Origin of the sequence: Saccharopolyspora mangrovi (genome assembly GCF_035320975.1) — a bacterium.
Taxonomy (GTDB): domain Bacteria; phylum Actinomycetota; class Actinomycetes; order Mycobacteriales; family Pseudonocardiaceae; genus Saccharopolyspora; species Saccharopolyspora mangrovi.
This window is the reverse complement of record NZ_JAWLNX010000008.1, coordinates 56,163-169,267: the sequence shown is the minus strand read 5'-3', so window position 1 is coordinate 169,267 and position 113,105 is coordinate 56,163. Positions and strand designations below refer to the sequence as shown.

Annotated in this window: 107 protein-coding genes and 2 pseudogenes (2 of these 109 cut by a window edge); 44 read left to right on the top strand and 65 right to left on the bottom strand. The window is 70.5% G+C overall.

Translation table 11 applies throughout. The annotated features are described in order from the left end of the window. From R4I43_RS14020 to R4I43_RS14005, 4 genes are all read right to left on the bottom strand, one after another. On the bottom strand, window positions 1–437 hold the 5' portion of the coding sequence (locus R4I43_RS14020) for a hypothetical protein (protein WP_324266047.1). It extends 694 nt beyond the left edge of the window; only the first 437 of its 1,131 coding nucleotides appear in the window; the start codon lies at window positions 435–437; its stop codon lies beyond the left edge, outside the window. After that, window positions 434–1,132, bottom strand: coding sequence for a hypothetical protein (locus tag R4I43_RS14015; protein ID WP_324266046.1), 699 nt, complete (start codon window positions 1,130–1,132; stop codon window positions 434–436). Before R4I43_RS14015 ends, R4I43_RS14020 begins: the two co-directional genes overlap by 4 nt. Before the next feature lie 270 nt (window positions 1,133–1,402). Then, window positions 1,403–2,641: a class I SAM-dependent RNA methyltransferase gene (locus tag R4I43_RS14010; protein ID WP_324266045.1), complete on the bottom strand. Its 1,239-nt coding sequence runs from the start codon at window positions 2,639–2,641 to the stop codon at window positions 1,403–1,405. After that, a complete protein-coding gene (locus tag R4I43_RS14005) occupies window positions 2,613–4,640 on the bottom strand; it encodes an APC family permease (RefSeq protein ID WP_324266044.1) in 2,028 nt (675 codons plus the stop codon). Before R4I43_RS14005 ends, R4I43_RS14010 begins: the two co-directional genes overlap by 29 nt. A gap of 234 nt (window positions 4,641–4,874) precedes the next feature. Here R4I43_RS14005 and R4I43_RS14000 point away from each other — a divergent pair, with 234 nt between their 5' ends. Next, on the top strand, window positions 4,875–5,540 hold the full coding sequence (locus R4I43_RS14000) for a potassium channel family protein (RefSeq protein ID WP_324266043.1): 666 nt from the start codon (window positions 4,875–4,877) through the stop codon (window positions 5,538–5,540). Then, window positions 5,540–6,205 carry a potassium channel family protein gene (locus R4I43_RS13995; protein WP_324266042.1) on the top strand — a complete coding sequence of 222 codons (666 nt, stop codon included), beginning with the start codon at window positions 5,540–5,542 and terminating at the stop codon, window positions 6,203–6,205. The genes R4I43_RS14000 and R4I43_RS13995 overlap by 1 nt, the downstream gene beginning before the upstream one ends. A 50-nt stretch (window positions 6,206–6,255) precedes the next feature. On the opposite strand, the gene R4I43_RS13990 is transcribed toward R4I43_RS13995, so the two are convergent. From R4I43_RS13990 to dut, 4 genes are all read right to left on the bottom strand, one after another. Then, entirely contained in the window at window positions 6,256–6,954 is a 699-nt protein-coding gene (locus R4I43_RS13990; protein ID WP_324266041.1) for a DUF3159 domain-containing protein, read from the bottom strand. After that, the gene (locus R4I43_RS13985; protein WP_324266040.1) at window positions 6,951–7,328 is read right to left on the bottom strand and encodes an OB-fold nucleic acid binding domain-containing protein; all 378 of its coding nucleotides are present in this window, start codon (window positions 7,326–7,328) and stop codon (window positions 6,951–6,953) included. The genes R4I43_RS13990 and R4I43_RS13985 overlap by 4 nt, the downstream gene beginning before the upstream one ends. Window positions 7,329–7,516: 188 nt before the next feature. Beyond that, window positions 7,517–8,149 (bottom strand): DUF3710 domain-containing protein, encoded by a 633-nt coding sequence (locus R4I43_RS13980; protein WP_324266039.1) that lies wholly within the window; start codon window positions 8,147–8,149, stop codon window positions 7,517–7,519. A 4-nt stretch (window positions 8,150–8,153) separates the two neighbouring features. Further along, the gene (gene dut / locus R4I43_RS13975; protein WP_324266038.1) at window positions 8,154–8,648 is read right to left on the bottom strand and encodes a dUTP diphosphatase; all 495 of its coding nucleotides are present in this window, start codon (window positions 8,646–8,648) and stop codon (window positions 8,154–8,156) included. A 24-nt stretch (window positions 8,649–8,672) separates the two neighbouring features. Between dut and R4I43_RS13970 the strand changes: the two genes are divergently transcribed. Further along, window positions 8,673–9,182 carry a DUF3093 domain-containing protein gene (locus R4I43_RS13970; RefSeq protein WP_324266037.1) on the top strand — a complete coding sequence of 170 codons (510 nt, stop codon included), beginning with the start codon at window positions 8,673–8,675 and terminating at the stop codon, window positions 9,180–9,182. Window positions 9,183–9,328: 146 nt separating this feature from the next. Here R4I43_RS13970 and R4I43_RS13965 read toward each other — a convergent pair whose 3' ends face one another. Beyond that, window positions 9,329–9,628, bottom strand: coding sequence for a DUF4193 domain-containing protein (locus R4I43_RS13965; RefSeq protein WP_093416518.1), 300 nt, complete (start codon window positions 9,626–9,628; stop codon window positions 9,329–9,331). A gap of 481 nt (window positions 9,629–10,109) precedes the next feature. Between R4I43_RS13965 and cei the strand changes: the two genes are divergently transcribed. Next, window positions 10,110–10,811, top strand: coding sequence for an envelope integrity protein Cei (gene cei / locus R4I43_RS13960; RefSeq protein ID WP_324266036.1), 702 nt, complete (start codon window positions 10,110–10,112; stop codon window positions 10,809–10,811). An 88-nt stretch (window positions 10,812–10,899) separates the two neighbouring features. Here the strand turns inward: cei and R4I43_RS13955 are convergent, their stop codons facing one another. Then, window positions 10,900–11,703: an inositol monophosphatase family protein gene (locus R4I43_RS13955; protein WP_324266035.1), complete on the bottom strand. Its 804-nt coding sequence runs from the start codon at window positions 11,701–11,703 to the stop codon at window positions 10,900–10,902. A gap of 87 nt (window positions 11,704–11,790) precedes the next feature. On the opposite strand from R4I43_RS13955, the gene ppgK reads away from it, so the two are divergent. From ppgK to R4I43_RS13940, 3 genes are all read left to right on the top strand, one after another. Continuing rightward, the gene (gene ppgK, locus R4I43_RS13950; RefSeq protein ID WP_324266034.1) at window positions 11,791–12,552 is read left to right on the top strand and encodes a polyphosphate--glucose phosphotransferase; all 762 of its coding nucleotides are present in this window, start codon (window positions 11,791–11,793) and stop codon (window positions 12,550–12,552) included. Between the two features lie 426 nt (window positions 12,553–12,978). Further along, window positions 12,979–14,361, top strand: coding sequence for an RNA polymerase sigma factor (locus R4I43_RS13945; RefSeq protein WP_407691245.1), 1,383 nt, complete (start codon window positions 12,979–12,981; stop codon window positions 14,359–14,361). 482 nt (window positions 14,362–14,843) lie between these two features. After that, on the top strand, window positions 14,844–15,029 hold the full coding sequence (locus R4I43_RS13940; RefSeq protein WP_093157581.1) for a DUF7455 domain-containing protein: 186 nt from the start codon (window positions 14,844–14,846) through the stop codon (window positions 15,027–15,029). 62 nt (window positions 15,030–15,091) lie between these two features. On the opposite strand, the gene R4I43_RS13935 is transcribed toward R4I43_RS13940, so the two are convergent. Continuing rightward, window positions 15,092–16,303 carry a cysteine desulfurase-like protein gene (locus R4I43_RS13935; protein WP_324266033.1) on the bottom strand — a complete coding sequence of 404 codons (1,212 nt, stop codon included), beginning with the start codon at window positions 16,301–16,303 and terminating at the stop codon, window positions 15,092–15,094. Between the two features lie 171 nt (window positions 16,304–16,474). Continuing rightward, on the bottom strand, window positions 16,475–18,244 hold the full coding sequence (locus R4I43_RS13930; RefSeq protein ID WP_324266032.1) for a DEAD/DEAH box helicase: 1,770 nt from the start codon (window positions 18,242–18,244) through the stop codon (window positions 16,475–16,477). A 322-nt stretch (window positions 18,245–18,566) separates the two neighbouring features. Between R4I43_RS13930 and R4I43_RS13925 the strand changes: the two genes are divergently transcribed. After that, complete coding sequence (locus R4I43_RS13925) at window positions 18,567–19,634, top strand: YihY/virulence factor BrkB family protein (protein WP_324266031.1); 1,068 nt, start codon at window positions 18,567–18,569, stop codon at window positions 19,632–19,634. Window positions 19,635–19,661: 27 nt separating this feature from the next. Here R4I43_RS13925 and R4I43_RS13920 read toward each other — a convergent pair whose 3' ends face one another. Next, complete coding sequence (locus R4I43_RS13920) at window positions 19,662–19,910, bottom strand: DUF3039 domain-containing protein (protein ID WP_324266030.1); 249 nt, start codon at window positions 19,908–19,910, stop codon at window positions 19,662–19,664. A gap of 81 nt (window positions 19,911–19,991) precedes the next feature. Further along, complete coding sequence (locus tag R4I43_RS13915) at window positions 19,992–20,318, bottom strand: DUF3099 domain-containing protein (RefSeq protein WP_324266029.1); 327 nt, start codon at window positions 20,316–20,318, stop codon at window positions 19,992–19,994. A gap of 162 nt (window positions 20,319–20,480) precedes the next feature. On the opposite strand from R4I43_RS13915, the gene R4I43_RS13910 reads away from it, so the two are divergent. After that, entirely contained in the window at window positions 20,481–21,155 is a 675-nt protein-coding gene (locus tag R4I43_RS13910) for a lysophospholipid acyltransferase family protein (protein WP_324266028.1), read from the top strand. A gap of 76 nt (window positions 21,156–21,231) precedes the next feature. Here the strand turns inward: R4I43_RS13910 and R4I43_RS13905 are convergent, their stop codons facing one another. Together R4I43_RS13905 and R4I43_RS13900 are read right to left on the bottom strand one after the other, a co-directional pair. After that, entirely contained in the window at window positions 21,232–21,882 is a 651-nt protein-coding gene (locus R4I43_RS13905; RefSeq protein WP_324266027.1) for a TetR/AcrR family transcriptional regulator, read from the bottom strand. 170 nt (window positions 21,883–22,052) lie between these two features. Further along, on the bottom strand, window positions 22,053–22,631 hold the full coding sequence (locus tag R4I43_RS13900) for an HhH-GPD-type base excision DNA repair protein (protein WP_324266026.1): 579 nt from the start codon (window positions 22,629–22,631) through the stop codon (window positions 22,053–22,055). Window positions 22,632–23,002: 371 nt separating this feature from the next. On the opposite strand from R4I43_RS13900, the gene R4I43_RS13895 reads away from it, so the two are divergent. Continuing rightward, window positions 23,003–23,548 (top strand): hypothetical protein, encoded by a 546-nt coding sequence (locus tag R4I43_RS13895; RefSeq protein ID WP_324266025.1) that lies wholly within the window; start codon window positions 23,003–23,005, stop codon window positions 23,546–23,548. A gap of 277 nt (window positions 23,549–23,825) precedes the next feature. After that, a pseudogene (locus R4I43_RS13890) lies at window positions 23,826–24,517 on the top strand (phosphotransferase). On the opposite strand, the gene R4I43_RS13885 reads toward R4I43_RS13890, so the two are convergent. Together R4I43_RS13885 and R4I43_RS13880 are read right to left on the bottom strand one after the other, a co-directional pair. Then, window positions 24,495–25,211: a class I SAM-dependent methyltransferase gene (locus R4I43_RS13885; RefSeq protein WP_324266024.1), complete on the bottom strand. Its 717-nt coding sequence runs from the start codon at window positions 25,209–25,211 to the stop codon at window positions 24,495–24,497. The pseudogene R4I43_RS13890 and the gene R4I43_RS13885 overlap by 23 nt on opposite strands. A 47-nt stretch (window positions 25,212–25,258) precedes the next feature. Then, a complete protein-coding gene (locus tag R4I43_RS13880) occupies window positions 25,259–25,816 on the bottom strand; it encodes a cysteine hydrolase family protein (RefSeq protein ID WP_324266023.1) in 558 nt (185 codons plus the stop codon). 112 nt (window positions 25,817–25,928) lie between these two features. Here R4I43_RS13880 and R4I43_RS13875 point away from each other — a divergent pair, with 112 nt between their 5' ends. The 3 genes from R4I43_RS13875 to R4I43_RS13865 all read left to right on the top strand — a co-directional run bounded on the left by R4I43_RS13875 (window position 25,929) and on the right by R4I43_RS13865 (window position 29,136). Further along, window positions 25,929–27,443, top strand: coding sequence for a class I SAM-dependent methyltransferase (locus R4I43_RS13875; protein ID WP_324266022.1), 1,515 nt, complete (start codon window positions 25,929–25,931; stop codon window positions 27,441–27,443). Beyond that, the gene (gene dtd / locus R4I43_RS13870; protein ID WP_324266021.1) at window positions 27,440–27,865 is read left to right on the top strand and encodes a D-aminoacyl-tRNA deacylase; all 426 of its coding nucleotides are present in this window, start codon (window positions 27,440–27,442) and stop codon (window positions 27,863–27,865) included. The genes R4I43_RS13875 and dtd overlap by 4 nt, the downstream gene beginning before the upstream one ends. Window positions 27,866–28,164: 299 nt before the next feature. Further along, complete coding sequence (locus R4I43_RS13865) at window positions 28,165–29,136, top strand: sigma-70 family RNA polymerase sigma factor (RefSeq protein ID WP_125091919.1); 972 nt, start codon at window positions 28,165–28,167, stop codon at window positions 29,134–29,136. A gap of 248 nt (window positions 29,137–29,384) precedes the next feature. On the opposite strand, the gene R4I43_RS13860 is transcribed toward R4I43_RS13865, so the two are convergent. Continuing rightward, complete coding sequence (locus R4I43_RS13860) at window positions 29,385–30,104, bottom strand: tyrosine-protein phosphatase (protein WP_324266020.1); 720 nt, start codon at window positions 30,102–30,104, stop codon at window positions 29,385–29,387. A 186-nt stretch (window positions 30,105–30,290) separates the two neighbouring features. Here R4I43_RS13860 and R4I43_RS13855 point away from each other — a divergent pair, with 186 nt between their 5' ends. After that, the gene (locus tag R4I43_RS13855; protein ID WP_324266019.1) at window positions 30,291–31,946 is read left to right on the top strand and encodes a fumarate hydratase; all 1,656 of its coding nucleotides are present in this window, start codon (window positions 30,291–30,293) and stop codon (window positions 31,944–31,946) included. A gap of 284 nt (window positions 31,947–32,230) precedes the next feature. On the opposite strand, the gene R4I43_RS13850 is transcribed toward R4I43_RS13855, so the two are convergent. From R4I43_RS13850 to R4I43_RS13830, 5 genes are all read right to left on the bottom strand, one after another. Beyond that, window positions 32,231–32,533 carry a hypothetical protein gene (locus tag R4I43_RS13850; RefSeq protein ID WP_324266018.1) on the bottom strand — a complete coding sequence of 101 codons (303 nt, stop codon included), beginning with the start codon at window positions 32,531–32,533 and terminating at the stop codon, window positions 32,231–32,233. Window positions 32,534–32,796: 263 nt separating this feature from the next. After that, window positions 32,797–33,678, bottom strand: a complete 882-nt coding sequence (locus R4I43_RS13845) for an alpha/beta hydrolase family protein (RefSeq protein ID WP_324266017.1) — start codon at window positions 33,676–33,678, stop codon at window positions 32,797–32,799. A 42-nt stretch (window positions 33,679–33,720) separates the two neighbouring features. Further along, window positions 33,721–36,300 (bottom strand): bifunctional acetate--CoA ligase family protein/GNAT family N-acetyltransferase, encoded by a 2,580-nt coding sequence (locus tag R4I43_RS13840; RefSeq protein ID WP_407691249.1) that lies wholly within the window; start codon window positions 36,298–36,300, stop codon window positions 33,721–33,723. Between the two features lie 108 nt (window positions 36,301–36,408). Continuing rightward, window positions 36,409–37,584, bottom strand: a complete 1,176-nt coding sequence (locus R4I43_RS13835) for an acetoin utilization protein AcuC (protein ID WP_324266015.1) — start codon at window positions 37,582–37,584, stop codon at window positions 36,409–36,411. An 83-nt stretch (window positions 37,585–37,667) separates the two neighbouring features. Continuing rightward, on the bottom strand, window positions 37,668–38,519 hold the full coding sequence (locus tag R4I43_RS13830; protein ID WP_324266014.1) for a sulfurtransferase: 852 nt from the start codon (window positions 38,517–38,519) through the stop codon (window positions 37,668–37,670). Between the two features lie 122 nt (window positions 38,520–38,641). On the opposite strand from R4I43_RS13830, the gene R4I43_RS13825 reads away from it, so the two are divergent. The 3 genes from R4I43_RS13825 (at window position 38,642) to galE (ending at window position 41,541) form a co-directional block, all read left to right on the top strand. Further along, a complete protein-coding gene (locus R4I43_RS13825) occupies window positions 38,642–39,337 on the top strand; it encodes a metal-dependent transcriptional regulator (protein WP_324266013.1) in 696 nt (231 codons plus the stop codon). Beyond that, entirely contained in the window at window positions 39,334–40,512 is a 1,179-nt protein-coding gene (gene galK, locus R4I43_RS13820) for a galactokinase (protein ID WP_324266012.1), read from the top strand. The genes R4I43_RS13825 and galK overlap by 4 nt, the downstream gene beginning before the upstream one ends. A 66-nt stretch (window positions 40,513–40,578) precedes the next feature. After that, window positions 40,579–41,541, top strand: coding sequence for a UDP-glucose 4-epimerase GalE (gene galE, locus R4I43_RS13815; RefSeq protein WP_324266011.1), 963 nt, complete (start codon window positions 40,579–40,581; stop codon window positions 41,539–41,541). A 26-nt stretch (window positions 41,542–41,567) separates the two neighbouring features. Here galE and R4I43_RS13810 read toward each other — a convergent pair whose 3' ends face one another. Together R4I43_RS13810 and R4I43_RS13805 are read right to left on the bottom strand one after the other, a co-directional pair. Beyond that, window positions 41,568–42,668 carry a DUF4192 domain-containing protein gene (locus R4I43_RS13810; protein WP_324266010.1) on the bottom strand — a complete coding sequence of 367 codons (1,101 nt, stop codon included), beginning with the start codon at window positions 42,666–42,668 and terminating at the stop codon, window positions 41,568–41,570. A 191-nt stretch (window positions 42,669–42,859) separates the two neighbouring features. Next, a complete protein-coding gene (locus R4I43_RS13805) occupies window positions 42,860–44,644 on the bottom strand; it encodes a Xaa-Pro dipeptidyl-peptidase (protein WP_324266009.1) in 1,785 nt (594 codons plus the stop codon). Window positions 44,645–44,794: 150 nt separating this feature from the next. Here R4I43_RS13805 and R4I43_RS13800 point away from each other — a divergent pair, with 150 nt between their 5' ends. Beyond that, window positions 44,795–45,088 (top strand): hypothetical protein, encoded by a 294-nt coding sequence (locus R4I43_RS13800; RefSeq protein WP_324266008.1) that lies wholly within the window; start codon window positions 44,795–44,797, stop codon window positions 45,086–45,088. Here the strand turns inward: R4I43_RS13800 and R4I43_RS13795 are convergent. Next, window positions 45,075–45,815, bottom strand: a complete 741-nt coding sequence (locus R4I43_RS13795; protein ID WP_324266007.1) for an SDR family oxidoreductase — start codon at window positions 45,813–45,815, stop codon at window positions 45,075–45,077. The two genes, R4I43_RS13800 and R4I43_RS13795, sit on opposite strands and share 14 nt — an antisense overlap. Before the next feature lie 202 nt (window positions 45,816–46,017). On the opposite strand from R4I43_RS13795, the gene R4I43_RS13790 reads away from it, so the two are divergent. Beyond that, window positions 46,018–47,295 carry an aminotransferase class I/II-fold pyridoxal phosphate-dependent enzyme gene (locus tag R4I43_RS13790; protein WP_324266006.1) on the top strand — a complete coding sequence of 426 codons (1,278 nt, stop codon included), beginning with the start codon at window positions 46,018–46,020 and terminating at the stop codon, window positions 47,293–47,295. A 68-nt stretch (window positions 47,296–47,363) separates the two neighbouring features. On the opposite strand, the gene R4I43_RS13785 is transcribed toward R4I43_RS13790, so the two are convergent. The 4 genes from R4I43_RS13785 to R4I43_RS13770 all read right to left on the bottom strand — a co-directional run bounded on the left by R4I43_RS13785 (window position 47,364) and on the right by R4I43_RS13770 (window position 52,232). Further along, a complete protein-coding gene (locus R4I43_RS13785; protein ID WP_324266005.1) occupies window positions 47,364–47,798 on the bottom strand; it encodes a hypothetical protein in 435 nt (144 codons plus the stop codon). A gap of 202 nt (window positions 47,799–48,000) precedes the next feature. Beyond that, on the bottom strand, window positions 48,001–50,826 hold the full coding sequence (locus tag R4I43_RS13780; protein WP_324266004.1) for a vitamin B12-dependent ribonucleotide reductase: 2,826 nt from the start codon (window positions 50,824–50,826) through the stop codon (window positions 48,001–48,003). Window positions 50,827–51,005: 179 nt separating this feature from the next. After that, on the bottom strand, window positions 51,006–51,497 hold the full coding sequence (nrdR, locus tag R4I43_RS13775; protein WP_324266003.1) for a transcriptional regulator NrdR: 492 nt from the start codon (window positions 51,495–51,497) through the stop codon (window positions 51,006–51,008). A gap of 261 nt (window positions 51,498–51,758) precedes the next feature. After that, a complete protein-coding gene (locus R4I43_RS13770; RefSeq protein WP_324266002.1) occupies window positions 51,759–52,232 on the bottom strand; it encodes a LysM peptidoglycan-binding domain-containing protein in 474 nt (157 codons plus the stop codon). A gap of 295 nt (window positions 52,233–52,527) precedes the next feature. Between R4I43_RS13770 and lexA the strand changes: the two genes are divergently transcribed. Beyond that, entirely contained in the window at window positions 52,528–53,193 is a 666-nt protein-coding gene (gene lexA, locus R4I43_RS13765) for a transcriptional repressor LexA (protein WP_324266160.1), read from the top strand. Window positions 53,194–53,202: 9 nt separating this feature from the next. Here the strand turns inward: lexA and R4I43_RS13760 are convergent, their stop codons facing one another. The 5 genes from R4I43_RS13760 to R4I43_RS13740 form a co-directional block, all read right to left on the bottom strand. Continuing rightward, window positions 53,203–54,228 carry an SdiA-regulated/phytase-like domain-containing protein gene (locus R4I43_RS13760; RefSeq protein WP_324266001.1) on the bottom strand — a complete coding sequence of 342 codons (1,026 nt, stop codon included), beginning with the start codon at window positions 54,226–54,228 and terminating at the stop codon, window positions 53,203–53,205. After that, a complete protein-coding gene (gene hflX / locus R4I43_RS13755) occupies window positions 54,218–55,651 on the bottom strand; it encodes a GTPase HflX (RefSeq protein WP_324266159.1) in 1,434 nt (477 codons plus the stop codon). The genes R4I43_RS13760 and hflX overlap by 11 nt, the downstream gene beginning before the upstream one ends. A 166-nt stretch (window positions 55,652–55,817) precedes the next feature. Then, complete coding sequence (gene dapF / locus R4I43_RS13750; RefSeq protein WP_324266000.1) at window positions 55,818–56,660, bottom strand: diaminopimelate epimerase; 843 nt, start codon at window positions 56,658–56,660, stop codon at window positions 55,818–55,820. 9 nt (window positions 56,661–56,669) lie between these two features. Further along, window positions 56,670–57,581, bottom strand: a complete 912-nt coding sequence (miaA, locus tag R4I43_RS13745; RefSeq protein ID WP_324265999.1) for a tRNA (adenosine(37)-N6)-dimethylallyltransferase MiaA — start codon at window positions 57,579–57,581, stop codon at window positions 56,670–56,672. 29 nt (window positions 57,582–57,610) lie between these two features. Then, the gene (locus R4I43_RS13740; protein WP_324265998.1) at window positions 57,611–58,306 is read right to left on the bottom strand and encodes a class III extradiol ring-cleavage dioxygenase family protein; all 696 of its coding nucleotides are present in this window, start codon (window positions 58,304–58,306) and stop codon (window positions 57,611–57,613) included. A gap of 332 nt (window positions 58,307–58,638) precedes the next feature. On the opposite strand from R4I43_RS13740, the gene R4I43_RS13735 reads away from it, so the two are divergent. Further along, window positions 58,639–59,964: a DUF349 domain-containing protein gene (locus R4I43_RS13735; RefSeq protein WP_324265997.1), complete on the top strand. Its 1,326-nt coding sequence runs from the start codon at window positions 58,639–58,641 to the stop codon at window positions 59,962–59,964. An 83-nt stretch (window positions 59,965–60,047) separates the two neighbouring features. Here the strand turns inward: R4I43_RS13735 and R4I43_RS13730 are convergent, their stop codons facing one another. Then, window positions 60,048–60,500: an Rv2732c family membrane protein gene (locus R4I43_RS13730; protein WP_407691244.1), complete on the bottom strand. Its 453-nt coding sequence runs from the start codon at window positions 60,498–60,500 to the stop codon at window positions 60,048–60,050. Continuing rightward, a complete protein-coding gene (gene miaB / locus R4I43_RS13725) occupies window positions 60,488–61,972 on the bottom strand; it encodes a tRNA (N6-isopentenyl adenosine(37)-C2)-methylthiotransferase MiaB (protein ID WP_324265995.1) in 1,485 nt (494 codons plus the stop codon). Before miaB ends, R4I43_RS13730 begins: the two co-directional genes overlap by 13 nt. Window positions 61,973–62,250: 278 nt before the next feature. Here miaB and R4I43_RS13720 point away from each other — a divergent pair, with 278 nt between their 5' ends. The 4 genes from R4I43_RS13720 to R4I43_RS13705 all read left to right on the top strand — a co-directional run bounded on the left by R4I43_RS13720 (window position 62,251) and on the right by R4I43_RS13705 (window position 65,502). Further along, window positions 62,251–62,979 (top strand): amino acid ABC transporter ATP-binding protein, encoded by a 729-nt coding sequence (locus R4I43_RS13720; RefSeq protein ID WP_324266158.1) that lies wholly within the window; start codon window positions 62,251–62,253, stop codon window positions 62,977–62,979. A gap of 65 nt (window positions 62,980–63,044) precedes the next feature. Then, window positions 63,045–63,917 (top strand): glutamate ABC transporter substrate-binding protein, encoded by an 873-nt coding sequence (locus R4I43_RS13715; RefSeq protein ID WP_324265994.1) that lies wholly within the window; start codon window positions 63,045–63,047, stop codon window positions 63,915–63,917. A 68-nt stretch (window positions 63,918–63,985) separates the two neighbouring features. Further along, window positions 63,986–64,636 (top strand): amino acid ABC transporter permease, encoded by a 651-nt coding sequence (locus R4I43_RS13710; RefSeq protein ID WP_324265993.1) that lies wholly within the window; start codon window positions 63,986–63,988, stop codon window positions 64,634–64,636. Further along, window positions 64,633–65,502: an amino acid ABC transporter permease gene (locus R4I43_RS13705; protein ID WP_324265992.1), complete on the top strand. Its 870-nt coding sequence runs from the start codon at window positions 64,633–64,635 to the stop codon at window positions 65,500–65,502. Before R4I43_RS13710 ends, R4I43_RS13705 begins: the two co-directional genes overlap by 4 nt. Window positions 65,503–65,551: 49 nt before the next feature. Here R4I43_RS13705 and R4I43_RS13700 read toward each other — a convergent pair whose 3' ends face one another. Then, a complete protein-coding gene (locus tag R4I43_RS13700; RefSeq protein ID WP_324265991.1) occupies window positions 65,552–66,142 on the bottom strand; it encodes a transporter substrate-binding domain-containing protein in 591 nt (196 codons plus the stop codon). Between the two features lie 178 nt (window positions 66,143–66,320). On the opposite strand from R4I43_RS13700, the gene edd reads away from it, so the two are divergent. Then, window positions 66,321–68,165, top strand: coding sequence for a phosphogluconate dehydratase (gene edd / locus R4I43_RS13695; protein WP_324265990.1), 1,845 nt, complete (start codon window positions 66,321–66,323; stop codon window positions 68,163–68,165). Window positions 68,166–68,206: 41 nt separating this feature from the next. Beyond that, a pseudogene (eda, locus tag R4I43_RS13690) lies at window positions 68,207–68,824 on the top strand (bifunctional 4-hydroxy-2-oxoglutarate aldolase/2-dehydro-3-deoxy-phosphogluconate aldolase); the annotation flags it as partial. Between the two features lie 47 nt (window positions 68,825–68,871). Here eda and R4I43_RS13685 read toward each other — a convergent pair. From R4I43_RS13685 to recA, 4 genes are all read right to left on the bottom strand, one after another. Continuing rightward, on the bottom strand, window positions 68,872–69,528 hold the full coding sequence (locus R4I43_RS13685; RefSeq protein WP_324265989.1) for an HAD family hydrolase: 657 nt from the start codon (window positions 69,526–69,528) through the stop codon (window positions 68,872–68,874). A gap of 51 nt (window positions 69,529–69,579) precedes the next feature. Next, window positions 69,580–70,308, bottom strand: coding sequence for a hypothetical protein (locus R4I43_RS13680; RefSeq protein WP_324265988.1), 729 nt, complete (start codon window positions 70,306–70,308; stop codon window positions 69,580–69,582). Between the two features lie 139 nt (window positions 70,309–70,447). Next, complete coding sequence (locus R4I43_RS13675) at window positions 70,448–71,044, bottom strand: regulatory protein RecX (RefSeq protein WP_324265987.1); 597 nt, start codon at window positions 71,042–71,044, stop codon at window positions 70,448–70,450. Window positions 71,045–71,061: 17 nt separating this feature from the next. Next, window positions 71,062–72,114, bottom strand: coding sequence for a recombinase RecA (gene recA, locus R4I43_RS13670; protein WP_324265986.1), 1,053 nt, complete (start codon window positions 72,112–72,114; stop codon window positions 71,062–71,064). Between the two features lie 283 nt (window positions 72,115–72,397). Here recA and R4I43_RS13665 point away from each other — a divergent pair, with 283 nt between their 5' ends. Continuing rightward, window positions 72,398–73,123: a DUF4383 domain-containing protein gene (locus R4I43_RS13665; RefSeq protein WP_324265985.1), complete on the top strand. Its 726-nt coding sequence runs from the start codon at window positions 72,398–72,400 to the stop codon at window positions 73,121–73,123. Here the strand turns inward: R4I43_RS13665 and R4I43_RS13660 are convergent. After that, complete coding sequence (locus R4I43_RS13660) at window positions 73,120–73,314, bottom strand: DUF3046 domain-containing protein (RefSeq protein WP_324265984.1); 195 nt, start codon at window positions 73,312–73,314, stop codon at window positions 73,120–73,122. The two genes, R4I43_RS13665 and R4I43_RS13660, sit on opposite strands and share 4 nt — an antisense overlap. A gap of 37 nt (window positions 73,315–73,351) precedes the next feature. On the opposite strand from R4I43_RS13660, the gene R4I43_RS13655 reads away from it, so the two are divergent. Together R4I43_RS13655 and R4I43_RS13650 are read left to right on the top strand one after the other, a co-directional pair. Continuing rightward, window positions 73,352–73,474, top strand: coding sequence for a hypothetical protein (locus R4I43_RS13655; protein WP_324265983.1), 123 nt, complete (start codon window positions 73,352–73,354; stop codon window positions 73,472–73,474). Between the two features lie 34 nt (window positions 73,475–73,508). Beyond that, window positions 73,509–78,074: an ATP-dependent helicase gene (locus R4I43_RS13650; RefSeq protein WP_324265982.1), complete on the top strand. Its 4,566-nt coding sequence runs from the start codon at window positions 73,509–73,511 to the stop codon at window positions 78,072–78,074. A gap of 8 nt (window positions 78,075–78,082) precedes the next feature. Here R4I43_RS13650 and R4I43_RS13645 read toward each other — a convergent pair whose 3' ends face one another. From R4I43_RS13645 to R4I43_RS13635, 3 genes are all read right to left on the bottom strand, one after another. Further along, a complete protein-coding gene (locus R4I43_RS13645) occupies window positions 78,083–78,601 on the bottom strand; it encodes a GNAT family N-acetyltransferase (RefSeq protein ID WP_324265981.1) in 519 nt (172 codons plus the stop codon). Window positions 78,602–78,666: 65 nt separating this feature from the next. Then, on the bottom strand, window positions 78,667–79,437 hold the full coding sequence (locus R4I43_RS13640) for a maleylpyruvate isomerase N-terminal domain-containing protein (RefSeq protein WP_324265980.1): 771 nt from the start codon (window positions 79,435–79,437) through the stop codon (window positions 78,667–78,669). Continuing rightward, window positions 79,424–79,879, bottom strand: coding sequence for an SAV_6107 family HEPN domain-containing protein (locus tag R4I43_RS13635; protein ID WP_324265979.1), 456 nt, complete (start codon window positions 79,877–79,879; stop codon window positions 79,424–79,426). Before R4I43_RS13635 ends, R4I43_RS13640 begins: the two co-directional genes overlap by 14 nt. 260 nt (window positions 79,880–80,139) lie before the next feature. Here R4I43_RS13635 and R4I43_RS13630 point away from each other — a divergent pair, with 260 nt between their 5' ends. After that, window positions 80,140–80,706: a GNAT family N-acetyltransferase gene (locus R4I43_RS13630; protein ID WP_324265978.1), complete on the top strand. Its 567-nt coding sequence runs from the start codon at window positions 80,140–80,142 to the stop codon at window positions 80,704–80,706. Window positions 80,707–80,768: 62 nt separating this feature from the next. Here the strand turns inward: R4I43_RS13630 and R4I43_RS13625 are convergent, their stop codons facing one another. After that, window positions 80,769–82,451, bottom strand: coding sequence for a DUF885 domain-containing protein (locus tag R4I43_RS13625; protein ID WP_324265977.1), 1,683 nt, complete (start codon window positions 82,449–82,451; stop codon window positions 80,769–80,771). A gap of 110 nt (window positions 82,452–82,561) precedes the next feature. Between R4I43_RS13625 and R4I43_RS13620 the strand changes: the two genes are divergently transcribed. The 4 genes from R4I43_RS13620 to R4I43_RS13605 all read left to right on the top strand — a co-directional run bounded on the left by R4I43_RS13620 (window position 82,562) and on the right by R4I43_RS13605 (window position 86,453). Beyond that, window positions 82,562–83,224, top strand: a complete 663-nt coding sequence (locus R4I43_RS13620) for a DUF3153 domain-containing protein (RefSeq protein ID WP_324265976.1) — start codon at window positions 82,562–82,564, stop codon at window positions 83,222–83,224. A gap of 108 nt (window positions 83,225–83,332) precedes the next feature. Further along, window positions 83,333–84,451 (top strand): polyprenyl synthetase family protein, encoded by a 1,119-nt coding sequence (locus tag R4I43_RS13615; RefSeq protein ID WP_324265975.1) that lies wholly within the window; start codon window positions 83,333–83,335, stop codon window positions 84,449–84,451. A gap of 3 nt (window positions 84,452–84,454) precedes the next feature. Next, window positions 84,455–85,921: a phytoene desaturase family protein gene (gene crtI, locus R4I43_RS13610; RefSeq protein ID WP_324265974.1), complete on the top strand. Its 1,467-nt coding sequence runs from the start codon at window positions 84,455–84,457 to the stop codon at window positions 85,919–85,921. Between the two features lie 109 nt (window positions 85,922–86,030). Next, window positions 86,031–86,453 (top strand): PPOX class F420-dependent oxidoreductase, encoded by a 423-nt coding sequence (locus R4I43_RS13605; RefSeq protein WP_324265973.1) that lies wholly within the window; start codon window positions 86,031–86,033, stop codon window positions 86,451–86,453. A gap of 51 nt (window positions 86,454–86,504) precedes the next feature. On the opposite strand, the gene R4I43_RS13600 is transcribed toward R4I43_RS13605, so the two are convergent. After that, entirely contained in the window at window positions 86,505–86,870 is a 366-nt protein-coding gene (locus tag R4I43_RS13600; RefSeq protein ID WP_324266157.1) for an Rv2175c family DNA-binding protein, read from the bottom strand. A 147-nt stretch (window positions 86,871–87,017) separates the two neighbouring features. Here R4I43_RS13600 and pknB point away from each other — a divergent pair, with 147 nt between their 5' ends. After that, window positions 87,018–89,009, top strand: a complete 1,992-nt coding sequence (gene pknB, locus R4I43_RS13595; protein WP_324265972.1) for a Stk1 family PASTA domain-containing Ser/Thr kinase — start codon at window positions 87,018–87,020, stop codon at window positions 89,007–89,009. Between the two features lie 216 nt (window positions 89,010–89,225). Beyond that, on the top strand, window positions 89,226–90,797 hold the full coding sequence (mptB, locus tag R4I43_RS13590) for a polyprenol phosphomannose-dependent alpha 1,6 mannosyltransferase MptB (RefSeq protein ID WP_324265971.1): 1,572 nt from the start codon (window positions 89,226–89,228) through the stop codon (window positions 90,795–90,797). A 49-nt stretch (window positions 90,798–90,846) separates the two neighbouring features. Here the strand turns inward: mptB and R4I43_RS13585 are convergent, their stop codons facing one another. Continuing rightward, the gene (locus tag R4I43_RS13585; RefSeq protein WP_324265970.1) at window positions 90,847–92,232 is read right to left on the bottom strand and encodes a class II 3-deoxy-7-phosphoheptulonate synthase; all 1,386 of its coding nucleotides are present in this window, start codon (window positions 92,230–92,232) and stop codon (window positions 90,847–90,849) included. A 105-nt stretch (window positions 92,233–92,337) separates the two neighbouring features. Next, complete coding sequence (locus tag R4I43_RS13580; protein WP_324265969.1) at window positions 92,338–93,516, bottom strand: helix-turn-helix domain-containing protein; 1,179 nt, start codon at window positions 93,514–93,516, stop codon at window positions 92,338–92,340. 99 nt (window positions 93,517–93,615) lie between these two features. On the opposite strand from R4I43_RS13580, the gene R4I43_RS13575 reads away from it, so the two are divergent. Continuing rightward, window positions 93,616–93,837, top strand: coding sequence for a hypothetical protein (locus R4I43_RS13575; protein ID WP_324265968.1), 222 nt, complete (start codon window positions 93,616–93,618; stop codon window positions 93,835–93,837). Between the two features lie 57 nt (window positions 93,838–93,894). Here R4I43_RS13575 and R4I43_RS13570 read toward each other — a convergent pair whose 3' ends face one another. Together R4I43_RS13570 and R4I43_RS13565 are read right to left on the bottom strand one after the other, a co-directional pair. Continuing rightward, window positions 93,895–94,368 carry a PPOX class F420-dependent oxidoreductase gene (locus tag R4I43_RS13570; RefSeq protein WP_324265967.1) on the bottom strand — a complete coding sequence of 158 codons (474 nt, stop codon included), beginning with the start codon at window positions 94,366–94,368 and terminating at the stop codon, window positions 93,895–93,897. Between the two features lie 133 nt (window positions 94,369–94,501). Further along, on the bottom strand, window positions 94,502–95,953 hold the full coding sequence (locus tag R4I43_RS13565) for an MFS transporter (protein WP_324265966.1): 1,452 nt from the start codon (window positions 95,951–95,953) through the stop codon (window positions 94,502–94,504). Window positions 95,954–96,237: 284 nt separating this feature from the next. Here R4I43_RS13565 and R4I43_RS13560 point away from each other — a divergent pair, with 284 nt between their 5' ends. Further along, window positions 96,238–96,375, top strand: coding sequence for a hypothetical protein (locus R4I43_RS13560; protein ID WP_324265965.1), 138 nt, complete (start codon window positions 96,238–96,240; stop codon window positions 96,373–96,375). 358 nt (window positions 96,376–96,733) lie between these two features. Here the strand turns inward: R4I43_RS13560 and R4I43_RS13550 are convergent, their stop codons facing one another. The 3 genes from R4I43_RS13550 to R4I43_RS13540 form a co-directional block, all read right to left on the bottom strand. Next, the gene (locus tag R4I43_RS13550; protein WP_324266156.1) at window positions 96,734–97,759 is read right to left on the bottom strand and encodes a 6-phosphofructokinase; all 1,026 of its coding nucleotides are present in this window, start codon (window positions 97,757–97,759) and stop codon (window positions 96,734–96,736) included. Window positions 97,760–97,895: 136 nt separating this feature from the next. Continuing rightward, window positions 97,896–98,396, bottom strand: a complete 501-nt coding sequence (locus R4I43_RS13545; RefSeq protein ID WP_324265964.1) for a polyadenylate-specific 3'-exoribonuclease AS — start codon at window positions 98,394–98,396, stop codon at window positions 97,896–97,898. Window positions 98,397–98,441: 45 nt separating this feature from the next. After that, window positions 98,442–99,188 (bottom strand): lysophospholipid acyltransferase family protein, encoded by a 747-nt coding sequence (locus tag R4I43_RS13540; protein ID WP_324265963.1) that lies wholly within the window; start codon window positions 99,186–99,188, stop codon window positions 98,442–98,444. 256 nt (window positions 99,189–99,444) lie between these two features. Here R4I43_RS13540 and R4I43_RS13535 point away from each other — a divergent pair, with 256 nt between their 5' ends. Together R4I43_RS13535 and R4I43_RS13530 are read left to right on the top strand one after the other, a co-directional pair. Continuing rightward, window positions 99,445–100,206 (top strand): alpha/beta hydrolase, encoded by a 762-nt coding sequence (locus R4I43_RS13535; protein WP_324265962.1) that lies wholly within the window; start codon window positions 99,445–99,447, stop codon window positions 100,204–100,206. After that, the gene (locus R4I43_RS13530) at window positions 100,203–100,685 is read left to right on the top strand and encodes a DUF308 domain-containing protein (RefSeq protein WP_324265961.1); all 483 of its coding nucleotides are present in this window, start codon (window positions 100,203–100,205) and stop codon (window positions 100,683–100,685) included. Before R4I43_RS13535 ends, R4I43_RS13530 begins: the two co-directional genes overlap by 4 nt. 49 nt (window positions 100,686–100,734) lie before the next feature. On the opposite strand, the gene R4I43_RS13525 is transcribed toward R4I43_RS13530, so the two are convergent. The 5 genes from R4I43_RS13525 to R4I43_RS13505 all read right to left on the bottom strand — a co-directional run bounded on the left by R4I43_RS13525 (window position 100,735) and on the right by R4I43_RS13505 (window position 104,544). Continuing rightward, on the bottom strand, window positions 100,735–101,652 hold the full coding sequence (locus tag R4I43_RS13525) for an ROK family protein (protein WP_324265960.1): 918 nt from the start codon (window positions 101,650–101,652) through the stop codon (window positions 100,735–100,737). Next, on the bottom strand, window positions 101,646–101,993 hold the full coding sequence (locus R4I43_RS13520; protein ID WP_324265959.1) for a hypothetical protein: 348 nt from the start codon (window positions 101,991–101,993) through the stop codon (window positions 101,646–101,648). Before R4I43_RS13520 ends, R4I43_RS13525 begins: the two co-directional genes overlap by 7 nt. A 6-nt stretch (window positions 101,994–101,999) precedes the next feature. Continuing rightward, window positions 102,000–103,217: an ArsA family ATPase gene (locus R4I43_RS13515; protein ID WP_324265958.1), complete on the bottom strand. Its 1,218-nt coding sequence runs from the start codon at window positions 103,215–103,217 to the stop codon at window positions 102,000–102,002. An 8-nt stretch (window positions 103,218–103,225) separates the two neighbouring features. Then, complete coding sequence (locus tag R4I43_RS13510) at window positions 103,226–103,666, bottom strand: SRPBCC family protein (protein ID WP_324265957.1); 441 nt, start codon at window positions 103,664–103,666, stop codon at window positions 103,226–103,228. A gap of 89 nt (window positions 103,667–103,755) precedes the next feature. Beyond that, window positions 103,756–104,544 carry a metallophosphoesterase family protein gene (locus R4I43_RS13505; RefSeq protein ID WP_324265956.1) on the bottom strand — a complete coding sequence of 263 codons (789 nt, stop codon included), beginning with the start codon at window positions 104,542–104,544 and terminating at the stop codon, window positions 103,756–103,758. A 249-nt stretch (window positions 104,545–104,793) separates the two neighbouring features. Here R4I43_RS13505 and R4I43_RS13500 point away from each other — a divergent pair, with 249 nt between their 5' ends. Continuing rightward, the gene (locus R4I43_RS13500; protein WP_324265955.1) at window positions 104,794–106,602 is read left to right on the top strand and encodes an AMP-dependent synthetase/ligase; all 1,809 of its coding nucleotides are present in this window, start codon (window positions 104,794–104,796) and stop codon (window positions 106,600–106,602) included. A gap of 166 nt (window positions 106,603–106,768) precedes the next feature. On the opposite strand, the gene R4I43_RS13495 is transcribed toward R4I43_RS13500, so the two are convergent. From R4I43_RS13495 to R4I43_RS13485, 3 genes are all read right to left on the bottom strand, one after another. Further along, window positions 106,769–108,076, bottom strand: coding sequence for a hypothetical protein (locus R4I43_RS13495; RefSeq protein WP_407691243.1), 1,308 nt, complete (start codon window positions 108,074–108,076; stop codon window positions 106,769–106,771). A gap of 97 nt (window positions 108,077–108,173) precedes the next feature. Further along, on the bottom strand, window positions 108,174–109,220 hold the full coding sequence (locus R4I43_RS13490; RefSeq protein WP_324265953.1) for a C40 family peptidase: 1,047 nt from the start codon (window positions 109,218–109,220) through the stop codon (window positions 108,174–108,176). A 383-nt stretch (window positions 109,221–109,603) separates the two neighbouring features. Continuing rightward, window positions 109,604–110,965 carry an NYN domain-containing protein gene (locus R4I43_RS13485; protein ID WP_407691242.1) on the bottom strand — a complete coding sequence of 454 codons (1,362 nt, stop codon included), beginning with the start codon at window positions 110,963–110,965 and terminating at the stop codon, window positions 109,604–109,606. Between the two features lie 76 nt (window positions 110,966–111,041). Between R4I43_RS13485 and R4I43_RS13480 the strand changes: the two genes are divergently transcribed. Further along, a complete protein-coding gene (locus tag R4I43_RS13480; RefSeq protein ID WP_324265951.1) occupies window positions 111,042–112,757 on the top strand; it encodes a DEDD exonuclease domain-containing protein in 1,716 nt (571 codons plus the stop codon). Between the two features lie 160 nt (window positions 112,758–112,917). Here the strand turns inward: R4I43_RS13480 and R4I43_RS13475 are convergent, their stop codons facing one another. Next, window positions 112,918–113,105 carry the final stretch of a PPOX class F420-dependent oxidoreductase gene (locus R4I43_RS13475; protein WP_324265950.1) on the bottom strand. Its footprint extends 238 nt past the window's final position, so 188 of the gene's 426 nt are visible here — the last part of the coding sequence; the start codon falls outside the window, past its right edge — the gene reads right to left on this strand; it ends in the stop codon at window positions 112,918–112,920.

Below are 113,105 nucleotides of genomic sequence, written 5' to 3'. Positions count from 1 at the left end.
CGCTCGGCCAGGTCGAAACCCGGTGCGGTGAACCGCTGGTGCGCCACCCGCGCCAGCAGCGGGCACACGACCACCGCGACGAGCGCGACCAGCCCGAGCGGCGCCAGCGCGAGGTTCACGTAGGCCGCCGACAGCGCGGCGAGCAGCGCCCAGCCACCCCAGCGCCGAGGCGTGCGCGCGTCGGCGAGCCAGGCGGCGGTCGCGACGGCGATGCCGACCACGCCCGCGATCGCGGTGCCGAGCTCCAGTCCGCGCACGCCCCAGAGCACGAAGCCGAGCGGGATCACCACGACCGCCAGGGCGCCGATGCCGAACGCCTGCACGTGGCGGCCCGGGACGGACTCCGGAGCCGTGCTCGGCCGCCCGGCGACCGGTGCGACCTCGGTTCCGGTCTCCGGAGGAGCCGGGAGGACTTCCGGGATGTGCTGCGCGGTCATGCCCAGTCCTCGATGCGTGCCGGTTCCGCGCCGTGCAGCGCGGCTCGGGCGCGGATGAGCTCGGCGAGTTCCGGGTCGGCGGGAAGCAGCTGGGTGTCGGTGCGCGTGCGGATCTCGACGACGTCGCCCGACGGCAAGGAGGCACCCCTGCCGTCGGCGAGCGGCGCCCAGGAACCGTCCTCGGGCCGGCTGGGCCGGACGCCGACCCCGGTGATGTCGCGGAGCTGGATGTCCTTCGTCGACGCGCGGTCAGCAGGCCGTCCAGCGGCCGTGCGCACCGAAAGCCGCAGCGAATCGCCGGTGATCTTGACGGAGTCCTCTCCCCCGCCCTGCGGCGACCGCAGCCCCTTCACCAGCACGAACTCGCTGCCCCCGAGCTCGCGGAGCGGCTCGGCCAGGATCGCCCGCCGAGCCGTGAACGTCGCCAGCGCCGGAACGGCGAACCCGATGATCAGACCACCGACCCGCACCCACCAGGGAACGTCGGTGGCCACGACCATCACCACCATCAGGGCAACGGCCTCGAGTACCCCTACGAAGATCCCGAGGAAGATCCAGAAGTCCGGCTTGAGCCTCCAGTCGATGCCGTCGGCACCCGACTTGAGCATCCGCTTCGCCAACACGAGGGGGACCACCGCGAGCACAACGACGATCCCGTGTGAGAAGAGCACGTCCGGTGTGTCTCGCGTGTTCATGGGCGCAACCCAAGGCAGGGCCGACCAGTTGGTGGCAGCGGAGACCGCGGCGGTCACCACACTCAACACGGCCACCGCGATGCACCAGAAAACAGCGAGCCGCAGCCACGACCGCGCCCGCGACCAGCGTCGTCCGACGGCCTCGGCCGCCCGCGGGTCGACCCGCCCAGGAACCTCACCAAACACCCGGCCACCTCCTCCAGCCGCGGCAACCCTAACCGCACCCGACCCCCGACCAGCCGAAACCCCGCGAACGCGCCGGGCGGACCCCTAGCCCTCCCGTTCCAGCAGGGCGATGCACTCGATGTGGTGGGTCATGGGGAAGGCGTCGTAGGCCTCCAGCTCGACCATGCGGTAGCCGTTCTCGGCGAACAGCGAGACGTCGCGGGCCAGGGCCGCCGGATCGCAGGCGACGTGGACGACCCGGGACGGCTCGCGGGCCGTGATCGCCCGCACCACCTCCCGGCCCGCGCCCTTGCGGGGCGGGTCGAGGACGACCACGTCCGGGGACGGCAGGTCCTCGTCGGCCAGGACGCGCTCCACCGTGCCGGCGCGGAAGTCGACCTGCGGCTGGTCGCGGAGGTTGGCCACCGCGTCCTCCACCGCGCGCCGGGACGACTCCACCAGCAGCACCGAGCCGGTCGGGCCGACCTGCTCGGCGAGGTCGGCCGCGAACAGGCCCACGCCGCCGTAGAGGTCCCACGCCACACCTCCGGGCGGAGTCGCCGCGAAGCGGGCCACGACCTCGGTGAACGTCTCCGGAGCGGCCTTGTGCACCTGCCAGAAGCCCTGCGCGGCCACCTCGAACCGGCGAGCGCCCACGGTCTCGTGCGCCACGCCGCTGCCCGCCACCTGACGTGCCACGGCCTGCTGGCGCCCGCGCCGCTGCGGCTTCCGGTCCAGGGCGGTGACGTGCAGTTCTCCGTCGCCGTCGGCGGCCACCGTCAGCTCTGCGCCCGGCCGCCAGCGGCGGTCGGCGAGCTCCTCGACGGCGCCTTCCACGGTGATCGGGCAGTCGGCCACCGGGATCACCCGGTGGCTGCGGCTCGGCCGGAAACCCGCGTGGCCCTTGCGGTCGACGGCCAGCCGCGCGCGGGTGCGCCAGCGCAGCAACCCGCCGGGCAGCTCGCGGACCCGAACCGGCCAGTCCAGGCCGGCGATGCGCTGCAGCTGCTCGGTGATCACCGCGGCCTTGAGCTCGCGCTGCGTCTCGCCGTCGGCGTGCTGGAAGTCGCAGCCGCCGCAGCGGTCGGAGCCCAGCGCGATGTCGGCCAGCGGGCACGGCGGGCTGACCCGCCCGGGAGCGGCCTGGTGCACCTCGACGGCATCAGCGCGGCAGAAGCCGCCGCCGTTGTCCTCGGTGACCTCGGCGATCACGGTCTCCCCGGGCAGCGCGTGGCGGACGAACACCACGCGGCCCTCGTAGCGGGCCACGCAGTGGCCGCCGTGGGCCACCGGGCCGACCTCGACCTCCAGGCGCCTACCGGTCCAGTCCGGTTTTTCGGTCACCGCTCACCTTTCCATTGCCCCCGAGGCCGCGGCGCGTCGCGCCGGGCATCGAGGTGATCTGCTGCGCTCGCACCTTCTCCGACGACGCCAGCTGCCACGGCACGCTGGTGACCATCACTCCCGGCTGGAACAGCAGCCTGCTCTTGAGCCGCAGCGCGCTCTGGTTGTGCAGCAGCTGCTCCCACCAGTGCCCCACGACGTATTCGGGGATGAACACCGTGACCACGTCGCGCGGGCTGTCCCGCCGGATCCGCTTGACGTACTCCAGCACCGGCCGGGTGATCTCCCGGTACGGCGACTCGAGGACCTTCAGCGGCAGCGGCAGGTTCTGCTGCTCCCACTCGGCGGTCAGCGTCCGGGTGTCCTCCTCGTCGACGTTGACGGTGACACCTTCGAGCTCGTCCGGCCGGGTCGCGCGGGCGTAGGCGATGGCGCGCATCGTCGGCAGGTGCAGCTTGGAGACCAGCACCAGCGCGTGGTTGCGGGACGGCAGGACGGTGTCGCTCTCGCTCTCCTCCAGCTCGTCGGCGACCCGGTCATAGTGCTTGCGGATCGCCGTCATCAGCACGTAGATGGCGGCCATCGCGGCGATCGCGATCCAGGCTCCGTGGGTGAACTTGGTGATCAGCACGATGACCAGCACGCTGGCGGTCATGAACAGGCCGAAGGCGTTGGTCGCCTGCGCCCGGCGCATCCTGCTGCGCGCCGCCGGGTCGGTCTCCGAGCGCAGCAGCCGGTTCCAGTGCCGGATCATGCCGCTCTGGCTGAGCACGAACGAGACGAACACGCCCACGATGTAGAGCTGGATCAGCCGGGTCACCTCGGCTTCGAAGGCGAACACCAGGATGATCGCGCTGAAGGCCAGGAAGAGGATGCCGTTGGAGAAGGCGAGCCGGTCGCCGCGGGTGTGCAGCTGGCGCGGCAGGAACCGGTCCTGCGCCAGGATCGAGCCCAGCACGGGGAAGCCGTTGAAAGCGGTGTTGGCGGCCAGCACCAGGATCAGACCGGTGAAGAACACCAGGTACCAGATCCCCGGTGGGAACCCGGCGAACACGGCCCCGGCCAGCTGCGCGATCAGCGTCTTCTGCTCGTAGCCCTCGGGCGCGCCGATGAGCTGGTGGGCCGGGTCCTCGGCGACGACGGCTCCGGTGACGCGGGCCAGCATGATCAGACCCAGGAACATCAGGATCGCCAGCCCGCCCATCAGCGCCAGCGTGGCCGCGGCGTTGCGGGACTTGGGCTTGCGGAACGCGGGCACGCCGTTGCTGATCGCCTCGACACCGGTCAACGCCGCGCTGCCGGAGGAGAACGCGCGCAGGATCAGGAACGCGAACGCCACACCCGCGTACTGGCTCTCCTCCTGCGCCAGGGAGAACCCGGCGCTCTCGGCGCGCATGTCCGAGCCCAGCACGAGGGTCTGGAAGAAGCCCCAGCAGATCATGCCCAGCACGCCGATCACGAACGCGTAGGTGGGGATCGCGAACAAGGTTCCGGACTCGCGGATGCCGCGCAGGTTCAACGCCGTCAGCAGCACGATCGCGCCGACGGCGAACAGCACCTTGTGCTCGGCGACGAACGGGATGACGGATCCGATGTTCGCCGCCGCCGAGGAGATCGACACCGCGACGGTGAGGATGTAGTCCACCAGCAGCGCGCTGGCCACCACCAGACCCCAGCGCGGGCCGTGGTTGACGGTCGCGACCTCGTAGTCGCCGCCACCGGAGGGGTAGGCGTGCACGTTCTGCCGGTAGGAGGCCACCACCGCGATCATCACCAGCGCGACCAGAACACCGATCCACGGGCTGATGGCGAACGCGGACACGCCCGCCACCGACAGCACCAGAAGGATCTCCTCCGGCGCGTAGGCGACGCTGGACATCGGGTCCGATGCGAACACCGGTAGCGCGATGCGCTTGGGCAGCAGCGTGTGCGAAAGGCGATCGCTGCGGAACGGCCGACCGACGATCAACCGTTTCGCCGCGGTTGCGAGCTTGGACACGGCACAGAGCGTAAGCGGTGGGGGCCGGGGACCGATGAATGCGGGCTTTCGAATTGCTCTCAGGTCACATCCGGGGTGGCGTGGTGCCGCTCAGCGGCGGTCACCCGGTACGGTGCACCAGCCCGTAGCCGGACGGTCTCAGCGGTCCCCTGATCGCACCCGTCCGGGTACGGTCAGCGGCGACCGGACGACGTCGCCCGGCAGAGCACAACCCCGCAGCGAGGAGACAAGGTCGTGCACGTGGTGATCATGGGCTGCGGCCGGGTCGGGGCCTCCCTGGCCGCCGCCCTGCAACGGCTCGATCACACCGTGGCCGTGGTGGACAAGGATCCGCAGGCGTTCCACCGCCTGGGCAGGGACTTCCGCGGTCAGCAGATCACAGGCAACGGCTTCGACCGGGACATCCTGGAAGAAGCGGGAATCGAACAGGCCAGCGCCTTCGCAGCGGTGTCCAATGGGGACAACTCCAACATCGTCTCGGCCAGGGTGGCGCGGGAGACCTTCGGCGTGGCGCACGTCGTGGCCCGCATCTACGACCCCAAGCGAGCCGAGGTCTACCAGCGGCTCGGCATCCCGACCGTGGCCACCGTGCCGTGGACGACCGACCGCTTCCTGCGGATGCTGCTGCCCGAGGGCGTGGCCACCGCGTGGCGGGAACCGTCCGGCACCGTCGCGGTCCTGCAACTTCCGCTGCACGAGAGCTGGATCGGCCGCAAGGTCACCGAAGTGGAGTCGGCGACCGGTGCGCGGGTGGCGTTCATCATGCGGTTCGGCAGCGGCGTGCTGCCCGACCGCAAGACCGTGATCCAGGCCGACGACACCGTCTACGTGGCGGCGCTGTCCGGCACCGTCACCGACGTCACCGCGGCGGCCCGCCGCACACCCGAGGAGAGCGAGTAATGCGAATCGCGATCGCGGGAGCCGGCGCGGTCGGCCAGTCCATCGCGCGGGAACTGCTCGAGGGCGAGCACGAGGTGCTGCTCATCGAGCGCAGCACCGCCAACTACCACCCGAGGCAGATCCCGAGCGCGGAGTGGATGCTCGCCGACGCGTGCGAGCTGGCGTCGCTGGAGGAAGCGGGACTGCAGTCCTGCGACGTGGTCATCGCCGCCACCGGCGACGACAAGGTCAACCTCGTCGTCTCGCTGCTGTCGAAGACCGAGTTCGCGGTGCGCCGCGTGGTCGCCCGGGTCAACGACCCGCGCAACGAGTGGCTGTTCACCGACGCCTGGGGCGTCGACGTGGCCGTCTCGACGCCGCGGATGCTGGCCGCGATGGTCGAGGAAGCCGTCAACGTCGGCGACCTGGTGCGGCTGATGACGCTGCGCCAGGGCCAGGCCAACCTCGTCGAGGTGACGCTGCCGGAGACCACCCCGCTGGCCGGCCGCCGGGTCCGCGACCTCAAGCTGCCCTCCGACGCGGCGCTGGTGAGCATCCTGCGCGGCGGCCGGGTCATCGTGCCGCAGGCCGACGACCCGCTGGAGGCCGGCGACGAGATGCTGTTCGTGGCCACCAGCAACGTCGAGAACGAGATCCGCGCGGTCATCCACGACCACGCGGGATGACGAGAGCGGGGCGGCTCCGAACGGAACCGCCCCGCACCACGTTCTGGGCGCTAAGCGCCTGCGACCGCCGCCGACTCCTCGGCGACCCTCTTGGCGCGGCGGATCGCCCACACCGTCACCACCAGCGCGATCCCGGTCAGCGGGTAGCCCATCGCGATCCGGGCGAAGGCCAGCCAGCCGGTCTGGTCGTTGTCGTAGAGCCACTGCTGCACCACGTACTTCGCGGCGAACACCGCGGTCCAGGACAGCGTGGCGATGTCGTAGGCGCGCATCGCGCGGCGCTGCTTGCGCCAGCCCATGCCGAGCCCGTTGAGCGCCGACCAGGCCACGCCCACCAGCGGCCAGCGGGCCGCCACCGACACCAGGAACACCCCGCCGTAGATCAGGCTGGTCCAGATCCCGAGCAGGAAGAAGCCCTTGGTCTCGCCGGAGCGGTAGGCGATGAACGAGCAGACCGCCACGCCCAGCACACCGGAGATCGCCGGTTGCAGCGGTTCCTTGCGCACCAAGCGGAAGATCGCGATGGCAACGGCGACCCCGATCGAGGCCCAGATCGCCGGCATCATCGAGGTGAACGAGCTGACCACCACGAACACGACGATCGGGACAGCGGAGTAGGCGAGCCCGCTGACACCGCCCATCTGCTCCAGCAGGGTCTGCTCGGAAACACCGGCCTTGCCCGCGGGCTGCCGGTCATCGTCGGCCTTCCGGGCGTTGAGCCCCGCTGCCGATGCGTCGTGTTCGCTCATGCGGTGTTCTGCAACTCGTAGTAGGGGTTGTACAGCACCTTGCGACCGTCCCGGACTGCGATCCGGCCACGGGCCTTGACGATACGGCCCGGCTCGATCCCCGCGATGCGCCTGCGGCCGAGCCACACCAGAGTCACCCCTTCGGTGCCGTCGTAGAGCTCGGCCTCCAGGGTGGGAGCGGAGGTCTTGGGGCAGAGCTCGACGCTGCGCACCCGGCCCAGCACCACGGCTTCCTGCCCGCACTGGCACTCGCTTGCCCGCTGCGCGCCACCCGCTTGCGACCGATCGGACAGGTCGTCGGCGTCCAGTTCGGCGACATCGCTGGTGAGGCTCCGCACGAGGCGTTTCCAGTAGCCGCCTTCGGTCTTGCTCATCTAGCGCTCCTGTGCGCTTCGGGGCTCGACTCCGCAGCCCGTGCACCTCCAAGCGTAACCGCCCAGGCAGGCGTAAACCCACGCCCGGCAGGATTAAGAAACCCACCCCACACCGTCTCGTCAACCTCACCCGTCCGGAGTAGGGGTGACAGTTTCAAATCGCACTCTCACCCCGTTCGGGGACGGCGTCAGACCTGGCCGTTGGGGGTTTCCTGCTGGGCCTGCTGGATGTGGCGCTGGATCGCCTCGGGCAGCTCGATGGGCAGCGGCGTGCGGACCGGCATCGGCTCGGATCCGCGCACCACGACGGTGTCGTCGAGGACGCCGTAGAGCAGCCGCGCGCACTCCTTGGCGGACTCGCCCGGTCCTGCGGCCACGCCGCGCAGCAGCCAGCGCGGGCCGTCGACGCCGACGAACCGCAGCGCGGCCTTCGGCGAGTCGGCCACCAGCTCCACGCCCCAGTCGCCCTGCTCGGCGTGCACCCGGGCGCCGTCCTTGCGCAGCTGTTCTGCCAGCTCGTTGCGGACCTCCTCCCACAGCCCGCCGCTGCGCGGCGCCGCGAAGGCGCTCACGGTCAGCCGGCCGACCGGGGTCACCAGGTGGACCGCGCGGACCGGCCCCGCCGGGTCGACCTCGACCTGCAGCTGGCCGCCCTCGGGCACCGGAACTCGCACCGAACCGAGGTCGAGCCGTTCCACACCGGAATCGGGCGCCTCGCTCTCGTCGTAGGGCCCCCGGGCGGGAGCCTGCGGCTCAGGCGCCTCCTGATCCTCGGTGACGGCCGCGTCGCGCTTGGACTTCCCCCGGCCCTTTCTGAACATCCCCTCAGACCTCCGTCCTGTGAGCGGCCTCGGTGGTTCCCGACGCCGTCAGCACCTCATGCCCACCGGTGGAGCCGTGGCCACCGACACCGCGCAACGACTCGGGCAGCTCGTCGACCTCGGCGAACACGGCGTGCTCGATTTTCTGCACGACGAGCTGGGCGATCCGGTCGCCCCGTCGCAGCGACACCGGCTGCACACGATCATGATTGATCAGGCAGACCTTGATCTCACCGCGGTACCCGGAATCGATCGTGCCGGGCGTGTTGACCACGCTGAGGCCGGTCTTGGCGGCCAGGCCGGAGCGGGGGTGGACGAAGCCCGCGTACCCCTCCGGCAACGCCACGGCGACTCCGGTGCCCACGAGGGCGCGTTCACCCGGTTCGAGAACCACATCACTGGTGGTTACCAGATCGGCGCCGGCATCCCCTGGTTTGGCGTATTCGGGAAGCGGTACGTCGGGGTCGACTCTGGTAAGCAGGACCTTCACGTTCGACACGGGCGGCGAGACTACCCTGAATGCGTGTCGGAAAGCGTAGAAGCAGCCAGCACGAGCGGGGACACCCCCGGTCAGGCGAATTCGAAGGGGCGGCCCGTGTTCCGCGAGCGGCTGTACGCGTCGTGGTGGACCTGGCCGTTGCCGCTGCTCGCGGCGGTACTGATGGCCGCGCAGGTGCACATGGGCTACCCGGGCGTGCGCGCCTGGCTGCCGTACGTCGTGCTGGTCCCGCTGGCGATCACCGTCCCGCTGTGGCTGGGCAGGCTCAAGGTCGAGGTCGTCGACGACGAGCTGTGGGTCGGTGACGCCCACCTGCCGCTGCGGTTCGTCGACGAGGTCGACATCGTCTCCCCCGCCGAGCAGCGCCGCGCCCTGGGCCCGGACCTGGACCCGGCGGCGTTCCTGGTGCACCGCTCCTGGGTCCGCACCTCGGTCCGCATCTGGCTCGACGACCCGGACGACCCCACTCCGTACTGGGTGGTCAGCACCCGCAAGCCCGAAGAGCTCAAAGCCGTCCTGCTGAAGAAGGCCTGACCACAAAGAGCTCGTCAGGCGAGCGGCGGAGCTACCCGCACCGGTGAGCAGGGTGATCACTCCACACCGTTCACCCGGGAAAAACACTGGGCACACGCCCCGCGTGTGCCCAGCTACTTCCCGCTTGTACGTCGTCGACGTGCGCCTCAGGCTGCGCAATCACGGCAGATGAACTGGCCGTTCTTGGTCTCGGCCAGCCGGCTGCGGTGATGAACGAGGAAGCAGCTCGAGCAGGTGAACTCGTCAGCCTGCTTCGGGAGCACCTTGACGGTCATCTCCTCACCGGACAGGTCCGCGCCCGGCAGTTCGAAGTTCTCCGCGATCGCCCCTTCGTCTTCGTCGACGACGCCGGATTGCGCATCGTTGCGTCGCGCCTTCAGCTCCTCCAACGAGTCCTCCGCCAAGTCCTCGGACTCGCGGCGAGGAGCGTCGTAGTCGGTCGCCATCGTGATTCACCCCTGCGTTAGTGGAGACTGCAATGGTGTGCCGCTGGTAAACGTTCCAGGACCCGAATTTGTGCCCGATGGGACAGTGATCGCGGTCTCGCCCTGCAACGCGTCTAGTTCCCCCGTAAAGAGCGACTCGCCTCAACTCGGCACTCCGTGAGGCGCCGAGAGGGTAGCTCATAACTTCTGCGAACACGCACCAGGTCACCCATAGGTGTGGCATTGCGCGCATTCGGCGGGCAACCTAGATCAAGATCCGACTGGTCGACCGGGCCCGCCGGCCGGCTCTTCCCGGTTGCCCGGACGATCGTCGCGTGATGCGATGCGCTCGCGGTTTCCCGGGCGGGATCGGCTTCGCGATGATCACGGGGAGATCAAGACACGGCAGCGGCGACCAACACCGCGCACCACCGGTTCAACCCCTAGGCTGATCCAGTGCGGACGGGAGCACGCGGATCCGAGGCATCCAGGGAGGGCGGACGTGGCAGCCGTAGGTGCAAGGTGGGGGCGGCGAGTCGGATATCGCCGACGCCGACCGCTGCCCGCGCTGGTCGTACTCGTGGCACTGGTGGTGCTGTCCGGATTGCTGTGGACTCGCGTCTTCGGCTCCGTGGAGGACATCGACGCGGCCACCACCTGCAACCCGCCCGGAGCACCGACCGCTCCGCCCGAGGTCAGCGGCCAGCCCGCGCAGGTGCCGCTGGGCACGATGCTGGAGCGCGACGCGCTGAACTCCACGACCCCGGTGCCGCCGCAGGACGTCCACGTGCGCGTGCTCAACGGCAACGGCGAGAGCAGGCAGGCGACGATGGTCGGCGACGAGCTGGCCAGCCTGGGCTTCAGCAAGGGCGGCGCGGACAACGACTCGGTCTACGTCAACTACGACCTGCAGTGCCACGGCCAGATCCGCTTCGGCGCGGCCGGGATGAGCGCGGCCCGCACGTTGAGCCTGATCGCGCCGTGCGCGCAGCTGGTGCGCGACGAGCGCGAGGACGCGGCTGTGGACTTCGCGCTGGGCGCGGACTTCGACGACATCAAGACCACGCAGGAGGCCAAGCAGGTCCTGCAGCAGCTGCAGAACTGGGTGCCGCAGCGCGACCACCAGGAGGGCGCGCAGCAAGAGGTGACGCCGCCGCAGATCAGCGAGGACCTGCTCACCAAGGCCCGCGACGTGCACTGCTGATAACGATTCACCACAGAGCCCGCAACGGCTCCCCATCGATGTCGTGGCGGAAACCCGGCCGGAATTGGCGGGTTCCCGCCACGTTGGTTCAGACCTCGCCCGCGCCGGCGGCGCGCAGCGCCCCGGTGAGCCCCTCGGCGACGCCCGGGGTGGCGCAGACCAGGATCTCGTCGCCGAGCCCGTCGTCGGCGCCCTTCTCCGGGAGTCGGAGCGTCGCACCGGCTTCCTCGGCGATCAGCGCGCCGGCCGCCCAGTCCCAGCGGTTGAGCCCGACCTCGTAGTAGGCGTCGAGCCAGCCCGCGGCGACCGCGCACAGGTCCAGCGAGGCGGCTCCGGCGCGCCGGATGTCGCGCGCCTGGCCGAGCAGCTCCCCCACCACCCGCGCCTGGGCGGTGCGCCGCCGCACGTCGTAGGCGAAACCGGTTCCCACCAGCGCCAGGGCGAGCCGGTCCGCACCGGAGACGCGCAGCGGTTGCCCGTCGAGGAACGCGCCGTGGCCGGCGGCGGCGCTCCACACCCGGCCGGAGACGGGTTCGACGACGGCTCCGGCCACCGAGCGCCCGTCGAGCTGCGCCGCCAGCGAGACGGCGTAGAACGGGAAGCCGTAGAGATAATTCACAGTGCCGTCGATCGGGTCGACGACCCAGCGCAGTCCGTCCAGCGCACCGTCGCCGCCTTCCTCCTCGCCCAGCACGGACTCGCCGGGGCGGAGTTCGGCGAGCCGCTCGCGCACCAAGCGCTCCACGGCTCGATCGCCGATGGTGACGACATCGGTCTCGGTGCTCTTCGTGTCGACACCGTCGGTCACCGCCTCGTCACGCACGGTTCGGGCGAGTTCGGCGGCTTCCCGCGCGATCCGCACCGCGACCTCGGACAAGGCGATTGCGTCCACTTCTTTTGCCAATCCCACGCAGACATCGCAACACAGTCCCGTTAAGGTCTGCACACCTTGGTCTGAATCGAATAGGAAGGATCAGCCATGGCGACAGCCCGCGGGTTCGGCGTGGATATCGGCGGATCCGGCATCAAGGGATCGCCGGTCGACATCGATGCCGGAGTGCTGGCCGAGGAGCGCATGCGCATCCCGACGCCGCAACCCTCGACCCCGGACGCGGTGGCCGATTCCGTGGCCGAGATCGTCGAGAAGTTCGCCTGGACCGGCCCGGTCGGCGTCACGCTGCCCTGCGTCATCAAGGAGGGCGTCGCGCTGACGGCGGCCAACATCGACAAGGGCTGGATCGGTACCGATGCCCAGGACTTGTTCGCCGAGCGGCTCGGGCGCGAACGGGACGAGATCGTCGTGCTCAACGACGCCGACGCGGCCGGTGTCGCGGAGATGAAGGTGGGCGCGGGTGTCGGGCACCAGGGCCAGGTCGTGGTGCTGACCTTCGGCACCGGGATCGGCAGCGCGATGTTCATCGACGGCAAGCTCGTCCCCAGCACCGAGTTCGGCCACATCGAGGTCGACGGCCACGACGCCGAGTCGCAGGCCGCCGCATCGGTCAAGGACGACCTGGAGCTCTCCTACGAGGAGTGGGCGCCGCGGGTCACCCGCTACATCCAGTCCTTGGAGAGGTTCATCTGGCCGGACCTGATCATCGCCGGAGGCGGTGTCAGCCGGAAGGGCCACAAGTGGATCCCGCTGCTGGAGACCCGCACTCCCGTGGTGGCCGCTGCGCTGCGCAACGACGCAGGCATCGTGGGCGCCGCGATGGCGGCCGCGAGCAGCGCGGACAGCTGATCTGACCGTTGCCGGGCACAGCTGCGACCGCGAGTTGGGCCCGGCTTCGACGGAGCGTCCCGGGGGACCCCCGTCGGAGTGTTCGGCACGGCCCGCAACAGGCCTGCGGAGCCGTGCCTAGCACACATCGGGACTCGCGGACTCCGCCTTGCAGCGGAACCGCACCCCCGCATCGCGGTTACAATGGAACGCGACCCACTTGGTTCGAAGTCCTTTTGGCTGGTGAACGCTGGTGAACCCGCCCGCTGGTGCAACACCTACACCGACGGCGGGAGCCGGTGCGGCGACAAGCCGATCACCCCGGCAGTTCACGGGTGATCATTCGCCAGCCAGGACGCCGAATCGGGTGGGCTGTTCCCCGACCTTTGGCGGCCGAGGTTTCGCGCCCTCCGGCCAGCCCTGATCGACCGTCGCGAAAGGGCGTACGTGGCAGCCGCAGAAACCGCAACCCGACGCTCCAGCACCGCCGCGAACACCGGCGGCGCCCAAGCCGAGTCGGGCCAGTCCCAGGCCACCCCAGCTTCGGAGGCGGCTGCTTCGTCTGACGTCGAGCAGACGAAGCCTGCCGCGCGCAAGAGCACCGCCAAGAGCTCCACGGGTGCGAAGTCGACGACCCGCAAGCCCGCGGCCAAGAAGGGCGCCGCCAAGACCCCGGCCAAGAAGACGACCAAGTCGACTTCCGCCAAGGGCAGTGGCGAGGGCATGGAGATCGATGAACCCATCGAGACCGACTTGACCTCCCCCGAGGTCGGCGACCTCGCCGACGTCGAGGTGGAGATCCCGGAGGAGCCGGTTCCGGACGAGGACTCCAAGGAGTCCGGCGACTTCGTCTGGGACGAGGAGGAGTCCGAGGCGCTCCGGCAGGCGCGCAAGGACGCCGAGCTGACCGCGTCCGCGGACTCGGTGCGCGCCTACCTCAAGCAGATCGGCAAGGTCGCGCTGCTCAACGCCGAAGAAGAGGTCGAGCTGGCCAAGCGCATCGAGGCCGGCCTCTACGGTGCCGAGCGGTTGCGCCAGATCGAGGAGTCCGGCGAGCAGCTGACCACGCAGATGCGGCGCGACCTGCGCTGGATCGTGCGTGACGGCGAGCGCGCCAAGAACCACCTGCTGGAGGCCAACCTCCGCCTGGTGGTCAGCCTCGCCAAGCGCTACACCGGCCGCGGCATGGCGTTCCTGGACCTGATCCAGGAGGGCAACCTCGGTCTGATCCGCGCGGTCGAGAAATTCGACTACACCAAGGGCTACAAGTTCTCCACGTACGCGACCTGGTGGATCCGTCAGGCCATCACGCGTGCGATGGCCGACCAGGCGCGCACCATCCGCATCCCGGTGCACATGGTCGAGGTCATCAACAAGCTCGGCCGCATCCAGCGCGAGCTGCTGCAGGACCTCGGTCGCGAGCCCACGCCGGAAGAGCTCGCCAAGGAAATGGACATCACCCCGGAGAAGGTGCTGGAGATCCAGCAGTACGCCCGGGAGCCCATTTCGCTCGACCAGACCATCGGCGACGAGGGCGACAGCCAGCTCGGTGACTTCATCGAGGACTCCGAGGCGGTCGTGGCGGTCGACGCCGTGTCGTTCACGCTGCTGCAGGACCAGCTGCAGTCGGTGCTGGCGACGCTGTCCGAGCGCGAGGCGGGCGTGGTCCGGCTGCGCTTCGGCCTCACCGACGGCCAGCCGCGCACGCTGGACGAGATCGGCCAGGTCTACGGGGTGACCCGGGAGCGGATCCGGCAGATCGAGTCCAAGACGATGTCGAAGCTGCGCCACCCGTCGCGGTCCCAGGTCCTCCGGGACTACCTGGACTGACCGGATTGTCCGAAAAAGGGCCGTCGATCCTCTCGGATCGGCGGCCCTTTTCGCGTGTCCACTTCGGCCTCGAAATGCCTTTCCGAGCGCCCGGGAGACCGGATTTCCGTCCGAGTGCTGAGATTTGCTGTTCGCTTCCAGAGGAACACGGGCGCTCACGGATCGTCATATTTGTGATCCAGCACACCGAAATAGTCCTTGACCCGCCCGGACATTTGCGCAGCTAGATTCGACGATTTTCACGTCATCCCTGGTCAGCGAGGTGCGGTCGCTGTTGATCACGCTCCGCGAGGAGCGCTGCTGCAACCGGGTACTTCATGGTGACGACCGTCGCTAGCCCGCGCGGGAACACTGACTCCGGCTAGAACGTCTGGAAGAGTAGGGCCAACGAGCACCGACCCTGCAGCCAGTAGGACACCGGTGGTCGTAGCAGGATCGAGGGCGTCGGGTGGAAACCGACGCCGGGACGGAGGGAGATATCGATGCCGGGAACGCTCACCCGCCCCGAGCTGACCGCCGCCGACCGCTGCGACCGCTGCGGGGCCGCTGCCAAGCTTCGCGCCGTACTGCCGTCCGGTGGCGAGCTTCTGTTCTGCGGGCACCACGCCCGCGCCTACGAGGCCGGACTGCGCGACGTGCAGGCCGACCTCCAGCAGGACGAGCAGTGACAACCTGATCAGCCAGGTCACCGGGCCCCCGCAGCCGCGAGCTGCGGGGGCCCGGTGCGTTCTCACCCGGTGATCTCGTCCAGGGCGGTCAGCAGGCGGTCGACCTCGTCGGCGGTCGAGTAGTGCGACAGGCTCGCGCGCACGCCGCCCTCAGGACCCACGCCGAGGGCGTGGACCAGCTCCCAGGCGTAGGAGTGGCCGGCGGAGACGCTGAGACCCCGCTCCGACAGCGCCGCCGAGACGTCCGCCGGGGCCTTGCCCGGGACCGTGAAGAACGCGGTGGGCGTGACCGAACCCCGCGGGGCGCCGTGGCGCCGCACGCCGCTCAGCGCGGCCAACCCCTCGAACAGCCGGTTCGCGAGCTGCTCCTCGTGGGCCACGACGGCCTTGCGCGACACCGCGAGCCGCTCGGCGCGGGTACCGGTCGCGTCGGTGTCCAGACCCGCCAGGTGCTCGACGGCGGCGACCGCACCGGCCATCGCCGCGAACGGGTTGGTGCCCAGCTCGAAGCGCTCCGGGGAGCTCTCCGGCGACGGCGCGAGCTTGTCCGGGTGCAGGTTCTGCAGCCCCCACGGGTCCGCGGCGACGACGGCGGCCAGGTGCGGCCCGGCCCACTTGTAGGCGCTGGTGGCGTAGAAGTCGGCGCCCAGGTCCTCGATCCGCACGTGCGCGTGCGGGCAGTGCTGCACGCCGTCGACGTAAGACAGCGCGCCGACCTCGCGGGCCCGATCGGTGATCGGCTTGAGGTCCGGCATGACGCCCAGCAGGTTGGAGGCCGCGGTGACGGCGACCAGCTTGGTGCGGTCACCGATCAGCCCGGCCACGTTCTCGACCGGCAGCTCACCGGTGGCCGGATCGATCTCGGCGGTGCGCACGGTCGCACCGGCGCGCTGCGCGAGCTGCACCCACGGTCGGACGTTGGCGTCGTGGTCGAGGTTGGTCACGACGATCTCGTCGCCGGGGTTCCAGCCCAGCGCGAGGACGCCGGCGAACCGGTAGGTCAGCGAGGTCATGCTGGGCCCGAACGCCACGCACGCCGGATCGGGCGCGCCCACCAGGTCGGCCACCGCCGAGCGGGCTTCCGCGACGATCCCGGACGACCGCCGGCTCGACTCGTACGGCCCGCCCACGTTCGACAGCCCCGCCCGGTAGGCGTCGCTGATCGCCTCGATCACCGGCTCCGGCACCTGCGTGCCCGCCGCCCCGTCCAACCACGCCCGGCCATCGGCCAGCGCCGGGTACTGCGCCCGCACCTTCTCAACGTCTAATCCCATGCCCGCGACCCTAGAAGACCGAACGCACCGCCAAGATCATCGCCCTCCGGGTGCGTGCGCGGTCCGGATCACCGCGCCACCGCGGTTCCAGTCGAAATCGACCGGACGAAGAGGACTTCGATCATGGGCGGTTCCGCAGCTGCCCGTGGCGCGCACCGCGGAACCGGGAACTCACCAGGAGCGCAAGGTCGCAATCCGCTCTTCGAGCTGTTCGACCGTGGCCATCGCCGTGGGCGGGCCGCCGCAGGCCTTCTGGAGTTCGTTGTAGATCTTGCCGTGCGGCTTGCGGGTGCGGTGGTGGTGCAGCGACACGAGCGTGTTGAGCTCCTTGCGCAGCTTCTGCAACCGCTCCTGGACGCTCTGCGGACGGGACTGCTGCTCGGCCTGCTCGGCGGCCTTGGCCGCCTTCGCCTCGGCCTCGCGCTTGCCGACGTCCTCCAGCTGCTGGGACTGGCGCTGCCGCAGCAGCGCCTTGACCTGGTCCGGTTCCAGCAGGCCCGGCAGACCGAGGTAGTCCTGCTCCTCCTCGGTGGTGCTGAACGCGGCCGTGCCGAACGACGAACCGTCGTAGATCACCTGGTCCAGCTCGGCCTCGGCGCCCAGCGAGGTGAACGCCTTCTCCTCCTCGCCCGGTTCGTCGCGCTGGGCGTTGGCGGCGGCGACGAGCTCGTCGTCCCAGCCGTCCTTCTCCCGGTGCGGCTTGCCCAGCACGTGGTCGCGCTGCGCCTCCAGCTGGCTGGCCAGCTCCAGCAGCACCGGAACGCTGGGCAGGAAGATGCTGGCCGTCTCCCCCGGTCGCCGCGACCGCACGAATCGGCCGATGGCCTGGGCGAAGAACAGCGGGGTGGACGCGCTGGTGGCGTAGACGCCGACGGCCAGGCGCGGCACGTCGACGCCCTCGGAGACCATCCTGACCGCGACCATCCACTTGTCCTCGGACTCGGCGAACTCGCCGATCCGCGACGACGCCTGCGGGTCGTCGGAGAGCACCACGACCGGCTCCGACCCGGTGATCTGGTGCAGCGCCTTGGCGTAGGCCTTGGCCGACGGGTGGTCGGAGGCGATCACCAGTCCGCCCGCGTCGGGGATGCCGCCCTGGCGCAGCTGCTCCAGCCGCGTGTCGGCGGCCTTGAGCACGGTGGGGATCCACTCGCCGGAGGGGTCCAGCGCGGTCCGCCACGCCCGAGCGGTCTGCTCGGCGGTCAGCGGCTCGCCGAGCCGCGCGCTGAACTCGTCACCGGCGTTGGTGCGCCAGCGCGCCTCGCCCGAGTAGGCCAGGAACAGCACCGGCCGGACGACGCCGTCGGCGAGCGCGTCGGAGTAGCCGTAGGAGTGGTCGGCACGGCTGCGCAGCGAGCCGTCGGCGTCGGGCTCGTAGCCGATGAACGGGATCGGGGAGTCGTCGCTGCGGAACGGCGTACCGGTCAGCGACAGCCGCCGCACGGCCGGGGTGAAGGCCTCCCGGATCGCGTCACCCCACGACTTCGCGTCACCGGCGTGGTGCACCTCGTCCAGGATCACCAGCGTCTTGCGCCGCTCGGTGCGCACCCGGTGCAGGTTGGGGTGGGCTGCGACCTGCGCGTAGGTGACGACCACGCCTCGGTAGTCGCTGGAGGTGATGCCGTCGGCGTTGCGGAAGTTCGAATCCAGTGGGATCCCGGCGCCACCCGCCGCCAGCGCCCACTGATGCTTGAGGTGCTCGGTGGGTGCGACCACGGTGACCTGCTCGACCGTGCGGTCGGCCAGCAGCTCGGCGGCCACCCGCAGACCGAAGGTCGTCTTGCCCGCGCCCGGCGTCGCGACCGCGAGGAAGTCCTGCGGCCGGTTGGCCAGGTACTTGGTGAGTGCTCGCCGCTGCCAGGCTCGCAGTGGCCGGGACGGTGCCTGCGAGGGGTCGCTCAGAACAGATCGGACGGAATAGTCGAGTTGCGCTTCGGACACGCCGGCTCGCCGCTCCCTTCCTCAGTCTCCCCAAACCGGATGGTGCGGGCACACCCGTTGAGCCCCGCTACCGCCACGCTCCCCGGAGCGACCGGGACTGGATCAACCAGCACCGATCAACTTGTGGCGGGCCGTCGTGCAGCTTACCTTCGCGCTCCGGCCGACACCGGTTCGGCCGATCGAGATGGTTCCGACACTCCGGTTTCAACACCTCGACGCCTGCGCGCCGGGCCTATGCCGCATCCTTATAGACGAGATGGGTTCGCCAGGTTCGCCAGACAGTCGGGGACGCAGCGCGACCGCAGCGCGGGACGAGGTCCCGGTGCGCCGCGGTCCCCTGCGCTTGGTCGCACGCACCCTGGACAAGGCGTGGTGGGACAACATCTTCTCGGAGTCGGCGGCCGCCGCGTTCTGGCAGACGATGTCGCTGCCACCGCTGCTGCTGGGTCTGCTGGGCAGTCTGGGCTACCTCGGCGACTGGTTCGGCCCGGAGATCGTCGACGCCGTGCACGACAAGATCCTGGCGTTCTGCCGGACGGTGTTCACCAGCGGCGTCGTGGACCAGATCATCGGGCCGACCGTCGGCGACATCCTGACCAAGGGGCGCAGCGAGATCGCCTCGATGGGTTTCCTGCTGTCGCTGTGGGCCGGTTCGTCGGCGCTGGCGTCCCTGGTGGACTCGATCACCCAGGCCTACGACCAGTACCTGGTGCGCAACAGCGTCTGGCAGCGGATCGTGGCGCTGCTGCTGTACCTGGTGGGCCTGCTGCTGGCGATCGTGGGACTGCCGGTGATCGCGCTGGGCCCGGAGTGGCTGCCGACGGTGTTCCCGCACGCGCTGCAGGACGACATCACCTGGCTGATCCGCGCCATCTACTACCCGGCCACGGCAGCGGGCCTGGCCATCGCGCTGGCGACGCTCTACAGCGTGGCGCTGCCGCGCAAGCTGCCCTGGCTCCGGGGCGTGCCGGGCGCGCTGCTGGCGATGGTGCTGTTCCTGGTGGCCAGCTACGGGCTGCGGGTCTACATCACCTGGATCACCAGCACCGGCTACACCTACGGCGCGCTGGCCACGCCGATCGCGTTCCTGCTGTTCGCGTTCTTCATCGGCTTCGCGATCATCATGGGCGCCGAGTTCAACAACGCGATCCAGGAGATGTGGCCGGCGAAGATGACCCGCCGGGAGCGCCGCCGCTGGCGCCGCCTGGAGATGCGGCGGCTGGCGCAGCGGATGCACACCGAGGACGGCTACCGGGCGTGGCGCGAGGACAACACTCCCCCGCCGGAGCACGAAACCGAGCCGCCGAAGTCCGATCCCGAGCCGCCGCACGCGAACGGCAAGCAGGTGTCCTTCAAGCGCGCAGGCCAGCCCGAACCGCACAGCGGCTGACCCGCGGCGGTTCGGGAGACGCCCGTACTACTGGTCGCCACCCGGGGGCAGGGACTCGAAGATCTCCTTGCAGTCCGGGCAGACCGGCGAACCCGGCTTGGCGGACTTGGTCACCGGGAAGACCTCGCCGCACAGCGCCACCACGAAGGTGCCCATGACCGCGCTCTCAGCGATCTTGTCCTTCTGCACGTAGTGGAATACCTCGGGACGATCATCGCTTTCCTGATCAGCGGTCTCGTTCCGGGTGTCGGTCTCCGGCAGCGTCATCGTGCTCATGCCCCAATGATGCCGCACGCCGCATGCGTCTGTCCGCAGCGGTTGGGCGCACTGCGCCGCCTGCCCTGCCGAAAGCGGAGGTCAGGCGCCTTCGATGACCTGGTGGCCTGCGGATTCGATGCTTCGGTGCGAGCGGCGGAACCGGTTGACGTGCTCGGACTTGCGCGCCGGCCGGTCGTTGGCGATCAGGACCGCCATCCACGGCAGCGGGATCGAGATCGCCAGGATGATCAGTGACAACCACCACAGCTGCCACACCTGGAACACGATCACCGCCCCGACCAGGCACGGGATCCGGCTGGCCATCATGATCGCGTACTTGCGGCGACGCATCGCCTGCTGATCGTCCATCGACGGCTCTGCCTCGGTGATCAGCACCGGGGTGTCGTCACGATGTGAAGTGTTCACGACGCTACCTCCGAGTCCATGCTCCCACCCGCACTTGCTCGCCGATACCCCCGGGCCGGGGCGATTGCCCCCACCGGTTGACCCGTGAGACGCACCCTCGAAACCTCAGCGGGTTAAATTCGAGGCGGGAGCGAAAACGTCGGCGCGGGAGAGGCAACAACGATGCTGTACGCGGTGAGCAAACGGATGGTCGGAGCGGTGGCTCGGTCCGTCTACCGGCCGAAGGTCATCGGCGCGGAGAAGGTGCCCACGACGGGACCGGTGATCCTCGCGCCGAACCACCTGGCCGTGCTGGACAGCTTCATCGTCCCGCTGGTGCTGCCGCGGCCCGTGGCGTTCCTGGCCAAGGCCGAGTACTTCCAGGGCAGCGGGCTCAAGGGCGGCCTGACCAAGTGGCTGTTCACCTCGCTGGGCGCGATCCCGGTCGAGCGGGGACGCGGCCGGGCCGCGATGGAGGCGATCGGCGCGGCCGAGCAGGTGCTGCGCGACGGCGGCGCGTTCGGCATCCACCCGGAGGGCACCCGTTCCCCCGACGGCCGCCTCTACCGGGGCCGCACCGGCGTCGCCCGACTCACCCTGAGCACCGGCGCCCCGGTCGTCCCGGTGGCGCTGACCGGCACCGACAAGCTCCAGCCGCGCGGCACCAAGATCCCCCGCCTCGCCCCGGTCACGGTCCGCTTCGGCGACCCGCTGGACTTCACCCGCTACGCGGGCATGGACGCGTCGCTTCCCGTCCTGCGCTCGATCACCGACGAGATCATGTACGCCATCGCCGAGCTCTCCGACCAGGAGTACGTCGACAAGTACCAGAAACCAGGCGCAGCAGCAGCCGCCTGACCTCCCCCTTCCCTCCCGCCAGGGACGACAACCGCAGTAGACCCGACGATTCCTGCGGTATTCGCCCCTGGCGGGGTCAGGGGTGGATGCGGCGGCGGAGGGCTTCGGCGGATTCGCGGATCTCGGGGAGACCCAGGTCGTCGACCCCCGCAGCGCGCAGGGCGGCGTCGGCGCCGGTGCGGGCGAAGTCGTCGGGGTCGAGGCGCAGGGTGTCGCGCCGGATGAGGATGACGCTCTCGACGACGCCGAAGACGAAGTCCGCGCGGGCCGTCTGCTCAGGACCGGCGAGGGTTTCGACGAGGATCCGGTAGGCGTCCTTGAGCTCGGCCCGCTGTCGGCGGAACTCCTCGAAGCGCGGCCCGGCGATCTCCGGCAGCAGGTAGAGCGCGCCGAGGTTGTGCTCGCCACCGGCCAGCAGCGCGATGTCGGTGCGGCACAGCGCCCACAGCCGCACCGCCGGGTCCTCGGTGCGCTGCAGCAGTGCGGCGGCGAACTCCGCCGACGGCCGCACGGTGCGTTCCAGCAGCGCAGCGAGAACGTCTTCCTTGGTCTCGAAGTAGTGGTAGAGCGCGGCCTGCCGGAGCCCGGCCCGCTCGGCCAGCGCGCGAGTGGTCGTGGCGGCGAACCCCCGTTCGGTGAACAAGGCCGAACCGGCCGAGAGCAGGTCCTCCCTCGAGTCGCCGGTTCCCGCCGATCCCGCCCTGGGCCGTCCCACCTTGGTTCGCACGCCCCCATCATCCCCGGTCGCGACGGCCCGCACGGTCGCGACGAGCGGGTTCGCCCGGCCGCGAAACGCGGTTCTCACACCGGCTAACCCGGACGTGATCTCGTCGGAACCGGCGGCCCTCCAGGGCACCGAGAGCCTCGCCCCGGGCCTGCTCGCGGCGAGGTGATCAGCTACTTCGCGGCCTTCGCGGCGGCCTTCTGGGCCTTCTTGAAGGAGCGGACCTCTTGGAGGGTGTGCTCGTCGACGACGTCGGCGATGGAGCGCCGGGAGCCCTCCTCACCGTAGGCACCGGCCGCTTCGCGCCACCCTGTCGGCTGCACGCCGCGCTGCTTGCCGAGCAGGGCGAGGAAGATGCGGGCCTTCTGCTCGCCGTAGCCGGGCAGGGCCTTGAGCCGCTTGAGGACTTCCTTGCCGTCCGGGTCGCCGTCGGTCCAGATCCGCTCGGTCCGGCCGTCGAAGTGCTCGACGACGTGCTGCGCGAGCGCCTGGACGCGCTTGGCCATCGAACCGCCGTAGCGGTGGATCGCCGGCTTCTGCACGCACAGCTCGACGAACTCCTCCGGATCGCACTCGGCGATCTTGACGACGTCGAACCCGCCCATCCGCTCGGCGATCTTCTTCGGACCGGCGAACGCGAGCTCCATCGCCACCTGCTGATCCAGCAACATCCCGGTGAGCAGGGCGAAGGGGTCGTCGGAGAGGAGCTTGTCGGCGTCCGCGTCGCCGGTGAGGTTGAGCTTGTTCGGCATAGCACCATCCTGACACGCAGCTGTCCCGGAAACCCGCCACCGCCGGAGCTTCCGGGGCCAGGAGCACGGGAGCGGGTTTGGCACGCTGTGCCGCATGCGTTCGTGGATGTCGAGGCTCGACCGGGCTACCCGGCTGTTCTGGCGGTTCAGCGGCCGTCCCGTCGACCTGGCCGGCGCGCAGCGGTGGCTGGACGCGCCGACGCACGACGAGGCGCTGGTCGGCTCGAACTGGTTGGCGACCGCCGAAAGCGGCGAGGCCGAGACGGGACTGCTCACGGACATGTCGCAGCTGGACGGACCGGGGTTCAGCGCGGCTGATCTGCGTCCGGAGATCCGGGACTTCTCCGAGCGCACCTCCATCCAGGTGGCGGATGGAGGTGTGGCCCCAGTGGAACCCGGTATTCCAGCCGGGTGGCGAATTCGTCTCCCGGTTGTTCGGTCGTCGCGTGCAACAGCTCGCGCTGCCCACGCGACCGCTCGACGTCGCCCGCGGCGTGGACAGCAGGGTCGTCCCGCTCACCGGATCTCAGCAGGCCACCGCGTGGATCCGGACGCTGCGGTCGACCGGCGAGCACGTCTACAGCGGTTGCTACACGACGCGGCTCCTGCCGGGTTCGCAGAACCCGAGCGTGCACGTGGCGTTCCCGCTCGAATCCGGCAACATCCAGGTGTTCCTGGAGCCCGTCGCGCTGCCTGACGGTGGTCTCCAGCTGCGATCCCCGGCGGGCGCGTTCGGCCAGAACGGCGCCTACGCCGTCGTCGAGGAGCACGGGCGGAACTTCGCCGCCCGCATCACGATCCACGAGTCCTTCCACCTGTTCGTCGACGACGAAGGCGCGGTGCGAACCGATCACGCCCTCGAACTGTGGTCCGCCCCGGTCGTCCGCCTGCACTACAAGCTCACCTTGACCGCCTAGCTCGCGGCGGATGCCCCGCCAGTGGCCGGCGAAAATCCTTTGCGGGCGAAGATCGTGGGGTGTGATTCTGCTGGCGTGGGCATGCATGCCGATCAGCTGACCGTGCCGTGGGAGACCGCGCGCGAACTGGTGGACGAGCAGTTCCCCGAGTGGCGGGACCTCCCCCTCCGCGAAGCTCCGTCCCTAGGCACGGTCAACGCCATCGTCCGCATCGGCGAGAGGTTCGCGGCTCGTTTCCCGCTGGGAACCCGGCGACGTCACGGCCCAGCGGCGGCAGCTGGAGACCGAGGCCGAAGCGGCCCGCGAGCTGCTCGGACGGCGGTTCCGCACGCCCGAGCCGATCGCGCTGGGCGAGCCCGGCGCCGGATACCCCATGCCGTGGTCGGTGCACACCTGGGTGCCCGGGGTCGTCGCCGCGGAACAAGATCCCGGCGACTCCGTCGGATTCGCTCGCGACCTCGCCGAGTTCGTCCGCGGCGTCCGCGCGATGGACACGCGGGGCCGGACGTTCCGCGGCTGCAGACCTGCTTCGACAACAGCGAACAGCTCCTCGACGTCGCGCGGCTCCGCCGGATCTGGGAGTCGATGCGCGAGCTGCCTCGTGCCTCGGCTGGTGACGTGATGACGCACGGCGATCTGATCCCCGGCAACCTGCTCGTGTCCGGCGGACGCCTGACCGGGGTCATCGACGTCGGCGGGCTGGGACCGGCCGACCCCGCCCTGGACCTGGTCGCTGCTTGGCACCTGCTCGAAGTGGAGCCGCGGAGCGCGTTCCGCGACGACCTCGGATGCGATTCGCCGGAGTGGGAGCGCGGCAAGGCCTGGGCGTTCGAACAGGCTATGGGACTCGTCTGGTACTACGTCGACAGCAACCCGGCCATGAGCCGGATGGGGCGGCGCACCTTGGCGCATCCTGGCCGACGCGCCGTCTGGTTGAGTCGGTTCCTCAATCCGCACGACGTGCGATGAAGACGTGCTCCTCGTCCGGCCGGTTCGGGGCTTCGCGAACCTCCCGGACCTCGAATCCCGCTTCGTCGAGGGTCGTCTCGATCTCCTCCCGGCTGCGGAAGCGCAGCGTCGAGTCCGAGACCAGCTCCTCGCCGCCGGCGAAGCGGTAGGTGCTGCGGAAGGAGATCAGAGGAGGGCTCACGTCGGTGAGCTCGTCGTGCCGTGCGACGCGCCCCACCCCCGGCAGCTCCACGCTCGCGGTGCCCGGCCAGCGCTCCCAGGCTCGGCGCTCGGGCTTGCGGGTCTCGAACACGACGTGCGTGCCGGGGCGCAGCGCGGCCCGGACGCTGAGCAGGACGCGCGTCCACTCCTCGTCGGTGGTGAAGACCTGCGCGACGTTGCCCGTCATCACCGCGAGATCGGCGGCCACGGTCGGCAGGATCGTGGCCTCGCAGCGCACCCAGACGATCCGGGCGGAGCTGTCCTTGGAGCGGGCGACCGCGAGCGACGCCTCCGCCGGGTCGGTCCCCACCACGGTCCGCCCGGTCTCCTCCAGCAGGATCGCCAGCGTTCCCGTGCCGCATCCGACGTCGAGGACGCGGGCCGCGCCCAGCTCGTCGGCGATGTCGACGTAGGCGGGCAGGTCACCGCGGTCCGCTTCGAACGCGTCGTAGAGCGGAGCGAGCCGGGGATGAGCGAACATCGCGTCAGGCACCGGCCGAATCTAGCTGCGCGGTGGGACGGTGACTACCGCCTTTTCGCTCAGGCGGAACCGAAGTCCACGTCCGCGGTGCTGACCGTGCCCGCCGTGCGCCCGGGCGCGGCCTGGTACTGCCAGTACAGGTTGGTGTGCGCGATGACCTCGTGCGGCGCTGGCGCGCCGTAGGCGGTGAGATCGCTGGTGGTGTGGGCGTCGCTGACCAGCGTCGCGTCGTAGCCGCGGGTGAAGGCTCCGTGCAGCGTGGAACGCACGCACTGGTCGGTGGCCGCCCCCGTGACGATCAGTCGCCCGATACCGCCGTTGGCCAGCACCTTCTCCAGCTCGGTGTGCTCGAAGGCGTCACCGTACGACTTGTGCACCACCGACTCGGCCTCGCGGCGGTCGAGCTCGGGCACCAGTTCCCACGCTTCGCTGTCGCGGACCAGCCCGTCGTCCGCGTGCTGGACCCACACGACATCGACTCGGGCCGCCCGCGCCCGCTCGACCAGGTCAGCGATGTTGGCGACGACCCGGTTCCGGTCGTGCGCGTCGGCGACCACCCCGTTCTGCACGTCGATGACCAGCAGCGCCGTGTTCGGTCTGTTCTCCAGCACGGTCATGGTGCCTCCCCCATCGATCGATGCCCCGATGCTAGGCGGCACCACCGACAGTGCCCGGCCTCGCGGCGAGTGAGGGGATGCGCCGGTCGGCTGGCGTGTGAGGATTCAGGACGTGATTCCAGATCTGTCCGCTGACCGCATCGACCGACTTCGCGACGCGTTCCGCGCCGCCTCCTACGACGCCGACGGCGTCCTCGACTTGCTCGGCCACTCCGCGCACGCCGCGCTCGGCCGCGGCGAACCGGTGCCGGCGCTGCGCGCCACCGAGGGCGCCGGGGAGCTGGGCACCCTGGTCCGGCTGTTCCTGCTGGGGCAGGCCGAGAAGCAGGCCGACGTGCAGGCCGCGCTGGGCTCGCTGAGCACCGACGACGCGCTCGCCGCCGGGATCCTTGCCGCCGACGGAGGGCTGCTGCGCGCCGGCCTGGACATCCGGCCCTACGGCGAGGGCGAGCACTCCTGGTGGGTCGTGTCGGACCTGGACTCCGACCTGCGCGGCGGCCGTCCCGTGGATCCCGACCACGTGCTGGGCGTCGGGCACGCCTCGCTGAGCCTGGTGCGCGCCACCACCCGGCGGCCGGTCGGCTCCGTGCTCGACCTGGGCACCGGGTGCGGCGTGCAGGCGCTGCACGCGAGCACGCACGCTGAGAGCATCACCGTCACCGACGTCTCCGAGCGGGCGCTGGCGCTGGCCGGGGCCACGTTCCGGCTCAACGACGTGGAGGCCGAGCTCGCCGCGGGCGAGTGGTTCGACCCGGTCCGGGGCCGCAAGTTCGACCTGGTGGTGTGCAACCCGCCGTTCGTGGTGGGGCCGCCGCGCACCGACTTCACCTACCGCGATTCCGGACTGGCCGGCGACGACGCGAGCGCGCTGGTGGTGCGCCAGCTGCCGTCGTTCCTCAACGAGGGCGGCACCGGGCAGCTGCTGGCCTCCTGGGTGCACCGCGAGGGCGAGGACTGGGAGGACCGGGTGGCCTCCTGGCTGCCGCCGGGCGCCGGGGTGGACGCGTGGTTCGTGCAGCGCGACGTCGCCGATCCCGACCTCTACGTGGGCACGTGGCTGCGCGACGCCGGCTACGACCTGCGTTCCGAGCAGGGCGTGCGCAAGGCCAACGAGTGGCTGGACTGGTTCGCCGACAACGACGTGATCGGCATCGGCTTCGGTTTCGTCACCCTCCGCCGCACCGACGGCCCGGGCGAGGTGGTCTGCGAGGACCTGCGGCACGCCTTCGACGACCCGCTGGGCCCGGAGTCCGACGCCTGGCTGCGTCGGGTCGACTGGCTGCGAGCCCACGACTCCGACGAGGATCTGCTGGCCGCCCGGCTGGTCACGGCCGGCATCACCGTCCTGGAGCAGGTCTCGCAGCCCGGCGACGAGGGCTGGGAACCGATCGTGCACCGCCTGCACCGCACCGACGGGCCGGGCTGGCAGCACGAGATCGACGAGCTCGGGGTCCGGTTGCTGGCGGGATTCCGCGGCGCACTGCCGCTGGAGGAACTGCTGGAGTTGCTGGCGATGGGTTACGGCGAAGATGTGGAGGAGTTGACCTCCGCTGCGATTCCGATGGTGCGCGAACTCGTCCGGCACGGAATGGTCGTTCCGGCCGAATGGCGGGGTGTTGATCAATGAGGGCAATCGTCACGCGGGTCACTCGCGCCTCGGTAACGGTCGACGGCGAAGTCGTCGGCAAGATCGAAGAACCCGGTCTGCTGGTCCTATTGGGTGTGACGCATTCCGACGGGCGTGAGGAAGTCGTAAAAATGGCCCGGAAACTTCACGAGATTCGTGCGCTCCGGGATGAGGAGTCCTGCGCCTCGGCGGGGGCTCCGCTGCTGGTGGTCAGCCAGTTCACGCTCTACGGGTCGACCAAGAAGGGGCGCCGCCCCTCGTGGACCGAGGCGGCTCGCCCGGAACAGGCCGAACCGCTGGTGGACGAGGTCGTGGCGGAGCTCCGGGAGCGGGGTGCTCGGGTGTCGACCGGGGTGTTCGGGGCGATGATGGCCGTCGAAAGCGTGAACGACGGACCATTCACACTTTTGGTTGAGGTCTAAATGTAACGAGAGCTCTCAGGAAATCCTCAGGCTGGGCGCGCAACGGATGTGACGGCCGCGACGTCTTCGATTCGAGAACATCGGGAACGAATTCGTCGCGCCCGTCGTTTTCCAGGTAACGAAGCTTCGACGGCCATGCCGACAGCGGTGACCGACCAGTCCGGCACCGACTCGACATCCGAAGAAGAACGTAGACGCGGAAGCCCCGGTTAATACCGAGCGTACGCGTCTTCCGCACCGCGCACCGATGCGTCGGTGTGAATTGCGCCCCGCCAGCCAGCCCGTCAGGGAGGGAGCTCATGACCGTCCCGCAGACCACCAAGCCAGACGTCGCCGTCGCCGAAGAACTGGACACCCAGGGACCATCGGCCGACCTGGTGCGCGTCTACCTCAACGGCATCGGGCGCACCGCGCTGCTCACCGCACAGGAAGAGGTCGACCTCGCCAAGCGGATCGAGGCCGGAGTTTTCGCCAAGCACTTGCTGGAGACCAGCAAGAACCTCTCCCCCGAGCGGCGTTCGGACCTCAATGCCGTGGTGCGGGATGGTCGGCGCGCGAAGAACCACCTGATGGAGGCCAACCTCCGCCTGGTCGTCAGCCTCGCCAAGCGCTACACCGGCCGCGGCATGCCCCTGCTGGACCTCATCCAGGAGGGCAACCTGGGCCTGATCCGCGCGGTGGAGAAGTTCGATTACACCAAGGGCTTCAAGTTCTCGACCTACGCGACCTGGTGGATCCGGCAGGCCATCACCCGAGGCATGGCCGACCAGAGCCGCACCATCCGGCTGCCCGTCCACCTCGTCGAGCAGGTCAACAAGCTGGCCCGCATCAAGCGCGACCTGCACCAGAAGCTGGGCCGCGAGGCCACCGACGAGGAGCTCTCGGAGGAGGCCGGCATCCCGGTCGAGAAGATCCTCGACCTGATGGACCACTCGCGTGACCCGGTGAGCCTGGACATGCCGGTGGGCGCCGAGGAGGACGCCCCGCTGGGCGACTTCATCGAGGACGCCGAGTCCGCCGACGCCGAGAACGCGGTGATCTCCGGCTTCCTGCAGGACGACCTGCGTCGGGTGCTGTCCACGCTGGAGGAGCGCGAGCAGGCGGTCATCCGGATGCGCTACGGCCTCGAGGACGGCCAGCCGCGCACCCTGGACCAGATCGGCAAGGCCTTCGGCCTGTCCCGCGAGCGGGTCCGCCAGATCGAGCGCGAGGTCATGTCCAAGCTGCGCCAGGGCGACCGGGCCGACCGGCTCCGCGCCTACGCCAGCTGAACCACCGGAGCGCCCCTCGCGACGAGGGGCGCTCCGCCCTCGACCGCGACCCGCCGGGCAGATTTGCCCGTTTCGACCCGGATCGGCTTCATCGTGCACCCGATCGGCCCGTTGACCTGAGCACGGTGCCAGGGTGAAGATCTCCTTCCGCCGACTTGAGCGGTGGGGTCCTCCACCGCTTGCTGGAGGAGGCCGGACTCGTCGAAAAGGCGGGTCCGACCTCCTCACCTACTCCCCCGCTACCTGACCTAGCTGTCCAGGAACTTCTCCTGCCAGCGGTTCAGTTCGTCGTCGGTGGCACCGTGGCTGCTCAGCCAGCCCGCTGCCGCGTCCGGGTGGCTTCCGAAGATCTCCAGCACGCGCTCGATCGCCTGCGTCGGGGTGGCCATGAGCTCGGCGACCATCTCCTCGTCCACGCCCGGCGGCAGCTCCGGCAGCTCGTTGAGCCGCTGCAGCACCCGGAGCATGTTCTTGTCGGTGCGCACGTAGTCGGCGACGATCGCGTCCTGGCGCACGCCCGCCGCGCTGAGCAGCATCGCCGAGACCACGCCGGTGCGGTCCTTGCCCGCCGCGCAGTGCACCAGCGCCGGGCCGTCGGCGGCCAGGACGAACCGGAACACCTCGACCAGCTTCTTCGGCGCGCCCTCCAGCATCCCCTTGTAGAGCGCGGTCAGCTCGTGCACGGTGCCGTCTTCGTTGTCCGGCTTGTCCAGCCCCTCCAGGAGCCGGACGCGGTGGACCTGCGCGACGGAGGCCAGCGGGTGCTCCGACCGGGTCTCGGCCGCCTCCCGGAGATCGATCACGACGCGCGGCGGCCACGCCGGGAGTCCCTCGGGATCGCGGTCGCCGGGGAACGGGGCATCACTGCGGTAGACCACGCCGGTCCTGGTCAGCACCCCGCTGCCGGTGGGTTGACGGCCGAGGTCGCGCAGGTTGACCAGTTCGCCGAGCGCATCCGACGTCTCCATGAAGCCTCCGATTCGATGAGTGCGGTCCGGCCCCGAGAATCTCAACCCGAGGACGTTTCGACCAGGTCTGGCAGCGCACGGGCGTCGGGTCTCCGTCACACATTGCCGACCCGTGTGGACGGCGTGATCCGCAGCGCGGTTACATGAGTGGACGCGTAACCCGAACGCGCGCAAAGGAGCCGCGACGTGACCACCACGAATTTCGATTTCACCGAGGTGCTCCCCCTCGGCCCCGACGACACCGAGTACCGCTTGGTGACCGACGAAGGCATCAAGGTCGTCGAAGCCGCAGGGCGCCGCTTCCTGGAAATCGAACCCGCCACGCTGACCTCGCTGGCCGCTGAGGCGATCAAGGACATCCAGCACCTGCTGCGACCGTCGCACCTCGCCCAGCTGAAGTCGATCGTGGAAGACCCCGAGGCCAGCGCGAACGACCGCTTCGTGGCCACGGACCTGCTGCGCAACGCCTGCGTGTCGGCCGGCGGGGTGCTGCCGATGTGCCAGGACACCGGCACGGCGATCGTCATCGGCAAGCGCACCGAAACGGTGCTCACCGGCGGTCAGGACGAGGAGTCGCTGGCTCGCGGCATCTTCAACGCCTACCAGGACCTCAACCTGCGCTACTCGCAGATGGCGCCGCTGAACTTCTGGGAGGAGCGCAACACCGGCAGCAACCTGCCCGCCCAGATCGAGCTGTACAACAAGCCGGGCACCGACCCGTTCTACGAGCTGCTGTTCATGGCCAAGGGCGGCGGCAGCGCCAACAAGACCTTCCTCTACCAGGAGACCAAGGCGCTGCTGAACCCAACGCGTCTGGGCCGGTTCCTGGAGGAGAAGCTGCGCTCGCTGGGCACCGCCGCGTGCCCGCCGTACCACCTGGCGATCGTCGTCGGCGGCATGTCCGCCGAGTACAACCTCAAGGTCGCCAAGCTGGCCTCCGCCCGCTACCTCGACGAGCTGCCGCGCGAGGGCTCGGCCTCCGGGCACGCGCTGCGCGACGTCGAGATGGAGCAGCAGGTGCTGGAGATGACCCGGCAGTTCGGCATCGGCGCGCAGTTCGGCGGCAAGTACTTCTGCCACGACGTGCGCGTCATCCGCCTGCCCCGGCACGGCGCCTCGCTACCGGTCGGCGTGGCGGTGTCCTGCTCGGCGGACCGGCAGGCCAAGGCCAAGATCACCCCGGAGGGCGTGTTCCTGGAGCAGCTGGAGCGCGACCCGGCCAAGTACCTGCCGGAGGTCTCCGACGAGCAGCTCTCCGACGAGGTCGTCAAGATCGACCTCAACCGGCCGATGACCGAGATCCGCGCCGAGCTGTCCAAGCTGCCGGTTAAGACCCGCGTCTCGCTGACCGGCCCGCTGGTCGTGGCGCGAGACATCGCGCACGCCAAGATCGCCGAGCGGCTCGACTCGGGCGAGCCGATGCCCGACTACATGCGCGACCACCCGGTCTACTACGCCGGTCCGGCCAAGACGCCCGACGGCTACGCCTCGGGCTCGTTCGGTCCGACCACCGCGGGCCGGATGGACTCCTACGTGGAGCAGTTCCAGGCCGCCGGTGGCTCGATGGTCATGCTGGCCAAGGGAAACCGGTCCAAGAAGGTCGCCGAGTCCTGCCAGAACCACGGCGGGTTCTACCTCGGTTCGATCGGTGGACCGGCCGCGCGGCTGGCGCAGGACTGCATCCGCAAGGTCGAGGTGCTGGAGTACCCCGAGCTGGGCATGGAGGCCGTCTGGCGCATCGAGGTCGAAGACTTCCCCGCCTTCATCGTCGTCGACGACAAGGGCAACGACTTCTTCGCGAACTCGACCCAGCCCACCCTGCAGATCTCGTTCGGCCGCTGAGCTCTTCGGGCGACCGGTCTTGGGGGGGGCCCCGCCGGGGGGGGGCGGGGGCGCAGCGGCCCCGGGGCGCCCCCCCGCGCCGGCCGCTGTGCTGTGCGGGCGACGGGTGTGGGGCCCCCCGGGGCTGTGCCCGGGGTGCGCCCACGCGGCCGCGGTCATCCCGCTGCGAAAGCCCGCGTCGAGAGTGGACTGCCGAACCCGGCGCACCGTGGAGCCCCACCTCCGGCGGCGAACCGAGTTCTGAGCGCGCGGCGGCGGCAGGTTTCCGCCGCACTGCAGCCGAATCAGCGCGGAACCTTCACGTCCTTCTGCTCCAGGACGACTTTCCGCCCTTCCAGCGGCGCGCTGAGGCTCACCGCCACCGGTGGGTAGCGCAGGTCCATCGTGCAGATGCCCGGTGGGTCCGGAGTCTCCTCCACCAGGACGATCTTGACGTGGTCAGCGGCCTGCTCCGCCAATTCGGCGCGCACCTTGCTGCAGCCGCCCTCCTGACCGGTGGCTACCACTGCGGTACCGTTGTCCTGAGTCCAGACCTTCTTCGGATATCCTTTCGGCAGTTGCGAAAGATCGATGGCCTCCGCGGCCACCGGTGTCCGTTCCGGTTCAGGTTTCGGCTGAACCGGTCCGGGTGGCACCGGCGGCTGACCACCGAACCCCACGTCGTTGGTCGGCTGTTGGGCGCAGGCTGCGAGTACCAGTAGCAGACTCCCCGCGCCCACTGCGGTTCGTAGGCGTCTCATGCCCTTAAGACGGACGTGCGGGAGTCGGCGGTTGCGTCCCGGCCGCAGCGGATCGGTCCACAGCTTTCACACAATTCGCCCGGCCGGGCCCCACCACGTCCGGTGCGCGATCAGCGCGCGAGGACGCCGTTCATCCAGTCCTGGATCCAGGCCGCCATCTCGGCGGAACTCCGCGTCCACTTGAAGTGGTCCACCGGCCCGCCCGCGTCGTCGGTGGTGTAGTGCCGCTCGGTGCGCTCGGCGCGGGTGGAGTGCTTGACCAGGTCGTTCATGGCCGAGGTCGGCGCCAGCTCGTCGTTGTCCACCGTGACCGTGAGCAGCGGGGTCGTCACGTCGGCCAGCGCCGCGTCGTAGTCGAGGTCGGAGCCGCTCAGCCGCCAGCGCCCGGTGCGGGCCTGGCGGGCCCAGTCGCGCATCAGCCCGGTCGCCTGCTTGCCGCCGAAGACGTAGCCGGGCCAGTAGCCCAGCAGCGTGGAGGCCAGCGCGATCGTCTGGGTGCCCAGCAGCGAGTAGTAGTACTTGGCCAGTCCGGGGTAGCCGCGGTACCAGACCGACCCGGTGGCGATCAGCGCCGCGCCCTGGATCCGGCCGGGGTTGGCCGCGGTGTGCAGCAGCGCGATCTGCCCGCCCAGGCTGTGCCCGAGGACGAACCGGGACGCCCGGGGCAGCACCGATTCGACCAGGTCGAGCACGGCGTCGAGGTCGTTGACGAAGTCCTGGTAACTGAAGTCGACGCCGCGCTGGGCACGGGGCTTGTTCTCGCCCTGGCCGCGCACGTCGAACGACACCACGGTCATGCCGAGCCGGTGCAGCTCGGCCACGAAGGGCCGGTAGTAGCCGGCGGGCACGCCCATCGCGGGCGCCAGCACGGCGACCGGCGCGCTCGGGTCGTCCTGCTGCACCGCGCGCACCTTGATCCGGTACTGGCCCGCGGGGACCACGCCGAGCACGGGGGCCGGTGCGTCGACTTTCCGGGTCGTGACCTCATCCACGCGCACAGATTAACGGAACCGACAAGTTCCGGTCTGTGTCCCCTATCGCAGTCTGCGCGGCCCGGTGTCCAGAACCGCCGGGGACTCCCCCAGCGACACCCGCGCCCCGGTGACCGCAGCACCCGTCGGCGAGGCCAGCACCGGCTGCAACGCCAGCTGCCGCACCTCGGGGAGGTCTTCGGCCAGCGTCGCCACCCGCAGCACCAGGTCCTCCAGCGCCGACAGGTCCGCCGGTTCCACGCCCCGGTACCCGACCAGCAGCGGCGCCGCCCGGGGCGCGCGCACCAGCGTGGCCACGTCCACGTCGGTCAGCGGGAGCGCGCGGTAGGCCTTGTCCCCCAGCAGCTCGCTGGCCACACCGGAGAGCCCGAAGGAGACCAGCGTGCCGAACGAGGGGTCGTCGAGCAGATCGATCACGCACGAGGTCCCGCGCCCGGCCATTCGCTGCACGTAGACGTCGTCCACCCCGGAAACCCGGCGCACATCGGCGTAGGCCGCGCGCACCGCCTCCGGGCTGCCCAGGTCCAGCCGGACGCCCACCAGATCGTTGCGGTGCCGCAGCTTGGCGCTGGTCGACTTCAGCGCCACCGGGTACCCCAGCTCCTCGGCCGCGGCGACCGCCGCGTCGACGTCGCCGACCTTGCGGAACGGCACCACGTCGATGCCGTAGCAGCCCAGCAGGCGCACGGTCCGCTCGTCACCGAGCTCCGCGACACCCTCGGCCAGCCACTGCTCGACCAGCGAACGCGCCTGCTCGGCGTCCACGTCCGGCCGCACGAAGTGCCCCTTCGGCGCCGCGCGCCACTTCGCGTAGCGCGTCACCCTGGCCAGCGCGAGCACCGAGCGCTCCGGGCTCGGGTACGACGGCACCGAGCCCTTGCCCGTCGTCCCGTCCGGGCCGGGCACCTTCAGCTCGTCCGGCACGCCCTCGGCAGCCAGGAACGTCGTCACCACCGGCTTCGAGCGGGTGGCGTCGGCTTCGTGCAGCGCCTCCCGCAGCGCACGCGCGTAGGCGGTGCCGGGCACCGCCACCGGTGGCGCGAACACGGTGACCAGGGCGTCGACGTCGCTGCGCAGCGCCGCGTCGCGCACCGCCGCCGCGAACTCGTCCGGTCCCGCCGCCGCCCCGACGTCGACCGGTTCGTGCGCCAGCTGCAGGCCCTGCGCCTGAGCGACGTCGGCGGCGATCATGCCCAGCGCCGAGGAGTTGCCCACGATCGAGACCCGGTCGCCCTGCGGCAACGGCTGGTGGGCGAGCAGCAGAGCGGTGTCGAACATCTGCGCGACCGACTCGACCCGGATCACGCCGGACTGCTCGAACAGCGCCTGCACGCTCGTCTCGTCGATCTCCACCGTGGTGGCCGCCAGGCCCGCGCGCACCGAGTTCCGACCCGACTTGACCACCACGACCGGCTTGCTGCGCGCCAGCCGCCTGGCCAGCCGGCCGAACTTGCGCGGGTTGCCGAACGACTCCAGGTACAGCAGTACCACGTCGGTGGCCGGATCGGTCTGCCAGTACTGCAGCAGGTCGTTGCCGGACAGGTCGGCGCGGTTGCCCGCCGAGACGAACGTCGACAGCCCGAGCCCGCGCTCGGTGGCGGTCTCCAGGATCGCCACGCCCAGCGCACCGGACTGGCAGAAGAAGCCGGTCCGCCCGCGCCCGGGCAGCTGCGGAGCGAGGCTGGCGTTGAGCCGGAACTCCGGGTCCGGGTTGACCACGCCGAGCGCGTTGGGGCCCACCACCCGCATGCCGTGCACCCGCGCGGCGCGCACCATCTCGCGCTCGACCTCACGTCCCTGCGGGCCGGTCTCGCTGAACCCGGACGAGACGATGACCAGCGTTTTCACGCCCTTGGCGAGGCAGTCGTCGAGGACCTCGTTGACGCTGGCGGCCGGAATCGCCACCACCGCGAGGTCGACCTCGTCGGGGATGTCGAGCACCGAGGCGTACGAGCGCACCCCGCGCACGGACCGGTGCTCGGGGTTGACCGGGTAGACCGGCCCGGTGAAGTCGGCGGTGAGCAGGTTGGTCAGCACCGCGTGGCCGATCTTGCGGTGATCCGTGGAGGCACCGATGACCGCCACCGAACGCGGGCGCAGCAGGTTGTGCACGCTGCGCGCCTCGGCGGCCTGCTCGCGGGCGCGGGCGACCGCCACGGACTCCTCGGTCGGGTCGATGTCGAACTCCAGGTGCACCACGCCCTCCTCCATCGCCCGGCTGACCTGGTAACCGGCGTCGCGGAAGACCCGCACCATCTTGGAGTTCTCGGCCAGCACCTCGGCGACGAAGCGCCGCAGACCGCGTTCCTGGGCGGCGGCGGCGAGGTGCTCCAGCAGGATCGAGCCGAGACCGCGAGCCTGGTGGGCGTCCTCGACCACGAACGCCACCTCGGCGGACTTCTGCTCGCCGAGCCGGTCGAAGCGGCCGACCGCGACGATGTCGTCGCCGAGCAGCGCCACCAGCGCGACCCTGTTGACGTAGTCGACCTGGGTGAACCGACGCACGTCGCGCTCGGGCATCCGCGGGTACGGACCGAAGTAGCGGTAGTACCTGGTTCGATCGCTGAGCCGCCCGTGGAAGGCGATCAGCTTGTCCTTGTCGGCCGGGACGATCGGCCGCATGTGCACGGTGCCGCCGTCGGAGAGAACCACGTCGGCTTCCCACTGCCGGGGGTACTCCTGCTGCGGCCCGGCCTCCTCTCCCAGCTCTTCGTCCACTCCGGACACTCCTCAGTCGCGACTGTCAGCCGGGTCCAGCCCGAGCAACGGGAAGACCGCATGCCGGGCGTCGCGGATCGCGGTGTCGACCGCCGAAGCGGTCACGCCGGTCCAGCGTTCGAACGACGGGTCCGCCCCGTCCGACATCGACGTCGGCATCGGCACGTTCTGCGCACGCCGGACGGCGTGCGCGATCCAATCCTCGGGGATGGTCGTCTCCGGCGCGATGTCCCGGTTCAGCAGAGTCGCCAGCAGGTGGGTCCAGGCCCTGGGCACCACGCGGAACAGCGAGTAGCCCCCGCCGCCCAGCGCCAGCCACTTGCCACCGGCGTGGTTCTCGGCCAGTTCCCGCAGGTTCTGGTAGGTGGCGCGCTGCCCGTCGACGCTCAGCGACAGGTCGGCCAATGGGTCGTCGCGGTGCGCGTCGGCGCCGCACTGGGTGACCAGCACCTGCGGCCGGAACTGCTCCAGCACCGAGGGCACCACGGCGTGGAAGGCGCGCCGCCAGTCCGCGTCACCGGTGCCCGGTGGCAGCGGGATGTTGACCGCCGTGCCGTCGGCGCTGCCCCGGCCTACCTCGGTGGCGAAGCCGGTGCCCGGCCACAGCGTCACCGGGTGCTGGTGCAGCGAGATCGTCATGACGCGCGGGTCGTCGTAGAAGGCGGCCTGCACGCCGTCACCGTGGTGCACGTCGATGTCGAGGTAGGCGATGCGCTCGACGCCCTGCTCCAGCATCCAGGCGATGGCCGCCGAGCAGTCGTTGTAGACGCAGAACCCCGCCGCGTGGTCGGCCATCGCGTGGTGCAGCCCGCCGGCGATGTTGACCGCCCGGTCGGCGCGGCCGGTCACGATCTGCTCGGCGGCCTTGATCGACGCACCGGCGATCAAGGCCGACGCCTCGTGCATCCGGTCGAAGATCGGGTTGTCGTCGGTGCCCAGTCCGTGACCGACTTCCCAGCCGCCCATCGGCGCCGAGCGGACGGCGGCCATGTACTCGGCCGTGTGCACCCGCAGCAGATCCTGCTCGGCGGCCGGCTCAGGCTTGATCGTCTCGACGCCGTCGAGCACGCCGAGCGAGTCGGCCAGCCGCATCGTCAGGTCCAGGCGGATCGGATGCAGCGGATGCTGCCCGCCCAGGTCGTACTCGAGGACCGACTCGTCCCAGACCACCGCCAACTGAGAACCCATGAGCGGGACGCTACCCGCCGGAAGCCCACCGCCACAGGGTCTCGGCCGTCCGACCCGCCGAACCGGATCGATCTCGCGAGGCCTCAGCCGGGCTCGGATCCGGTGGCCGCCGGCCGCGCCGGGTCGGCCGCCCAGTTCGACCACGAGCCCGCGTAGAGCGCTGCCGGGCGGCTCGCATCGGCGATGCCCGCGTGTTCCAGGGCCAGCAGCACCGAGCAGGCCGTGACCCCCGAACCGCAGTAGGCCCCGACGGCGTCGTCGCCGGTGACGCCCAGCGCGGCGAAGTGCTCGGCCAGCTCCGCGGGCGAACGCCACCGGCCCGTCTCACCGGTGTGCTCGCTGAACGGCGCGTTGCGCGCCCCGGGCACGTGACCGGCGCGCGGGTCCATCGGTTCCACCTCGCCCCGGTAGCGCTCGGGTGCCCGGGCGTCGAGCAGCACGCCCTCCCGGGCCAGCTCCGCGGCCTGGCCCGCGTCGATCACCGGCATCGCACCGGCCCGCACCCGGAAACCGCCGTCACCTGCTCCAGGGACCTCGGTGGTGGTCGGCTTGCCCTCGGCCGCCCACGCCGCATAACCACCGTCGAGGACGGCCACCGAGCGGTGACCCGCCCAGCGCAGCAGCCACCACGCGCGGGCCGCCGCCGAACCGTTGTCGGCGTCGTAGACGACCACCGTTCGGTCGGCGTCCACCCCGGCGCGGCGCAGCACCTCCTGCAGCACCGCCGGGTCGGGCAGCGGGTGCCGTCCGGACGGCCCCGGTTCGGCTGCCAGCTCGGTGTCCAGATCCACGAAAACCGCTCCGGGCAAATGCCCCTCGGCATAGGCCTCCCGGCCCGGTGGGCCGAGCAGCGACCACCGCACATCGAGCAGTGTCGGGTGCGGGTCCGCACCCAGCGCGGCCATGAGATCATCGGTACTGATCAAGGGATGCATGACGGCCTTTCGAAGCCCGCCGACGAGGTCGGTCGACAATCCTGGCTGTCAACTCCCCGGCCACTGACCGTTGTCGCTGGCAGCGACTAGCATCGTGGTTGGGACTTGAATGGGGAGCCGACGTGAACGATCTCATCGATACCACTGAGATGTACCTTCGCACCATTTACGACCTCGAGGAAGAGGGCGTGGTGCCGCTCCGGGCCCGCATCGCCGAGCGCCTGGAGCAGAGCGGACCGACCGTGAGCCAGACGGTGGCCCGCATGGAGCGCGACGGGCTGCTTACGGTCGCCGAGGACCGCCACCTCGAGCTGACCAAGGCCGGCCGCGCCCGGGCGATCAGCGTGATGCGCAAGCACCGACTCGCCGAACGGCTCCTCGTCGACGTGATCGGCCTCGAGTGGGAGCACGTGCACAACGAGGCGTGCCGCTGGGAGCACGTGATGAGCGAGGCCGTCGAGCGCAAGCTCGTCAAGCTCCTCGGTGGCCCCACCACGTCTCCCTACGGCAACCCCATCCCCGGTCTCGACGACCTCGGTGTCGATCACGTCGACAGCGCCGTCGAAGGCGAGCTCCAGCGGGTCGACGAGATCGCCCGCAACGGCGGTGGCCGCGCGGTCATCCGCCGGATCGCCGAGCACGTGCAGCTGGACCCGGACCTGATGACCGACCTCAAGGAGGTCGGCGTGGTGCCCGGCAACGAGGTGGAGATCATGTCGGTGGTGGGCGCGAACAAGCCGATCGAGGTGCGCGGCCAGAACGGCACCGCAGAGCTGACCTCCAGCATCGCCCACGCTGTGATGGTGACCGCCAAGTGAGCGTCTCGAACCGCGCGGCAGAGCTCTTCGCCGCTGAGCACGGCCGCGCGCCCAGCGCGGTGTGGTCGGCCCCCGGCCGGGTCAACCTGATCGGTGAGCACACCGACTACAACGACGGTTTCGTGCTTCCGATGGCGATCCCGCACCGGGTGGCGGTGGCCATCGGACCGCGTGACGACCGCAAGCTCGTGGCCACGACGCTGGGCGATGACGGCAAGCTCCACCAGGCGGAGGAAGTGGTCGTCGACGACCTCGCTCCCGGCTTCCCCACCGGCTGGGCCGCGTTCCCCGCAGGCGTCGCATGGGCGCTTCGCGAAGCCGGTCACGCCGTTGCCGGCCTGGACCTGATGATCGTTGGTGACGTCCCCACCGGCGCGGGCCTGTCCTCCTCCCACGCGCTGCAGTGCGCCCTCGCGCTGGCGCTGCTTGATCACCTGGGCCTGGCGCCGGGCAAGCCGGACGCGCCGAGCCTGGCGGAGATCGCGCGGCTGGTGCAGCGATCGGAGAACGACTACGTCGGGGCCCCCACCGGCCTGCTCGACCAGACCGCGTCGCTGCGCTGCGTCGAGTCCAACGTGCTGTTCTTCGACGTCCGCTCCGGCGAAGCCGAGCAGGTCCCGTTCGACCCGCGCATCGCAGACCTCGAACTGCTCGTGATCGACACACGCGCGAAGCACTCGCACAGCGAATCCGGTTACGGAGAACGCCGGAAGGGCTGCGAACGGGCGGCGGACCTGCTCGAGGTGAAGGCGCTTCGGGACATCTCGGCGGAGCAGCTGCCGACGGCGCTTCAGGAGCTTCCGGACGAGCTTCAACCGCTGGTCAAGCACGTGGTCACCGAGAACGAGCGGGTGCTGTCCACCGTGGAGCTGCTGCGTTCCGGCCGGTACTCCGAGATCGGGCCGCTGCTCGGCGCCTCCCACGCCAGCCTCCGCGACGACTACCGCATCTCCTGCCTGGAACTCGACGTCGCAGTGGACGCAGCGGTGCAGGCCGGCGCACTGGGGGCGCGGATGACCGGCGGTGGCTTCGGCGGATCGGCGATCGCGCTGATCTCCACTTCGGACCGGGAGCGGATCGAGTCCGCCGTCCGGGCCGCGTTCGCGGAGCGGAGCCTGCCCGAGCCGCGCGTGTTCATCGCGATACCCTCCGCCGGTGCGGGACGGGATCAGTGACGCTCGGGTCGTCGGCCTCCGCTTCCCGCCCAGTCGACTAGTTTTCCCACGGAAGGCAGTACGCAGTTGAAGCTCCTGGTCACAGGCGGTGCCGGTTACGTCGGAAGCGTGTGCGCAGCACGCCTGGTGGAGGCGGGCCACGAAGTGGTCGTGGTCGACGACCTGTCCACTGGGCACGCCGACGCGGTCCCGGACGGCTGCAAGTTCGTCGAGGCCGACATCGCCTCGGCGGCCGGTGAGCTGCTCGCGGAGCATTTCGACGGCGTGCTGCACTTCGCGGCCAAGTCGCTGGTCGGCGAGTCGATGGAGGATCCGCAGAAGTACTGGCAGGGCAACGTCGTGACGTCGCTGCGCCTGCTGGACGCGATGCGCGAACACGGCACGCCGCGCCTGGTGTTCTCCTCGACGGCGGCGACCTACGGCGAGCCGGAGGTCTCCCCGATCACCGAGGACCTGCCGACGCGGCCGACGAACACCTACGGTGCGACCAAGCTCGCGATCGACCACGCGATCACCTCCTACGCGACCGCGCACGGCATCGGCGCGGTCAGCCTGCGGTACTTCAACGTCGCCGGGGCGCACGGGGCCTTCGGCGAGCGGCACACCGTCGAGACCCACCTGATCCCGATCGTGCTGCAGGTGGCGCTGGGCCAGCGCGAGCAGGTGCAGATCTTCGGCGAGGACTGGCCGACCGAGGACGGGACCTGCGTCCGCGACTACATCCACGTCACCGACCTCGCCGACGCCCACCTGCTGGCGCTGCAGAACGCGACGGGCGGACAGCACCGCATCTACAACCTGGGCAACGGCACGGGCTTCTCGGTCAAGCAGGTCATCGACACCTGCCGCGAGGTCACCGGGCACGCGATCCCGGCGAAGGTCGCACCCCGACGGGCAGGCGACCCGGCGACGCTGGTCGCCTCCAGCGCGCGTGCGCGGGACGAACTGGGGTGGCAGCCGCAGCGAGCCGACCTCGGCGTGATCGTCGGCGACGCGTGGGAGTTCACCCGCGCCCGCCACACGGCCTGAGCGCTTCTTCCGCGTCTTCGCGCACATCAGCAGGCTCCGTCCTCGTCGAGCAGGAGCTGGACGTCGTCGGCCGAGTGACGGGCGATGACGGCCAGCTCCGCGGGCGGGATTCCGGCGTCCATCGCCTGCCGCATCAGGGCGCCGAGGTTGTGCCCGGGCTTGGCGTGCTCGATGCGCTCCAGGGCGACGCCGGCGAGCGCGCCCTCACCGCGCACGTAGGCCGAGAACGCCAACAGGGCCGCGACCTCGACCAGCTCCGGTTCGGGGGCCTTGCGCACCAGCGTCAGCCACAGCTCCTCGGCCGGTCGGGCCAGCTCGCTGAGCGCGGTGCCCATCACGATGTCGCGCACCCGGATGTCCGCGACCGCCTGCAGCACGCCGAGGAGGTCGTCCTCGGTCAGCGCGGAGCCGGCGGCGATGCGCTGGATGGCCCCGAAGACCTTGCGCACGTCCTCGGTGACCCGTGACGGGTCGTAGGAGTCGATGGTCTCCTCGGTCAGGGCGTCGAGCTTGGCCGACCAGCGGTTGACCACCGCTTCGGATTCGGGTGCGACGAGTTCGCGCAGTTCTTCCTTGCTGCCGAAGGTCACCGATCCTTCGGCGGCCATCACCGCGCCCATCGGGGACTCCTTCGGGTCCGCGACGACGCCCCGGCAACTCTCGTCGTAGTAGCACTGCCACGGTTCGCCGACCGCGACCTGCGGGACGTGCAGCGCGTGGGCTGTCACGATCCCGGCCTGGAACAGGGTTTTCCGGACGACGTCGACGAGGTCGAACATCGGCGGCCCGCAGTCGGAACCGGTCTCATCGCTCTCGTGGCACTTGCCGCTGCAGCTCTCCGGGCACCCCTCGTAGTTGGGTTGGTTGCCGACCACGACCATGATCACGCCCTCGGCTCGCTGCCTGCTCAGCGGTCCGTGGAGCAGGTGTTCGCCGAACAAGCAGATCTGCGAGGGGCACGGCAGGTCCATCCGCATGCTCGCGCCGAACTTCGGCGTGCTGGTGAGGTCGTGCAGCGTGAGCAGGACGAAGGAGTTGGTCGGGTGGAACCCGAGCATGTGGGGTAGCGCGGCGAGCACGTCCCCGGGCTCGCTCAGGGAGATCTCGGTGTTCAGTCGCGTTGTCATGCCCCAACGATGGGGACGAAAACCCGCTCGGCGAAAGCGGATTCGCAAATCTTTGGACAACTTCGTCCGCTGTGGACGAATCAGCGTTGAAACCCTTGAAACCACACCGATCGGCGACGATCAACCGGACGAATCCGGCCACCCCATCGGGCATCACTGCGGGTGATTCCAACGGATTTCGTGAACAGACGTCACGAAATCCGTCCGACGGCCGGCAACGAGATGCTGGTTCGCGCCAGGTCCAGCCGCAGCCCCACCCCGGGATCGGGTCGCAGCGTGAAGTCGTGGTCGCTGGAGAGCACCACGACGCCGAGCCGGTGCCCCGGCGCGAACACGTAGTCGTCGGGCTGCATGGCCACGTCGATCGCGTAGTTCTGCCCGGGCTCGATCGGCGTGGTCCGGTCCAGCGCCTCCCGGTTCTGCGGGTCCGCCCAGCCGCGGGTGACGACCGAGACCGAGCCGTCCGGCGCCTGGTCCACCAGCAGCGCGGTCACGTTGGCGGCCGGCCGGTCGAAGCTCAGCGCCAGCTTCGCCCGCACTTCCCCGCTGATCCGGGCCTGCCCGGCGAGCGGTTCGGTGAAGAAGGCCAGCCGGTTCGGCGAGCTCGGTGCCGCCGCGAGGTCCTCCGCCAGCAGTCCTGCGTCGTCGGTGAGGCCCTCCACGGCCCGCTCAGCTGGGGCTTCAGCGCTCAGGCCACCTCGCTGCGACCCGCCCGCAGTCGGGCGCAGCACCGTCTCAGCCACCTCCGGCGCGGGCCACTCGGGCTCCTCGGTCCAGCTGCCGTCCTCGCGCTGCACCGTCGCGCGGGGCTCGTCCTCGACACCGTTGGGCACGCCGTGGAGGTAGCGGGTGAACCAGCGGTTGAGCGTGCGCAGCCACTCCTGCTCGTGCAGCTTGATCGGGTCGGTGTGACCGGACTGGTGCCACCAGATCTTGTGCGGGACGTCGTGCTCTCGCAGCGCCCGGTACCACTGGGCCGCCTGCCTGGTCTTGACGTTCCAGTCGTTGAGGCCGTGCACCGACAGCACTGCGGCGTGCACCTCGTCGACGTCGTCGAGGTAGTTGCGCTCGTCCCAGAACCGGCTGTAATCGCCGGTGACGCGGTCCTGCTCCGCGGTCAGTTCGTCAATCACCGGACGGCAGGGCTCCCGGTCGGCGCGGGTGTGGACGTACTTGGCGAGCACGTCGGCGTCCTCGCCCTGGTAGCCGCCGGGGGCGACCACGGCTCCGTCGGTGCGGTAGTAGTCGTACCAGTTCGAGATCGCCCCGATCGGCACGATCGCTTCCAGCCCCTCGACACCCGTGGAGGCCACCGCGTTGGGCAGCGTGCCGTTGTAGGAAACGCCCATCATGCCGACCTTGCCGGTCGCCCAGCCCGCTTTCACGGGCCCACCACCGGCGTCGTGACCAGCGGCGCGACCGTTGAGCCAGTCCACCACGGACTTGGCGCCGATCGTCTCGTTCTCGGCGCCGGTGGTCGGGCAGCCGGTGGACGCACCGGTTCCCAGCGACTCCGCGTAGACCACGGCGTAGCCCCTGGCCAGCAGGTACTGCTCGTAAGCCCAGTCGATCTCGGCGGCCACCGCGATCCGCTCGTCACCGCCGGTGCTGCGCATCGTCCGCTGCCCGGGCGGCTGCTCCGGCACGTGCAGCTCGGTGTCGACGTTGTGGTTGGGCACCTCGTTGCCACCGGAGAAGTACGGGCTGACCTGGTAGACCGCCGGAACCCGCACGCCCTGCCCGGACTCCTTCGGCCGCACCACCTGGACGTGCACCCGGTCCTGCTGACCGTCGCGGTCGCTGTCGACCGGCGCGGTGACGAACAGGTCCTGCCGCACCGCCTGAGCCGGGTCGAAGACCGGTTGCGCCTCGCCATCGGCGAACACCGGGCCCTGCGGCGGTTGGGCCGCAGCCGTGGAACCGATCAAGGGCAGGGCGATGACCGCCGCGAGCAAACCCGTCCGAACGCGCCGCATGCAGGGCTCCCGAAGCTGGAAGGAGGACGACACCAGCACTTTTCTTAGCGCGAAATCGGAAGTCAATCACCACCGCGGCGGGTTCACGCCAGAACCACCCGGGCGGCAGTAAGGTCGAAGCATCCGAACCGGAACCAACGAGGAGTTCGCATGTCGATTCCGTCCAGCCTGCTGACCTCGGCCGGGTTGATCGGTGGCTTCGCGGTCGCGCGCGCCTCCCAGCACCGGCACTGGGGCGGAGTCGTCGCGGCGGGTGCCGGCCTGGGCGCGATGGAGATCTGCCGCCGCCGTGCGGGCGTCGCCCCCGCCCTGGCGCTGGGCGCCACCTACGGAACCGCGCTCGCCGGCTCGCATCCGCTGGCCAAGAAGATCGGTGCCTGGCCGTCGGTGCTCGCGGTGACCGCAGCGACCGCGACAGCTGCCCACCTGCTCAGCCGCCGCTGAGGAACTCCTCGAACGTCACCCGTCCCACCGCCCGGTCCGGCGCCAGGTTGGCGCCGGACCGGAGCGCGCGGAAGACCGAACCGGGCGGACGCAGCCGCAGCACCCGACGACGCAGTCCATTGGCCAGGAGATATGCCCTGGTCAAGTCTTCGTGGCTGCGCACCTGCGGGCCTGCCATGTCCGGGACCCGGCCGGCGGGATCAGCACCGGCCAGCTCCGCCAGTCGCTCGGCGACCTCGCGCACCGAGATCGGCTGGAAGCGAACCCCGGACAGGGCCGCGATCACCGGCGAACGGCGTTGCAGCGCGCTGATCTTGGCGATGAGGTCGTGGAACTGCGTGGTGCGCAGGATGGTCCACGGCAGCCCGGACTCGATCATCAGGCGCTCCGCTTCGAGCTTCGCCCGGTAGTAGGGCAGCGGCACCTGCTCGATTCCGACGATCGAGATGTAGACCAGGTGCGGTTTGCCCGCTCGGCGAGCGTGTTCGACCAGGTTCCGGGTCGCCTGCACGTCCTGCCCGCTGTTGGTGGTGGCGCAGTGCACGATCACCTCCGCGCCGGACACGGCCTGCCTCAGCCCCTGCCGGGTGCGCAGGTCACCGACCACCCGGCCGGAGCCGGGACTCCTGCTGAGCACGGACACGTCCTCGCCGGCGTCCCGCCGCCGCCGCACGAGCGCGCTGCCGAGCGTTCCGGTGCCACCGGTGACCAAGATGGGCTCGCCCACGGTTTCGGTCCTCTCCTTCGAAGTGACACCGAGCAGACGAGTCGGGCGTCCCGGACGTGACGCCATGACCTGCGAAATCAGGTGATCCACGTCATACCTGAGCGGGGCGGAGTTGGCTTGGTCGCAGGTCGTCCGCACAAAGCCAGGCACAAGGACTAGGCTGTTTCCTGCTCGTTACCCGATACGGCGAAGGATTCAACCGGTGCCCGATCCAGCTTCAACCATCGAAGAGCTGACCGCCCAGCGCGACCGCGCCCACCAGGAGTTCGCAGATCTCGTGGCGCGTGGCCTGAAACTGGATATCACCCGAGGAAAGCCCTCGCCGAAGCAACTCGACCTCTCCAACGAGCTCCTCGACCTCGGCAGCGGCACCGACGCCAACGGCGCCGACCTGCGCAACTACGGTGGCCTCAACGGCCTGGTGGAGCTGCGCGAGATCTTCAGCGAAGGTCTGCAGGTCCCGGTCGACCAGCTGCTGGCCGCGGGCAACTCCAGCCTGGAGCTCATGCACGACGCGCTGGTGTTCGCGCTGCTCAACGGCGTTCCCGGCGGCTCGCAGCGCTGGGTCGCCGAGCCCGAGATCGCGTTCCTGTGCCCGGTGCCCGGCTACGACCGCCACTTCGCGCTCTCCGAGCGCCTCGGCATCAAGATGATCAACGTTCCGATGACGCCGGACGGCCCGGACATGGACGTCGTCGAGCAGCTGGTCGCCGAGGACTCCCGGATCAAGGGCATCTGGTGTGTGCCGAAGTACAGCAACCCGGACGGCACCGTCTACTCCGACGAGACCGTGCGGCGGCTGGCGGCGATGCGCACGGCTGCTCCGGACTTCCGGATCTTCTGGGACAACGCCTACGCGGTGCACCACCTCACCGACGACGAGGCCGAGATCGCCGACCTGCTGGCGCTGTGCGCCGAGAACGGAAACGCGGAGCGCGCACTCGTGTTCGGCTCCACCTCGAAGATCACGTTCGCCGGTGCGGGCGTGGCGTTCTTCGGCTCCTCGCCTGCGAACATCGAGTGGTGGCTGGCCTCGACGTCCAAGCGCAGCATCGGCCCGAACAAGGTCAACCAGCGGGCGCACGCCCGGCTGCTGCGCGACGCCGCAGGCCTGCGCGAGCACATGCGCAAGCACGCCGCGCTGATCCGCCCCAAGTTCGAAGCCGTGGACAAGATCCTCAGCGCCGAGCTGGGCGGCACCGGCCTGGCCAAGTGGAGCAACCCGGTCGGTGGCTACTTCATCAGCCTGGAAGTTCCCGAGGGCTGCGCCAAGGCCGTCGTCGCCAAGGCCAAGGAAGCGGGCATCGCGCTCACCCCTGCCGGTTCGACCCACCCCTACGGTGACGACCCCGCCGACTCGGTGATCCGCATCGCCCCGACCTTCCCCGAGCTCGCCGACGTCGAGGCCGCCACCGCCGGCCTGGCCGTCTGCGTCCGCTTGGTCGCCACGGAGAAGCTGCTGGCTGCGAAGCAGTCCTGATCCGAACACGACGAAGGCCGGTGCGGTCCCTCGGAATCGCACCGGCCTTCGGTCGTCGCTGCCGCGTTTCAGCTGGAACCCTCGTCTTCGAGGACCAGCGGCCAAGCGTCTTCGTAGCGAACCCCGGGTTGGGGCGGAACCGGTTCACCCGTGTTTGGGTCGACGCAGCCGATGTCGAAGGCCTCGGCCGCGGTGACCGGCGTGATCGTGCCGTCCTCGATGAACCAGCCGTAGACGTGCTTGACCAGGACCTCGCTGCCCTGGGAGTCGGTGAACGCCACCTCGGTGCTCAGCACGTGCAGGACGAGCGAGACCAGCGATCCCTCCTCCAGCAGCACGTCCAGGTAGTGCTCGGCCTCGGCGTCCTCCAGAACCAGCTCACCGCGGTGATCCACGGCCACCAGGGTCGTCACGGACCGGTCCGGAAGCCCGGTCACGGTCACGACGTGAACCCCAGGTGCCGCGAAGAGGACCGCGTTCTTCAGCAAGCTTCGTGCCCGCATCTCCACCTCCGCTTGTGTCGGTGTGGAAGAGCGTGCCGAACCGGAGCCTCTCCGCCGGTCCTCTCGCGAGCCCCGGCTCGCGGACGTCCCCTGAACGTGCGCGCACGCGCTGGGCAAACGCGAAGAGCGTTGACACGAAAGAAGTCCGGGGTGGGTGTGTTGGCCACACCCACCCCGGACTCCGGTCATTCAGCCTTCAGGCTCAGCTGCAGCCCGAGGTGGAACCGCACCCCTCGCAGAGGTAGCAGGAGCCGGACGGGCGCATCTTCGTGCCGCAGGTCATGCACAGCGGCGCGTCGGCGGCCTTGCCCAGCTGCAGCTCGAGCAGCTCGGTGGAGCTACCCGCGCGGACCTCCTCCCTGGACTCGGACTTCTCCTCGGCCTTGGTGTAGTCCACGGTGGACCGCATGGTGTCCAGGTCGACGTTGTCCGAAGCCGCGGCCGGCTCGGTGTTGTTGACCTGGGCTTCCCGCTCGTCGACGGTGAAGATGCCCAGCTGGGCGCGCTTCTCGTAGGGCAGGTAGTCCAGCGCCAGGCGGCGGAACAGGTAGTCCAGGACGCTGCTGGCCATCCGGATGTCCGGGTCGTCGGTCATGCCGGCCGGCTCGAAGCGCAGGTTCTGGAACTTCGAGACGTAGAACTCCAGCGGGATGCCGTACTGCAGCCCCACCGAGATCGACATCGAGAACGCGTCCATCACACCGGCCAGGGTCGAACCCTGCTTGCCGAGCTTGACGAAGATCTCGCCCAGCCCGTCGTCCGGGTAGGAGCCGGCGTGCAGGTAGCCCTCCGCGCCGCCGACGGTGAACGACACCGTCTGGCTCGGGCGCTTCTTCGGCAGGCGCTTGCGGACCGGGCGGTACTCGATCTGCTTCTCGACCACCTTCTCCGACTCGCCCTTGTCACCCTTGCCGGCGGACAGCGGCTGGCCGACCTTGCAGTTGTCGCGGTAGATCGCCAGCGCCTTCAGGCCCAGCTTCCAGCCCTCGAAGTAGAGCTCCTCGACCTCTTCGACGGTCGCCGACTCCGGCATGTTCACCGTCTTGGAGATCGCGCCCGAGATGAACGGCTGCACCGCGGCCATCATCCGCACGTGGCCCATCGGGGCGATCGAGCGCTCGCCCATCGCGCAGTCGAAGACCTCGTAGTGCTCCTGGCGCAGACCCGGCGCGTCGACGACGTGGCCGTGCTCGGCGATGTACTCGACGATCGCCTCGATCTGCTCTTCCTGGTAGCCCAGCGCCTGCAGGGCGCGCGGCACCGTCTGGTTGACGATCTGCATCGAGCCGCCGCCGACCAGCTTCTTGAACTTCACCAGGGCCAGGTCGGGCTCGACACCGGTGGTGTCGCAGTCCATCATCAGACCGATCGTGCCGGTGGGGGCCAGCACCGACGCCTGGGCGTTGCGCCAGCCGTTGCGGTTGCCGATCTCCAGCCCCTGCTGCCAGACCTCGGTGGCCAGCTTGTGCACGGTCTTGTCGTTGTGGTGGTAGGTGCGCACCAGGTCGTTGGCCGCGGCGTGCTTGCGCATGACCCGCTGGTGGCCCTCGGCGTTGCGGGCGTAGCCCTCGTACGGGCCGACGGCGCCGGCCATCTCGGCCGAACGCTTGTAGGCGGTGCCGGTCATCAGCGAGGTGATCGCCGCCGCCAGCGCACGACCGCCGTCGGAGTCGTAGGCGTGGCCGGTGGCCATCAGCAGCGCGCCGAGGTTGGCGTAGCCGATGCCCAGCTGGCGGAACTTGCGGGTGGTGACGCCGATCGACTCGGTCGGGAAGTCCGCGAAGCAGATCGAGATGTCCATCGCGGTGATGACGAACTCGACGGCCTTCTCGAACAGCTCCGCGTCGAAGGTCAGGTCCTCGCGCAGGAACTTCATCAGGTTCAGCGAAGCCAGGTTGCAGCTGGAGTTGTCCAGGTGCATGTACTCCGAGCACGGGTTGGACGCGGTGATCCGGCCCGTCTCCGGCGAGGTGTGCCAGTCGTTGATCGTGTCGTCGTACTGGATGCCCGGGTCGGCGCACTCCCACGCGGCCTTGGCCATCTTGCGGAACAGCTCGCGGCCCTTGACGGTGTCGATGACTTCGCCGTCGGTGCGGGAGCGCAGGCCGAAGTCGCCGTCGCTCTCGACCGCGCGCATGAACTCGTCGGAGACGCGCACCGAGTTGTTGGCGTTCTGGTACTGCACCGAGTTGGCGTCCGCACCACCGAGGTCCATGTCGAACCCGGCGTCGCGCAGCGCGCGGATCTTGTGCTCCTCGCGCGCCTTGGTCTCGATGAACTCCTCGACGTCGGGGTGGTCGACGTCGAGCACGACCATCTTGGCCGCCCGGCGGGTCGCGCCACCGGACTTGATGGTGCCCGCGGAGGCGTCCGCGCCGCGCATGAACGAGACCGGCCCGGAAGCGGTGCCGCCGGAGGACAGCAGCTCCTTGGAGGAGCGGATGCGGGACAGGTTCAGCCCGGCGCCCGAGCCGCCCTTGAAGATCAGGCCCTCTTCCTTGTACCAGTCGAGGATCGATTCCATCGTGTCGTCGACCGACAGGATGAAGCAGGCCGAGACCTGCTGGCGCGAGCTGGTGCCCACGTTGAACCAGACCGGCGAGTTGAAGCTGAAGACCTGGTGCAAGAGCATGTAGGTCAGCTCGTGCTCGAAGATCTCCGCGTCGGCGTCGGTCGCGAAGTAGCCGTTCTCGACACCGGACGCGACGTAGGTCTTCACGACCCGGTCGATCAGCTGCCGCAGGCTGCTCTCGCGCTCATCGGTGCCGACGGCACCGCGGAAGTACTTGCTGGTGACGATGTTGACCGCGTTCAACGACCAGAAGTCGGGGAACTCGACCCCGCGCTGCTCGAAGTTGATCGAACCGTCCCGCCAGTTGGTCATCACCACGTCGCGGCGCTCCCACTTGACGTCGTCGTAGGGGTGCACCCCCTCGGTGGTGTAGACGCGCTCAACCCGGATGCCCTTGCGGGCACCTGCTTCCGGCTCCCCCGCTGCGCCGGCCGGGCTACCGACGGTCTCTGTCATGACCTGCCCCTTTTCCTTCTTCATCGCTCGCTCAGTCGCTCGTCGCGTTTGATCGGCCCCGTCCGGGCTCCCCGTCCGGTTCGGTCGTGACTCTGTGCTCTTCGGCGTCCCCGCCCGGGAAGCCGAATGGCGTTTCGCGCTTCCGCCCCCTCTGCGGGACGCGCGCCGTCGCGGCTTGCTCAACCGCCGCTCTCCACGTCTTGTTCCTCGCCGTCCCGCCGGATCTCCCTCGCGTCCCGCAGGTCGGCTATTTCCTTCTCGAAGTCCTCCACCGAGGAGTACGCGCGGTAGACGCTGGCGAAGCGCAGGTAGGCGACTTCGTCCAGCTCCCGCAGCGGACCGAGGATGGCCAGCCCGACTTCGTGGCTCGGCAGCTCGGCGACGCCGGAGGACCGGATCGCCTCCTCGACCTGGTGCGCCAACTGCTGCAGTGCGTCCTCTTCTACCGGACGCCCCTGACAAGCGCGGCGCACGCCGGTCACCACTTTCTCCCGGCTGAAGGGCTCGGTGACGCCCGACCGCTTCACGACCGACAACACCAGTTCTTCGATGGTCGTGAACCGGCGACCGCACGTCGAGCACGAACGCCGACGACGGATCGCCTGGCCGTCCTCGACTTCGCGCGAGTCCACGACCCTGGAGTCATCGCCGCGGCAGAACGGGCACCGCACCGGCCATGCACCCCCCTTCCCCCTGGGTGGTCACCGACCGACTCCCACCAGCCCGCGACCACGTACGCCCATGAGGTACCCACAAAGCTGGAAGCCCAATCTGTGGACTAACCACACGGACGTAACTACTAGATGTTGTGGTCGACTTTAAACCTGCGCCGGACCGCGTTGCAAACCGACACACCTTTGTCGCCCGGCCGGATGACGCACCCCTCGCCCCAGCTGCGAAAACCCGGCGGACCACAACATCTAGTGGTTCGGTCAGCTACCGACCGGCACCACCAGGTGACGACCCGCTTCCGCCGCAGTCGTCCCGAGACCGTTCAGCTCGACGATGCGCTCGACCACCGCGCGGGGGTCCTCATCGGGCGCCGTCCGCGTCGCGATGCCCCAGAGAGTGTCCCCCGTTCGCACCTGCACAACGGTGGTACCTCCCGTCACCGGCGCGTCGCCCGACGCGAAGAGCCCCACCAGCACCACGACGAGGAAGACGGCCGCTGCGATGCCACCCAGGACCAGCCACTCGCCGAGTCTGCCGACCTCGCGGCCTGGTCGGACGCACGATCTGGCCCCGGCGACGCGGCCACGACCGGTCGCCTCAATCACCCGCCCATGTGGGCGACGGTCCTCCGCGCGACGTCGCGGCGACACGATCGGTTCGACTTCCGGCCGAACGGCGAGCGACTCCCGCTCAACCGGCCGAACCCGCCGTACTGTGTCGATGAACGTGGTCATGTCGCCTCCCGCGCGGAACCCATGATCGAAAGGTTGTTCGATCGAACCTCCGTGCGATTGTGTACCAAGAGTGGCCTTCAACGCGAGACCCCGGGCCTGAAATTAACTCGAACAGGTGTTTGATCTCTGTGTTTCTCGCGTCTACTGTGGAAAGCGAGCGGCCGACAGCGGTCACCGGCGACCAGTTCCGGGGCGGCGTGCCGTTCGACCGAGAGCAGCACCGCAGTTCACACGGATTCAGGAGGCAGCGGTGGCGAGAAATGCGACCGGCTCTATCGGGGGCCGCGTACACGACATCAAGGACTCCCCTGCCGAGGTGGACACAGTGCCCGAACAGGCCACCGCGGCCGAGGAGCTCAGCGACCGCCAGCTGAAGGTGCTGGAAGCCATCCGCGAGTGGATGAGCGAGCACGGCTACCCACCCAGCGTCCGGGAGATCGGCGACGCGGTCGGGCTGACCTCGACCTCGTCGGTGGCCTACCAGCTGCGCGTGCTGGAGCGGAAGGGCTTCCTGCGCCGCGACCCGCACCGGCCGCGCACGGTGGGCGTGCTGGTCGGCGGCGAGTCCGAGAACGAGACGCAGACCAAGCCGGCCTACGTGCCGGTCGTCGGCCGCATCGCGGCAGGCGGGCCGATCCTCGCCGAGGAGTCCATCGAGGACGTCTTCCCGCTGCCGAAGGAGATCGTCGGCGACGGAACGCTGTTCCTGCTGAAGGTCGTCGGTGACTCGATGGTCGACCTGGCCATCACCGACGGCGACTGGGTCGCGGTGCGCCAGCAGCCAGATGCCGACAACGGCGAGGTGGTCGCCGCGATGATCGACGGCGAGGCCACGGTCAAGACCTTCAAGCGCACCGACGAGCACGTCTGGCTGATGCCGCACAACTCGGCGTACGAGCCGATCCTGGGTGACGACGCCCAGATCCTCGGCAAGGTCGTCGCGGTCCTCCGCCGCCTCTGAGCGAGGCGGTCAGGCCTTCCTGCGGCGCCAGCCGATGAAGTAGACCAGCAGGGCGGCGATGACACCGGCGAACAGCAGTGCGCGACCGGTGGACGTGCCGTCCTCCTCGGTCGCGGGCTGAGCTTGGTCGGCGTCGCCGCCGGGAGCCGGTTGCCCGGTGGTCTCGGCCGACGGACTCCCGTCGGCGCCGGAGACGCGCCGGATCGGCTCGTTGCCCTCTGAACCTGACAGCAGGCTGCCGCCGGGTTCCCAGGCGATCGCTTCGCCCTGCTCCTCGTCCGGCAGCGGAATCCGCACGGGTTCGCCCTTGAGCGCTTCGAGCACGTCGCCGTTCGGCGACCGGTAGACGTAGGCCTCGGTGTAGGTGCGCAGCGCCACCAGCGTGCCGTCCTGGCTCACCGAACCACCGGTCACCAGGACCGAACCCATCGAGCCGTCGAGCGGCCCGCCAGGTGTCTTGGTCGCGCGCAGCGACACCGAGCCGACCCGTTCCATCGGGACGGTCTCGTTCGGGTCCAGCGGCCGCGCAGGCCGGTAGATCCCGGCCCAGCCGAGGGGCTCCTTGGTGACGATGTGGGGCACCCCTGCCCGGTCCAGCAGCAGGGCTTCGGCGTCGTGCGGACTGTCCGGGTAGGACAACCGGTACATCGCAGCGCCACCGCCCGCGGGCAGCACGTGCAGCGCCACGTTCTTCCGGTTGTGCCGGTTGTCGCCGGTGTCGGCCAGCCACAGGGAGCCGTCCGGCGCCAGCGCCAGGTCCTCGACGTCGTAGGGGTTGTTCGAGCCGGTGCGCTGCGAACGCACCTCGCAGCTGGCCGGATCGAGCACGAACGCCTGCACCGACGAACCACCGTCGCCGACGGCGTACCAGTTGGCGCCGTCGGAGGCCAGCCCGGACAGCTCCGAGAGCTCGCCGTCCTCGACCGTGCAGAGCTCGACCGGCGCCGACTGCGCGTGCGCGGGCATGCCGGTGAGGACCGCGCACGCGGCGAGCAGCGCGGCCCCGGTCAGGCCGCCGACTCGGTCAGGCCGCACCGTTGGCCGCGAACGGCTCGAGCAGCGAGGCCAGGTCCGGGCGGACCTTGGCCTGGACGCGCGTGCCCTCCGGCGTGTGCTCCTCCACGACGACCTCACCGTCGTTGTGCAGCCGCGCCACCAGGTCACCCCGGGTGTAGGGGATCAGGGCGTCGACGAACACCTCGGGGCGAGGAAGCCGGTCGGCGATGATCTCGCGCAGCTTCTCGATGCCCTTGCCGCTGTGCGCGGAGACGAACACCGCTTCCGGCAGCAGGCGGCGCAGTTCGGCCATCCTGGTCGCGTCGATCGAGTCGATCTTGTTGACGACCAGCAGTTCCGGCGGCATCTCCGAGGAGTGCTCCTCGGAGATCTCGCTGAGCACCTCGCGCACCGCCGCGACCTGCTCGTGCGGCGAGGCCTCGGAGCCGTCGACGACGTGGACCAGCAGGTCGGCGCTGGCGACCTCCTCCAGCGTCGAGCGGAACGCCTCGACCAGCTGGTGCGGCAGGTGCCGGACGAACCCGACCGTGTCGGTGAGCGTGTGCGGCCTGCCGTCCGGGGTGACCGCCTTGCGGGTGGTCGGGTCCAGCGTGGCGAACAGCGCGTCCTCGACCAGCACACCGGCACCGGTCAGCGCGTTGAGCAGGCTGGACTTCCCGGCGTTGGTGTAGCCGGCGATGGCCACGCCGGGAATCTCGTTGGACTCGCGACGGCTGCGCTTGGTGCCGCGGACCGTCTTCATCGCGGCCAGTTCCTTGCGCAACTTGCTGATGCGCTTGTGGACGCTCCGGCGGTCGGTCTCCAGCTTGGTCTCACCGGGACCGCGGGTGCCCACACCGCCGTTGGCGCCCGCCCGGCCACCGGCCTGACGGGACATCGTTTCACCCCAACCGCGGAGGCGGGGCAGGAAGTACTGCAGCTGAGCGAGCTCCACCTGCGCCTTGCCCTCCTTGGAGCGGGCGTGCTGGGCGAAGATGTCGAGGATCAGCGCGGTGCGGTCGACGACCTTGACCTTGAGCTTCTCCTCCAGCTGCCGCAGCTGGCCGGGCGAGAGCTCACCGTCGCAGATGACGGTGTCAGCGCCGTTGGCGGCGACCAGGTCGCGCAGCTCGCGGACCTTGCCGGAGCCGACGTAGGTGCCCGGGTCGGGCCGGTCGCGGCGCTGGATGATGCCTTCGAGCACCTCCGAGCCCGCGGTCTCGGCGAGGCGGGCGAGCTCGGCCAGCGAGGCGTCGGCGTGCTCGGCGTCGCCCTCGGTCCAGACACCCACCAGCACGACGCGCTCCAGGCGCAGCCGCCGGTACTCGACCTCGGTGATGTCCTCGAGCTCGGTGGACAGACCGGAGATCCGGCGGAGCGAAGCGCGCTCCTCCAGCTCCATCTCACCGGTGGACGGTTCGTCTCCGGTGAGGATCGGTTCGAAGTCGTCGGCGTCGGCCATGTCCTGCTCCAACGCCGCGTCGCGGTCGAGCTCTGGGGATGCGGTCAAGGAATCTCTCATCTCAGGGTCAGTGTCCCACGCTGCGCCACCCATTTTCACGCACAGCGCTTGCCTGAGCCCGTCCGCGCAGCGCTGGACTGCGGGTTCGGGCTCGTCGAGGAGGTCGTCACGGGTTCTGCCACCAGTCGGCGTCGAGCCGCCCGCCGCCGACGAGCACGGCGGGGCCGGTCAGGGTTGAGCCGCTCACGGTGATCTCGACCTCGACGGTGCCGCCGGGGACGTGCACGATCCGGCGACCGGTGTGGTGACCTGCGGTGTGCAGGGCGGCGGCGGTGGCGGCGACCGTGCCGGTGCCGCAGGAGCGGGTCTCGCCGACCCCGCGTTCGTGCACGCGCATCCGCACCTCCTCGCCGCCGAGCGGCCGGACGAACTCGACGTTCACGCCCTCCGGGAACAGGTTCGCGTCGTGCGGCGGGGCGGTCGTGAGGTCCAGCGCGTCGAGGTCGTGGTCTCCGACGCAGGCCAGGTGCGGGTTGCCGACGTCGACGGCGACGCCGGAGAAGTGCACGCCGGCCACGGTCGTGGCGGATTCGCCGAAGATCTTGGCCTGGCCCATCTCGACGGTCACCCGGCCGTCGTCGTGGGTGCGAACCGGCCGGATGCCGGCGCGGGTGCCGACCGGCAGGTCGCCGGGCCGGGCGAAGCCGGATTCGACCAGGTAGCGGGCGAAGACCCGCACGCCGTTGCCGCACATCTCGGCGATGGAGCCGTCGGCGTTGCGGTAGTCCATGAACCACACGTCGTACGGGACGTCGGCGGGGGCGTCGGGCAGGTTGCCCGCTCGGATCACGCGCAGCACGCCGTCGGCGCCCAGGCCGCGCTGCCGGTCGCACAGCGCGCGCACCCGGTCGTCGGTGAGCTCCAGCTCACCGTCCGGGTCGGGCAGGATGACGAAGTCGTTCTGGGTCCCGTGGCCCTTGATGTACTCGGGTCCTCCGAAGGCGTGCACACCGCCAGTCTACGGATTCACCAGGGCAAGGACATCGTCGGCAAGCGCGGGTCCGGCGGCGTCGAACCAGTGGATGCGCTCGTCGCGGCGAAACCACGAGCGCTGCCGCCGGACGAAGCGGCGGGTCAGGCGCGCGGTCTCGGCCGCCGCGGCGGTCATGTCGTCCGCGCCGTCGAACTCGGCCAGGACCTGCTGGTAGCCCAGGGCCCGGCTGGCGGTGCGGCCGTGCCGGAGCCCCTGCTCCTCCAGTCGCCGCACCTCCTCGGCCAGGCCAGCGTCGAACATGCGGGTCACGCGCTCGTCGACGCGGTCGTCGAGGTCCTCGGCAGGCCGGTCCAGTCCCACGAGCACGGTTCCGTAGCGGGGCGGCCCGGGGGTGGGCAGGTTCGCCGAGAACGGCCGGCCGGTGATCTCGATGACCTCCAGCGCGCGCACGATGCGCCGCCCGTTGCTGGTCAGGATGGCCGCCGCCGCGGCGGGGTCGAGTTCGGCGAGCCTGCGGTGCAGCGCCACCGGCCCGAGCCGGGCCAGCTCGTCCTCGTACTTCTGCCGCACCTGCGGGTCGGTTCCGGGGAACGACAGGTCGTCGACCACGGCCTGCACGTAGAGGCCGGACCCACCGACCAGGATCGGGGTGCGACCGCGCGCGAGGACGTCCTCGACGGTGGCGCGGGCCGCGCGCTGGTACGCGGCGACCGAGGCGGTTTCGGTGACGTCGAGGACGTCGAGCTGGTGGTGCGGGACGCCGCGCCGCTCCTCGACCGTGAGCTTGGCGGTGCCGATGTCCATCCCGCGGTAGAGCTGCATGGCGTCGGCGTTGATCACCTCGCCGTCGAGCCGTTCGGCGAGTTCCACGGCCAGGTCTGACTTGCCGGTCGCGGTCGGCCCGACGACGGCGACGGGGTGCGGGAGTGAGGACACACCTGAACTCTAGGAGCTCCCCCGGCCGGTCAGACCTCCCTGGTCCAGGTGGCGACGTTGTATGTCACGCCGAACGGGGTGGCCGAGTAGAGGAGTTCACCCCTCCAGGTGCCCTCGGTGACCACACCCGGTAGCACCTGCAGAGCCTCCCGGGGGACGCCGAGTTCCGCGCAGAGCTCGGGGTCCAGAGCCTGCAGGGTCTCGGCGTCGACCTCGGCCAGCGCCTCGGCCAGCCGGTCGTCCAGGGGCTGGGCGCGCGGGTCGGGCGCGTGCGGGGAGCGCTCGTCGGCGCGGTTGGTGCCCTCGGCGAGGACGAGCAGCGCCGTGCCGGTACCGGCGAGCTCGGAACCCAGGTCACGGCATTCCTCGGCCGGTGTGCCGGGGGCGAGCAGGCGCACCTCGACGGCGCGGGCACCCGCCTGCTCGCGCAGCAGTCCGGCGATCAGCGCGGGCAGCGGCAGGCGTGGGTCCGGCTCCGCCGATCCGCCGAGCGAGACCTGGACGTCGCGGCCGAAGCCGGCGAAGGTGCCCGCGGTGTCGGAACTGAATCGGATCGGGCCGGATTGATCTACGCCAACGACCACCCATTCGGCGCTCGAATCCGCCAGACTGGACACGGCGCGCAAACAGGCGCCCCGCAACCGCTCGGTTTCGGCATCGGCCCGCACGGTCAGCGCGGGAACCAGCAGCGGCGGGTACGGAACGACGGCGACACGGGTGATCACATCCGTGCACGTTATGAGGTCACGGACGAGTTGGCTGCAGCAGGTGGCCGCACACCGCGGCGGGACGAACCGGTGCGAGGCACCGGCACCCTGCTCGCTGCCGCCAGGTGGGTGACCGATGACAATGACGCCGTGCAGGTCATGCCGCCGCGAGGTTTCAGCCGGACACCGATTCGGGCGTGGAGTACCGGATCGGCTGTTGACCTGTTTGAATGCGCCAGCGGAGGCCGGACCATCCGACGGTTCGGGCTGACGCTTGCTGGGCCCCGCGCATGCGGGGCGCCCGTGCCGGACACGGGCATCGGAGCGGGCACGCAAGGAGGAAGCCGGCCATGACGCACCAGGACACGACCCCCGAGTCGGTCGCCAGCAAGGCGGTCGCGGACTCGACCAGCAGCAACACCGGGTCACCCGCGGTCGCGCCCGCAGTACCGAAAGCTTCCGCGGATCCGGCCAAGTGGGGCCGGGTGGACGCCGACGGCACGGTGTACGTGAGCACCGCCGACGGCGAGCGGGCAATCGGTTCCTGGCAAGCCGGTGATGCGGCCGAAGGCCTCGCCCTCTACGCCCGCAAGTTCGACGACATGGTCACCGAGGTGGAGCTGCTGGAGACCCGGCTGGGCACCCACGCCGGCGAGCCCAAGCACACCCTGACCAGCGCGAAGCATCTTCAGGAGTCGTTGACCGAGGCCGCGGTGATCGGTGACCTGGCAGCGCTGAGCGCCCGCATCGAACACCTGTTGGCCCGTGCCGAGGAAGCCGTCGAAGGCGCCAAGCACGAGAAGGAGCGCGCCCGCGCCGAGGCGATCGCCCGCAAGGAGGTGCTGGTCGCCGAGGCCGAGGAGATCGCCCACGAGTCGACGCACTGGAAGTCGGCGGGTGACCGGCTGCGGCAGATCCTCGAGGAGTGGAAGAAGGTCCGCGGCGTCGACCGCAAGACCGACGAGCAGCTGTGGCGGCGGTTCTCCAAGGCCCGCGACGCCTTCAGCCGCCGACGCGGCTCGCACTTCGCCGAGCTGGACCGGCAGCGCGCGGCGTCCAAGGCCCGCAAGCAGGAGCTGGTCGAGGAGGCCGAGGCGCTCACCGAGTCCAGCGACTGGGGCGAGACGGCCAACCGCTACAAGCAGCTCATGGCGGAGTGGAAGGCCGCCGGGCGCGCGCCGAAGGACAGCGACGAAGCCCTGTGGCAGCGCTTCCGCACAGCGCAGGACCGGTTCTTCAGCCGCCGTTCGGAGGCGTTCTCCGAGCGTGACGCCGAGTTCGCGGCGAACGCCAAGCTCAAGGAAGAGCTGCTGGTCGAGGCCGAGCAGATCGACCCATCAGCGGATCTCAAGGCCGCTCAGGCCCAGCTGCAGCGGGTGCAGGAGCGCTGGGACGAGATCGGCAAGGTTCCGCGCGAGCGGATGCGCGAGCTGGAGGGCCGGCTGCGCGCGGTGGCCGACAAGGTCCGCGACGCCGTCGACGCCCAGTGGCGCCGCACCGACCCGGAGGCTCAGGCCCGGGTCGACCAGTTCCGCGACCGGGTGGAGCAGTTCGAGGCCCAGGCCGAGAAGGCGCGCGCGGCGGGTGACGAGCGCCGGGCGAAGAAGGCCGACGAGCAGGCCGCGCAGTGGCGCGAGTGGCTGCACGCGGCCGAGCAGGCCATCGCAAGCCGCTGATCTGCAGAAACGACGACGCCCGCGCCGAGTTCGGTGCGGGCGTCGTGCGTGTTGGCTGATTCGAGCCGGAACTGCCCCAGGTCTCAGTCGCGGGACCAGACGATGCGCATCCACTGGACCGCCAGGACCACCATGCAGACGACCGCGATGACCAGCCCGATGCCAGGGCCGCCCTGGCCGCTGGTCTGGCGCGACCAGATCGCGATCATGCCTTCGAAGGCGACGACCACACCGGCGATTCCGGCCAGGAACGCCGCGCCCCACCGGCGGGTGATCAGCGCCAGCGCGCCGAAGCCCAGGCCCACGATGGTGGAGTTGATCACGAACAGCCGCGGCAGCAGCCCCACCTTCAGCGCCGGGTCCGACTGCCCGGTGAGCACCTCCCACCCGGGGCTGCCACCGACCCACGGCAGCAAGGAGCTCACCACTAGCACCAGCATCACCGTGGCGATGACCAGCGCCTTCGTGCCCGGGTCGAAACGCCTCAGCACCTCACCGCGGGCTTTGACGTCCTGTTCCTCGCTCAACACGCACATCCCTGCTGCGCCGCCGGCTGCGGAGCCGGGGCGCCGATAGAGGGCAGCCCGAGGCTGACCCCGGAGGTCTTGGGCCGCACGCCCTCTTCCCAGTGGTCACCCGCGCGGGTCCGGCGGTGGCCGGTGATGTCGGTGTCGGCGACCAGGTGGTGCGGAGCGGCGCGGGTGATCGTGGTGCGCACCAGGTCGCCCGGGCGGATCTCACCGTCGAGCGCGCCGGTCGGCGTGAAGTGCACCAGGCGGCCGTCGCGGGCGCGGCCGGACAACCGGTGGGTCTCGGCGTCCTTGCGGCCCTCCCCCTCGGCCACCAGAAGCTCGACCTCGCGGCCGACGATCTTCTTGTTCTCCTCCCAGGAGATCTCGTTCTGCAGCGCGACCAACCGGTCGTAGCGCTGCTGGACGACCTCCTTGGGCAGCTGGTCGGGCATGTCCGCGGCGGGCGTGCCGGGGCGCTTGGAGTACTGGAAGGTGAAGGCGCTGGAGAACCGGGCGCGGCGCACGACCTCCATCGTGGCCTCGAAGTCCTCCTCGGTCTCCCCGGGGAACCCGACGATGATGTCGGTGGTGATGGCGGCCTCGGGCATGGCGGCGCGGACCTTGCCGACGATGTCGAGGAACCGCTCGCTGCGGTAGGAGCGGCGCATCGCCTTGAGGATCCGGTCCGAGCCGGACTGCAGCGGCATGTGCAGCTGCGGGCAGACGTTGGGCGTCTCGGCCATCGCCTCGATGACGTCGTCGGTGAAGTCGCGCGGGTGCGGCGAGGTGAAGCGGACCCGCTCGAGCCCGTCGATCTCGCCGCAGGAGCGCAGCAGCTTGCCGAAGGCGAAGCGGTCGCCGAACTCCACGCCGTAGGCGTTGACGTTCTGGCCCAGCAGGGTCACCTCGAGCACGCCCTCGGAGACCAGCGCCTCGACCTCGGAGAGGATCTCGCCGGGCCGGCGGTCCTTCTCCTTGCCGCGCAGCGCGGGCACGATGCAGAAGGTGCAGGTGTTGTTGCAGCCCACCGACACCGACACCCAGCCGGAGTAGGCGGAGTCGCGGCGGGCCGGGAGCGTGGACGGGAAGACGTCCAGCGACTCCAGGATCTCGACCTCGGCCTCCTGGTTGTGCCGCGCGCGTTCCAGCAGCGTGGGCAGCGAGCCGAGGTTGTGGGTGCCGAAGACGACGTCGACCCAGGGCGCCTTCTTGACGATCGTGTCGCGGTCCTTCTGCGCGAGGCAGCCACCGACGGCGATCTGCATGTTCGGGTTGACGTCCTTCTGCGGACGCATGTGGCCGAGCGTGCCGTAGAGCCGGTTGTCGGCGTTCTCGCGCACGGCGCAGGTGTTGAACACGACCACGTCGGCGGGCATCTCCCCGCCGTTGTCGGCCCGCACGTACCCGGCGTCCTCCAGCATGCCCGCGAGCCGCTCGGAATCGTGCACGTTCATCTGGCAGCCGAAAGTGCGGATCTCGTACGTCTTCGTGCTCACCGTTCCACGGTAGCGCCTGGTCAGATCGCCGATTCACCCGCCCGGACCGATGATGGAGCGGTCAGGCGCTCGCCCCGTCGATTACGGAGCGGAATCAGGATTCCGGAATCGGCGACGAGAGAGGACTACACCAACTCCGGTGCGTAACGGAGTTGCAACAACGCATCGATCCCAACCTCTGGACTCCGGAGCCACGACAGGCTTAAGTTTCGGCCAAAGAATTCCACAAACGACGCATTCGGGAGCACTGAATGACCGCAGCCCCCACGGACGTTCCGATGATCCGGATGTCCGCGGTCGACAAGTTCTTCGGCTCACTGCACGTGCTGCGGTCGATCGACCTCGAAGTGCCCAAGGGACAGGTCGTCGTCGTGCTGGGGCCCTCCGGCTCCGGCAAGTCGACGCTGTGCCGGGCAATCAACCGGCTGGAGCCGATCAACTCCGGCTCGATCGAGATCGACGGCGTGCCGCTGCCCGCCGAAGGACGTGCCCTGGCCGAGCTGCGCGCCGACGTCGGAATGGTCTTCCAGCAGTTCAACCTCTTCGCGCACAAGACGATCCTGGAGAACGTCACGCTCGGGCCGATCAAGGTCCGCGGGCAGAACCGGGACGAGGCGCAGCGCGACGCGATGAAGCTGCTGGAGCGGGTCGGCATCACCGACCAGGCCGAGAAGTACCCGGCCCAGCTCTCCGGCGGCCAGCAGCAGCGGGCGGCGATCGCCCGGGCGCTGGCGATGAAGCCGAAGGTCATGCTCTTCGACGAGCCGACCTCCGCGCTGGACCCGGAGATGGTCAACGAGGTGCTCGACGTGATGACCGGCCTAGCCGACGAGGGCATGACCATGCTCGTCATCACGCACGAGATGGGCTTCGCCCGCCGCGCCGCGCACCGCGTGCTGTTCATGGCCGATGGCGAGGTCGTCGAGGACGCCGCGCCCGAGAAGTTCTTCGCGGAGCCGAAGAGCGACCGGGCCAAGGACTTCCTCGGCAAGATCCTCACCCACTGAGTGTCACCACCCACTGCACAGAGAGGCGTAAGCAGATGCGAGGCAATAGGTTTCGTCTGGTCACGGTGCTGACGGCATCGCTGGCCCTGGCGTTGTCCGCCTGCGGCGGGGGCGGCGAGAACCAGCTGGCCGGAGGCGGTGCTCCGGAGATCCCGGTGGACCAGAACGCGCAGTTCGAGCCGGACACCACCATGGCCAAGCTCAAGCAGGCCGGCACCATCCGGATCGGCACCAAGATCGACCAGCCGCTGTTCGGCCTCAACGGCCTCGACGGCAAGCCGCAGGGCTTCGACGTCGAGATGTCCAAGCTGATCGCGGCGAAGATGGGCATCGCGCCGGACAAGATCCAGTGGGTCGAGGCGCCGAGCAAGACCCGCGAGGAGATCATCGAGCAAGACCGCGTGGACATGGTCATCGCGACCTACACGATCAACGATTCGCGCAAGCAGCGGATCAGCTTCGCCGGGCCGTACTACCAGGCCGGTCAGGACATCATGGTCAAGTCCGACAACGCCCAGATCACCGGTCCGGAGACGCTGCGGGCGACCGGCGCGAAGGTCTGCTCGGTGACGGGCTCGACCCCGGCCGAGAAGATCAAGGAGCACGTCGACCCGCAGAACCTGGTTCTCTTCGACGTCTACTCCAAGTGCTCCGACGCGCTGCGCACCGGCCAGGTCCAGGCCGTGACCACGGACAACGTGATCCTGATGGGTCTGGTCGAGCAGAGCGGCGGCCAGTTCAAGCTCCTGGAGAAGCCCTTCACCGAAGAGCCCTACGGCGTCGGCATCAAGAAGGGCGACACGAAGTTCTGCGAGTTCATCAACCAGACCCTCGCGAAGGCGAGCCAGGACGGCACCTACGCGAAGGCCTGGCAGGCCACCGCGGGCAAGGTGTCCAAGCAGACGCCGAACCTCCCGCAAGCCGACCCCTGCAGCTGACCTGATCGCGGAATGAGGGTGCCGTCCGAACCGGTCGGCACCCTCATCTCTTGGCCGGAGTGGAATCTGTGCAAGTCATCATCGACAACCTGCCGCTGTACCTGAGCGGCCTCGTGCGCACCCTGGAGATCTGCCTGCTGGCGGGTCTGCTCGCGCTGGTCATCGGCACCATCGCGGCCGGCTTCCGGGTCTCCCCGCTGCCTCCGCTGCGCGCGGCCGGGACCAGCTGGGTCAACGTGCTGCGCAACTGCCCGCTGACCGTGGTGCTGTTCTTCATGGCCTTCGGGCTGCCGGAGCTGGGCATCAACGGCTCCTACTTCTGGTTCGGCACGATCGGCCTGGCGCTCTACACCTCGGCGTTCGTCTGCGAGGCGATCCGAAGCGGCATCAACGCGGTTCCGGCCGGTCAGGCCGAGGCGGCGCGGGCCGTGGGGCTGACCTTCGGCCAGTCGCTGTCGCTGGTCGTGCTGCCGCAGGCGGTGCGCACGGTGGTCCCGCCGCTGGGCAACGTGATCATCGCGATGATCAAGAACTCGGCCCTGGTGGGCGCCTTCGGCGTCGGCGGGGACCTCTTCTCGGTCGGTGACACGCTGACCTCGGCGCGCGGTCTGGCAGCCCTGCCGGTGCTGATCGGCGTGGTCCTGGGCTACCTGGTGATCACCATCCCGGCCGGTCTGCTGCTGGGGTACCTGGAGCGGAAGGTGGCGATCGCGCGATGACCAACGCCGTCCTCTACGAAACCCCCGGCCCGCAGGCGAAGCGCCGCTCGCTGGTGGCCAGCGGCGTCGTCGGCCTGCTGCTGCTCGCCGTCGTCGGCTGGGTCGTCTACACGCTGGGCGTGCAGGGGCAGCTGACCGCCGAGAAGTGGGGTCCCCTGCTGGACCCGACCAACGGCACCTTCACCGCGCTGTGGGGCCTGATGGGCACCGGCCTGCTGGGCACGCTCACGGCCGCCGTGCTGGCGATGGTGTTCTCGCTGGTCATCGGCACCCTGCTGGCGATCACCCGGGTCGTGAGCGCGCCGTGGTACCGGTGGCTCGTGGTCGGCGTGGTGGAGCTGCTGCGCGGCGTCCCGGTCGTGATCATGGTCTTCTTCGCGTTCCGGGTGCTGCCCTCGTTCGGCCTGGACCTGTCGCCGATGTGGTTCCTGGTGATCGGCCTGACCGCGTACAACTCGGTGATCATCGCCGAGATCGTGCGCGCCGGGATCCTGGCGCTGCCCAAGGGGCAGAGCGAGGCCGCCTACGCGATCGGGCTGCGTCGCGGTCAGGTGCTGAGCTCGGTGCTGCTGCCGCAGGCGTTCCGGGCGATGCTGCCCGCGCTGATCAGCCAGCTCGTGGTGATCGTCAAGGACACCTCGCTGGGCTTCATCGTCGCCTACGTCGACGTGGTGCGGGAAGCCCAGGTGATCATCCAGAACCTCAACAACCCGATCCAGACCTACGTCGTGGTCGCTGCGATCTTCATCGTCATCAACTACGCGCTGAGCAGGTTGGCGGTCTACACCGAACGCCGGTTCAGCCAGGGCCGCAAGGGCAAGCTGGGCACGGTCGAGGCCCGGCAGAGCGCCACAGCCGGCGACTGAGCGGTGCCACCCGGAACGGGCGTCTCCCACGCGGAGGCGCCCGTTCTCGTCACGGGTGCGCCGAGATCCCCTGGGGCGCCAGGTTCTGGTCGTGGGCCCGTTGCCAGGTGCCGTCGGCGACGGCGGCCTGGAGCATGCCGCGGAGCTCTTCGGCGAGCTTGGGGTCGTCGGACTTGATGACGAGGTTCCGCTCGGTGTCGGTGACCGCGTACGGGATCTGGGTGAGCTGCGGGACGTCGGCGGTGCCGCCGAGCAGGAGGTCGACGTTGCCCGCGCCCACGGCGTCGCGCAGCAGCGTCGGGGGCAGGCGGCGGAACTGCACCTGCGAATCGGGGTTGAGCCCCATGCGGCGGGCGAGGTCCCGGGCGATGTCGGCGTCGAAACCCCGGTAGCCACCAGCGGGGTCGCGGGTGACGAACTTCGGCTCGTCGGCGCGCACCCCCACCATCAGCTCCTTGCGCTGCTTGATCGCGGTCAGCGTCGGCGAGCTGCCCAGCTCCACCTCGCTGCCCGCCGAGGAGCTCGGCACCGGTGCCGGGATTCCCGGGGCCGGCGGCGGTGGTGGCGCGGCGGGTTCCGACTGCCCGCACCCGGTCAGGACGACGGCCAGTGCCGCCACTGCGAGCAGGCGATTCCGCACAACCACTCCTTCACCATCGGGTCGTCCCGACCATGATCGCGCACGCCCCGTGTCGAGCGGGAACGGCTTCCCACTGACTGGATCGATTGTGAAATCCATGCCACACCCACTAGTGTGACCGGCGCCATGTGGCGCCAACGTCGTCGCCCGTTTGTCCAGCTCAACCTCGGAGGCGATCATGGCGCCACTGCACGCCGTCGTCGAGCAGGTCACCCGCCGCATCGCAGAACGCAGCGCGCAGACCCGCTCCGCCTACCTCGAACGCATCCACGCCGCAGCGGCGGAAGGCCCGGTCCGGGCCGACCTGCCGTGCAGCAACCTCGCGCACGGATTCGCCGCCTGCAGCGGCTCCGACCGGCTCGCGGTGCGCGGCGTGAGCAAGCCCGGGGTGGCGATCGTGTCGGCCTACAACGACATGCTCTCCGCGCACCAGCCCTACAACGAGTTCCCGGCGTGGCTGAAGGACTCGGTGCGCGAAGCGGGCGGTGTCGCGCAGTTCGCCGGCGGTGTGCCCGCGATGTGCGACGGCATCACTCAGGGCCGCACCGGCATGGAGCTGTCGCTGTTCTCCCGCGAGGTGATCGCGATGGCCACCGGTGTGGCGCTGTCGCACGAGATGTTCGACGGGGCGCTGCTGCTGGGGGTCTGCGACAAGATCGTGCCCGGCCTGCTGATCGGGGCGCTGTCGTTCGGTCACCTGCCCACGCTGCTGGTGCCCGCCGGGCCGATGCCCTCGGGTCTGCCGAACCGCGAGAAGAGCCGGATCCGGCAGCTCTTCGCCGAGGGCAAGGCCACTCGCGAGGACCTGCTGGAGGCCGAATCCGCCTCCTACCACTCCCCCGGGACCTGCACCTTCTACGGCACCGCCAACTCCAACCAGCTGGTCGTCGAGGTCATGGGCCTGCACCTGCCCGGATCCAGCTTCGTGCCGCCGGGAACGCCGCTGCGCAAGGCGCTGACCGAGGAGGCCGGGCGGCAGGTCGTGCGACTCGGCCAGGGCGAGGACCGCACTCCGATCGGTGAGTTGCTCGACGAGAAGGCGGTCGTCAACGGCGTGGTCGCACTGCTGGCCACCGGCGGCTCGACCAACCACACGCTGCACCTGCCCGCCATCGCCGCCGCCGCGGGCATCGAGCTCACCTGGGACGACTTCTCCGAGTTGTCGGCGGTCGTGCCCTCGCTGGCGAAGGTCTACCCGAACGGCTCGGCGGACATCAACCACTTCGCCGCGGCCGGTGGCGTGCAGACGCTGATCGGTGAGCTGCTGGACGCCGGTCTGCTGCACGCCGACGTCCGGACCGTCGCCGGGCCCGGCCTGGACCGCTACCGGCAGCAGCCGTTCCTCGACGACGGCGAACTGGTGTGGCGGGACGCGCCCGCCAAGAGCCTGGACACCGAGGTGCTGCGCGGTGTCGACGACCCGTTCGCACCGGACGGCGGCCTCCGGGTGCTGGAGGGCAACCTCGGACGCGCGGTGATCAAGGTGTCGGCGGTGGCCGCCGAGCACCGCACGGTCACCGCGCCCGCGCGGGTCTTCGACGACCAGCACGCCTTCACCGCCGCCTTCGCCGCCGGCGAGATCGACCACGACGTCGTGGTGGTCATCCGCAACCAGGGACCACAGGCCAACGGCATGCCTGAGCTGCACGGACTCACCCCGGCGCTGGGCGTGCTGATGGACCGCGGGCACCAGGTCGCGCTGGTCACCGACGGCCGGATGTCGGGCGCCTCGGGCAAGATCCCGGCGGCGATCCAGCTGACGCCGGAAGCCACCGCGGGCGGACCGCTCTCGCGCGTCCAGGACGGCGACGTGCTCCGGCTCGACGCCGATCGCGGGACGCTGGAAGCCCTCGTGCCCGACGACGAGCTCGCCGCGAGGCAACCCGCGGAAGGCGCGGACCCGGCGCCGTTCGGCACCGGGCGCGAGCTGTTCGCCGCGTTCCGCCAGGCCGTCGGCCGCGCTGACCAGGGCGCCAGCGTGTTCGGGCAACCGCAGCAGCCGACCCGCCAGGTGCGAGCATGACCAGCGGCGGAACCACCGCCCTGACGCGATTGGAATCGAAGATGAACACCGCAGCCGACGTTTTCGACCTGGCGCCCGTGGTGCCGGTCGTGGCCCTCGACGACGTCGAGCACGCCGTCCCGCTGGCCGAAGCGCTGCTGCGCGGCGGGATCCGGACCATCGAGGTCACCTTGCGCACCCCGGCCGGGCTCCCGGCGATCGAGCGGATCGCGGCCGAGGTGCCCGACATGGTCGCCGGCGCGGGCACGATCACCGAGGTCGGCCAGGCCAAGCAGGCGGCCGACGCCGGTGCCCGCTACCTGGTCACACCCGGTACGACGGATCGGCTGCTGGACGACCTCGACGCGTCGGGCGTGCCGTACCTGGCGGGTGCCGGGACCGCGTCCGAGGCGATGCGGCTGGCCGAGCGCGGGGCGAGCGCGATGAAGTTCTTCCCCGCCGAGCCCAGCGGTGGTGTGCCGTTCCTGAAGGGGATCGCCGGGCCGTTGCCGCACCTGCTGTTCTGCCCGACCGGCGGGATCAGCCCGGCGAACGCGCGGGACTACCTGGCGCTGCCCAACGTCGGCTGCGTCGGCGGCTCCTGGCTGGCGCCGAAGAACCTGCTGGCCGCGGGCCAGTGGGACGAGATCGAGCGGCTGGCCGCCGAAGCCGCCCCGCTCCAGGGGCGAGAACCGCAGGAATCGTCCCGTCGGAACTGCGGCGTTCGTCAGGCGTTGATGAGCTTGATCGCTTCTGGGATGGAGTCGACGACCGGGTGGCCGGACTTCTCCAGCTTGGCGCGGTCCATCACGCCGGTGGTGACCAGAACGCAGCGGGCGCCCGCCTGTTCTGCGGCGCGGGCGTCGTCGAGGACGTCGCCGATCAGCACCACCTCGGCCGGATCGAGCTCCTGGACCTTGAGGTGCGCGCGCAGGTGCTCGTCCTTGGAGCCACCGCCCACCGAGGTGCGCAGGCCGTCCATCCGGTCGAAGAGCTCGCGCAGGCCGCGAGCCGTGACCAGCTCGACGAGCTCGTCGTGGAACCACATCGACAGCAGCGACTGGCTTCCGCCGGCGTGAGCCCAGTCCTGCAGGACGTGCGGCACGCCTTCGGCCATGCCGCAGGAATCCAGCAGTTCCCGGTAGGCGACGTGGTAGAGCTCATCGACCCGGGCCCAGTCGTCCTCGGTGATCTCCCGCCGCAGGAGTTGTTCGTAGCAGGCGCGCAGCGGGCGGCTGTAGATCGCGCGCCACTCGTCGATGTCGATGTGTTCGCGGTCGAACAAGGTGCACACGCTGTTCACCGCCGACACCACGGCGTGGTTGTCGTCGAGAAGCGTTCCGTTCCAGTCCCACACGATGTGCCGAGGGCTCGACTTCGTCATGACCCGGAACCCTACGACGCGCCACCGACGTTCTGGTACCCGCGTCCACACTCAGAACGGGCCGACGAAGTGGGCCGTCTCCTCGGTGGCGAAGCTCGGCAGCACGCTCACCTGGAGTTCGCCCGGTTCGGCACCGATCTCGAAAACCATGCTGTAGAGCGCATCTCCGCCAGGCGGCAGTTGCGCGAGCGGCATCGGATCGCCCGCGCCGAAGTGCTGCTGGGCGACGCGGCCGTTGTGCGTGACCGAGATCGTGGTGGTCACCGCGCTGTAGGCGTCCTGACCGCCGTTGTGCACCACCACGCCGAACTGCACGTGCCGCCTTCCCGCAGGGGGACGGGAGAACTCGCTGGTCTCCTCGTAAGGAACGGGCTGCAGGATGGTGATCGTCCTGCCGTCGGGCCAGGTGTGCCGCTCGCCGAAGGGCAAGCGGACGACCGCCTCCGGCGCGGCGGTCACCGGTGGCTGCCGCTCACCGAAGAAGACCTCGTCGAGCTCGGCAGCCACGAGCCCGTGCGGCACGATCGCGGCCGCGATCGCCAGCCCGCACAGGACCGCGCCGAGTCCGGCGACGATCTTCCTGGTCCCGAACAGCGCGAGGACGCCCAGCACCAGGCCGGCGAGCGCGACCACCGCCGTCACGCCGGCGAGGACCTGCAGGACCGAGCCGCAGAGACCGAGCGCTCCGAGGACGAGCGCCGACCAGGCCAGACCGCCCCACTTCCGCTTCGGCGGGGCGGCGTGCGGGGTCTCGGTCGGCGTGCGCGCAGGTCGACTCACGGTGGCCCCCAAGTCCGTCGAGCGCTGCCGACGTCCGCTGCGCCGGTCCACGCTGCGCGCAGGAGCTTAGGGAGAGCGATCGGTGCGGCTCGGCGGATTCACCTGGGTTCACCCCAACGGCGCAGAAACCGCTCAGCTCTCAGGAGAAGTCGAAATCGGGGTCCGCTGCGGAGTCCCCGGCGTTCTCGATCTCGTCCTTGACGACGCGGTAGGCGAGACCTTCGGAGTAGCCCTTGCGGGCGAGCATTCCGACGAGTCGGCGCACCTTCGCGGTGTACTCGACCGATCCCATGCTGCGCAGCTTCCGCTGCACCAGCTCGCGAGCGCGCTCGGCCTCCGCATCGCTGTCCACGTTGGACAGAGCGGATTCCACGAGGTGCTCCTCGATTCCCTTGCGGCGCAGCTCGAAGCCCAGCGCCTTGCGACCCAGGCCCTGGGAGCGCTGCCGCTGGTTCACCCACTCCTCGGCGAACGAGGCGTCGTCGACCAGGCCCGCGTCGACGAACTTCTGCAGCACGCCGTCGGCGATGTCCTCGTCGATGTCCTTGCGCAGCAAGGCCTGCCGCAGCTCGAGACGGCTGCGCGCGCGGCTGGCCAGCAGCCGGTACACCACGTCGCGAGCCTGCGCCGCCGGGTCATCCGGCTTGAGCTGCGGCTTCTTCTCCGCCTCGCCGTTCTCGGGTTCGGCGCCGGGGGTGCGACGACCGCTCCCCCGGCGCTTCCCTTCGTCGTTCATCCGTGCCAAGGCGTGGATCAGAACTCGACCGGTGCGGGCTCGGCGGCGTTGTCACCCTCGGCGTCGAGGGTGGCGCCGATGCCGAGCTTCTCCTTGATCCGCTTCTCGATCTCGTTGGCCACGTCCGGGTTCTCCCGCATGAACTTGCGGGCGTTCTCCTTGCCCTGGCCCAGCTGGTCGCCCTCGTAGGTGTACCAGGCACCGGACTTGCGGATGATGCCCTGCTCGACACCCATGTCGATCAGCGAACCCTCGCGGCTGATGCCGACGCCGTAGATGATGTCGAACTCGGCCTGCTTGAACGGCGGTGCGACCTTGTTCTTGACGACCTTCACGCGGGTCCGGTTGCCGACCGCGTCGGAGCCGTCCTTGAGCGTCTCGATCCGGCGCACGTCCAGCCGCACCGAGGAGTAGAACTTCAGCGCCTTACCACCGGTGGTGGTCTCCGGGGAGCCGAACATGACGCCGACCTTCTCCCGGAGCTGGTTGATGAAGATCGCGGTGGTCTTGGCGTTGTAGAGCGCGGAGGTGAGCTTGCGCAGCGCCTGGCTCATCAGGCGGGCCTGCAGGCCCACGTGGCTGTCGCCCATCTCGCCCTCGATCTCGGCGCGCGGCACCAGCGCGGCCACCGAGTCGATGACGATGATGTCCAGCGCGCCGGAGCGGATCAGCATGTCCGCGATCTCCAGCGCCTGCTCACCGGTGTCGGGCTGGGACACCAGCAGCGAGTCGGTGTCCACGCCGATCGCCTTGGCGTACTCCGGGTCCAGCGCGTGCTCGGCGTCGACGAAGGCCGCCGTGCCGCCGAGCCGCTGGGCGTTGGCCACGGCGTGCAGGGCGACCGAGGTCTTACCGCTGCTCTCCGGGCCGTAGATCTCCACGATTCGACCGCGCGGCAGGCCGCCGATGCCCAGTGCGACGTCCAGCGAGATGGAACCGGTCGGGATGACCTCGACCGGCGGCCGCGAGTCGTCGCCGAGCCGCATGACCGATCCCTTGCCGAACTGCTTGTCGATCTGGGCGAGCGCCAGCTCCAGCGCCTTGCCCTTGTCCGGTGTCGCTGCTGCCATCGGGGTCCACCTCGGTGAAGTCTTCGAGTCGGGTCTTCGGGCGACTCTCTTTTTGGGGCGAGTCGTTCACGTCGTTTCAGACGCTACGGGCTGGGACCGACAATCCGACTCGCGGGGTTTGCGGGCGCTCCCGGTCCCGTGGCACCCATACTAAGCGAACGGATGTTCGAGCATCATGCCGACACGCCGGTTGCATCACCTGGTCGTGTGACGGTGCGATCAGCGCGCCACAGGTGGACACTCGGGATTACCTCGTGCTCTCCAGGAGGTGCAGACAATGCGCATGGATCGCTACCTTCCGCCGGAGCACCCGCTGAACCGCTTCTACCGGGTGGCCGCCGCCGTCTTCGGCGCGGGCCTGATGGTCTTCGGAGTGCTCGGGCTGGCCAACCGGGTGCCGCTGCTCACCACCGACGGCATCGACGTGCTGGGCCTGTCCAGCAACGGGCTCCTCGCGGTCGTGTCGATCGTGGTCGGCGCGATCCTGGTCGGCGCGGCGGCCTGGGGCGGACCGGTCGCCTCCACCACCACCGCCGCGATCGGGGTGCTGTTCTTCCTGTCCGGGTTGATCAACCTGGGCGTGCTCAACACGTCGTGGAACCTGTTCGCCTTCGAGCTGCAGAACGTCGTGTTCAGCTTCGTCGCGGGCCTGGCGCTGATGTTCATCGGCTTCTACGGCCGGGTCAGCGGCGGACTCCCCGACGACAACCCCTACGTGCGCTACCGCCACCACGAACCGCCGGTCCAGGAGGACCCGGACTCGGTGATCGCGGACGAGCGGCGGATCTCCGAGCTGGAACCGATGTGCAACGACGAGATGGCCGTCGCCGAAGGCAAGGCCACCCCGGAGCAGCGACGACGGGTCACCGCCGACCGGCTGCGGCACGTGCAGCAGGAGCGGCGCCGCGCCTACGACCACTACCGGGAGTCCGGCCGCAGCGAGCAGCAGCAGATCAGCGCCCAGAACCCGTGGGCCGACTTCCACCAGAGCAAGAACGCGCAGCCCTAGCGGCGTTCGGCCGGGACCTCGAAGGTCTCGCAGACCGCCGCCCAGACCTCCTTCGTCGTGAAGCCTTCCTCCAAGGCCTGGTCGACGGTGCGTCCGCCCAGGGACGAGAACACGTGGTCCTGGGCGAGCATCTCGGACCTGACCCGGCCGAACTCCTCGGCCATGCGTTGGCGGAAAGCGGTGTGGCGCATCGTCGACCAGACTACGTGGCGCCCGTAGGCTGGTGGCGTGCTGCTCCTGCAGGCCGACCCGACCGGGATGTCCAGCCCGCTGGGCCAGTTGGTGATCGCCGGGACCCTCCTGGCCGTGATCGTGCTGGCCATCCGCTTCCTCTGGCAGAACCGGCGGTAGGCCGTTCGTCGGTGGTGTGGTCCAGCATGGGGTGATGAGCGACGTGCTGGACGGGTTCTCCGCGGCCACCCGCGACTGGTTCCGCGGCGCCTTCGACGCGCCCACCGAGGCGCAGCGGGGCGCGTGGGAGGCCATCGCGGCCGGTGAGCACGCCCTGGTCGTGGCGCCCACCGGCTCCGGCAAGACGCTCGCCGCCTTCCTCTCCGCGCTCGACCGGCTCGCGGGCGAAGACGTGCCGTCCGATCCGAAGAAGCGCTGCCGGGTCCTCTACGTCTCGCCGCTGAAGGCCCTGGCCGTCGACGTCGAGCGCAACCTGCGCGCGCCGCTGGCCGGGATCCGGCAGACCACCCAGCGCCTGGGCGGTGAACCGCCGGACGTCCAGGTCGGCATCCGCACCGGCGACACCCCCGCTGACCAGCGGCGGTCCTTCGCGCGCAAGCCGCCGGACGTGCTGGTCACCACCCCGGAGTCGCTGTTCCTGCTGCTGACCTCGGCAGCGCGCGAGTCGCTGGCCGGGGTCGAGACGGTGATCGTCGACGAGGTGCACGCAGTGGCAGGCACCAAGCGCGGAGCGCACCTGGCGCTGTCGCTGGAGCGGCTGGACGCGCTGCTGGCCCGCCCGGCGCAGCGCATCGGGTTGTCGGCGACCGTGCGCCCGGTCGAGGAGGTGCGGACCTACCTGGCCGGCGGCCGACCGGTGCGCACCGTGCAGCCCGCCCACCCCAAGGAGGTCGAGGTCCGGGTCGAGGTGCCGGTGCCGGACATGGCCGAGCTCGGCGCTTCCAGCGGCGAACCCGGTGATCAGGCCGCTGAGCAGCACACCTCCATCTGGCCGTCGGTGCAGGAGCGGATCCTGGAGCTGATCCGGCAGCACCGCTCGACGATCGTGTTCAGCAACTCCCGGCGGCTGGCGGAGCGGCTCACCGCGGGCATCAACGAGCTCGCGGCCGAGCAGCCGGAGCCGATGACCCGGTTCCCGGCCGAGGCCGTCGGCGGTTCCGGCATCGGGTCGGGCGCTCCGCCGGTGGTCGCCAAGGCGCACCACGGCTCGATGTCGAAGGAGCAGCGGGCCGTCGTCGAGGAGGAGCTCAAGTCCGGGCAGCTGCCGTGCGTGGTGGCCACCTCCTCGCTGGAGCTGGGCATCGACATGGGCGCGGTCGACCTGGTGGTGCAGGTCGAGACGCCGCCGACGGTGGCATCCGGGCTGCAGCGCATCGGCCGCGGCGGCCACCAGGTCGGCGCGGTGTCGCGGGGCGTGGTGTTCCCCAAGTTCCGGGGCGACCTGGTCGGCTGCGCGGTGGTGTCGGAGCGGATGGCCGACGGGCTCATCGAGTCGATCGCCTACCCGCGCAACCCGCTGGACGTGCTGGCCCAGCAGGTCGTGTCGATGACGGCGATGGACGACTGGCCGGTGGCCGAGCTCGCCGCGCTGGTCCGCCGATCCGCGCCGTACGCGGGGCTGCCCGACTCGGCGCTGCACGCGGTGCTGGACATGCTCGCCGGGCGCTACCCCAGCGAGGAGTTCGGCGAGCTGCGGGCGAGGATCGTGTGGGACCGGGTCAACGACGAGCTGCGCGCCCGGCCCGGAGCGCAGCGACTCGCGGTGACCTCCGGGGGCACCATCCCGGACCGGGGGCTGTTCACCGTGACCACGCCCGGCGACGAGGAGGCCGGTCGCGGTGGTGTGCGGGTCGGCGAGCTCGACGAGGAGATGGTCTACGAGTCCCGCGTCGGCGACACGTTCCTGCTGGGCACCAGCGCGTGGCGGGTCGAGGACATCACCCACGACCGGGTCATCGTCACGCCCGCGCCGGGCGAGCCGGGGCGGATGCCGTTCTGGAAGGGTGACCAGCCCGGACGCCCGCTGGAGCTCGGCCGGGCGCTGGGCGCTTTCGTCCGCGAACTGACCAGCGCCGATGCCGACGACGCGCGGGGGCGCATCACCGCCGCCGGGCTCGACGAGTGGGCCCGGGGCAACCTGATGTCCTACTTGGACGAGCAGCGGCGGGCCACCCGGCACGTTCCCGACGACCGGACGATCGTGGTCGAGCGGTTCCGCGACGAGCTCGGCGACTGGCGGATGGTGGTGCACTCCCCCTTCGGCGCGCAGGTCAACGGGCCGTGGGCGCTGGCCGTCGGCGCGCGGATCCGGGAGCGGCGCGGCATCGAACCGCAGATCGCCTCCTCCGACGACGGCATCGTGATCCGGCTGGCCGACGCCCTGGACGAGTCCGGTGCCGAGGTGCTGCCCACCGCCGAGGACGTGCTGCTGCCGCCCGCCGAGGTGCAGCAGCTGGTCACCGACGAGGTCGGCGGTTCGGCGCTGTTCGCCGCCCGGTTCCGGGAGTGCGCGGCACGCGCGCTGCTGCTGCCGCGCCGGGACCCGCGCCGGCGGACACCCCTGTGGCAGCAGCGGCAGCGGTCGGCGCAGCTGCTGACCGTGGCGGCCCAGTACGAGCAGTTCCCGATCGTGCTGGAGGCGATGCGGGAATGCTTGCAGGACGTCTACGACGTGCCGGGGCTGACCGAGCTGATGCAGCAGGTCGCGGCCCGCAAGGTGCGGGTGGTGGAGGTGGAGACGCCCACGCCCTCGCCGTTCGCGCGCAGCCTGCTGTTCGGCTACATCGGCATGTTCCTCTACGAGACCGACGCTCCGCTGGCCGAGCGCCGGTCGGCGGCGCTGAGCCTGGACTCCACGCTGCTCGCGGAACTGCTCGGATCGGAAGCGCTGCGCGAGCTGCTGGATCCGGAGTCGCTGGCCGAGATCGAGCAGCAGCTGCAGCGCCTCGACCCCGACCGGCACGCCCGCGACGCCGAAGGCGCGGCCGACCTGCTGCACTTCCTCGGCGATCTGTCCACATCGGAGGCCGAGAAGCGCGGCGTGCGGCCGGAATGGCTGACCGAGCTGGCCGAGCAGCGCCGCGTCCTGCAGGTGCGGATCGCCGGCGAGCAGCGCTGGATCCCGATCGAGGACGCCGGCAAGGTGCGCGATGCGCTCGGTGTCGCGCTGCCGGTCGGCGTGCCGGAGGCGTTCACCGAACCCGTCGCCGATCCGCTGGCCGACCTGCTGATCCGGTACGCGCGCTGCCGCGGCCCGTTCACCGCCGACGCCGCCGCGCAGCGGTTCGGGCTGGGCGTGGCGGTGGTGCACGGCGTGCTGGACCGGCTCACCGGTTCCGGGCGGCTGGTGCGCGGTGAGCTGCGCCCGTTGGAAGCCGGTGGCGGAGGATCGCTGGAGTACTGCGACGCCGAGGTGCTGCGGCGGCTGCGGCGGGCGTCGCTGGCCCGGCTGCGCGCCGAGGTCGAGCCGGTGGAACCCGCGGCGCTGGGCCGGTTCCTGCCGGTGTGGCACGGCGTCGGTGCCCGGTTGCGCACCGCGCCGACCGTCGACGACGTGTACTCGGTGGTCGAACAGCTGGCCGGAGCACCGGTTCCGGCCAGCGCGCTGGAGTCGCTGGTGCTGCCCGCGCGCCTGCCCGGCTACTCGCCCGCCCTGCTGGACGAGCTGACCGCGACCGGCGAGGTGAGCTGGGTGGGTTCGGGCTCGCTGGCCGGTGGTGACGGGTGGATCGCGCTGGCTCCCACCGATGTCGCCGACCTGCTGCTGCCGGATCTTCCCGAGGAACCACCGGATTCGCCGCTGAACCGGGCCGTTCTGTCCTCTTTGGAGGGTGGTGCGCTGTTCTTCCGGCAGCTGGCCGACCGTTCAGGTGCGCTGCTGCTGGAGCAGGACGAATCCGCTCCGACCGACGAGGCCGTCACGGCCGCGCTGTGGGACCTGGTGTGGGCCGGCACGGTCACCAACGACACGCTGGCCCCGCTGCGCGCCCTGGTCTCCGGTCGCGGTGCTGCGCACAAGCCGCGCCGCAGCGCTCCTCGCGGCCGGTACGCGCGGCTGCGGGCAGGACGCCCGTCGATGCCGCCGCGCAGCGGTCCGCCGACGGTGTCGGGGCGCTGGTCGCTGGCCCCGCAGCCCGCCGCCGAGCCGACGCGCCGCGCGCACGCGCGCGCCGAGGCGTTCCTGGAACGGCACGGCGTGCTGACCCGTGGTGCGCTGGACGTCGAGCGGGTGACCGGCGGGTTCTCGGCGGTGTACAAGGTGCTCCGGGCGATGGAGGAGTCCGGGCGCTGCCGCCGCGGCTACGTCATCGAGGGGCTCGGTGCCGCGCAGTTCGCGGTTCCGGGTGCGATCGACCGGCTGCGCGCGCTCTCCGGTGACGACGAGACGGGCGGGGACGCGATCGTGCTGGCCGCCGCCGACCCCGCGCAGCCCTACGGCGGCGCGCTCGACTGGCCCGTGCCGATGGGCGAAACCCGGCACCGGCCGGGGCGCAAGGCCGGTGCGCTGGTGGTGCTGGTGTCCGGCGAGGCGGTGTTCTACGTCGAACGCGGCGGCAAATCGCTGCTGTCGTTCACCGACGACGAGACCGCGCTCCGGGCCGCGGCAGCGGGCCTGGCCCGCGTGGTGCGGGAGGGCTGGCTCGACCAGCTCGCCGTCGAGCGCGCCGACGGCGAAGGCGCCTGGGGGTCGAGGCTGGCCGAGGTGCTCACCGAAGCGGGATTCCGCGCCACGCCGAAGGGCCTCCGGCTCCGGGCGTGAGCGGGCGCTCACACCTCCATGAACGGTGCGGCGTAGGCGAATTCGCCGCGCACCGCCGGGTCGTGGGCGGCCAGCGGGCGGACCTGGAAGTGCGAGGCCCACTCGGGCACCGGCGGCGTGATGCCGAAGTTCGCGGCGGGTTCGAAGCCGAAGCGCGGGTAGTACTCGAGGTGCCCGAGCAGCGCGACGAGCGGTTCGGCGAGCGCGTCGGCGGCACCGAGCACGGCGTGCATCAACGCCGATCCGATGCCCGCGCGCTGCGAATCCGGGACCACGCCGATCGGCCCGAGCGCGAGCACCGGAACGTCACCGATGTGCGCTCGGGTGCACACCACGTGCCCGACGACCTCACCGGAATGCTCCGCGACCAACGACAACGCGGGCAACCACGCCGCACTGCCGCGCAGGGCGTCGACCAGCCCGACCTCGGCCGGGAGTCGCTGCGGGTTCTCGGCATCGGCGAACGCGGCCGCGTGCACCCGGCGGATGGCGGTGAGGTCGGCGGAGGTTTCGGGCCTGATCAGCATCCGCCCACGATGTGCCACGGCCCGCGCCCGGGCAACCGGTTTTCGCCGCACCGGCCACCCGGCCGTCACCGGGTCGCCAGCTGCAGCAGGCCCCAGAACTGGGCGATGGCGTCCGGATCACCGCTGGTCTCCACCGCGCGGTTGGGCAACCGGCCCCACATCCACAGGTAGACCGCGCTGGGGTCACCACCGACCACCGCGTCCGGCGTCGTGGTCGCCACGTCCTTCGAGCTGGTCACCGCCGCGCCGCTCGGGTCCGCGGTGATCAGCCAGTTGCGGCCGGGCACGTGCACGCCCACCGAGCACGGCCGGGTCGCGGTGATCTGCAGCGAGTGCAGCCGGTAGCCGAACCAGACCCGCAGCACCTCGTCGACGCCGTCGGTGGCGACCTCGGGATCGATCGGCGTGTGCTCGATGCCTGCCGCCGTTTGCACGTCGGCGCGGTGCACGGTGGTGGCGTGCAGCATCCGGCGCACCCAGAACGCCACGGTGTGCTGCTCGGGCCACCAGGTCGGGCACGGGTCGTCCGGCGGCCGGGAGACGAACTCGGCGAGCAGGTCGGCCATCCGCACGGCGAACCGGTTGGTCAGCTCCCGCAGGTCAGGCTCATCGGACAGGTCCCAGCGACGTCCTGCCTCCGACGATCCGAGCCAGGACAGCACGTCTTCGCACAGATCTCCGAGGTGGCGGAGGGTCTGGCCGACGGTGCGGCCGGACGCGCTGAACACCGGCGCGTCGGCGTGCACGTCGTGCGTTGCGGCGGTCAGCAGCTGCGCCTCGCTCCCCAGCAGGTCGAGCATGCGTCCGTGTTCGAGTCCCACATCAGTACCGTTCACGCGTCGCCCCCAGCAGGCTTCGTCCCACGATGCCGAGGAAATCCCGGCTGTTGTCCAGCAGTGCGTCGGCGTGCGCGTCGGTCGTGGTCGGAACCCCGGCTTCGGCTGCGGCACGCCGGTTGGAGTGCGCGGCGAAGTAGGCCGCCCACTCGCGCAGTTCTGGTGCGGCCGCGGTCAGCAGCTGCCAGACGCTGGCCGGGCGCTTGTCCTCGCGACGTGCCGCGCGTGCCACGACCACGGCCGTGGCGGCCCGCAGCGCTGCCAGGTGCGCGGCGACGAACCGCTCGCCCGGGCGTTCCGCCGTCTCGGCCTCGTGCAGGCAGGTCCGCGCGTGCAGCAGCAGCGAGAGCGCTCCGGCCGGTGTGTCCGCTTCCGGCGTGGGCCCCTGGTTCTCGACGGAGTAGCGCGGCGACGGGATCGACAGGTCGGTGGGATAAGACATCGGCTCTCTCCCTTCGGCTGTGGGGCCCGGCGGCGGGGTGCTTCCCCCACCCCACCACCGGGCCGGTGTTCGAACGAGCATTCGTCGAACTGCCGTTCGAACACGTTCAGATTAGCGCCGGAGGGAGATCGACTCAAGCGATGCGCTCTAGCTCACCTGTTCGAGTCATTATCTGCGAAGATGATCATGGAAAGCCGAGCGGAAACGCCTTGTCCGGGCGCAAGAAAGACCTCGGACGCGAGACGCGTTAGTGTTCGGCCGTGACCGCTGCGCCCTCCCCCAGCTGCGACCGGGTCGTCGAACTGACCACCGATCAGTTGCGAGCGAGACTCCCCGAAGCCCTCCGGATCTACGTGACCGCGATGGGCTACCCGCCCGTGACCGCCCAGCAGCGCGCCCCGATGTGGTCGGCCCACATGCTGCGCGCGGGCTGGCGCTGCATCGGCGCGTTCAACGAGGACGACGAGCTCACCGGCATCGGGTACGGCTACCTGGGAGCCCCCGGCCAGTGGTGGCACGAGCAGGTTCGGCGAGGCCTCCAGGACACCGGCGGCGACCCCGACGCCTGGCTGGAGGACTACTTCGAGCTCACCGAGCTGCACGTGCACCCGAGCGCCCAGGGCGCCGGGCTCGGCGAGGAGATCCTGCGCAGGCTGCTCGACGGCGCCCCCGGCGACAAGGTCCTGCTGTCCACCCCGGAGGGGCCGACCCGCGCCTGGAAGCTCTACCAGCGCGTCGGCTTCGAGGACGTGCTGCGCAACTACAGCTTCACCGGCGACCCCAGGCCCTTCGCCGTCCTCGGCCGCCCCCTCCCCCTCAACGCCTGAGGGGCGAGAACCGCAGGCCCGTCCACGCGAACACCGCGGTCCTCGCCCCTGGCGAGCACCCGCTACAGGACCGCGAGCTGCTCGCGGAGGGTGTCCAGGCCCATCGAACCCATCTTGAGGGCGTCGGTGTGGAAGGCCTTGACGTCGAAGTTCGCGCCGTGGCGCTGCCGGGCCTCGTCGCGCGCCGCCCGCCAGAGGCGTTCGCCGAGCTTGTAGGACGGGGCCTGGCCGGGCCAGCCCAGGTAGCGGTCGATCTCGTCGCGGACCTGCGCCGGGTCGGTGATGGTGCGGCTGAGCATGAACTCCAGCCCGAGCTCCGGCGTCCACTTCTCACCCTCGTGGAACCCGGCCCCGGCCGGGATCTCCAGCTCCAGGTGCATGCCGATGTCGACGACCACGCGCGCGGCGCGGAAGAGCTGGTCGTTGAGCATGCCGAGCAGGTCGCCGTCGTCGGAGAGGTAGCCGAGCTCGCGCATCAGCCGCTCCGCGTAGAGCGCCCAGCCCTCGCCGTGACCGGAGACGAAGCAGGCCAGCCGCTGGAACTTGTTGAGCCGTTCGGCCTCGTGCACCGAGGTCGCCACCTGCAGGTGATGTCCCGGCACGCCCTCGTGGTACACAGTGGACACTTCGCGCCAGGTCGGGAAGTCCTGCCGGTCGGCGGGCACCGACCACCACATCCGGCCCGGGCGCGAGAAGTCGTCGGTCGGACCGGTGTAGTAGGCGCCGACACCCCCGCCAGGCGGGGCGATCTTGCACTCCAGCCGCATCAGCGCGTCCGGGATCTCGAAGTGCGTTCCGCGCAGGTCCGACAGGGCCTGGTCGGACAGCCGCTGCATCCACTGCTCGAACTCGCGCTGGCCGCGCACCCGGTAGCGCTCGTCGGCGTCGAGCACGGCGGCGGCCTCGGCCAGCGTCGCGCCCGGCTTGATCCGGTTCGCGACCTCCTTCATCTCGGCCTCGATGCCGGAGAACTCCTGCCAGCCCCACTCGTAGGCCTCGCGCAGGTCCAGCTCGGCGCCGGTGAAGTAGCGCGACCAGAGCCGGTAGCGCTCCTGGCCCACGGCGTCCTTCTCCGGGGCCTTGGGCAGCAGTTCACCGCGCAGGAAGTCGGCCAGACCGGCGTAGGCCTCCGCCGCCGATTCCGCGGCGGTCTCCAGCTCCCGGCGGAGCGAGTCGTCGACGCCCTGGGCGCGTCCGACCATCGCGACGAAGAACGACTCGCCGCCGTTGCGCCCGGACCAGGTGTCGCACTGCTCGGCGACCTTGCGGACCTGCCGGGCGGCCGAGACGTCGCCCGACGCGGCGGCGTCGGTCAGCCCGGCGCGCAGCCCCCGCACCGCCTGCGGCATCGCCGAGAGCCGGCGCCCGATGGTCCGCCAGTCGTCGGCGGTGCCGCCCGGCATCAGGTCGAAGACCTGGCGCAGCTCCTGCGCCGGGCTGGCGATCACGTTCAGCGAGGACATGTCCGCGCCGATCTCGTGCAGTTCGAGGTCGAGCCCGACGCGCTCGGTGAACACCGCCTGCGCGATCCGCTCGGCGTCGTCGGCCGGTTCGGCCTCGCGCACCGCGGCGAGGCTCCGGGCGGCCAGGTCGGCGCGCGCCCGGTGGCCGTCGGGCGAGTAGTCGGTCAGTTCCTCTTCCCCACCGGGCAGGCCCAGGTAGGTGCTCGCGATCGGATCGAGCGACGCCAGCTCGTCGACGAACCGGTCGCTGATCGCGTGTACGCCGTTGTGGTCAACTCCCATGCCGCCACGCTAGCGCGCGCCGAAAGAACCGACGCGGTACGACGAAAAGCGGACACCGGCGACGATCGCACGCACGGCGAACCTCCCGCTTCGGTGGGAACATCCCTCGCGTGGAGGGGAACGCATCGCGCCGAACGCTGCGGCTGCTGCTGATCATCGTGCTCTGCACGGCGCTCAGCGGCTGCCTGCACGTCAAGGCCGCCATGACCATTTCCGGCGAGGACACCGTCTCCGGCGAAGTGCTGGTGACCACCGAGACCCCGGACGGCAAGGTGCCGTTCGAGCTGCGACCGCCTCCCAACCTCGCCGACCGCGTGCAAGTGCGACCCCACGCGGAGGGCACGCGAGTCGGCGCGAACCTGTCGTTCAACGACCTCACCTTCCAGGAGGTCGAGCAGCTCGCGTCCGCGATGAGCCCGACCGACTCGCGCTTCTCGATGCGGATGTACCGAGCCGGTTCGCTGGTGGTCTTCGAGGGCTCGGCGGACCTGACACCGCTGGCCGACACCGATTCCGGCATCGAGCTGAAGCTGGGCGCCCCCGGCGAGATCACCACCACCAACGGCGAGGAGAGCGCGGGCACCGTCACCTGGTTGCTGCAGCCGGGCGAGATCACGCAGACGTCGGCGACCTTCCAGTTCTCCACCGGCTCGGGCATGGACTGGATCGGTTGGGCGCTGCTGGTGGGTGTCGGTGCCACCGTCGCGGCCGTCCTGGTCGCGACCCTCGCGCTGCGCAACCACCTGCGGACCCGGCCGGGAGCCCGCCTCTGATCAACCCGAGACCGTCACCCTCCGAAGCTTCCCCAGCTACGGGGAGCGATGCCGTGGCCCCGCAGGAAGCCACCGGAACGCATCGCGCAGGATGGAGGTGTGCCTCCCATGTATTCGGCCACCATGCGGGCCCCCGGCGGCAACGCCGACTTCGAAGCTGATCTCCCGGGTCACGTCCAGCGGACGCTGGCCGCTTACCTGCAGTCCCGGCGCGACGAGGCGGCCGACCTCGATCCCGCCGTCGGGGCGGCGGTGACGCAGCTCAACGACTTCGTGCTCGGTGGCGGCAAGCGCATCCGCCCGACCTTCGCCTGGTGGGGCTGGCGGGCCAGCGGTGGCCCGGCCGAGGGCCCCGAGGCCGCTGCGATGCTGCAGGCGGCCAGCGCGTTGGAGCTGATCCAGGCCTGCGCGCTGGTGCACGACGACCTCATCGACGAGTCCGACACGCGGCGCGGCAAGCCCACCATCCACCGGCGGTTCCAGCAGCAGCACCGCGACTCCGACTACAGCGGCGACGACACCCAGTTCGGCATGGCCGCCGCCGTGCTGCTCGGTGACCTGGCGCTGGCCTGGGCCGACGACATGCTGCACAGCTCCGGCATCCCGGCCGAGGCGATGCTGCGGGCGATGCGCCCGTGGCGGGCGATGCGCACCGAGGTGCTCTCCGGCCAGTACCTGGACGTGCTCGGCCAGGTCGACGTCGACGAGTCACCGGCGGCCGCGCTGAAGATCTGCCAGCTCAAGGCCGCCTCCTACACCGTCCAGCGTCCGCTGGAGATCGGCGCCGAGATCGCCGGAGCCGGCCCGGACGCGCTGGCCGCGCTGCGCCGCTTCGGCTCCGACATCGGTGTGGCCTTCCAGCTGCGCGACGACCTGCTCGGGGTGTTCGGGGACCCGGCGGTCACCGGCAAACCCGCTGGTGACGACCTGCGCGAGGGCAAGCGAACGGTGCTCATCGCCGAGGCAGTGGCCACCGCCCGCGCGCAGCAGGACCAGGCGAAGCTGGACCTGCTGCACGAGGTGCTGGGCGATCCGCTGCTCACCGAGGAGCGGGTGGCGGCGGCCCGCGAGGTGCTCACCGAGCTGGGCGCGGTCACCGCCGTGGAGAAGCGGATCACCGAGCTGACCGGTTCGGCGATGCTCGCGCTGCACACCGCCGGGCTCGACGAGCCCGCGGCGTCGCGGCTTGCCGAGCTGGCCATCGCGGTCACCGACCGCAGCCACTGACCCATGCGTTCGGTCACCGGTCGCACCGAGCACGTGGTGATCGTCGGCGCCGGGCTCGCCGGGCTGTCCGCGGCGCTGCACCTGGCCGGGGCCGGGCGCCGCGTCACGGTCCTGGAGCGCGCCGGCGTGCCCGGCGGGCGGGCCGGTCTGCACGTGCTCGACGGGTACCGGATCGACACCGGACCGACGGTGCTGACGATGCCCGAGCTGCTCGACGAGGCGCTGCACGCGGTCGGCACCTCGGTGCGCGAGCGCCTCGACCTGATCCCCCTGCACCCCGCCTACCAGGCGCGATTCGCCGGCGGCTCGGTGCTGGACGTGCACACCGACGCCGAGGCGATGGAGCAGGAGGTGCGGCGGCTGGCCGGCCCGCGCGAGGCCGACGGGTACCGGCGCCTGCGGCGCTGGCTGACCGAGGTGCACCGGGCGGAGATGCACCGGTTCATCGACGCCAACTTCGACTCGCCGCTGGACCTGGTCTCGCCGGAGCTGGCCCGGCTGGTGGCGCTGGGCGGTTTCCGCAGGCTCGGCCCGGCGATCGGGCGGTTCCTGCGCGACGAGCGGGTGCGGCGGGTGTTCTCCTTCCAAGCGCTCTACGCCGGGCTGGACCCGCGCCGCGCGCTGGCGCTGTACGCGGTGATCTCCTTCATGGACACGGTCAACGGCGTGTGGTTCCCGCGCGGCGGGATGCACGCGGTCCCCACCGCGATGGCCGAAGCCGCCGCCGAGGCCGGGGTGGAGTTCCGGTACGGCACCGAGGTGACCGGCCTGGAACGCAGCGGTGACCGGATCAGCGCCGTGCGCACCGCCGACGAGCGGTTCCCCGCCGACGCCGTGGTGCTGACCCCCGACCTGCCCGTGGTGCACCGCCTGCTGGGCAGGCGCCCGCGACGCCGGTTGCGCTGGTCGCCGTCGGCGGTGGTGCTGCACGCGGGCACCACGCGGAGCTGGGCGTCGGCGCACCACACGATCTCGTTCGGCGAGGCGTGGCAGGACACCTTCACCGAGATCATCCGCGACGGCAGGCCGATGACCGACCCGTCGCTGCTGGTCACCCGGCCGACCGCGAGCGATCCGTCGCTCGCACCGGCGGGCCGCGAGCTGCACTACGTGCTCGCGCCGTGCCCGAACCTGGAGACCGGACCGCTCGACTGGGCCCGTGTCGGCCCGCGCTACCGCGACGAGCTGGTCGGCGTCCTCGAGCGCCGGGGGTTCGACGGGTTCGACGCGGCGATCGAGACCTCGGACCTGGTCACCCCGCTGGACTGGGCAGCGCAGGGGCACGCCGCGGGGACGCCGTTCTCGGCGGCGCACACCTTCTCCCAGACAGGACCGTTCCGGCCGAAGAACCTGGTCAGCGGCCTGCGCAACATCGTCCTCGCGGGCTCCGGGACGACGCCGGGCGTGGGGGTGCCGCCGGTGCTGATCTCCGGGAAGCTCGCCGCGCAGCGGGTCCTGGGCTCGGGCTGATCAGGCCGAACCGCCCCGGATGGCGTCGTGCGGGCGCTGTGGCGATGATGCTGGGCGGGGCCCGGTGATCATCGGGCCCGCAACGACACCCAGTGATCTAGGAGATCCCATGTCCAAGCCGCCGCTGCCGCCTGACGCCGTCGAGCTGCTGCGCCGCGCCAACCCGTCCGTGATCACGACGCTGCGTTCCGACGGCACGCCGGTCTCGACACCCACCTGGTACCTCTGGGAGGACGACGGCCGGGTCCTGATCAACATGGACGCTGGGCGGGTCCGCCTCAAGCACGTCCAGCGCGACCCGCGGGTGACGCTGAGCGTCCTCGACTCCGACGACTGGTACACCCACGTCACGCTCGTCGGCCGAGTGACCGAGTTCAAGGACGACGAAGGCCTGGTCGACATCGACCGGCTCGCCCACCACTACCTCGGCAGCAAGTACCCGACCCGGGAGAACCCGCGGGTCAGCGCCTGGATCGAGATCGACAAGTGGCACGGCTGGGGCTCGATGAAGGACAACGACCAGCCCGGCTGAGCACGGTTGTTCCAGGTGGTGCGCACGGTCGCGCACCACCTGGAACAGCGGTCAGAAGCCCATCGCCTGGGCGCGGCGCTTGACCTCCCGGCCCCGGTCGCCGCGCAGGGCGTCTATCGGTGTGCCCGGGAGGGTGTCGTCCGGGGTGAACAACCAGCGCAGGATCTCGTCCTCGTGGTAACCGGCGTCCCGGAGCAGGGTGATCGTGCCAGGTAGTCCCTTCACGATCTCGTCGTCGACGAAGAATGCGCTCGGCACGCCCAGTTCCTTGTTCCGGCGCAGGGCGAGCAGATGACCATCACGAATGAGTTGATGCACCCGGGTGACGGACCGGCCGAGCTTCTCAGCCACGGCGGTCAGCGGCACAACCTCCACATCGGGGGCCAGCACGTCCGGGGCAGCAGGGATTGCAACCACGGTGAACACCTTGCCACATCGTCGTCCGGCGTGCCCCGCACCGCGCGGGTAAATTTGTTGATCACCACCTCCACCTGACCGAGCACCGGTACCGTGCGCGTACCTGCCACAATCGGTGGTGGCAAGGAACCCGGGGAATGGCGAGCGATGACACCTGAGACGCGGCACGGACAAGGCAACAGCCTCGTCGGAGCGTTTCTCGAGCGTCGCTACCGGGTCGACTCGATGATCGCCCGCGGCGGCATGTCCACCGTGTACCGGGGCCTGGACACCAGGCTGGAGCGCCCGGTGGCGCTGAAGGTGATGGACTCCCGCTACTCCGGTGACCGCTCCTTCGTCGACCGCTTCGAGCGCGAGGCGCGCTCCGCCGCGAAGCTGCACCACAACGACGTCGTCGCCGTCTACGACCAGGGCGTGGACCACGGCGCCGAGGGCGACCACGTGTTCCTGGTGATGGAGCTGGTCGAGGGCTGCACGCTGCGCGACCTGATCATGGACCGCGGCGGGAAGCTGCCGCTGGCGATGGCGTTGAGCGTGATGCAGCCCGTGCTCTCGGCGCTGGCCGCCGCGCACCGAGCGGGCATGGTGCACCGCGACGTCAAGCCGGAGAACGTGCTCATCGGCAACGACGGTTCGGTGAAGGTCGCCGACTTCGGGCTGGTCCGCGCCGCCGCGGAGGCGGGCACGACCAGCGGGAGCATCATCCTGGGCACCGTCGCCTACCTCTCCCCCGAGCAGGTCACCACGGGTGCCGCCGACGCGCGCACCGACGTCTACGCCGCCGGGATCGTGCTCTACGAGCTGCTGACCGGCCGACCGCCGTTCGTCGGCGACACCGCCATGTCGGTGGCCTACCAGCACGTCAACGATGACGTGCCGTCGCCCGCGCAGACCTCCCCGGAGGTGCCGCCCGAAATAGACGCGCTGGTGCTGCGCGCCACCAGGCGCGACCCGGCGCAGCGGCCCGCCGACGCCGAGGCCTTCCTGGCCGAGCTGGAGCAGGTGCGCAGCGACCTGGACATCGCTGCGGTGTCGGTGCCGGTCCCGGCCTCCGAGGCGCGGACCGCGCTGATGCCGCCGGTCGCCGACCCGCCGACCGAGCAGTTCCCGACCGTGCGCGCCCAGCCGACGCGCGTGGAACCGGCGCCGATGGCCCAGCCGCCGCGCCAGCACACGCGCGCGCTGGCCCGCCCGGCCACTGACGAGTTCGACGCCCCGCCGCCGGGCGCGGGCATGGAGCCGCAGCGCCGCAGAGGCCGTCGCAGGGGCGCGATGTGGGCGGCGATCGTGCTGGTCCTGGCCGCGCTCGTGGGCGGCGCCGCGTTCTGGCTCGGCTTCGGCAGCTACGTCGCGGTGCCCAGGATCGTCGGGGTCTCCGAGCAGCAGGCCGTCCAGTCGCTGCAAGGCGCGGGGCTGACCGCGAACGTCACCAAGGAGAACGACAACGACGTGCCGGAAGGCATCGTGCTCAGCTCGAACCCGACCGAAGGTTCGCAGGTGCGCAGCGGTGGCTCGGTGGACGTCGTGGTCTCGCTCGGCAAGCCCGCGGTGCCCCAGATCGCGGCCGGCGTCACGGTCGCCGAGGCGGAGAACCTGATCCGCAACGCCAAGCTGCAGCCCACGCAGGACTCCTCCTCGTCGCAGTACCACCGCACGGTGCCGGAGGGGCACGTGATCAGCGTCGATCCGGCGCCCGGGACGCGGGTGAACCTCAACTCCGAGGTGAAGCTGATCGTCAGCAAGGGCCCGCCGCCGGTGCAGGTCCCGGACGTGCGCGGGATGAGCCGCGAGGACGCCTTCACCACGCTCAGCAACGCCGGCTTCGAGCCCTACGACGCGGGCCAGCAGTTCGACGGCGACGTCGACGCCGGGAAGGTCGTCAGCACCAACCCGACGATCGGCACCGAGGTCAAACTGGTCGGCCGACCGCGCATCGGCGTGATCGTCTCCAACGCCGTCCCGGTGCCCAGCCTCAACGGCATGAAGGTCACCGAGGCGCAGGTGCAGGTGGCGCAGCTCGGTCTGCAGCTGAGCGTGCAGGCGCTGTTCCAGCGGCAGGACATGGTCATCCTCGGCCAGTACCCGCTGCCGGGCAGCCGGGTGCAGCCCGGATCAGCCATCCACGTCACCGCGTTCTAACGGGTCCATCCCCCGGATCGGGGTCGTCTTTTCGGCGGAATTCGTCGGCCCGACGGTGTGATCCTGATCTCGTGACCGGGTTGTAACGTTTTTCCGACGTGCGGATCTACCTGGGGCTACCCGGGTTTCGAAGATCACCGGCGGGCGCCTCCCCGGGTGCGATCTGGCCTGGTCAGAGCCGGACGGGTCGCTGCTTGTGGAACTATTGAGCGCACAATGGCCCCGAGTGTCTCCGTGGAGTCGGCACCCGACTGGTCCGAGCGGACCAACAACGCGACAGCCGACCTGTTCAGCCTCGGCGGGCGTCGCCCCGGACGTCCGCTGCCCCTGCGCACCATCGCGCTGGGCGCGATCGGTTCCGCGCTGCTGCTGGCCGGTTCGATCGGCGCCGCCGGAACCCTGATCCACGACCCGGTCCTCGGTGGCGGTCCGCTGTCGGCGCTGCGCTACGGGCACGGCCACGACTTCGCCGTCACCGTGATCTACGTCGGGTTCGCGCTGCTGGTGTGGGCGTGGGTGCGGCTCGGCCGCGGGGTGATCGCCGAACTCGTCTCCGCGCGCGGTGTGCTGTGGGCGACGGCCGCGTGGCTGGCGCCGATCCTGATCGCACCGCCGCTGTTCAGCCGCGACGTCTACAGCTACCTCGGGCAGGGGCTGCTCGCGCTCAACGGCCTCGACCCCTACGGCGTCGGCCCGGCGATGCTGACCGGCCCCATCCCGGAGAACGTCCACCCCACCTGGCAGACCACGCCCGCGCCCTACGGTCCGCTGTTCATCGGCGTGGCCAAGGGCGTGATCCTGCTGGCCGGGCACGACGTGATCGCCAGCGTCATCGTGATGCGCCTGGTGCTGCTCGGCGGTCTGGTGCTGCTGATCTGCGCGCTGCCCGGGCTGGTCGAGCACCTGGGCGGGCGCCTGCCGGTCGCGCTGTGGCTGGTGGCGGCGAGCCCGATGACCGTGGTGCACCTGGTCGGCGGTCCGCACAACGACATGCTGATGATCGGCCTGCTCGCGACCGGGACGCTGGCCATGCTGCGCGGCCGCAACGTGCTGGGCGTCGGGCTGGTGTCGGCGGCGATGGCGGTGAAGGCGACCGCCGGGCTGGCGCTGCCGTTCCTGGTGTGGATGTGGGCGGCCCGGCTGGAGGGCCCGAGGCTGCGCCGGTTCGCGCACGCGGTCGTGCCGGCGCTGGCCGTCTTCGCCGTGGTCTTCGGCTCGTGCACGGCGCTGGCGAAGGTCGGTTTCGGCTGGCTGTCGGCCCTCTCCGCGCCGGGCATGATCGTGAACTACCTGTCGGCGCCGACGGCGGTCGGGCAGGCGGTGCACACCGTGCTGTCGCTGTTCGGCGAGCTCAACATCTGGCCGATCGTGGGCACCACCCGCACGCTGGGTTCGATGCTGCTGCTGGCGCTGCTGGCCTGGAACTGGTGGCAGGCCCGCGACGGCAGCACCGAGGCGGTGCGGCGGGCGGCGATCGTGCTGTGCTGCGGCGCGCTGCTCTCCCCCGTCGTGCTGCCCTGGTACCTGACCTGGGGCCTCGCGCTCGGCTCGGCGTTCGCCTGGACGCCGCGCGCGCTGTCCTACGTCGTGGGGGCCTCGATCGCGCTGGTGCTGGCCTACTACCCCGACGGCGAGCAGGCGATGTACAACTGGCCGTTCGTGGCGGTCGGCATCGGTGCGGCCGTGCTGGGCGGGGTCTCCCTGGTGCGCTTCGACCCGCTGGGGCTCAGCGACCCGATCCGGGACTTCACCCGCGACCTCCGCGAAGAACGGCTGATCCGCCGCTGACGAGCGAAACGGGCCCGGGATCGCTCCCGGGCCCGTTTCGCGCACTCTCTCAGCCGCGCAGCATCTCGGCGACCAGGAACGCCAGTTCCAGCGATTGCTGGGTGTTCAGGCGCGGGTCGCAGGCGGTCTCGTAGCGGCCGGAGAGGTCGGAGTCGGAGATCTCCTGGGCACCGCCCAGGCACTCGGTGACGTCCTCGCCGGTCAGCTCGATGTGGATGCCGCCCGGGTGCGTGCCCAGCCGGTTGTGCACCTCGAAGAAGCCCTGCACCTCGTCGACGACGCGGTCGAAGTGGCGGGTCTTGTAGCCGGTGGTGGCCTCGTGGGTGTTGCCGTGCATCGGGTCGCACTGCCAGATCACCTGGTGCCCGGAGGCGGTGACCTTCTCCACGATGTCCGGCAGCACGTCGCGCACCTTGCCGTTGCCCATCCGGCTGATCAGCGTGAGGCGGCCCGGCTCGTTGTTCGGGTCCAGCCGCTCGACGTACTCCACGGCCTGCTCGGGCGTGGTCGTCGGGCCGATCTTGAGGCCGATCGGGTTGGAGATCAGCTCGGCGAAGGCGATGTGCGCGCCGTCGAGCTGGCGGGTGCGGTCGCCGACCCACAGGAAGTGACCGGACAGGTCGTAGAGCCGGGGCTTGTCGCCGCTGGTGTCCAGCCGCAGCATGGCGCGCTCGTAGTCGAGCACCAGGGCCTCGTGGCTGGCGAAGAACTCCACCGAGTGCAGGCTGGAGTCGTCGACGCCGCAGGCCTGCATGAAGCGCAGGCCGCGGTCGATCTCGGCGGCGACGGACTCGTAGCGCTCCCCGGCCGGGGAGTTGAGCACGAAGTCCTTGTTCCAGTCGTGCACCTTGGTCAGCGCGGCCATGCCGGCGCTGGTCAGCGCGCGGGAGAGGTTCATCGCGGCGCTGGCGTTGGCGTAGGCGCGGATCAGCCGCGACGGGTCGTGCCGCCGGGCTTCCTCGGTCGCCACCAGCGAGTTGACCATGTCGCCGCGGTAGGACGGCAGGCCGAGGGCGTCGGTGTCGCTGGAGCGCGGCTTGGCGTACTGGCCGGCGATGCGCCCGACCTTGACCACGGGCATGCTCGCGCCGTAGGTGAGCACGACAGCCATCTGCAGCAGGGTCCGGATGTTGCCGCGGATGTGCGGCTCGGTGTTGTCCGCGAACGTCTCCGCGCAGTCACCTCCCTGCAGCAGAAACGCCTCACCGCGCGCGACCGCGGCGAGGTGGTGGCGCAGCTGGTCCACCTCGGAGGGCACGGTCACCGGCGGAACGCTCTCCAGCACCTTGCGAACGCTGCCGACCTCTTGGTCCGGCCACGTCGGCTGCTGAGCCGCAGGGCGGGCCAAGGCGTCATCGAGACGGGCGCGCATCTCCGACGGCAGCGGAGGCAACTCGGGCAGGTCATCTACGGGGACGTCGACGGTCCAGTTCACACCGTAGAGAATAGGCGTTCGGCGCTACTGCTTTTCCGTCGGGAGCGCAGTCTCACACTCGGACCCGCGCCGTCCACTACCGGTCGGCGTCGATTCAGATCCCGATCAGCCCACCCACCGCGCGAACGCCGCCAGGCCGGCGGACACCCGCCGCTCCCCCGCGACCAGCGCGCGCACGGTCTCCCGCACCGAGGGATGCGCCCTGACCTGTTGCGGCGACACCCGCCGGGCCGCGTGGAGTTCCCCGAGCGCACGCTCCCCGTCACCCCGCAGGACCCACGCCCGGGCCTGGTCGATGTGGTGATGCGCAACGCGCTCCGGCTTGCCGGGATCGGCGATGACGACGCGCGCCGCGCGGGTGACGGCCTCGGTCGCGTCGTAGCGCTCGACCGGGACCGCGCACCAGTGGACGTCGACGTTCAGCTCGCTGGCGTCGGTGTTGTAGTACGGCGTCGGATCGGCACCGGCCTCGACCAGCTCCCGAGCGGACCGCACGTGGTCGTCGGCTCGTTCGCCGTCACCGGCGCGCGCGGCGAGCACCGCCGACCGCAGGTGCAGTTGCGCCCGCACCCCGAGTGCGCGCGGTCGCCGCTGGCCAGCGATGCCGTCGAGGGTGCGTCCGAGCAGTCTCGCGCCCGCGGAGTAGTGACCGGCCTGCAGCAGACCGCTCGACCGGTGCCAGGCGGAGACCGCCTTCCGAAGCGGGTCGCCGGTCGCGGGCGCGAGCGCGACGTGCCGTTCGGAGGCGATCGCGGCCAGGTCCGGGTGACCGAACCGTCCCGCCACCGAGGCGCTGAGGCGGTAGCCGTCGTGCAACGCCGACCGGGCCCGTTCGCCGCTGCTGGTGCCGGGCTCGGTGTCCGCGACGAGCGCGTAGAGGTGGTGCAGCGCCTGCGGGAGCGTCCGAGCCAGTTCGGCGTACCGCTGCGCCGCTCGCAGCCGCTCGGCTCGGTCGAGGAGCGCGCGCAGCTCTTGGGCGCCGAGCTCGTCCCCGCTGGGCTGAGGATCGTCGAAGGAGTGCAGCGCTTCCCGGAGTTCGGCGATGTCGGCCTGCTCGCTGTGGAAACCGGCTACCGCGTCGGCGACCCTGACCCCGTGCAGTTCGCGGACGTCGACGCCGAACGCCTTCGCGCACGCCGCCACGAACGCCGGGCTGGGCGGTGTCCTGCCCTGCTCGACCTTCTTCACCAGGCTCGTGGACGCGAAGGTGCGCGCTGCCAACTGCTGCTGCGTCCACCCGGCGAGCTTGCGCAGCACAGCGATCCGAACCCCGACGCCCTCCACCCGAGCATTGTCCCCGCGTTGTCCCTCGAGACCACAAGTAACTCCTAGTTTCACCACTGACACAGTACGTAATCATCAGTGGCGAACAGGAGGCCCTGAATGATCAACGCCGCGCGCTACTTCTGGCTCCCGGTAGCGGACGACTCCAGCGGCTGCGGATTGGTCCGGCACGCGTTCCGGGGGAGGAGAGCCGACGCCGACGTCGCGGAATCGGCGCACTGCGGGCGGACCTTCGCCATGGCGACGCCCTCCGAGATGGACTGGATCTGCGCCCCGACCTGCACCGAGTGCAACGAAACCCTGAAGGCGAGGCAACCATGAGAGCCGCTCGGCCTCGGTGGCGCTGCAGTGCAGCTCCCTCGACGCCTCAGGAGGGGTTCAGTAGGTGCCGCCGAGCTTTCTGTGGTCCCAGGTGATGGTTCGGGTGGGGGTGAAGCGGAGGCCGACGCGCTTGGCGGCTCGGGCTCGCATGAGTTCGCGGACGCCTTCGTCCTTCGCCTCGGCTTCGGTGAGCTGGCCGTAGCGGACCGCGAGGGCCAGGCCGAGGCGTTCGATCTCCTCCGGCCCCTCCAGGACCTCGACGTCGCACTCCAGCGAGACGCCGCGGAGTTCGCCGTAGTCGGTGCCGGTCTCCAGCAGCAGGGTGGCGCGCGGGTCGCGACGCAGGTTCACCGTCTTCTGCGAGGTGCCGTAGGACCAGACCTCGATCGTGGTGCCGTCCGGGACGAACCACATCGGCACCAGGTGCGGACGCCCGTCGGACTTCACGCTGGCCAGGATCACGACCCTGCGTTCGTCGATGAACTCGACGATCTCGTCCTCGGACATGGTGATCTGACCGCGCCGCGACATGGCAACTCCGCTTTTCCGCGAGACCGGTGGTGCGATCAATCCTGTGCTGCAGCACCCGCCACCGTCAACGCGACAACCTTGCTGTCACATAACGAAATGCGCCCCGACCTCCGAAGGAGCCGGGGCGCACTCGTCAGCGCGCGGGGACTCGCGTCGCTTCCGCCTCGAGGGCGTCAGCGTCGTAGCCGACCGGTTCCCAGCGCTTGGCGAGCAGGGCGATCAGGCCCATCAGCGGGGCCAGGGCGATCACCCAGAACACCCCGCTGCCCAGGGCCGTGCTCAGGACCGGGAAGAAGAACAGCGCCAGCGTCGAGCCGACTCGCAGCGTGCCCTGGTTGAAGCCGAGGCCGGTGCCGCGCATCGACGTCGGGTAGCTCAGCGACGCGAAGCTCATGAAGTGCGCGCCCGGACCGGAGGCCTGGGCGAACATGAACGCGCCGAGGGCGGCGATGGCGAACAGCACGTAGGCGGTCCCGTCCGGCTTGCCGATCAGCGCGAGCACCACTAGCGAGGCCAGCTGGACGGCGAAGCCCACGAAGGTCAGCTTCCACGCTCCGGCGCGGTTGGCCAGCCGGATCCCCAGCACACCACCGGTGACCGCGAAGACCAGGTTGAGCACCAGCGACGCGCTGATCGTGTTCAGCGCGCCCTGCGCCAGGATGCTCGCGATGATCATCGGCAACCCGTAAGCGACGGCGTTGTACCCGAAGGTCTGCGCCAGCCCGATCGTCAGGGCCTGGAAGGTGCGGGCCCGGTAGCGGCGCTCGAACAGCCGCTTGACCTCCGGAAGCCCCTTGCGCTTCGGCTTCTCCGGCACCTGCGCGTCCTCGGCGACGGTGGCGTTCACGCCGTAGGAGCGGGTGAGGATCTCCGCGGCGCGCCGCAGATCACCGTTGTCGGCCGCCCAGGACGGCGACTCGTTCATGTACTTGTTGCGCACCAGGAGGATCACCAGCGCCGGCACCGCGCCGAAACCGACCGTGAACCGCCACAGCAGACCGTGGTGGGCCTCCGGCAGCAGGAAGTACAGCGCCATGATCACCACGTAGCAGCCGCTGGTGGCCACGTACCAGGCCGTCGACCAGGACGCGGTCCGCGCGCCCTTGCTGCCCTTGCCGCGCAGCCGGGAGAACTCGGCGAGGAAGGCCATCGCGACCGGGATGTCCATGCCGACGCCGAAGCCCATCAGGAACCGGAAGAAGATCAGCACCTCTGCGTTGGGCGCCAACGCGCAGCCCAGCGCCGAGATCACGAAGAACAGCATGTCGGCCATGAACACCCGGTAGCGGCCCAGGCGGTCCACCAGCACGCCGCCGAACCAGGCGCCGAGGATCGCGCCCACGCTGATCGACGCCGTCACCGCGCCCGCGCCGACCGAGCTCAACCCGAACTGCTGCTTGATGTCGGTGATGCCGTAGGCGAGCGAGGTCAGGTCGTAGGCGTCGAGGAAGATCCCGCCCAGCGCGAGCAGCACGATCATCTTCGCGTGGCTGCCGCGCGCCGCACCCGAGTTGACCAGTTCGGTGACGTCCTGCGCCGAGCGGATGAGCACCGGCGGGCGCTCGGCAGCGGATTGCGTGGACACGCGGGCTCCTTCGGGATGAACGGGGATGTCGGCCGCAACGCTGCGAACCGTTCGAATCGCGAAGGAAGAGCCTAACCGGACGAGAAACCGCGTCCACCTGATGGAACCTGAGGATGCAGCACATCCACTCCACACCATGTAGCACTTGCGCTACTTTTGACCCATGACGGCAGACATCACCACTGCCGGACTACGTGAGCTGCGGCAACACGCTTCCGACCTCGTACGGCAGGTCGAGGCCGGGCGACGAGATCACGGTCGCCGGCCGCCCGAGCGCACGACTCGTGCCTATCACCGGTCCGCGGCGTCAGCAGACCTTCGACGAGATCGCCGACATCTTCGTTGGCGCACCCGATCGCGGCTGGGAAGCTGACCGCGACCTCATCGACCAGCAGCTCCGTGACCCCTGGAGCGAGATGTGAGGGCGATCTCGACACGAGCGTTGTCATCGCCACTGACCGAGGGCCGATCGACTTCGCCGTCTGTCAGCCCTTGCCAATCGGTTTGATCCGCTTCCCGTAGATGACGCCGTCGCCGCCAGCTACCGCGAGCTCGCTGCTGCGGTGGCGAGATCGGGCAAACAGCCACGAGCCCGCGCGATGGATCTACTGATCGCAGCACCAGCGCACGCCCACGACGCGCGCCTCTACACCAGGAACATCAAGGGCTTCGCACCCGTCCAGGACTTCGTCGAGGTCGACGAAGCTTGAGAACGCGAACTGAAACGATCACCGCAGAACGCGGGGGCGCCGGGCAGGTGCCCCCGCGTTCGTTCGAAGGTCAGCCGAAGAGGACTTCGGCTTCGGCGAGGCGTTCCTTGGGAACCGTCTTGAGCGCTGCCGTGGCCTCGCGCAGCGGGACGCGGACGATGTCGGTGCCGCGCAGGGCGACCATCTTGCCGTAGTCGCCCTCGGTGATGGCGTCGATGGCGTGCAGGCCGAAGCGGGTGGCCAGCACCCGGTCGTAGGCCGTGGGCGTGCCGCCGCGCTGGGTGTGGCCGAGCACGACCGCGCGGGACTCCTTGCCGGTGCGGTGGGCGATCTCGTCGGCCAGCCAGGTGCCGACTCCGCCGAGCCGGACGTGCCCGAAGGCGTCCTTCTCGCCACCGGCCAGCAGCTCCTCGCCGCCCTCCGGGATCGCCCCCTCGGCGACGACGATGATCGGGGCGTACTGGCGCTCGAAGCGCTGCTGGACCCAGTCCACGACGCGGTCGACGCTGAACTCCTGCTCCGGCACCAGGATCACGTTCGCACCGCCCGCCAGGCCCGAGTGCAGGGCGATCCAGCCCGCGTGCCGGCCCATCACCTCGACCACCAGCGCGCGGTGGTGCGACTCGGCCGTCGTGCGCAGCCGGTCGATCGCCTCGGTGGCGATGTGCACGGCGGTGTCGAAACCGAAGGTGTAGTCGGTGGCGTCGAGGTCGTTGTCGATCGTCTTCGGCACCCCCACCACCGGCACGCCCTCCTGGGTGAGCTTCTCGGCCACGCCGAGGGTGTCCTCACCGCCGATGGCGACCAGCGCGTCGATCCGGTGCTCGGCGATCGTGGCCTTGAGCCGGTCCACGCCACCGTCGACCTTGTACGGGTTGGTGCGCGAGGAACCGAGGATCGTGCCGCCCCGGTTGAGGATCTCCTCCACCTTGTCCAGCGTCAGCGGCGTCGTCAGGCCTTCGATCGGGCCGAGCCAGCCGTTCCGGAATCCGATGATCTCGTGCCCGAAGACCGAGATCCCCTTGCGGGTCACCGCGCGGAGCACCGCGTTGAGCCCCGGGCAATCGCCGCCACCGGTGAGTACTCCGACACGCATTCCAGCGGACATCGCTGTTGCCGCCTCCTCGAAATCCCGCCCGTCAGTGATCCACGTCTCCCCCTCGGGACAGGGTTTCACGAACTGGATCGGTGCAGCAAGAACCTGACGTGCTTACCCACCGGTATCGGAGGAATTACAGCGGGTATCCGCGCCTGCGCTGCACTTCCTCGATGACCTTCCAGCGCTCGAGGTTGTGCTTGGCATCGGCGAGGGCGTCGTGGGCGTTGTCCGGGGCCGAGGGCAGCTTGGGCTTGCCGACGTCCTCCCAGCGCTGCCGCAGGTCGCGGGTGAACTTGGGGATCCGGGACGGCAACGTCGGCATCGGGCCCCACAGCTGGGCCAGCGCCACGTGGTCGTAGGCGGCGTACCAGGCCCACAGCTCGATGTTGCCGCTGCGCGAGGTGAGGAACTTGTAGAGGTCCTCGCGGATGCGCGCCCGGGACTTCCAGACCTGCTCGGCCGGCGGCGGCAACTGCGGCAGGACGTGCTGACGAACCCAGGCGCCCGCCCGGGCGGCGTCGAACTCGGTGGACACCGCGTAGAACTCGCGACCCGTCTCGTCGACCACACCGATCGACACCAGATCGATGGTCCGCCCGTCCTCGATGAACTCGCAGTCGTAGAAGTACCGCACCCGGGAAGCGTATGCGGCGTTGTCCGAGCTCTTCGGCCCGGCCCGTCAGCCGACCTTGGACTCCGGCAGCCGCGAAGCGGAGCTGTTGCTCCACCCGCCCAGGTCGTTGCCCTGCGCGGCCAGCTCGTCCTTGACCTTGGCGGCGTAGACGTCGACGTACTCCTGGCCGGACAGCTCCATCAGGGCGTACATGATCTCGTCGGTGATCGAGCGCTCCACGAAGCGGTCACCGGCCATGCCCTCGTAGCGGGAGAAGTCCAGCGGCTCGCCGACCTTGACCACGACCTTGTGCGGCCACCACATCTTGGAGCCGATCGGGTTGACCTTGTCGGTGCCGAACATCGCGATCGGGATCACCGGCATCCCCGACTCCAGCGCCATCCGCGCCACACCGGTCTTGCCCTTGTAGAGCCGGCCGTCCGGCGAGCGGGTGCCCTCCGGGTAAACGCCCAGCAGCTTGCCCTCGCTGAGCAGTCGAACACCGGTGTCGAGAGCGGCCTGCGCGGCGGCACCGCTGGAGCGGTCGATCGGCACCTGGCCGACGCCGGAGAAGAACGCCTTCTTGAGCTTGCCGCGGACGCCCTTTCCGGTGAAGTACTCGCGTTTGGCCAGGAACGTCACCCGGCGCGGCATCATCAGCGGCATGAAGAACGAATCGGCGACGGCCATGTGGTTGCTGACCAGGATCGCGGCGCCGTCGCGCGGAACGTGCTCGACGCCTTCGACGCGCGGACGGCAGAACAGCTTCATGAGGGGACCGAGCAGTAGGTGTTTCATCACCCAGTACATCACGGCGCCGCCGCCTCCTCACGCGTGAAATGTTGCTGTTCAGCCTACGGAGCACGCACTTTGCGCACAATGCGCACCGACCGGAAACCGATCACGTCACACCTGGTATGGGATCTGCTCCCGCGCTCGTTGCGCTTGGCGGTGCGAGTCGCGGCGAGCAGGTCCCAATCGTCGGGCTAGCGTGCGACGATTGGGACCGGCTCGCGGTTCCGTGGAGTTCGAGCCTGAGGGAGGTTCGCGGGTGGGAGGAACAGGGTCCGTGCTCGTCGGGGCAGAACCGTTCGCACACGAGGGGTCCGATGAGATCGGCGTGCTGCTGTGCCACGGCTTCACCAGCACACCGCAGAGCATGCGGGCTTGGGCCGAGCACCTGGCCGAAGCGGGCCACTCGGTGCGCTGCCCGCTGCTGCCCGGGCACGGCACGCGGTGGCAGGACCTCAACCGCACGACCTGGCGCGACTGGTACGGCGCCGTCGAGCAGGCGCTCGACGAGCTGCGCGACCGGTGCCGGTCGGTGTTCGTCTTCGGGCTGTCGATGGGCGGCACGCTGACCCTGCGGCTCGCCGAGCATCACCCCGACATCGCCGGGATCGTGCTGGTCAACCCGTCGGTGATGACCTTGCGCAAGGAGGCCAAGCTGCTCCCGGTGCTAAGCCGGGTGGTGCCGTCGCTGGCGGCCATCGCCGGTGACATCGCCAAGCCCGAGGTCGTGGAGCTGGCCTACTCGCGACTGCCGTTGCGCGGCATGGCGAGCCTGCAGCAGCTGTGGCGCGTGGTGCGCGCCGACCTCGAATCCGTGCGGCAGCCGTTGCTTCTGCTGCACTCGGCGGTCGATCATGTGGTGGAGCCGGAGAACTCCGCGATCGTGCTGGACGAGGTGAGCAGCGAGGACGTCACCGAGGTCGTGCTCGGCGACAGCTACCACGTCGCGACCCTGGATCACGACGCGTCGCGGATCTTCAGCGCCAGCGTCGAGTTCGTGCACCGTGTCCACCGCGAACGGGTCGGGGAAGCCGTATGAACACCCGCCACAACTCCTCCGACGGACCGGAGGACATCGATGCCGCCTTCGCCGAGATAGTCGCGGACCTGGAACGCGACACGAAGTTCGGCAAGTGGCCCGGCGAGGACGAACCCGCGGAGTCGCCGTCCTCCGACGGCGAACCGCGTCCGGCGGAGGCCCCCGCCGCCGCGCAGCAGCCGGTCGAGCCGCCCGTTGAGCAGGGCCCGCGCGACTGGGCTCCGGCGGAGGAAGAGGAGGGCCACTTCGTCCCGCCGGAGCCTCCGCCGCTGCCGATCCCGCGCCCGGCGACGTTCGTGGGCATCGGCGTCGTGGTGCTCGGGCTGCTGGTGCTGCTCATCCCCGGCCTCGCGGGCATCGCCGCGACCGTGAAGCTCCCGCTCGGCCTGGTGCTGATCAGCGCGGGGATCGGCTGGCTGCTGTTCAGCCTCCGCCGCACACCGCCCAACGACCCGGACGACGACGGCGCCCAGGTCTAGCGAACCCGAGGCTGCGCAAGACGAGTCGACCGGCACCGCCGCGCAGTCGCTAGCGCACCCTGGGGCCTGTGAGCACGTGCTGGCGGGCGATGGCCGCGGCGCCGATCATGGCCGCCGGGTCACCGTGGTGTGCGACCCGGACGCGCGCGAGGGGCCGGTGACCGGCTCCCGTGACGGCAGCGGCGTAGTGCTCGCGGGCCTCGTCCAGGAACAGGTGCGCCGAGTCGGAGACGCCGCCCGAGATGACCACGACCTCCGGGTCGTAGACGTCGGCGACCAGCGCCAACCCCTCCCCCAGCCAGCGCGCGAGCTCGCTCATCGCGCGCAACGCGACCTCGTCACCGGCATCGGCCGCGCGGGCGACGTCGACACCGGTCGTGACCGGGGACGTCCAGCCGAGCTCGGCGGCGGTCGCGGCCAGGGCGGTGCCGCTGCAGTAGCGCTCCCAGCAGCCGCGCTTGCCGCACGGGCACTCCCGACCGCCCGGGACCAGCCGCAGGTGGCCGAGTTCCGGCGCCACGCCGAACGCGCCTCGGAAGACCTCGCCGTTGATCACCAGCGCGCCACCGATGCCGGTGCCGATGGCCACCAGCGCCGCGACCCGGGCGCCGACCGCCGCGCCGAAGCGCTGCTCGGCCACCGCGGCCGCGTTCGCGTCGTGCTCCAGCACCACCGGCAGGCCCAGCCGGTGCGAGAGCTCGTCGGCGACGGCGACGTGCCGCCACGGCAGGTGCGGCGCGAATCGGACCATCCGCAGGTCCTCGCTGACGAACCCGGCCACCGCGAGGCCGACGCCGTCGACCGGGTAGCGGTCGGTGAGCACCCGGACGGTGTCGGCGATCGCCGAGTTGAGCTCAGCACCCGTCTTCGGGGTGGGCACCCGGTGCGTCTGCAGGATCTGGCCGTGCTCGTCCACCACGGCCGCGCGCGCACTGGTCCCGCCCACGTCCACGCCGATGGTCAGCACACCGCATCGCTTTCCGCCAGCACCGGTCCCGCGACCCGCTGGACCTGGATGCGCTGCACCTTCGGCTCCTGCGGCTCAGGTTCCTCGGGTTCGGGCGGGGTGTGCTCGGCGTGATCGGCCAGCGCCTGGCGCAGCTGCTGGACGATGACCAGCAGCTGGTCGCTGAGCTCGGGACGCTGCCCGCGCGCCAGCGCCATCGCCGCGCACAGCGGGCACCAGCCGCAGCCGGTCTCGCCCTGCTTCGGCTCCTGCTCGCAGCCGCGCAGGTACTCCTCGGCCTTGCCGGCCAGCGCGTCCAGCAGCAGCCGCAGCTCTTCGAGCAGTCGATCGTGCTCGGACATCCAGCCTCACCGCATCCACAGATCGGGGTCGGGACGGAACCGCACCGTCAGTCCGTCGTCTCCGGCGACGGCCGAGGTCACCACGCACCGCTGCAGCACAGCGGGCAGGGCCACGAGCCGTCGTCGTCCATCGACGGTAATCGCCAGCTCTGGACCGATCCGGGCCAGGTCCAGTTCGGCGGCCGGGTGCAGCGGCAACCCGATGCGCAGGGTGTACTCCGCGTCCAGCGACCTGCCGCCGCCCCCGACCCGCATCTCGGGCGCGGACGCGTCGTTGGCGAGCGGATCGCCGTCGCCGTAGAGCTCGGCGCCCAGCTCCAGCAGCTGCCGGGTGCCGACCGGTTCGGCGGCCCGGTGCTCGACGGTGCGCAGCGGCAGCTCGGTGGCCGCGCGCAGCGCGTCGAGGACCTTCTCCTGCTCCTTGCGGCGGGTCCGCAGCCAGCCCGCGGCCTCACCGCGGGCCGAACCCGGGTGCGGCACCAGCCGGTTGGCGACCAGCCCGTCGACGCGGATGCGCTGCAGCGCCAGCGCGGTGAGGGTCCGGCGGGTCTCGGCGGCCACGACGGATTCCGGGGTGAGCACCAGCCGGACGCTGGTGCCGGGGTCGACGAGCATGTCCTTGAGCGCGGCCAGCTGCTCGGCGAGCCTGCCGAGGCCGTCGGCGACGGCGTCCCAGCGCTCCACCTGATCGCTGCCGGCGATCCCGGCCAGCAGGCCGCGAACCGCCCTGCGGTGCGCGGGGAACAGCCGCTCCAGGTAGCCGGCCAGGGATTCGGGCAGGGCCAGCAGCCGCAGCGTCTCGGCGGTCGGACCGCAGTCGACGATGACGGTGTCCCACAGCCCGCTGGCGGCGAGCCGGTGCACCTCGGTCAGCGCCAGCAGGTCCTCGACGCCGGGCAGCACGGTCAGCTCCTCGGCGTCGACCTCGCCGATTCCCGCGCCCCGCAACAGGGTTCGCAGGTGCTCGCGGAGTTCGCGCCAGGTGCTGTCGACGAGTTCCCGGGTCTGCACCTCGGCGGCGTGCAGCGCGACGCCGGTTTCGGCGACGCGGACCTCGCGGGGTTGCGCGCCCAGGTCGGCGTCCAGCGCGTCGGCCAGGGAGTGCGCCGGATCGGTCGACACGGCCAGCACCTTGCCGCCCTCGCCCGCGACGCGCGCGGCCGTGGCAGCGGCCAGGGTCGTCTTGCCGACCCCGCCCTTCCCGGTGAACAGCAGGATGCGCAATGGGCGGTCTACTCCGCTTCCACGCGGCGCTTGAGCTCCTTGAGCGCCGTGTCCATGATCATCTTCTCGGCCTTGCGGCGGAACATGCCGATCATCGGGATCGCCAGCGACACCGCCAGGCTGTAGGTCACCTCGGTGCGGTCGTCACCGAGCGGCTTGAGCGTGTAGCTGCCCTGCTGGGCCTTCTGCACCTGGCCCTCGGTCAGCTCCCAGCTCACCGAAAGCCCGTCGGCCGCCCAGCTGTAGACGTTGGTGTAGGTGTCCTTGACCACGCCCGCGTCCAGCACGAACCGGACCCGCTCGGCCTTGCCCGCGGAGTCCTGGGAGAGCACCTCGGTCTCCTTGACCGCTTCCGCCCACTCCGGGTACGCCGGGAAATCCGCGATGACCGCCATGATCTGCGCAGCGGGGGCTTCGATCTCGATGGACTGGGTGGACTGATCGACCATGCGCGCAGGTTACCGGGTAGCACCCGGCGCGCAGTCAACGAGGAGCAAGGTTTCTGCGAACTCCGCGAATCTCACCTTCCCGGGCGGTATCACCACCGCAGAACGTAAGGACGCTCCGTCCGCTTGAAGTGGCCGACGTTGACGCACTCGGTGCGCCCGATGCGCATCCGCTGCGACAGCGGCTGGTGCACGTGCCCGAACAGCGACCACCGCGGCTGATCAGCTCTGATGCGCTCCAGGACGCTGGCGGAACCGGCTTCCTCGTTGCGCGCCACCACGTCGTAGGTCAGCTCCGGCACGGCCGGCGGCTGGTGCGTGCAGAGCACGTCCACCGGCGGCAGCGAGGCGACCGCCTCGTCGTACTCCTCGGCCACCCGCAGGTAGGGCACCCAGGCCGAGTGGGTGCGCAGCGTCGCCCCGTCGGGCAGCCGGACGCCACCGATGAAACCGAAGGTCAGCCCGCCGATCTCGGTCGTGTCGCCGTCGAGGGCGTGGATGCCCTCGCCCGCGAACTCCGGCCACAGGTGCGGCGCGTCGACGTTGCCCGGGGTGGCGTAGGTGGGCGCGGTCATCGCGCCGAACAGCTCCGCGTACTGCTCGCGGACGGCGTCGGCGATCGTCTCGGCCGGGTCGGTCAGGCTCGCCCACAGCGAGCGGATGTAGGCGCCGAACTCCGGCCCGCGACGGCTTCGCCGCAGCTCGGCGAAGCGGGCGACCTTCTCGGCGCCGAAGACGCGACCGAGGATGCCGTTGCCGTGGTCGTGGTAGTCGACGAAGTCGATCAGGTCGCCCAGCACGACCAGCGCGTCGGCCCCGTCGCCGGCGCGCTTGAGCGCCTCGACGTTGCCGTGAACGTCCGACACGACGTGAACGCGCAAGCTCCCAACCCCACTTCCTCGATGACGGTCCCCCTCGAACCTAATCGGCCGAGGTGCCGGACGGCACCGTCCGGTGTGCACTTGTTCGTGCCCACCCTGGCCGCGCGCCCACCCGGTGGGCGATCGTCCGAATCGGTGAGGTCTAGGCTGTGGCCGCTGGTGTGGCCTGAGATAACGGGGGCTACCGCCCAGTAACTATCAGCGTTAGGTTGTGCCCACTAGACAGGCTTGTTTTCCGGAGGTTTCGACGTGCGAGAGTTCAGCGCACCCGCCACTACGACAGTGGCAGAGGACGAGAACCTCACCGACATGGTGTGGGCCAACGCGGAGCGTTTCGGGAGCACTGTGAGCTTCCGCCGCCGGGTGGACGGCACCTGGGTCGACGTCACCGCCGCCGACTTCGCCGCGCAGGTCCTGGCCGTGGCCAAGGGCCTGATCGCAGCCGGGCTGGAACCCGGCGACCGGGTGGGGCTGATGTCCCGCACCCGCTACGAGTGGACGTTGCTGGACTTCGCGATCTGGACTGTCGGTTGCGTCACAGTCCCGATCTACGAAACCTCCTCGGCCGACCAGGCCGAATGGATCCTCACCGACTCCGGGGCGACCGCGGCGATCGTGGAGACCGAAGCGCACCGCGCCGAGGTCGACAAGGTGATCGACCGGCTCTCCGAGGTCCGCCACGTGTGGCAGATCGACGGCCCGACCAGCGGCGGCGCGGCCGGCGCGGTCGACGAGCTCACCGCGCTGGGCTCGGAGGTACCCGACCAGCAGGTGCACGAGCGTCGCAAGGCGGTCAACGCCGAGCAGCCGGCGACGCTCATCTACACCTCGGGAACCACCGGCCGCCCCAAGGGCTGCGTGCTGACCCACCGCAACATGCTCGCCGAGGTGCGAGCCGAGCTCGACGCGTTCCCGCAGCTGACCAAGCCGGGCAACTCGCTGCTGATGTTCCTGCCGATGGCGCACGTGCTCGCCCGCGCGATCACCGTCATGTGCGTCTACGGCAAGGTCACCCTCGGCCACACGCCGGACGTCAAGGACCTCATCAACGACCTCGGGTCGTTCCGCCCGACGTTCGTGCTCGCCGTGCCGCGCGTGTTCGAGAAGGTCTACAACACCGCCAAGCAGAAGGCGCACGGCGACGGCAAGGGCAAGATCTTCGACGCCGCCGAGGAGACCGCGGTCCAGCACTCCAAGGCGATGGACACCGGCGGCGCCGGACTCGGCCTCAAGATCAAGCACGCGGTGTTCGACAAGCTCGTCTACGGCAAGCTGCGCGCCGCGCTGGGCGGCCGCTGCATCGCGGCGGTCTCCGGCGGCGCTCCGCTCGGCGAGCGGCTGGCGCACTTCTTCCGCGGCGTCGGCGTCCCGGTGCTGGAGGGCTACGGCCTGACCGAGACCACCGCGGCCGCCGCGGTCAACGTCGAGGACGGCTTCAAGGTCGGCACCGTCGGCCGCCCGCTGGCGGGCACCTCGATCCGCATCGCCGACGACGGCGAAGTGCTGATCAAGGGCGACGTGGTGTTCAAGGAGTACTGGAACAACTCGACCGCCACCAAGGAGTCCATCGAGGACGGCTGGTTCCACACCGGCGACCTGGGCTCCCTGGACGACGAGGGCTACCTGCGGATCACCGGCCGCAAGAAGGAGATCATCGTCACCGCCGGCGGCAAGAACGTCGCCCCGGCCGTCCTGGAGGACGCGCTCCGCTCGCACCCGCTGATCAGCCAGTGCATGGTGGTCGGCGACCAGAAGCCGTTCATCGGCGTGCTGATCACGCTGGACCCGGAGTTCGTGCCGTCCTGGCTGGCCAACAACAACCGGCCGGCCGACACGCCGATGTCCGAGCTGATCAACGACCCGGACCTGCGGGCCGAGGTCCAGGGCGCGGTCGATGAGGCCAACAAGGCGGTCTCGCGCGCGGAGGCGATCAAGCAGTTCCGCATCCTCACCGAGGACTTCACCGAGGCCACCGGCGAGCTGACGCCGAGCATGAAGCTCAAGCGCAACAAGGTCGCGGAGAACCACGCAGCCGACATCGAGGCGATCTACTCCTGACCCACCCACGCCCAGGGGCGAAAACCGCAGCTCTCGTCAGTGCGAATCCTGCGGTTTTCGCCCCGACTGCTGTTTCGGGTGACACTCGGCGGTGCGACGACCGGAAACCGGTGGGCGCACCGCCGTTCTCGCGTCCCGCATGCCGGCGGGCGCGGGTCTCGTGCGGTCAGGACAGCGAGTGCGGTAGTTCGGCGCCCCAGGCCTGCAGGAGGTGGCGGGAGGTCATGCCGGTGGCCTCGTACAACGCCGTCTCGGCCTCGTCCGGGGTGGTGGCCGCGGCGATGCGGCGGTAGAGCTCGGTCAGGCGCTGCTCGCCGAGGCGCTGGGCCAGGTAGTGCACCACCGACCAGGACTGCTGGTAGGCGAGGTCGAGGCGTCGTCCGCCCTGGTGGAACTCGGTGTTGGTGGGCAGTCGCAGCGGCGGGCCGACCTCGCGGACCGTGCGGGCGAGGTCCGGTGCGATGTCCCGGGGAGCCAGCCCGCTCTTGCGGTAGCCGATGTAGTCCGGGTAGCCCTCCAGCATCCACATCGGAGCCCCGTCGGCGGTGACCGCGCGGGCGGCGACGTGGGTGATCTCGTGCCGCAGCACCACGCCCAGCGCCACGTCGGAGAGCTGTTCGGCGGTGCGCGGGCTGAGCACCACGCGAGCGCCCTCCACCCGCCGCGTCCGGGTGTCCACCAGGTCGGCGACCGCCACACCGGCGATGCCGTCGACGGCGAGTTCCGGTCCGACCGACGCGCGCAGCTCCTCCTGCGAGTCCGGCACCAGCACACCCGCGCGCTGCGCCCAGCCGCTCCCCCACACCTCGGTCACATCGGCGACCGCCGAGTCCAGCTGCGCCGCGACCCGCTCCACCGCGGCCGGGTCGTGTCCCACGACCAGACCGCGATCGGTGCGCCGCACCTCGCAGGGCCCGAAGTCCCACGGACCGCGCCAGGCGTCGGGGACCACACCGGTGTCCCCGGACAGGTACCAGGAACTCCCGCGGCGGCTGAACAGGTAACCCAGCGGGCGTTGGGTGGGCACCGAATCGGCACCGGACATCGCGTACCGCAGCACCACCCGGGACGCCAGCACCTCGTCCGCGGCGGGAACCGGCGGGTGCGCCAGCGGAGCCCCTTCGAGCCGGTAGCCGAACTGGCTCAGCGGCACGGTCTGCAGGTTGCGGAACAGCTGCAGCTGCCGCTGCTGGAACTCGGGCGGCGCTTCGGGGTCCACAGTGGCCGCGAACGCGGCTTCGTCGCCGCTGCGGACCGCGTCCTCACGGCGCGCCAGCAGCTCGCGCACGGCGATCTCAGGGGCGGGAAGGCGGGCTGCCAGACCGGCGCGGTCGGCCGGGGCCCGCGCGGGCGGCGGCGGTTCCACCGGCGCCGGAGACGGCAGACCCACCAGCGCGAATCCACCGAGGACCGCGGCCGAGGCGGCGAGCACCAGCCAGCCACGCGCTTTCCCGGTCGAAGACACGGCTCGCATCGTAAGTCCGATCACCCCGCCGGTCGACGCATCCGGTGCCCGAAAGCGTTTCGGGGCCGGCGCCCGAAGACGCCGGCCCCGAAGCGAACGGCTCGGATCAGCCCGCGATGCGGCGCATCGAGGTCACGTCGCCGATCTTCTTGTAGTCGCTCACCTTGACCACGTCGCCCGAGGTCGGGGCGTGCACGGCCTTGCCGTTGCCGATGTACATCGACACGTGGCTGACCGGGCTGTAGTAGAAGATCAGGTCGCCCGGCTTGAGCTGGCTCGCCGTGATCGACTTGCCCTCGGAGACCTGGGTCTTGGTCGAACCGCCGATGCTCACGCCGGCCTGCTTGTAGGCCCACTGCATCAGACCGGAGCAGTCGAAGCTGCTCGGGCCCTTGGCACCCCAGACGTAGGGCGAGCCCTGCTTGCTCAGCGCGGCGTTGACGGCCTCGATCGCCGCACCGGCACCGGCGATGGAACCGACACCGGTCTCGCCGTCGGAGATCAGCGAGTCCTGGTCGGCTCCGCTGAGCTCGTTGTACTTCTCCTCGACCTTGTCGATCTGCTCCTTCATGGCCTTGGACTTGTTCTTCATGTCCACGGCCAGCCGAGCTGCGTCCTGCTCGGCCTGGGCGGCGCGGTTGCGCGCGTCCTTCGCGGTCTGCTCGGCGGCCTCGGCCTGGTGCGTGGCCGCGGACAGGGCCTTGACCGCGTCGTTGTTGTCCTTGGCCAGCGCGTCCAGCGCGGAGGCGCGGTCCAGGAAGTCATCCGGGGTCTCGCTCACCAGCAGCGCGGAGAGCTTGTTCAGCCGAGCACCCTGGTAGGACGCGTGGGTGAGCTGGTCGACCTGGCCGCGGAACTTCTCTTCCTCGCCGCGGGCCTGGTTGGCGACCTGCTCGGCCTGCACGGCCTGAGCTTCGGAACGGCCCAGTTCGGCCTTCTTGGCCTCGTGGTCGTCCTCGGCCTTCTTCGTCTCCTCGGTGAGCTGCTCAGCCTGGTGCTGGAGCTCGCGGACCTGCTTGGCCGCGTCCGAGGCGTTGTTCGGGAGAGGCGGGTCTGCGAGGGCGGCACCGCCGGAGGTCATGCCGACGACTGCAGCGACCGCGGTTGCGGCCAGGGCGCCTCGCAATGAGCGCTTGATTCCGTGCGACGCCACGTCGCGCACAGCTCCTTCTGCTTCCGACCGCCTGACCACGCGCGGAAAACCCGCTGGAGCGCGGCCCGGTTCCCCGACAAAACCGAATCAGCGGCGCCTCGCGTGTCGCCCGGTCTGAGCAACTGATCGCCACGAGGACTCAGGTAGGTTACGAAAGGTGAGGCGGCACGTCTATAAGCGGGTCCCGATTTCTACTGAGCGCCACTGAACTCCCCTAACGGAGGAGAGTCCCTTGCTCACCGTGACGGATCATGCGGTGCTATCACCTGGACAAGTGAACACAGCACGCCTACCTTCGGGATACGGAGCGTACCCGGGTGATCCACTATGACTTCCGCCACGTCCCGGAAGTCGCCCAACGGCATCCTCCGAGCGGCGAGTGGTCACACCCGGTTCAGCCGGGCCAGCAACATCGCCGACGAGGCCGCGTAAGCCCCGCGCCGCTGCACCGAGGTCACCACCGCGCGATCCGACGTGGCCACCACGACCTGGCGTCCTTCCGGCTCGGCCGCGACCAGGTCGCGGATCACGTCGTCGGCCTGCACGCCGGGCTCGCTGAAGAGCACCCGCACGCCCCGGGGCCCGGAAGTCGGCACCGCCAGCACGTCCGCGCCGTCGAAGACCAGCGTGACCTCGGCGCCGGTGCGCGCGGCCAGCGCGGCGAGCTGGTGGGCCAGCCGATCGCGCTGATCGGCCAGCGGGAGTTCCGGGTAGCCGGTCTTGGTGACGTTGTAGCCGTCCACGATCAGGTGCACGGCGGGCAGGCCCAACAACCGGTCCAGCGCGGCCACGTCGGCGACCACGCTGGCGACCGCCGTCTGCTCCCGCACCCGCCGCAGCACGTCGGCCGGGCGCGGACCGGTCCCCGCCGCGCCCAGCTCCCGGCGCAACCCGCCGACCGCGCCTTCCAGGGTTTCCAGCAGCAGCGCGAGCCGGACCTCGTCGCCCTGCCGCGCCTCCCGCGCGCTCTCCCGCGCCACCTGCACCTCGGCCGCGGCCCGGTCGGCGCGCTGCTTCTCCTCCTGCGCACGGGCGCGTTCGCGGTCCCGCTCCGCGGCGACCTCGGCGATCGCCGACTCCCGCGCCTCGTGAGCGCTCTCGAGCTCAGCCCGCGCGGCCTCGGCCGCGTCCTTGGCCTCCCGCAACCGCATCCCCTGCTCGCGCAGGCGTTTCCGCAGCCTGTCGGCCTCCTCGTTGCCCGCGGCCTGATCCGCCGACTCGCGCGCCTCGGCCAGTTCCGCCTTGAGCCGCTCGACCTCGGCGGCCAGGCGCTCGACCTTGGCCAGCGCGGAATCGCGTTCGGCCCGCAGCTGCCCCTGCTCGCTGCGGAAACCGATCAGCTCGACGTAGTGCGGGGCGATCGCGGCGCCCTGCAGCACGGCAGCGGCCCCGACCACCACCGGATCCGAGTCCTGCAACGACAGCGCGTCCGGGCGGTGGTTGCGGCACCAGTCCAGCACCGCCGTGCGGAACACCGAGGAGTCGCGCAGCGCGCTGAGCAGCGCGGGCTGACCGAGCTTCGCGCGCTTGGCCGGTGCGAAGCGCACCACCGGGCGCAGCGCCGCGGGAACGTCCGTCGATCGCATCTCGTCGAGAGCACCGGCGGCCAGCTCGGCCAGGCGAGCGCGCAGCGGCGGCGGCAGGTCCTCGGCATCGACAGGCGCAGCACCGGGAGTCTGCTGCGCACCGTCCACAGCGGACTCCTCAGGGGTGGGACCGTCCGGTCCCGAATTCGGTGTCGCCATTCCCACAGGCTAATCGCCACCACCCGCCGCACACGCACGCGCCGCAGTGTCGGTAGTGGGACGTAACGTGCCGATGATGTCCGCGCACCGCCAGCTGAGCTTCGACGAGATCGCCGTCAGCGACGAAATCCCGCTGCACGAAGCGACGTTCGTGGTCGTCGACCTGGAGACCACCGGTGGCGACCGGGAAGGCGACGCCGTCACCGAGATCGGGGCGGTCAAGGTCCGCGGCGGAGAGGTGCTCGGCGAGTTCGCAACCCTGGTGAACCCCGAGCGCGGCATCCCCCCGGCCGTCGTGTCGATCACCGGCATCACCGAGGCGATGGTGCACGACGCACCTCGCTGGGACAGCGTGCTGCCCGCGTTCCTGGAGTTCTGCCGGGGCGCGGTGCTGGTCGCGCACAACGCGCCGTTCGACATCGGGTTCCTCCGCGCCGGTTGCGAACGCCTCGAGCTGGAATGGCCGAAACCGCAGGTCGTCGACACCGTCCGGCTCGCCCGCCGGGTCCTGACCCGCGACGAGACCCCGAACCACAAGCTCGGCACGCTGGCCCGCGTCCTGGGCGCGCGCACCCAGCCCGTGCACCGGGCGCTGGACGACGCCCGCGCCACCGTCGACGTGCTGCACTCGCTGCTGGAACGCCTCGGACCGCTCGGCGTGCGCACCCTGGAGGACCTGCTCGGGCACCTGCCCGACGTCACCCCGCAGCAGAAGCGCAAGCGCGGCCTGGCCGACTCGCTGCCCAACTCCCCCGGCGTCTACCTCTTCCGCGGCCCCAACGACGAGGTCCTCTACGTCGGCACCGCCTCCGACCTCAGGCGCCGCGTGCGGCAGTACTTCACCGCCGGCGAGCGCCGGGCGCGGGTCAAGGAGATGGTCGGCATCTCCGAACGGGTGGACCACGTGGAATGCGCGCACCCGCTGGAGGCAGAAGTGCGGGAGCTGCGGCTGCTCTCGGCGCACCAGCCGCGCTACAACCGGCGCTCCAAGTTCCCGCAGCGCGCGTGGTGGGTCGTGCTGACCGACGAGGCGTTCCCCAGGCTGTCGATCGTGCGCGCGCCGCGCGAGGACGCGCTGGGGCCCTTCGGGTCCCGGCACGCGGCGAGCGCGGCCGTCGAGGCCCTGCAGTCGGCGACGTTCGTGCGGCGCTGCACCGAGCGCATCTCGCCGCGCAAACCCGGCCGCCCGTGCGCGCTGCACGAGCTCGGCCGGTGTGGCGCCCCGTGCGCCGGGCTGCAGACCAGCGAGCAGTACGAACCCGAGGTGATCGCCATCCGGGAGGTCGTCCGCGGCCGCAGCGCGGACCTGCTGGAACGGCTGCGCGACGAGCTCCAGCGCCTGTCCGACGCCGAGCGGTTCGAGGACGCCGCAGCGCACCGCGACCGGCTCGCCGACCTGGTCCGCTCGCTGGACCGCGGCCAGCGGCTCTCCTCGCTCGCGGCGGTCCCGGAGCTCGTGGCGGCCAGGCCCGACGGGCGCAAGGGCTGGCACCTGGCCGTCATCCGCCACGGTCGCCTCGCCTCCGCCGGAGTCGCCCGCCGGGGCGTCCCACCGATGCCGGTGGTCGACATGCTCCAGGCCTCCGCGGAAACGGTCCTCGACGGTCCTGGCCCCCTGCACGGCGCCACCGCCGACGAGGTCCGGGTCATCTACCGCTGGCTCACCACCGGCGGAACCCGTCTCGTCCGCACCACCACCCCCTGGACCGAACCAGCGGGCGCCGCGGGCTCCTGGCGAACCTGGCTCGACAAGGCCACCACAGGCAGAACCCCCTACGCAGCCATCAACTGACCCGACCCCTGCCTGGGGCTCCCGAACACTCCGGTGTTCAGACCACGGATTACCGCCGTAATCCGTCCCCTGAAAACCGCCGTAATCCGTCCACCACCCGGAAAACGGCCGTGATCGGGGGCCTGATTACGGCGGTAATCGGGGTTCGAGGCCGGCTCGGTCAGGCGGTCATGTCGAAGGCGGCGTTGATCTTGGTGGGGCGGAGGCGGACGACCAGTTCGCCGGGGACGCCGTTGCGGCGGCCGAACTCCTCGGCCTTGTCCGGGCCCATGTAGCGGGCGGCGATCGTCGTGGCCGTGTCGACGAGGTCCTGGGGATCCTCGGAAACCTCGGCGGTGCCCTGGACCT

What these genes read in the sequence shown, in the direction of transcription:
- R4I43_RS13705 (WP_324265992.1), top strand. Translation starts at nt 64,633, where the DNA reads ATGACCAACGCCGTCCTCTACGAAACCCCCGGCCCGCAGGCGAAGCGC.
- R4I43_RS13635 (WP_324265979.1), bottom strand. Translation starts at nt 79,879, where the DNA reads ATGTCTTATCCCACCGACCTGTCGATCCCGTCGCCGCGCTACTCCGTC.
- crtI (WP_324265974.1), top strand. Translation starts at nt 84,455, where the DNA reads ATGCGTTCGGTCACCGGTCGCACCGAGCACGTGGTGATCGTCGGCGCC.
- R4I43_RS13865 (WP_125091919.1), top strand. Translation starts at nt 28,165, where the DNA reads ATGACCGTCCCGCAGACCACCAAGCCAGACGTCGCCGTCGCCGAAGAA.
- R4I43_RS13485 (WP_407691242.1), bottom strand. Translation starts at nt 110,965, where the DNA reads ATGGCGACACCGAATTCGGGACCGGACGGTCCCACCCCTGAGGAGTCC.
- R4I43_RS13900 (WP_324266026.1), bottom strand. Translation starts at nt 22,631, where the DNA reads ATGCCGAACAAGCTCAACCTCACCGGCGACGCGGACGCCGACAAGCTC.
- R4I43_RS13645 (WP_324265981.1), bottom strand. Translation starts at nt 78,601, where the DNA reads ATGCTGATCAGGCCCGAAACCTCCGCCGACCTCACCGCCATCCGCCGG.
- R4I43_RS13780 (WP_324266004.1), bottom strand. Translation starts at nt 50,826, where the DNA reads ATGACAGAGACCGTCGGTAGCCCGGCCGGCGCAGCGGGGGAGCCGGAA.
- recA (WP_324265986.1), bottom strand. Translation starts at nt 72,114, where the DNA reads ATGGCAGCAGCGACACCGGACAAGGGCAAGGCGCTGGAGCTGGCGCTC.
- R4I43_RS13935 (WP_324266033.1), bottom strand. Translation starts at nt 16,303, where the DNA reads ATGGGATTAGACGTTGAGAAGGTGCGGGCGCAGTACCCGGCGCTGGCC.
- R4I43_RS13980 (WP_324266039.1), bottom strand. Translation starts at nt 8,149, where the DNA reads ATGTTCAGAAAGGGCCGGGGGAAGTCCAAGCGCGACGCGGCCGTCACC.
- R4I43_RS13990 (WP_324266041.1), bottom strand. Translation starts at nt 6,954, where the DNA reads ATGAGCGAACACGACGCATCGGCAGCGGGGCTCAACGCCCGGAAGGCC.
- ppgK (WP_324266034.1), top strand. Translation starts at nt 11,791, where the DNA reads ATGGCGACAGCCCGCGGGTTCGGCGTGGATATCGGCGGATCCGGCATC.
- R4I43_RS13625 (WP_324265977.1), bottom strand. Translation starts at nt 82,451, where the DNA reads ATGGGAGTTGACCACAACGGCGTACACGCGATCAGCGACCGGTTCGTC.
- R4I43_RS13895 (WP_324266025.1), top strand. Translation starts at nt 23,003, where the DNA reads ATGGAGGTGTGGCCCCAGTGGAACCCGGTATTCCAGCCGGGTGGCGAA.
- edd (WP_324265990.1), top strand. Translation starts at nt 66,321, where the DNA reads ATGGCGCCACTGCACGCCGTCGTCGAGCAGGTCACCCGCCGCATCGCA.
- R4I43_RS13800 (WP_324266008.1), top strand. Translation starts at nt 44,795, where the DNA reads ATGTCGATTCCGTCCAGCCTGCTGACCTCGGCCGGGTTGATCGGTGGC.
- R4I43_RS13805 (WP_324266009.1), bottom strand. Translation starts at nt 44,644, where the DNA reads ATGCGGCGCGTTCGGACGGGTTTGCTCGCGGCGGTCATCGCCCTGCCC.
- R4I43_RS13720 (WP_324266158.1), top strand. Translation starts at nt 62,251, where the DNA reads ATGATCCGGATGTCCGCGGTCGACAAGTTCTTCGGCTCACTGCACGTG.
- R4I43_RS14015 (WP_324266046.1), bottom strand. Translation starts at nt 1,132, where the DNA reads ATGAACACGCGAGACACACCGGACGTGCTCTTCTCACACGGGATCGTC.
- R4I43_RS13615 (WP_324265975.1), top strand. Translation starts at nt 83,333, where the DNA reads ATGTATTCGGCCACCATGCGGGCCCCCGGCGGCAACGCCGACTTCGAA.
- R4I43_RS13910 (WP_324266028.1), top strand. Translation starts at nt 20,481, where the DNA reads ATGCTGTACGCGGTGAGCAAACGGATGGTCGGAGCGGTGGCTCGGTCC.
- R4I43_RS13575 (WP_324265968.1), top strand. Translation starts at nt 93,616, where the DNA reads ATGATCAACGCCGCGCGCTACTTCTGGCTCCCGGTAGCGGACGACTCC.
- R4I43_RS13510 (WP_324265957.1), bottom strand. Translation starts at nt 103,666, where the DNA reads ATGGTCGATCAGTCCACCCAGTCCATCGAGATCGAAGCCCCCGCTGCG.
- R4I43_RS13965 (WP_093416518.1), bottom strand. Translation starts at nt 9,628, where the DNA reads ATGGCGACCGACTACGACGCTCCTCGCCGCGAGTCCGAGGACTTGGCG.
- R4I43_RS13675 (WP_324265987.1), bottom strand. Translation starts at nt 71,044, where the DNA reads ATGAACGACGAAGGGAAGCGCCGGGGGAGCGGTCGTCGCACCCCCGGC.
- R4I43_RS13810 (WP_324266010.1), bottom strand. Translation starts at nt 42,668, where the DNA reads ATGACAACGCGACTGAACACCGAGATCTCCCTGAGCGAGCCCGGGGAC.
- R4I43_RS13860 (WP_324266020.1), bottom strand. Translation starts at nt 30,104, where the DNA reads ATGGAGACGTCGGATGCGCTCGGCGAACTGGTCAACCTGCGCGACCTC.
- R4I43_RS13495 (WP_407691243.1), bottom strand. Translation starts at nt 108,076, where the DNA reads ATGCGAGCCGTGTCTTCGACCGGGAAAGCGCGTGGCTGGCTGGTGCTC.
- R4I43_RS13605 (WP_324265973.1), top strand. Translation starts at nt 86,031, where the DNA reads ATGTCCAAGCCGCCGCTGCCGCCTGACGCCGTCGAGCTGCTGCGCCGC.
- pknB (WP_324265972.1), top strand. Translation starts at nt 87,018, where the DNA reads ATGACACCTGAGACGCGGCACGGACAAGGCAACAGCCTCGTCGGAGCG.
- R4I43_RS13985 (WP_324266040.1), bottom strand. Translation starts at nt 7,328, where the DNA reads ATGAGCAAGACCGAAGGCGGCTACTGGAAACGCCTCGTGCGGAGCCTC.
- R4I43_RS13920 (WP_324266030.1), bottom strand. Translation starts at nt 19,910, where the DNA reads ATGAGCACGATGACGCTGCCGGAGACCGACACCCGGAACGAGACCGCT.
- R4I43_RS13570 (WP_324265967.1), bottom strand. Translation starts at nt 94,368, where the DNA reads ATGTCGCGGCGCGGTCAGATCACCATGTCCGAGGACGAGATCGTCGAG.
- R4I43_RS13685 (WP_324265989.1), bottom strand. Translation starts at nt 69,528, where the DNA reads ATGACGAAGTCGAGCCCTCGGCACATCGTGTGGGACTGGAACGGAACG.
- R4I43_RS13735 (WP_324265997.1), top strand. Translation starts at nt 58,639, where the DNA reads ATGACGCACCAGGACACGACCCCCGAGTCGGTCGCCAGCAAGGCGGTC.
- R4I43_RS13785 (WP_324266005.1), bottom strand. Translation starts at nt 47,798, where the DNA reads ATGCGGGCACGAAGCTTGCTGAAGAACGCGGTCCTCTTCGCGGCACCT.
- mptB (WP_324265971.1), top strand. Translation starts at nt 89,226, where the DNA reads ATGGCCCCGAGTGTCTCCGTGGAGTCGGCACCCGACTGGTCCGAGCGG.
- R4I43_RS13830 (WP_324266014.1), bottom strand. Translation starts at nt 38,519, where the DNA reads ATGCATCCCTTGATCAGTACCGATGATCTCATGGCCGCGCTGGGTGCG.
- R4I43_RS13880 (WP_324266023.1), bottom strand. Translation starts at nt 25,816, where the DNA reads ATGACCGTGCTGGAGAACAGACCGAACACGGCGCTGCTGGTCATCGAC.
- R4I43_RS13840 (WP_407691249.1), bottom strand. Translation starts at nt 36,300, where the DNA reads ATGCGGCCGATCGTCCCGGCCGACAAGGACAAGCTGATCGCCTTCCAC.
- R4I43_RS13480 (WP_324265951.1), top strand. Translation starts at nt 111,042, where the DNA reads ATGTCCGCGCACCGCCAGCTGAGCTTCGACGAGATCGCCGTCAGCGAC.
- R4I43_RS13730 (WP_407691244.1), bottom strand. Translation starts at nt 60,500, where the DNA reads ATGTGCGTGTTGAGCGAGGAACAGGACGTCAAAGCCCGCGGTGAGGTG.
- R4I43_RS13520 (WP_324265959.1), bottom strand. Translation starts at nt 101,993, where the DNA reads ATGTCCGAGCACGATCGACTGCTCGAAGAGCTGCGGCTGCTGCTGGAC.
- R4I43_RS13665 (WP_324265985.1), top strand. Translation starts at nt 72,398, where the DNA reads ATGGATCGCTACCTTCCGCCGGAGCACCCGCTGAACCGCTTCTACCGG.
- dtd (WP_324266021.1), top strand. Translation starts at nt 27,440, where the DNA reads ATGAGGGCAATCGTCACGCGGGTCACTCGCGCCTCGGTAACGGTCGAC.
- R4I43_RS13995 (WP_324266042.1), top strand. Translation starts at nt 5,540, where the DNA reads ATGCGAATCGCGATCGCGGGAGCCGGCGCGGTCGGCCAGTCCATCGCG.
- hflX (WP_324266159.1), bottom strand. Translation starts at nt 55,651, where the DNA reads ATGGCCGACGCCGACGACTTCGAACCGATCCTCACCGGAGACGAACCG.
- R4I43_RS13940 (WP_093157581.1), top strand. Translation starts at nt 14,844, where the DNA reads ATGCCGGGAACGCTCACCCGCCCCGAGCTGACCGCCGCCGACCGCTGC.
- R4I43_RS13770 (WP_324266002.1), bottom strand. Translation starts at nt 52,232, where the DNA reads ATGACCACGTTCATCGACACAGTACGGCGGGTTCGGCCGGTTGAGCGG.
- R4I43_RS13550 (WP_324266156.1), bottom strand. Translation starts at nt 97,759, where the DNA reads ATGCGTGTCGGAGTACTCACCGGTGGCGGCGATTGCCCGGGGCTCAAC.
- R4I43_RS13650 (WP_324265982.1), top strand. Translation starts at nt 73,509, where the DNA reads ATGAGCGACGTGCTGGACGGGTTCTCCGCGGCCACCCGCGACTGGTTC.
- R4I43_RS13835 (WP_324266015.1), bottom strand. Translation starts at nt 37,584, where the DNA reads ATGGGTTCTCAGTTGGCGGTGGTCTGGGACGAGTCGGTCCTCGAGTAC.
- R4I43_RS13660 (WP_324265984.1), bottom strand. Translation starts at nt 73,314, where the DNA reads ATGCGCCACACCGCTTTCCGCCAACGCATGGCCGAGGAGTTCGGCCGG.
- R4I43_RS13530 (WP_324265961.1), top strand. Translation starts at nt 100,203, where the DNA reads ATGAACACCCGCCACAACTCCTCCGACGGACCGGAGGACATCGATGCC.